This is a genomic window from Arthrobacter sp. MDT1-48-3 (assembly GCF_054511015.1).
Map to the genome: position 1 here is coordinate 55,684 of NZ_JBTNDL010000003.1, position 113,438 is coordinate 169,121.

Consider the following 113,438-nt stretch of genomic DNA (forward strand, 5'->3'; position numbering starts at 1 on the left):
CGCCGTCGGGCCGCTCGAGCGCGCGTTCGGGATCTGCACGCTCAAGCTCCACACCGCGTCCCCCGCCACGAACGCCCTGATCCCCGGCCTGCCCTCCGAGGAGGGCACGAGGCTGCGCGAGCAGCTGTCCGCGCGGGGAGAAGCCAGGCTGGCCGGGCTGTGACGGCCCCGCCCGGCTCCTCCGGCGGCCTCCCGGCGACTCCCGCCCCGGACGGACCGGAGGCCACCGCTCCGCCTGCCGACACCTGGCACCGGGTCCACTTCATCTCCCCGCTGGTGCGCGGCTGGATCGCGCTCGTCGCCATCCTCTACTTCGTGGGCAGGGACTGGTTCGAGGGCCTGTTCAGCGGCGGATCGCGGGAGCGGGGTCCCCTGCCCGAGGGCATCGGCCTCCTGGTGGCCGGCGGGATCGTGCTCGGCGTCGTGGTGGTCGTCGCGGCCGCCTTCCTCGTCTCGTGGTACTTCACGCGCTACCAGGTCACGGCCGAGCACGTGCGCGTCCACTCCGGCGTCGTGTTCCGGCAGCAGCGGCAGGCGCGCCTCGACCGGGTGCAGGCCATCGACATCGTGCAGCCCTTCCTCGCCAGGATCTTCGGGCTCGCCGAGCTCAAGTTCGAGGTGGCCGACGCGGGGGAGTCCGCGGTCCGGCTCGCGTTCCTGAAGCTGGCCGACGCCCGCAGGCTGCGCGCCACGATCCTCGCGCGCGCGGCAGGCGTGGACCCGGACCCGGAGCATCCGGAGGAGGCCGTGGAGGCGCCCGAGCGGGAGGTGGTCGCGATCCCGCCGGCGCGGGTCGTCGGCGCAGCCGTCCTCTCGGGGACCACCGTGGCGCTGGTCGTGGCCGCCGCCGTCGTCACCACGCTCGGGGTGGTCCTGGAGACACCGATCATCGCGACGTCCTTCATCCCCATCCTCATCGGCGTCGTGGGCGCCTACTGGTCGGCCCTCAACACCGGCTACAACTTCCGGGCAGCGACCTCCCCGGACGGCATCCGCATGCGCTACGGACTGCTCGACACGCGCTCGCAGACGGTACCGCCGGGACGCGTGCAGGCGCTGAGCATCCAGCAGTCACCGCTCTGGCGGTTGAAGGGCTGGTACCGCGTCACCGTGAACGTCGCCGGCTACGGGGCGTCGGTCTCCAGCGAGGGACAGGCACGTGCGACGCTCCTCCCCGTCGGCACCCGCGACGAGGTGCTGCAGATCCTCGCCCTCGTGCTGCCCGATCCCGGGACGCCGCGTCCGGTCGAGGTGTTCACCGCCGGCATGGCCGGCCGGGACGGCGCCGAGGGCTTCGCGACCACTCCGCGCCGGGCCCGGTGGCTGGCACCCCTCGCCTGGCGGCGCACCGGCTTCGTCGGAACGCGGACGGCACTGCTCATGCGCTCCGGCGTGCTGTGGCGCCAGCTCGTCGTCGTCCCGCACGAGCGGACCCAGTCGCTGTCGATCGAGCAGGGCCCCGTGGAGCGGCGCTTCCGCGTCTCGAACCTGCAGTTCCAGACGACGCCCGGCCCGGTCAATCCGCGGGTCCTCCTCGCGGACTCGGCCACGGCCTGGGAGCTCTTCCACGGACAGGCCGCCCGCGCCGCCGAGGCCCGGCGCCGCAGCGGCCCCGAGCAGTGGATGAAGCCCGTCCCCGGCGCGCTCCCCGCGGCAGCCGCCACGGGGACCACGGAGGACACGGCCGCCACGACGGACACCGGGGCGGAGGACACGGCCGCCACGGCGGACACCGGGGCGGGGGAGGCCGGATTCACGGGGGACACCGGGCAGACCCGGCACGACGACGCCGGGACGCCGCAGGACGATGCGCGGCCCGCCCCCGGCGTCCGGGACGTGATGCCCGAGGTGCCGCTCTACGCGCCCGCGCCCGGCGGGACGGAGGAGCCCGCTGATGGCCGCTGACGCATCCCGCCGGCCGGGACGGCTCGGCGTCGGCATCGTGGGCGCGGGGAGGGTCGGCGCCGTCCTCGGTGCGGCCCTGCGATCGGCGGGCCACGCCGTCGTCGGAGTGGCCGCCGTCTCCGAGGCGAGCCGTGAACGCGCCGAGAACCTGCTGCCCGGGGTCCCGGTCCTCGAGGTCCCCGACATCATCGAGCGTGCGGAACTCGTGCTGCTGACGGTGCCCGACGACGCCCTGTCCGAGCTGGTCGAAGGGCTCGCCCAGCTCGGGGTCTGGCAGGCCGGGCAGCTCGTGGTGCACACCTCCGGCCGGTACGGGACCGCCGTGCTGGGCCCCGCACGCGCGGCCGGTGCCATCCCCCTGGCCATCCACCCCGCCATGACCTTCACCGGGATGAGCCTGGACCTCGGGCGCCTGCCGGACAGCATGTTCGGCATCACCGCCCCGTCCGCCGTGCTGCCCATCGCGCAGGCACTCGTCGTGGAGATGGGAGCGGAGCCGGTCGTCATCGAGGAGGAGTCCCGGGCGCTGTACCACGCGGCCCTCGCCCACGCCTCGAACCACCTGGTGACGATCGCCGCGCAGTCCGCCCAGCTCCTCGCCGACCTCGGCGTCCAGCATCCCGACCGCATGCTGGGCCCGCTCATGAAGGCCTCCCTCGAGAACGCCCTGTCCTCGGGCGAGGGTGCCCTGACCGGACCGGTGGCACGCGGTGACGCCGGGACCGTCCGTGCGCACCGTGACGCCCTCGAGGCGCACGACGCCCCCGACACCCGCCAGGCCTATCTCGGTATGGCCCGTGCCACCGCACTGCGCGCTCTCGAGCGGGGCATCCTCACGCCGGCGCAGGGCGAGGCGATCCTCGCCGCGCTCGCGGACGTCCCCGGCGGGAGCGGGCCTCCCCGCCCGCCGCAGGACGGCCCCTCCGGTCCGCCGTCCTGACCTGCCCCGATCCCTCCCCACCCGCCTGATCCGCCCCGCCGTGCAGCGGCACCGCTCCCACTTCCCCGAAGGACCTCCCGTGACCCCGACCGGCACCACCCGCCCGGCCACCCCGCTCCTCGTCTCCACCCCGGCCGAGCTCCGGACCGCCACCTCGGCGCTCCTGGACCGGGCGGCCGCCGGCGGCGGAGCCGACGGCCCGCCGTCGCTCGGCCTCGTCCCCACCATGGGCGGCCTGCACGCCGGGCACGCCGCACTCGCACGGACGGCGCGGGAAGCCGTCGACGTCGTCGTGGCGTCCGTCTTCGTCAATCCCCTGCAGTTCGGCGACCCGGCGGACCTCGACCGCTATCCGCGCACGCTCGACGAGGACCTCCGGCTCCTGGGCGGGTGCGGGGTCGACGTCGTCTTCGCCCCGTCCGTCGAGGACATGTACCCGGGCGGGGAACCCTCGGTCCGGGTCAGCGCGGGCCGGATGGGCGAGGTGCTCGAGGGGGCATCGAGGCCCGGCCACTTCGACGGCATGCTGACGGTGGTCGCGAAGCTGCTGAACCTCGGGCTGCCCGGCACCACGGCCGAGTACCGGGCGTACTTCGGCGAGAAGGACGCGCAGCAGCTCGCCCTCATCCGCCGGATGGTGCTCGATCTCAACGTGCCCGTACGCATCGAGGGCGTGCCGATCGTCCGCGACGCCGACGGGCTGGCGCTCTCGAGCCGGAACCGTTTCCTCGGTCCCACCGAGCGGGACGCGGCGCTGGTGCTCTCACGCGTGCTCCGCGGGCTGCGCGACGCCGCCGGCCGGGGCGCACCGCCCGACCTCGACCGTGCGCGCGCCGAGATAGCGTCCGAGGAACTGGTGGAACTCGACTACCTCGAGGTCGTGGACCCGTTGTCGTTCGCCGTCGTCGGGGACGATGGCCGGTCGCACCAGGCGCTCGCCGTCGTCGCGGCCAGGGTCGGTGCCGTGCGCCTGATCGACAACACCTTCCTGCCGGTCGTGGGCTGAGGCACACCGGCACCCGGCGCCCGGCGCGGAGCCGTAAACTTGTTTTCCGTGACTCACGACGAAATCCTCCCCGCGGAAGACCTCAACGAGCAGATGCGCTTCCGGCTGCAGAAGCGGGCGGCCCTGCTCGACGCCGGTACCGAGGCCTACCCGGTCAGGCCGGAGCGGACGCACTCGCTCGGCGAGGTGCGGGAGCAGTTCGGCGAGCTCCCCACGGGAGAGTCGAGCGGCCGGCAGGTCGCCGTCGTCGGACGCGTCGTCTTTATCCGCAACTCGGGCAAGCTGTGCTTCGCCACGCTGCAGGAGGGGGACGGCACCCGGCTCCAGGTCATGCTGAGCCTCGCGGAGATCGGCCCCGACCGCCTCGCCGACTGGAAGGCGCTCGTCGACCTCGGTGACCATGTCCAGGTGCGCGGCGAGGTCATCAGCTCGCGGCGCGGCGAGCTCTCCGTGATGGCGGACTCCTGGGCCATGGCCTCGAAGGCGCTCCGCCCGCTGCCCACCCTGCACGCCGGGGTCAACGAGGAGACGCGCGTGCGGCAGCGCTACGTGGACCTGATGGTCCGCGAGGAGGCCCGGCAGATGGTCCGCACCCGCGCCGCGATCACGCGCACACTCCGGGAGACGCTCAACCGCCACGACTACATCGAGGTCGAGACACCCATCCTCCAGCTCGTCCACGGCGGAGCGACGGCCCGGCCGTTCGAGACCCACCTCAACGCCTTCGACCAGAAGATGACGCTCCGCATCGCCCTGGAGCTGTACCTGAAGCGCGCCGTCGTCGGTGGGATCGACCGCGTCTACGAGATCGGCCGGATCTTCCGCAACGAGGGCGTGGACTCCACGCACAGCCCGGAGTTCACGATGCTCGAGTGCTACGAGGCCTACGCCGACCAGTTCGTCATGGCGGACCGCATGAAGGAGATGATCCTCGCCTGCGCCGACCTGCTGGGATCACGCACCATCGAGACCGCGAAGGGCACGATCGACCTCGACGGCGAGTGGGCGTGGCTCGGCGTCTATCCCGGTCTGTCCGCCGCGGTGGGCCAGGAGGTCACGCCGGACACCGGACTCGAGGAGCTGCGGTCGATCGCCGAACGCCACGAGGTCTCGCTGGACCCGGCCTGGGGCGCGGAGAAGGTGGTGCTCGAGCTCTTCTCCGAGATCGTGGAGCCGACCCTCATCCAGCCGACCTTCGTCTACGACTACCCGCCGTCGGCGCAGCCGCTCGCCCGGCCCCACCGGGAGGACCCGCGGCTGATCGAGGCATGGGACCTCATCATCGGCGGGATGGAGCGCGGCACGGCCTTCTCCGAACTCATCGACCCGGTGATCCAGCGGGAGCGGCTCACGGAGCAGTCCCGACAGGCCGCGGCCGGCGACGACGAGGCCATGCAGCTGGACGAGGACTTCCTGCGGGCCCTCGAATACGGGGCCCCGCCGATGGGCGGCATCGGTCTCGGAATCGACCGGCTCGTGATGCTTTTCACGAACGTCGGAATTCGCGAGTCCATCCTCTTCCCGATTCTCAAGCCCGAGGCGGGTCAGTAGCGGTGGAATATGTAGCGGTCCTCCTGCCGTCAGCCTGCTTGGCAGTGCTTTTCTACTTCGTGATCAAGGCCATATTCAATGCCGACCGCGCCGAACGCGAGGCGCTGGCACGTGCCGAGGAAATGCAGGACGCCGAGGACGCGAGGAACCGCGAGGCCGCGCGGGAAAAGAATGACGGCCAAGAAATCGATCCGAGTTAGGAATGCTCTTCTTTTGACCTCGATTCATCAATGCCGCATACTAATTCATGGGGCATTGATATCGAGGAACTTAATAAGGAGAGCATTGTGGCGCAGAAGGTAAAGATCATTCTCATCGATGACATCGACGGCGGGGAAGCCGACGAAACCGTGCGCTTCGGCCTCGACGGCGTGCAGTACGAGATCGACCTCTCGGAGACGCATGCCTCGGAACTCCGCACGACCCTCGCCGAGTACGTCGGGGCAGCCCGTCGCAGCAACTCCCCGAAGCAGCAGCGTTCGAGCGCCCCGGCCGCCTCCCGCAACCAGGAAGCCGCCCAGATCCGCGAATGGGCCAAGGAGAACGGCTACAACGTCTCCTCCCGAGGCCGCGTCAACAGCGAGATCGTCGAGGCCTACCGCGCCGCCCAGCGCTGACCACCACCACGTGGCGCCGGAGGGGAAGCCCTCCGGCGTTATCTCGCCTGTGGCGAACACGCACCCAAAGCTCATGCCGTACCCGTAGCATCGAATTACGCGTTAGCTAGGAGTGTGTGTCTCATGTTTGAGAGATTTACAGATCGTGCCCGTCGAGTTGTCGTGTTGGCCCAGGAAGAGGCCCGCATGCTCAACCACAACTACATCGGCACCGAGCACATCCTGCTTGGCCTGATCCACGAGGGCGAGGGTGTCGCCGCCAAGGCCCTGGAGTCGCTCAGCATCTCGCTGGGTGCCGTGAGGGAGCAGGTTCAGGAGATCATCGGGCAGGGCCAGCAGGCCCCGTCCGGTCACATCCCCTTCACCCCCCGGGCCAAGAAGGTACTGGAGCTCTCCCTGCGGGAAGCACTCCAGCTCGGCCACAACTACATCGGTACCGAGCACATCCTGCTCGGCCTCATCCGCGAGGGTGAGGGCGTCGCCGCGCAGGTCCTCGTGAAGCTCGGCGCAGACCTCAACCGTGTCCGCCAGCAGGTCATCCAGCTGCTGTCCGGCTACCAGGGCAAGGAGCCGGCTGCCGCCGGCGGTCCGCAGCAGGAGGGAACCCCTGCCGGCTCGGTGGTGCTGGACCAGTTCGGCCGCAACCTGACGCAGGCGGCGCGCGAATCAAAGCTCGACCCCGTCATCGGGCGCGAGTCCGAGATGGAGCGCGTCATGCAGGTGCTCTCCCGACGCACCAAGAACAACCCCGTCCTGATCGGTGAGCCCGGCGTCGGCAAGACCGCCGTCGTCGAGGGCCTCGCCCAGGCGATCGTCCGCGGCGACGTCCCGGAGACCATCAAGGACAAGCAGCTGTACACGCTGGACCTCGGGTCCCTCGTGGCCGGCTCGCGGTACCGCGGCGACTTCGAGGAGCGGCTGAAGAAGGTCCTCAAGGAGATCCGCACCCGCGGCGACATCATCCTGTTCATCGACGAGATCCACACCCTCGTCGGCGCAGGTGCGGCCGAGGGCGCCATCGATGCCGCGTCGATCCTGAAGCCGATGCTCGCCCGTGGTGAACTCCAGACCATCGGTGCCACCACGCTGGACGAGTACCGCAAGCACATCGAGAAGGACGCCGCGCTCGAGCGCCGTTTCCAGCCGATCCAGGTCGCCGAGCCCTCCGTGGCCCACGCGATCGAGATCCTCAAGGGACTGCGCGACCGCTACGAGGCGCACCACCGCGTGTCCATCACCGACGGCGCCCTGTCCAGCGCGGCGACGCTGGCCGAGCGCTACATCTCGGACCGCTTCCTGCCGGACAAGGCGATCGACCTCATCGACGAGGCGGGAGCGCGCCTGCGCATCCGCCGGATGACCGCGCCGCCGGAGCTCAAGGAGATCGACGAGCGCATCGCGGACGTCAAGCGCGAGAAGGAGTCGGCCATCGACTCCCAGGACTTCGAGGGTGCTGCCGCGCTGCGCGACAAAGAGCAGAAGCTCCACGACGAGCGCAGCGACAAGGAGCGCCGCTGGAAGTCCGGCGGACTGGACGACATCGCCGAGGTGGATGAGGAACTCATCGCCGAGGTGCTCGCAAACTCCACCGGTATCCCCGTGTTCAAGCTGACCGAGGCCGAGTCCTCGCGACTGCTGAACATGGAGGCCGAACTCCACAAGCGGGTCATCGGACAGAACGAGGCCATCAAGGCGATCTCGCAGGCCATCCGTCGCACGCGCGCCGGCCTCAAGGATCCGAAGCGTCCGGGCGGCTCCTTCATCTTCGCCGGCCCCACGGGTGTCGGCAAGACGGAGCTCGCCAAGGCACTCGCGGAGTTCCTGTTCGGCGAAGAGGATGCCCTGATCACCCTCGACATGTCCGAGTACTCCGAGAAGCACACGGTCTCGCGGCTCTTCGGTGCCCCTCCGGGCTACGTGGGCTACGAGGAGGGCGGCCAGCTGACCGAGAAGGTCCGCCGCAAGCCGTTCTCCGTGGTCCTGTTCGACGAGGTGGAGAAGGCGCACGCCGATCTCTTCAACTCGCTCCTGCAGATCCTCGAGGACGGCCGCCTGACGGACAGCCAGGGCCGCATGGTGGACTTCAAGAACACGGTGATCATCATGACCACCAACCTCGGTACCCGCGACATCTCGAAGGGCGTCATGACGGGCTTCCAGTCCGGCTCCGACACCCAGACGAGCTACAACCGGATGAAGGCGAAGGTGCAGGAGGAGCTCAAGCAGCACTTCCGCCCGGAGTTCCTGAACCGCGTCGACGACACCGTGGTGTTCCCGCAGCTCACCCAGGACGAGATCGTCCAGATCGTGGACCTGTTCCTCGAGCGCCTGAGCCGCCGCATGGCGGACAAGGGCATGACGATCGAGCTCACCCCCGCGGCCAAGGTGCTCCTTGCGACCCGCGGCTACGATCCCGCGATGGGTGCCCGGCCGCTGCGCCGTACCATCCAGCGCGAGATCGAGGACCAGCTGTCGGAGAAGATCCTCTTCGGCGAGCTGAAGTCGGGAGAGCGCGTCGACGTCGACGTCGAGGGCGAGGGCGTGGATGCGCGCTTCACCTTCGTCGGACACGGTGCTCCCAAGGAGCTGGAGGATGCGCCGGCCGCTCTCGAGGCCACCGTCCCCGAGTAGTACCGGCAGCACGCACGGCACGGCATTACGGAACCCGCCCTGGTCACCAGGGCGGGTTCCGCCGTTCTAGGGTTCCGCCGTGCGATGGGTGCCTTCAGCAACGGAATTCCTCCCTGAGTGAACGGCTGTGACCGCGGCCACACGCGGTGGTAGAGATGACGCATGACCACCCCTTTCTCATCGCTCGACGACTTCGTCGCCCTGCCGCGCCTGAGCGGCCTCGTCCTCGACCGGGCAGGCACGCGCCTCGTGACGTCCGTCGCGACCCTCGACCCCAAGAAGACCGCCTACAGGACCGCATTGTGGGAGGTGGACCCTGTGGGCGAGCAGCCCGCGCGGCGCCTCACACAGGGCGCGGCAGGGGAGTCCGGCGCCGTGTTCCTCTCCAGCGGCGACCTGCTCTTCACCTCGGCACGCCCCGACCCGGAGGACGCGGACGGCGAGAAGCGTGCCGCGCTGTGGCGTCTGCCGGCCGCGGGCGGTGAGGCGTCCCTGCTCCTGACCCGTGACGGCGGCGTCGCAGGGGTGGCCGCGGCCGACGCGGCCGACGTCGTCGTCGTCACCGCGAACGCGCTGGCCGGCTCCGCGAACGAGGAGGACGACGCCGAGCGCCGCACGGTGCGCAGGGAGGCAGGAGTCGCCGCCATCCTGCACGACGGCTACCCGGTGCGCTACTGGGACGCCGACCTCGGCCCGGACGAACCACGGTACTTCGGGCTGCAGGGGCTCGACGACGACGGCGCGCGGTCGCTCGAGGACCTCGCCCCGTCCGTGCGCGGAGGTCTCCGGGACGCCCACCCCGTGCTCAGCCCCGATGGATCGGTGCTCTTCACGGCCCTCACCGTGCCCGAGGAACGCGGCTCCCAGCGCACGGTGCTCGCCCGCGTCGACCTTGCCACGCGGGAACTCACCGTCCTGCTCGACGACCGCGACAGCGACTACTCGCCCGGCCCCGTCAGCCCCGACGGCCGCCACCTCGCCGTCCTGAAGGACCGGCGCACCGCCGTGGACCTCGCGCCCTCCACCACCCTGCTGCTGCTCCCCCTCGAGGGCGGGGAGCCGACGCCACTGGCCGCCGACTGGGATCGCTGGCCGTCCCCTGCCGCGTGGCTGCCCGACGGCTCGGCCCTCGTCGTGACGGCGGATGACGACGGCGCGGCGCCGGTGTTCGTGATCGAGGTAGCCACGGGGATGGTGCGGCGGGTGACGGAGGACGCGGCGGCATACTCCGACGTACAGGTCTCCCCGGACGGCGCCACCGCCTACGCCCTGCGCAGCTCGTACCTCTTCCCCGCGGAGGCCGTGCGGATCGACCTCGCCTCCGGCGCCACCGAGCGCCTCCTGAACCCGGCGGAGCGGCCCGCCCTGCCCGGCAGGCTCGAGCGCATCGCATCCGTCGGAGAGGACGGGCAGCCGGTGAAGTCGTGGCTGGTGCTCCCCGAGGGGGCCACCGAGGAGTCTCCCGCGCCCGCACTGCTGTGGATCCACGGCGGGCCGATCGGTTCGTGGAATGCGTGGACGTGGCGCTGGTCGCCGTGGATCATGGCGGCACGCGGGTATGCGGTCCTCCTGCCGGACCCGGCGCTGTCCACGGGGTACGGGCAGCACATGGTGGACCGCGGCTGGGGACGGTGGGGCGACGCGCCCTATACCGACCTCATGGCGGCGACGGACGACCTGGTGGCCCGGAAGGACATCGACGGGACCCGTGTGGCGGCCATGGGCGGCAGCTTCGGCGGCTACATGGCGAACTGGGTCGCCGGGCACACCGACCGCTTCGCGGCCATCGTGACCCACGCGAGCCTGTGGTCGCTGGACCAGTTCGGCCCCACCACGGACGCCGCCTTCTACTGGGAGCGGGAGATGACCCCCGAGGCCAGGGAGGAGAACTCCCCGCACCACCATGTGGAGAAGATCAACACCCCCATGCTCGTCATCCACGGCGACAAGGACTACCGGGTGCCGATCGGCGAGGGCCTGCGGCTCTGGTACGAGCTGCTGTCGAAGTCGCAGCTGCCCGCCGACGCCGAGGGCCGGACACCCCACCGCTTCCTCTACTTCCCGGACGAGAACCACTGGATCCTCAAGCCCCAGCACGCCCGGATCTGGTACGGCGTCGTCGAGGCCTTCCTGGCGCGGCACGTCCTCGGCGAGGAGCGGGAGCTACCCGCCGAGCTGGGTCTGTAGGGGCGGGGGCGGGCGGCGCTTTGTAGAGTGGGTCGAATGACCCTCCCCTTCACCATCCGCCCCGCCCGCACCTCCGACGTCCCGGCCATCAAGTCGCTGGTCGAGCCGCTCGCCGAGGAGCGCATCCTGATGGCCAAGGAGACGGTGGCGTACTACGAGGGCCTGCCCGAGTTCCGCATCGCGGAGTCCGACGGCGGGGAGGTGCTCGGCTGCGGGGCGCTGCACATCATGTGGGAGGACCTCGCGGAGGTCCGTACCCTGGCGACCTCCCCTGCCGCCCGCGGCCGCGGTGTCGGGCATGCGCTCGTCGAGGGACTGCTCGAGGAGGCACGTGCCTTCGGGGTGAGCCGGGTGTTCTGCCTGACCTTCGAGGTGGAGTTCTTCCGGCGCCACGGCTTCGAGGTCATGGCCGACCAGTCGGCCGTCGATCCGCAGATCTACTCGGAACTCCTGCGGTCCCACGACGAGGGTGTCGCGGAGTTCCTCGACCTGGCGCGGGTGAAGCCCAACACGCTCGGCAATACGCGCATGATCAGGCAGCTCTGAACCGGGGCGGCTCGCTTTTCGCCGCCGGAGGGGGATAAGGTAAGACGACTTAGTATCTCCCCGGAGATGCTGGCACGCCACCGGAACCGGTGGCTGAACACCGAGTCGAAGGAGGTCCGCATCATGGGACTGGATGACAAGATCGGGAACAAGGGCGAAGGCCTGGGCGGCAAGATCAAGGAAGGCCTGGGCAAGGCCACCGGCAACGAGAACCTGGAGGCCGAGGGCCACAAGGACCAGGCCAGCTCGAACCTCAAGGACGCCGGCGAGAACGTCAAGGACGCGTTCAAGCGCGACTGATACAGCACAGGCCTGCCGGTGACCCCGCAGGCCGGACCACCTGAGGGAGGGCGCCCGGACACGGGCCCCTCCCTCAGGCGTTGAAGCCCCGAAGGGACGGCTGCGCCGGTACCTGTCGCCTATAGGCAGCGGCAGGAACGGACGGTAACGTGGCCACTGGCCGGGGTGGTCCATGGAATGCGGGCTGCAGGCTGTCAGAGTGTCCGTTCGCAGTCAAGGAGCAGCCGTCGTGAAGAAGCTCATCAATGACCCCAGGGCCGTGGTCGACGAGTCGGTCGAAGGATTCGGCATCGCACATGCCGACCTCGTGACCGTCCACCCGGACCCCCTCTTCATCACCCGCAGGGACGCACCCGTGCAGGGCAAGGTGGGCATCGTCTCCGGGGGTGGCAGCGGACACGAACCACTCCACGCCGGTTTCGTGGGACGCGGGATGCTCGACGCCGCGGTGCCGGGAGCGGTCTTCACCTCACCGACGCCGGACCAGATCATCCCCGCGACGTCCGCGGTCGACGGCGGCGCCGGCGTCCTGCACATCGTCAAGAACTACACGGGCGACGTCCTCAACTTCGAGACGGCGGCGGAGATGGCGGAGGCGGACGGCGTCACGGTGCGGTCGGTGCTCGTGGACGACGACGTCGCCGTCGAGGACTCCCTGTACACGGCGGGCCGGCGCGGCGTCGGTGGGACCGTCTTCGTCGAGCGGATCGCCGGTGCCGCGGCCGAACGCGGCGACGACCTGGACGGCGTCGCCGACGTGGCGCAGCGCGTGGTCGACGGCGTCCGCTCGATGGGCGTCGCCCTCGCCGCATGCACCGTCCCGCACGCCGGGGTGCCCAGCTTCGACCTGGCGGAGGACGAGATCGAGATCGGCATCGGTATCCACGGGGAGCCCGGACGGCATCGGATCGCCATGGAGGACGCCGACGGGATCACGCAGCGGCTGCTCGACCCCATCGTCGCCGATCTCCGGCTGGCATCGGGGGACAGGACCCTCGTGATGGTCAACGGGATGGGTGGGACGCCCGCGAGCGAGCTCTACATCGTCTTCCGGAAAGTCGCGCAGCTGCTCGACGGACTCGGTGTCACGATCGAGCGGTCCCTCGTGGGCAACTACATCACCGCCCTCGAGATGCAGGGGGCGTCCCTGACCATCCTGCGCGTCGACGACGAGATGCTCGAGCTGTGGGACTCCCCGGTCCACACCGCCGCGCTGCGCTGGGGGGCCTGAGGATGGTGCAGCCCCTCGACACCGCCTGGGCCGTCCGCTGGATCCGGGAGACGGCCCGCGTGGTCGCCGAGAACCGCGCCCTGCTGATCGACCTCGACCGGGTGATCGGCGACGCGGACCACGGAGAGAACCTGGATCGGGGCTTCAGCGCGGTCGTCGCGAAGCTCGACGCCGGGGACGCCCCGGGCACGCCCGCGGCCGTCCTCAAGCAGGTCGCCATGACCCTGATGTCCACGGTGGGCGGTGCCGCCGGACCGTTGTACGGCACGGCCTTCCTCCGTGCGGCGACCTCCCTCGGTGACGCCGGCGAGGTGGACGCCGCAGCCGCGTCCGCGATGATCAGGGCGGCCCGTGACGGCATCGTCGCCCGCGGCAAGGCCGAGGTGGGCGACAAGACGATGGTCGACGCCTGGACACCCGCCACCGAATCGGCGGAGACCGCGGCCAGTGCGGGAGCCACCCCACCCGAGGTGCTCGCGGCGGCCGCCAACGCCGCCCACGCGGGAGCCGTGGCCACCGAACCGCTGATCGCCCGCAAGGGCAGGGCGAGCTACCTCGGCGAACGCAGTGCGGGACACCAGGATCCCGGGGCGGTGTCCACTGCGCTGATCCTGCAGGCCGCCTCGGAGGCCGCCGGAGGAGAGGTCGCATGAGCGTCGGACTGGTCATCGTCTCGCACAGCGAGAAGATCGCCGAGGGGGTCGTCGAGCTCGCAGCGCAGATGGCACCCGACGTCGTCCTCGTGGCTGCGGGCGGTGCGGAGGACGGCACCGGGCCGGCGCGCATCGGCACGAGCTTCGACCGCGTGCAGTCCGCGATCGGGCGCGCGTCGGAGGGTGACGGCGTGGTGGTCCTGACCGACCTCGGCTCGGCCGTCATGACGGCCGAGATGGTGCTCGAGTTCCTCGACCCCGAGGTCCGGGACACGGTGCGTCTCGCCCAGGCCGCCCTCGTCGAAGGGGCCGTCGCCGCTGCCGTGCAGGCGCAGGGGGGATCCTCCCTCGACGACGTCGTCCGGGCAGCAGAGAGCGCCGTCGTCTCCGTCCGGCCCGAGGAGTTCGAGCCCTTCGTGAGCCATGGCGCGGCGTCACCCGGTCGTGGTGCCGGCGAGGACGGGTCGCCGTCCGTCGGAGCGACGGTGAGCGGCTCCTGGGTCCTGCCGAACCAGATGGGACTGCATGCCCGCCCTGCCGCCACCCTCGCCGCGGGACTCGCCGACCTCGACGCCGAGGTGACCGTCAACGGCGTCGACGGCAAGTCGGTGATGCTCCTGATGAGCCTCGGTCTCGGGCAGGGCCGGACGGTCACCGTCGAGGCCAGCGGCGCCGACGCGCAGGCGGCCGTGGATCTCGTCGGCCAGGCGGTCGAGTCGGGGTTCGGCGAACCGGCCTGATCCGATCAGGCGGCCTCCGCCCGACCGGTCGGGCTGCGCAGTCCCGGAGCCTCCTGGCCGGGTGACCTCCTGCGATCAGTCCCCTAGCCGGGCAGCCGCAGGCCCGCCTCGGTCTCCTCGGCGAGGCCGTCCGCCAGCAGCCCGGCGAGGGCGCGCTCGAGCTGCTCGGTCGGCGCCTGCAGGCCGTGCAGGGCGGCGAGTGGGCCCGCGTTTCCGGCGAGGTGGGGGACGTCGACGGGCACCCCGATGCCGAGGTCGACGGGAGCCCACAGCAGGATCGGGCGTGCCACGGGGCTGTCGGCGTGCCGCAGCACGGCGACGATGGCGCCGCGGACCTGCCGGTCGGTGCCCGCCCATGACTGGCCCTTGGGCACGTACTCGGGAGCGGGACGCCCGGCGGCGATCCAGGCGCAGGCGTCGATGACCGGGCAGGCGTCGCAGAGCGGTGCACGCGCGGTGCAGACCACGGCCCCCAGTTCCATCACCGCGGCGTTCCACTGCACGGACAGAGCCTCGTCGTCGGGCAGGAGGGCCACTGCCCGCCTCGTCTCCGCCGCCGTCAGCGCCGGAGCGGGGAGGGCGGTCCCGCCGACGAGGCGCGCGTGCACGCGGCGGATGTTCGTGTCGACGACGGTCTCGCGGCGACCGAAGGCGAAGGCGGCCACGGCGGCGGCGGTGTAGGTGCCGACGCCGGGCAGGGAGAGGAGCTCGTCGTACGTGGCGGGTACCTCGCCGGCGTGCCCGGCGACGATCGCCGTGGCCGCGGCGTGGAGGCGCAGTGCCCGGCGCGGGTAGCCGAGGCGGCCCCAGTGGCGTACAGCCGCCCCCGATGGCTCGGCGGCGAGATGCGCCGGCGTCGGCCAGCGCTCCAGCCACTCCCGCCACACGGGGAGTACGCGGACGACCGGTGTCTGCTGCAGCATGACCTCGCTGACGAGGATGCCCCAGGGAGAGCACCCGGGATCCCGCCAGGGCAGGTCCCGGGCATTCTCCCGGAACCAGTCCGTCATCCGCAGGTGGAGGTCCGCAGGTGCGGGGGCGGCCCGTCCCGCCGGGTTCCGCGGGCTGCCGGGACCGGGGGGTGTTCCGTTGCCGGGGTTCATGGGTGCTCCTGGATTCTCGTCGTGAATACTCTAGCCACCGGCGTGGTGCCGGGAAGAATGCGAGCGGCCGTCCCTAGCCTTGATGGATGGCATCTACGGGCGGTCACGGCACGGGCAGGCGAACAGGCGGCAGGCGGGGACCCAGCCCCGCCATGTACCGCCGTCGGCGGCTGGCGGTGGTCCTCCTGGCATTCCTGGTGGTCGCGGCGCTCGCCGTCGGGGCGATCGCCCTGGCCGGCGTGCTGGGCCGCGGCGCCGACGCGGCCGGCGGGACGCCCGCGCCCGCCACGGCGTCGGCCGTTCCGTCCCCGACATCGACCGCGACCCCGCCGTCGGGCCCCACCCCGTCGAGCCCCCCGTCGAGTGCGGCCCCGACCCCGACGGCGTCGCGCACGTCACCCGCTCCCACGCCGCGTGCGACGACCGCCCGCCCCTCTGCAGGCGCTGCTGCGGCCGCCTGCGCAGCCGACGTGACGGTCGCGGCGGAGACCGACGAGCAGGCCTACGGACCGGACGAGGACCCGGTGCTGTCCCTGGTTGTCCGCAACGAGGGGACGGAGCCCTGCACGGTGAACGTCGGCACGTCGCAGATGGAGTTCGTCCTGACCCGCGCGGACGAGCGCGTGTTCTCCTCGATCGACTGCCAGCAGTCCTCCCAGGACCTCCAGCGCACCATCGCGCCGGGCGGTGAGGAGCGCGCCACCTTCGAGTGGTCGCGCAACCGCAGTGTCCCGGGATGCACCGCTGTCGACGAGCAGCCCGCGGCCGGAGGCTACTCCCTGACCACGAGGCTCGGGGCGAGGAGCAGCGCTCCGGCCGAGTTCACGCTGCAGTAGGTCCTCCGCGGCGCTGCGGACGGGCGCGTGTCCTGCGCACCGCCCGACCGCACCCCCGCCGTCACATGAAGCGGTCGAGGAGGCTCGTCTCGGCGATCCGCGAGAGGCCCTCACGGACGGTGCGCGCCCGCTGCTCACCGATGCCGTCCACCGCCATGAGGTCCTCGATGTTCGCGGCCATGAGGTTCTGCAGTCCGTCGAAGTGCTCCACCAGGCGGTTGGCGACGGCCGGCGGAACGGCCTTGATGCCCGACAACAGCCGGAAGCCCTTCGGCTGGATGACGGCCTCGAGGGAGTCGACCGACGGATTGAAGCCGAGCACGCTGGCGATCGTGCCGAGGTCGATGAGATCCGTGGAGCTGAAGCCCTGCAGGGTGGCCACGCGCTCGTCGAGCGGAGCCGTGCTGGAGCCGAGGTCCATGTAGTCGCGCAGCACCATCTCGCTGCCGGGTCCGAGGCCGGTCGTGAGTTCCTCCACCTGCAGGGACAGCAGGCGGCCGTCGACCCCGAGTTCCAGCACGTACTGGGAGATCTCCTCCGAGATCCTGCGGACCATCTCCTGGCGCTGCAGCGTCACGGCGACGTCCCGCACGGTCACCATGGCCTCGATCTCGAGGGCCGAGAGCGAGTTCGTGACCTGGTCCAGGCGAGCACGGTAGCGCTCGAGCGTGGCGAGGGCCTGGTTGGCGCGTGCGAGCACCGGTTCGGAACCCTCCAGCACGTGACGGAGCCCGTCGATGTAGAGGGCGATGATCTGCATGGACTGGCTGACGCTGATCACGGGCAGGCCCGTCTGCTTCGCCACGCGCTCGGCGGTCCGGTGCCGAGTGCCGGATTCCTGGGTCTCGATGGTGTGGTCCGGTACGAGCTGCACCGCAGCCCGCAGGATCCGGCTCGCGTCCTTGTCGCACACGATGGCGCCGTCCATCTTCGCCAGTTCGCGCAGGCGGGTCGGTGAGAACTCGATGCCGATGTCGAAGCCGCCCGAGCAGATCGAATCCACCGTGCGGTCGAAGCCGAGCACGATCAACGCACCCGTGCGTCCCCTCAGGATTCGCTCAAGACCGTCCCGCAACTGGGTTCCCGGGGCTACTCTGGCGAGGGTGGCTTTGAGCGAGTCCTCCGGACTACGAACCATGGGCCTATCCTTTCACCGCCCGCGCTGTTGAAGGCCCGGCGCAGTCGGGCGGCCGCCGTCGAGCCTCGGACGGCAGTCAACGGCCGCGGGTCTAGCCGCGCAGCCGATGATAATACTACTGGCGCGCGGGAAATCCTCCGTACCGGCCGTCGTCGCAGATCGGTAACACTCCATCCGGCCGTCCTCCCGGATCGCGTCGACGGCGGACCCGGCGTTCCGTCCGGATGCCACGGCCCGGGCCTCACTGCCTAGAACAGGAGGGCCAGGGCCTCGGCGAGCGTCGACACCTCCCGGACGGAGAAGCCCTTCGGCACAGGGCCCGTCCCGCCGGGCGACGCCGGGACGATCGCGTGCGTGAATCCGAGCCGCTCCGCCTCCTGGATGCGCCGGCCGATCCCGGGCACCGGGCGCACCTCCCCGGCCAGTCCCACCTCGCCGAACGCGATGAGCCGGGCAGGCAGGGGGTGGTCGGTCTTCGCGGATGCGATGGCCAGGGCGACGGCGAGATCCGTCGCGGGCTCGGACAGGCGGACACCGCCGACCGTCGCGACGTAGCTGTCGTCCTTGGAGAGGCTGACCGATGCGCGACTCTGCAGCACGGCCAGGAGCATGGCGACGCGCGAGCTGTCCAGGCCGCTCGTCGCCCGCCGCGGCTGCGAGTTGGCCGATTCCGCCAGCAGTGCCTGGACCTCCGCCAGCAGGGGGCGTCTGCCCTCGAGGGTGACGGTGATGCACGTCCCGGACACCGGGTCCTTGGTCCGCGAGACGAAGAGCCCGCTGGGGTCTGCGAGTCCCTCGATCCCGCCGTCCGTCAGGTCGAAGCAGCCCACCTCGTCCGTGGGGCCGTACCGGTTCTTGACCGCGCGCAGGAGACGCAGCCGGGAGTGGCGCTCGCCCTCGAACTGGCAGACGACGTCCACGAGGTGTTCGAGCAGCCTCGGACCGGCGATGGAGCCGTCCTTGGTGACGTGCCCGACGAGGAGCGTGGTCATCCCGCGCGCCTTCGCGGCCCCGATGAGTGATGCAGCGACCTCCCGGACCTGGGTGACGCCGCCGGCGCTCCCGTCCACCGCCGCGCTACTGAGCGTCTGGACGGAGTCGACGATCAGCAGGGCGGGATCGAGCGTCTCCACCTGGCCGAGGGCCTGGCCGAGATCCGTCTCCGCGCTGAGGTAGAGGGAATCGGCGACGGCGTCGATGCGGTCGGCGCGGAGCTTCACCTGGGCTGCGGACTCCTCGCCCGTGACATAGAGGACGTCCTTGCCGAGCCGTGCCACGCGCGCCGCGACGTCGAGCAGCAGGGTGGACTTCCCGACGCCGGGCTCCCCGGCGAGCAGGATCACGGCGCCCGGCACCAGCCCACCGCCGAGCACGCGGTCCAGCTCGTCGATCTTCGTCGGCTGGAACCCGGACAGGGTGGCATCGACCTCGGCGATGCGCCGCGCCGGTGTCGTCACGGCCGTGGCCGCGGTGGTCCGGGCTGCCACCTGGCCGGTCTCCTCCACGGTTCCCCAGGCCTGGCACTCACCACACCGGCCCACCCACTTGGCCGTCGTCCAGCCGCACTCCGCGCAGCGGTAGTTGGGTGCGTTGCTGCGGCTCGCTCGGGTGGCAGGGGAGGTCTTGGTGGCCATTTCTTCAGGCTACCGGCGGGCACCGACAGAGCCGGCCCGGCGCCGTCTCTCCGCCCGTACCCGCCCGTTCCGTCAGAGCCGGGGCAGGTAGTCGGCGGCGTCCTCGTGCGAGAGGCCCGTCGCCTCGAGCAGATCCACGACGAGCGGGCGGAGCAGGAGCACGAGGCCCTCGCCCTCGAGCCGGCTGATGTTGAGCGTGGCGGGGTGGAGGTCGGTGGCGACGGCCGCCAGGTCGTTGCGTGCCTGCCGCAGATTGAGGCGCCGCTCGGCGGAGTCCCGGGCGGACAGCGCGCGGGACAGGACGTCGACGGCGTCCGCCGTGTCCTCCAGTGACTGGCCGAGGGCCTCGATGGCCTCGTCGGTCAGGGCGGCATGGTTGATCGCGGAGGTCAGCCGGCGGGAGAAGACACGGCTGTTGCGGATGGCGAGGTCGATCGACTCCACGGCGCTCCGCAGGGACCCGAGCTCGTCGCGGTGCCGCCGGTAGGCGGGGGAGATGCGGGCGACCTCCTGCGCCGCCTTCATGCTGCCGGTCAGGCTGTCGAGCTGGGCCTGGCAGCTCCGGGCCCGGACCAGCGCATGCCACGCCAGGGTCGAATCGCTCGTGCGGAGTGCGGAGGCGCTCTCGCGGAGCACCCCGGACAGCTCACCCAGGAGGCCGCGGACGTTCGTCTTCGGCTCGCGGCGGGGATCACGTGGCAGCAGCATGGTGATCACCAGCGCGAAGAGGCCGCCCACGATCGCGTCGACACTGCGGGTGAACGGTCCCCCCTGCGGCGCCGGGAGCAGCACGACGAGCAGGGACTGCAGCCCGAGCTGGGTGGTGAAGATGGTGCCGCTGTCCAGGAAGCGGGCCAGCAGGATCGAGATGAACAGGACGACCGCGGCCTGCCAGAGCCCGGTGCCGAAGAAGGTCAGCAGGAGGTCGCCCACCGAGATGCCGAGCGTGCAGCCGATCGCCACCTCGAGCACCCGGCGGATGCGTGGATCGCGCGAGAAACCCAAGGAGATCATCGACGAGGTCGCAGCGAACAGCGGACCGTTGTGCCCGAGGACCTCTTCCGCGAAGGCGTAGGCCCCGACCGCGCACACCGTCATCTGCACGGCGGCCACCACCGACCCGGAACTGCGCTTGAGTCCCGTGCGGGAGCGTTTACGCAGGAAGCCGAGGGCGGCGGAGACTCCCTGGCGCGGCGGCATGCCCCCAGTCTAGGAGGTGCATCGAAGCGAGACGTTCGTCTCATTCACCGGCACGAACCGGCCACGCAGGTCAATGGCCCGACGCTGTTCACCTTCCGTTCATGTCGCTTGGTCAGTCTCGTTACCTGCACTGCCTAGCTTCGAGGATGTACAAGAACGCGTACATCTCTACCGAGTGCCTCTCGTGCACCGATGAATACATCCCTGGAAGGGGCAAAATTTCGTGAAGGCTCTTCGCTTTGGCCGCGCTGCGGCAGTTATCTCCGTAGCCGCGCTGGCGCTGACCGCTTGTGGTTCCGACAACGCCACCGGCGAGCCCGCTGCTGAGGGACCCGCGTCCTCCGCCGCCGGCACCGCGGTGTCCGGCACCCTCACCGGCATCGGCGCCTCGTCGCAGAACTCTGCGATGGAGGCCTGGAAGGCCGGTTTCGAGTCCGCCAACCAGGGCGCCATGGTGCAGTACTCCCCGGACGGATCGGGTGCGGGCCGCAAGGCCTTCCTGAGCGGCGGCGCGCAGTTCGCCGGCTCGGACGCCTACCTCAAGGACGAAGAGATGACCCAGGCCATGGAGGTCTGCGGCCCTGACGGCGCCATCAACATCCCGGCCTACATCTCGCCGATCGCCATCGCCTTCAACCTCGAGGGCGTCACCGAGCTGAACCTCGACGCACCCACCATCGCGCAGATCTTCGGCAAGAAGATCACCACCTGGAACGATCCCGCGATCGCGGCCCAGAACGAGGGCGTCGAGCTCCCCGACACCCCCATCACCGTCGTGCACCGCTCGGACGAGTCCGGCACCACCGAGAACTTCGTCGACTACCTCGCCGCCGCGGCGCCCGAGGACTGGACCTACGAGGTCAGCGGCGCCTGGCCCGCAGAACTGCAGTCCGAGAACGCCAAGGGCACCTCGGGTGTCGTCCAGACGGTCACCTCCACCGACGGCGCCATCACCTACGCCGACGCCTCAGCCGTGGGAGACCTCGGCAAGGCCAAGGTCAAGGTCGGCGAGGAGTACACGGAACTCAGCTCCGACGCGGCCGCCAAGGCCGTCGAGGTCGCCACCCCGGTCGAGGGCCGCCCCGAGACCGACATGTCCCTCGAGCTCGAGCGCGACACCACCGAGTCCGGCGCCTACCCCGTCGTCCTGGTCAGCTACCACGTGTACTGCACCTCCTACGACAGCCAGGAGACCGTCGACCTCGTGAAGGCGTTCGGCTCCTACGTCATCAGCGAGGAAGGCCAGGCGGAGGCAGAGGCCTCCGCCGGCAACGCCCCGCTGTCCGCGTCGCTCAGCGAGAAGGCCAAGGCCTCGATCGAATCGATCAAGGTCGCCTCCTAGCGAGGCATCCCGGTCCCGTCTGGTCTAATAAAGACCGGGCGGGACCGTCCGCCGTTCACGGCTGGCATCAGCAGTGACGCCCCGTCGGCCCATCACCGGGCCGTCACTGCAAACGAAATCGACCGCCCTGGAAGGCAGAGACGTGTCAACCAATACGCTGAAAGCGACGACGGATCGAGGCCGCGCAGGCGACCGGATCTTCTCGGGAATCTCCCTCACGGCCGGCGTCCTGATCCTGGCAGTGCTCTTCAGCGTCGCCGTGTTCCTGCTGGTGCAGGCTGCACCGACCTTCACTGCCGACCCCACCGAGATCACCGGCGGCAACGGCTTCGCCGCGTACATCCTGCCGATCGTCATCGGCACCGTCATCGCCGCGGTCATCGCGCTGGTCATCGCGACACCCATCGGTATCGCGGTCGCCCTGTTCATCTCGCACTATGCGCCGCGACGCCTCGCACGGGCCTTCGGGTACGTCATCGACCTGCTCGCGGCCATCCCCTCGGTGATCTACGGCGCCTGGGGCTACATCGTCCTCGCGCCGCAGCTCGCCAAGGGCTACACGTGGCTCGCCGAGAACCTCGGCTGGATCCCGATCTTCGCCGGACCGGCCAGCCAGACCGGCAAGACCATGCTCACCGCCGGCATCGTGCTCGCAGTCATGGTGATCCCCATCATCACGTCGCTCAGCAGGGAGATCTTCCTGCAGACACCGAACCTCCACGAGGAGGCGGCGCTCGCGATGGGCGCCACGCGCTGGGAGATGGTGCGCATGGCCGTCCTGCCGTTCGCACGCCCCGGCATCATCAGCGCCACCATGCTCGGCCTCGGCCGCGCCCTCGGCGAGACCATGGCCGTGGCCCTGGTCCTCTCGCCGGGCGCGCTCGTCGCGAGCCTCGTGAAGACGGGCAACCAGACGATCGCGGCCGAGATCGCCCTGAACTTCCCGGAGGCCTTCGGCCTGCGCCTCAACGAGCTGATCGCGGCGGGCCTCGTGCTCTTCGTCATCACGCTGATCGTCAACATGATCGCCCGCTTCATCATCACCCGGCACAAAGAATTCTCCGGAGCTAACTAAATGGCAGCGAACCAGACCCTGCAGCGTCGCCAGTCCCAGCTCACGCGCGGGCACCTCCCCTCCTACGCCGTGTGGGTGGTCCTCGCGGCCGCCGTCATCCTCGGTGCGGCGCTCTCCTCCCTGATCGGGTTCAGCGTCGTCGGCTGGGCGGTCATCTCGGCGATCGTCTTCGTCCTCGCCGCCACCCTCGTCACGGCCGTCGCGGAGGGCGAGCGCAAGGCGAAGGACCGGCTCGTCACCTTCCTCGTGTACGGGGCCTTCCTGATCGCGCTGCTGCCCCTCGTCTCGGTCCTCTGGACCGTCCTCGAGCGCGGCGTCCCGGGCCTCAGCTACAACTTCCTGTTCACGTCCATGAACGGCGTCACCGGGGCCGTGGACAACCAGGCCGTGGAGAACGGTACGCCCGTGCTGGGCGGCGCCTACCACGCCGTCCTCGGCACGCTGCAGATCACGCTCTGGGCGACGCTCATCTCCGTGCCCATCGGCCTGCTCACCGCCGTCTACCTGGTCGAGTACGGTGCCGGCAAGAACCTCACCAAGGCGATCACCTTCTTCGTGGACGTGATGACCGGCATCCCGTCGATCGTGGCCGGCCTGTTCGCCGCCGCGCTGTTCGCGCTCCTGTTCGGACCGGGCACCCGTACGGGGTTCGTCGCGGCCGTCGCCCTGTCCGTCCTCATGATCCCCGTGGTGGTCCGGTCCACCGAGGAGATGCTGAAGATCGTCCCGAACGAACTCCGCGAGGCGTCCTACGCCCTCGGCGTGCGCAAGTGGCGCACCATCACCAACGTGGTGATCCCGACGGCGATCTCCGGTATCGCCTCCGGCGTAACCCTCTCGATCGCCCGCGTGATCGGGGAGACCGCCCCTATCCTTGTAACGGCGGGATTCGCCAGCTCCATCAACTGGAACGTCTTCAGCGGCTGGATGAGCACGCTCCCCACCTTCATCTACTACCAGATTCTCACGCCGACCTCCCCGACGGCGCCCGATCCGAGTACACAGCGCGCCTGGGCCGCAGCGCTCCTGCTGATCCTCATGGTGATGCTCCTGAACCTGGTCGCCCGGTTCGTCGCCCGCATGTTCGCCCCCAAGACCAGCCGCTAAGCGCCAGCGGTACCTCACCCGAAGGAAGCAATGTCCAAGCGAATCGACGTCAAGGACCTCAACGTCTACTACAGCAAGTTCCTTGCGGTGGAGGACGTCAACATCAACATCGAAGCCCGTTCCGTCACGGCGTTCATCGGTCCCTCCGGCTGCGGCAAGTCCACCTTCCTCCGTACCCTGAACCGCATGCACGAGGTCATCCCCGGCGCGCGGGTCGAGGGCGAGGTGCTGCTCGACGGCGACAACCTGTACGACGCGGCCGTGGACCCGGTCACCGTGCGCGGGCAGATCGGCATGGTCTTCCAGCGGCCCAACCCGTTCCCCACCATGTCCATCCGCGACAACGTGCTGGCCGGCGTGAAGCTCAACAACAAGCGCATGAGCAAATCGGATGCCGACGACCTCGTGGAGAAGTCGCTCAGCGGCGCCAACCTGTGGAACGAGGTCAAGGACCGCCTCGGCCGGCCCGGATCCGGCCTGTCCGGCGGCCAGCAGCAGCGCCTGTGCATCGCCCGCGCCATCGCGGTGTCGCCCCAGGTGATCCTGATGGACGAGCCCTGTTCGGCACTGGATCCCATCTCCACGCTGGCCATCGAGGACCTGATCAACGAGCTCAAGGCCGACTACACCGTGGTGATCGTGACGCACAACATGCAGCAGGCAGCGCGTGTGTCGGACAAGACGGCGTTCTTCAACATCGCCGGCACCGGCAAGCCGGGCAAGCTCATCGAGTACGACGACACCACCACGATCTTCAACAAGCCCTCGATCAAGGCGACGGAGGACTACGTCTCCGGTCGCTTCGGATAGCGGGAACCGCCCGGGCGGGCGATCGACGGCGACGACGGCGGCTCCCACGGGGCCGCCGTCGTCGTTCCCCCTCCCTGTGCAGGGAGTCCAGGCGCGGTGCCCCTGTCTCCGGCGCATCGGCGGGGGGCCCGGCAGGGAACGCGGCCTCCCGCACGGCGCGGGCCGCGCCGATTACAGCAGCGGGCTGAGCGCCAGGAAGAACACGGCTCCCAGCAGCGCGGTGACCGGTGCGGTCCAGAGCCAGACCGCGAGGATGCGCACCACGCGGGGCCGCTGGACGGACGCGAAGCGCTGGTTGGCGCCGGCTCCGACGATCGCGGACGTCATCGTGTGCGTGCTCGAGAGCGGGAAGTGCAGCGAGATGGCGCCGATGAACAGCATCGCCGAGCTGACGCCCTGTGCCGTCATGCCGCGCAGCGGGTCGATGTGGACCAGCCGGTTGCCGAGGGTGTGCGTGATGCGCCAGCCGCCGAACAGGGAGCCGCATGCCAGCAGCACGGCGGCGAAGAGCTGGACCCACAGGGGCATGTCGGATCCGCTCGCGTACCCCGAGCCAACGAGTGCCAGCAGGATGACGGCCATGGTCCGCTGGCCGTCCTGCAGCCCGTGCCCGAGCGCGAAGGCCCCTGCCAGCACCGACTGCGCCATGCGGTTGCCGCGGTTCACCTTCGCGGGGGACCCGTGCCGCAGCAGCCAGGTCGCCGGGAACACCGCGGCGTACGCCAGGAGGTAGGCGACGACCGGCGACAGGACGAGGGGCAGGACGATCTGCAGCAACAGTGTCTCACCGGCCCCGCTCATCGCCGGGCCCCTCACCAGCTGCGACGCCGCACCCGCGCCGATGATGCCGCCGAGCAACGCGTGGGTCGACGACGACGGCTTGCCCCGGTACCAGGTGAACACGCCCCAGCTGCCGGCCGCGAGCAGGGCGGCGACGAGGATGCCGAGGCCCGTCGGGCCCGGCGGGAGACCGATGCCCGCATCCGTGAAGAAGAGCGCGAGGGAGGTGCTGAGCAGCGCGCCCACCAGATTGAAGAAGGCGGCGAGCAGGACGGCGACGGTCGGGGTGAGCGCCCGGGTCCGCACGGCGGTCGCCACGGAGTTCGAGACGTCGTGGAAGCCGTTGAGGAAGGCGAAGCCGCCTGCGGCGGCGACCACCACACCGAGGAGGAGGGCTTCCACCTACGATTCCTTGACGAGGATGGTGCCCACCTGGGTGGCGACCCTCCGGATGTCCTTGGTGACGTCGACGAGCTGGTTCGCCACGTCGCGGTGCCGCGCATAGACGAGGGGCTTGTGGTCGTTCAGGAGTTCGGCGCACCAGCTGCGGTGCGTGCGCTCGGCGCGCCGGGCCAGCCGGAGGATCTCGATCCAGTACTCCTCGAGGTCCTCCATGGAATTCAGGCGCTGCATGGCGACGGCGGTGAGTTCGGCCTGCCGGTTGATGACCTCGAGCTGGTCGGCGGCCCGCTGGCTCAGCTTGCTCAGCTTGTACAGGGCGATGAGTTCCCCGGCGCCGTCGAGTTTCTCGATGGCCTCGTTGAGGAGCCGGGACAGCGCGTAGAGGTCCTCGCGGGGGAGCGGATTGATGAAGGACGTCCGCATGGACGTCAGGAGGGCGAAGTGCAGATCGGTCGATGCCGATTCGTGCTGGTGCAGCTCCTCCGACAGGCGGTCGTACTCCGAGGTGGGGGCGCCGAGGATGGCGGACATCGTCCCGACGCCGAGCACGAGCTGCCGGGCCATGCGGGAGAGGAGTTCGAGGCCAGCGTTCTCCTCGGGGAAGAGGCGTAGTTTCACGGAGTCTTCCTCGGAGGATATGAAGGAGTCAGCGGTCCGGCCGAAGCCGTACCGGGTACTGAAGGGCAAAGTAGTGGCGCCGAACCGGGAGCGCCTCTCGGCGGAAGGCCGCTCGAAGCGGCTGAGTGTTGAAGCCCGGGGGTTCCACGGTCCGACGCCGTGTTAAGTCTTGCCCTCCCCGGAGCCGCTGTCAACATCGCCGGCGGCAGGAGGTTCAGTCGAGCTCTCCGCGCCGCCAGGATGCCGCCGCGTGCTCGAGATCCTCCGCGGTCTTGATGAGCTGGTGAGAGTTGCGCGTCAGCTTCGACGCGTGTGGGCCGTTGGCCAGCTCGGCGTCGTCCGCGTGGTTCGCCTGACCGAGGGCGACGACGCGGCAGAACGCGGCGAACCGCTCGAGCGCGACGTCGAACTCGCCCTCGAACGCCCCGGAGAGGATGGTGTTCGCCATGGTGGTCATCTCCGTGGCACCGGGCGGCTCAGCGACGCCGGCAACGACCTTGGAGACCTGGGCCACCTCCTTGCCCGAGGCGAAGTAGGCGGCGATGCGCTCGGGGTTCTGCTGCGTGGCTGCGCGGAGCGCGTACAGGCGCCAGAGCGCTCCCGGCAGGGACCGGGCGGGGCTCTCCGCCCACATCTCCGCGATGGCCTCGAGGCCCTGCTGGTCGGCGAGCTCGACGAGGCGGCGCGTCACGTCGGGATCTTCGGCGTCACGCCCGTGGTGCACCAGCGCATGGGCCGCCATGTGCGCCGCCTCGGACACGCGCGAGGGATCGACCCCACCCGCGAAAACCTCGAAGTCCGCGGGAGCGAATGGCTTCGGCTTGTGGGGCCGCGGGCTGTTGTTGGTGTATTCGCCGTCCATGGAACGAGGATACTCCTGCGGAAATTCGGGCCGGAAGGCAGGGCTGCCGCGCGGTCCCCGGGGCAGGATCGATTGCGATAAAGTTAGCGGGTCATCGCGCCTGCACGGCGGCATCCTCGGATCCGTCGGGCGGGCAGGTGTGGCGGGCCCTTAGCTCAGTTGGCTAGAGCAACGGACTTTTAATCCGTGGGTCGTGGGTTCGAGCCCCACAGGGCCCACCTGTGCACGACGGAAGGACCCCGGGAACGCATCCCGGGGTCCTTCCGTCGTCTATCCGGCGAGCTCGTGGACCACGAACGCCGTGAGGAAGCCGAGCGCTGCGATCAGTCCCGTGAGCATGTGCTGCCGCTCGAACGCCTCGGGGATCATGGTGTCGGCCACCATCGCGAGGATCGCCCCGGCGGCGATGGCCGTGATGAAGGCGACCGTCACGCCCGAGGCTCCCGCCAGCAGCGAGTACCCGGCGAGGGCCGAGAGGCCCGAGGCCAGCGCGATGCCGCCCCACAGCCCGAAGACATAGCGGGGACCGCGCCCCGCGTTCTTCATCCCGGCGGTGCTCGAGAGCCCCTCGGGGACGTTCGAGATGAAGATCGCGACCAGCACGGCGGGGTTCACGGCGCCGCCCGCCACGAGTCCGAGCCCGAGGACCACCGATTCCGGGATGCCGTCGAGCAGCGCCCCGAGCGCGATGGCGTTGCCGCTGCCGGCGTCCTCGCTCTCGGAGGGCTGCTGGCCGCCCGAACGCTTGCGGTGCTGGGCGCCCTGCCGGGCCAGGAGGGCATTCGCTCCGACGTACACCACTGATCCCACGAGGAAGCCGAGGGCCGTGGGTACCAACCCGCCCGTCTCCTGCGCCTCGCCGACGAGTTCGAAGGCGAGGGCCGAGATCAGCACTCCCGCGCCGAAGGCCATGACGAAGGACACGACCCGCGGCGGCACGTTCCACCGCCAGGCGATGGCCGACCCCACGAGCAGGGCCCCACCGGCGACAGCACCCCATGTGAAGGCCTGCAGCCACAGCGGCACAGGTGCCTCCTTCCGGTGCACACGGCACGACGACGAAAAACCTGGCCCAGCCTGACACAGGGCGCGGACCGGCGCACGGAAGGCCCGGACGGAAGAGGGCATTGACTCATCGGCGTCGCTCGTCTGCACTGGTAGGAGGAGCAACCCGACGACGGGTCAGGTGACCGGCGCGGGCCCGCTGCACGAGAGCAGGAGGAATCCCGTCAACGTCGCTGCCATCACCGGAAGCCTGGCCGCCTGCGCCGTCATGGCGGTCGCCGCCGCCCTGACCGGCTGGCGGATCGATGCGGCCTTCCGCCGCGACACGGGAGCGGACGACTCCTTCTGGACAGCCTTCGGTGGCATCGTCGTGATCGCGGGCAGCGGTGTCGCGGCGGGGACGATGAGCGGCGCTGGAGCCGTGCTGGCCGTGCTGACCGGTGTCGGCGCGTGCACTGCGGCTGCCGCCTGGGTCTGGCGCCGGCACGCGCAGCGGACCCGGACCGCACGGGAGTCGGCGCACTCGGCCGCCTGGGGCGAGTTGCGCCGGCGCCACGACGCGGTCGTCCGGCAGTGGGCCGACTACGACGTCGACCCCGCGAAGGCGATCCGGTACCCCGCGATGCACGATCCCGGACACCCCGCCGCGCGGCCTGTCGTCCGCGCCCTGCGAACGGCCCGCGACGAAGGGAGACCGGAGCCGGGGGGCCGGGGGAACGGCAGGGACCTGCAGCGCTACGCGGAAGCCGTGGCGCGGCTGGAGCACACCTTCGACGCCGCCGAACGGGAACTGGGTGCGCAGGGTGCACGACGCCCGGCACGCCACCGGGAGGCCGCAGGTCGGTTTTGAATCGTTACATCCGGGCCGGTCGCGGAGGGCACGGCGCCACTAGGCTTGAGTTCCAGAAGAAACCACCGGGGCTGCCGTCCGTCCGACGGCACGGCCCACCACCGAGGAAGGGGAGACGTGCGAGTCCTGTCGCGGTTCTCAGCAAGCCTGCTGGCCGTTTCCCTGCTCGTCACCGTCGCCCCTGCCGCCCTCGCGGGTCCTGCGGACGACACCCGGAGCGTGGTCCCGGACGCCGGCCAGGGTGCAGGGCAGAGCGTCCGCTTCGCCACCTACAACGCAAGCCTCAATCGTTCGACGCCCGGCGGGCTCGTCCGGGACCTGAGCACGCCCGGGGATGCCCAGGCGCGCGCCATCGCCGAGGTGGTGCAGACCAACCGGCCGGACGTGGTCCTCATCAACGAGTTCGACTACGTGCCGGGCAACAGGGCCGCCGACCTCTTCGACCGGAACTACCTCCGCGTGGGCCAGAACGGCAAGGCTGCCGTGGACTACCCCTACGTGTACACGGCGCCATCCAACACGGGCATACCCAGCGGCTACGACCTGAATGATGACGGTACGGTCGGCGGACCGGATGACGCCCTCGGCTTCGGGGCGTTCGAGGGCCAGTACGGCATGGTGATCTACTCGAAGTACCCCATCCAGACCGGGGCGGTGCGGACGTTCCAGGACTTCCTCTGGAAGGACATGCCCGGAGCCCTGCTCCCCGACAACCCGGCCACCGATGCCCCCGGCGACTGGTACTCCGCGGATGAACTCGCCGTCCTCCCCTTGTCCAGCAAGTCGCACTGGGACGTCCCGGTGAGCGTCGGCGGCAGGACGGTGCATGTGCTGGCCAGCCATCCGACGCCCCCTGTCTTCGACGGGGAGGAGGACCGCAACGGCCGGCGCAACAGCGACGAGATCCGGTTCTGGTCCGACTACGTGACGGCCGGCCCCGGAGCCGCCTACATCTACGACGACGACGGGGCTCCCGGCGGGCTCAAGCGCGGAGAACGCTTCGTCGTCCTGGGCGACCAGAACAGCGACCCGCTCGACGGTGACTCGCGGACCGGTTCGATCGACCAGCTCCTCGGGAACAAGCTGGTGCAGGACCCGCTCCCGTCCTCGGAGGGCGCCCTCGAGGCGGCGGCGCTCCAGGGCGGCGCCAACGCCGACCACCGCGGCGACCCCCGGTACGACACGGCGGACTTCGAGGACCGCAATGCCGGCAACATCCGGGCCGACTACGTCCTGCCGTCGCGGAACCTGCGGGTCTCGGCGTCGGGGGTGTTCTGGCCGCGGGCGGGCATGCCCGGCTCGGAGCTGACGGGGATCTTCCCCTTCCCCACGAGCGACCACCGGCTGGTCTACGCCGACGTCGTCGTGAGCGGCGCACGGCGGAGCTAGCACACGGTGGCGGCCGGACGCGTGCGACCCTTGTCCGGGCGCCGCGGCCGGGTGTACCGTCGATGGCATGAGGACACTTATTTTCCAGTAACCGAACCGGCTCCTGCCGAGTTCAGCGCCACTTGTCGATGACACCACTCCAAGGGCGCCCACTGGACCTGTCCGAACCATCAGCACATCCCGCGTACGCCGCTGCGTGCGCCGTGCCGTCCCGTTCCGACTGTTCCACGGGCGCAGGAACCCAGAAAGGAACACCATGACCAGCACGCCCCAGAACGATCGATCCCGAACGGACGAAGCACCGGCGGCCGGCACCGGCGGGACCGCCGGTGCCAAGGGCTCCTCCGGGAAGCTGCAGGACGACCCGCGTGCCCGCCTCGCGCTGGCGAGGAAGAACCACGCCGCGAATCCGACGGCGTCCTCCGGCGCGGGCCATGTGAAGGCGGCCCATGAGAGCAGCAAGCAGGGGAAGAAGGAGAAGAAGGTGCGCTGGTAGCCACCCCTGGTCCGCTGACCCGGCGGTGTCCGGGTCGTTAAAGTGGAGCTGGCTCCGAGTTCTGCGTATGGGGGAATCGCAGAAATCGGAGCCAGCGATCTCAGTATACTTCGACTCCAGACCGAAATGTCCAATCGAAAGGTGATGATGGCCGTCACAGCCAAGGCGTTCCAGCTGTGGCGTTCCCAGATCGCTCCGCACGACAACGTGTCGGACGTGTGCCGGGTCGCCGGCATCAAGCGCTCCACGCTCGCCCAGCAGCTCGTCCGGGGGAAGGTGTCGGTGACGACCGTCGTCGCGATCGCCCGCGGGTACGGGGTGCCGCCCGTACAGGCGCTGGCCGTTTTCGAGGGCTACGAGGACCTGCCCGGCGGCATCCGGCAGCCCACCGACGCCGAACTCGTCAGCCAGGTCAGCCACATCGACATCCTCCGACTGCTCATCGCGCGCAGCGAGGACAGGGGCTGCACGGCGACGGACCTCGAACTGAGCCTCGCACCGTTGCCGCACCGCAACTCAGTCCGCGCCTGGGTCGAGGCGGTGGATCCGGGTGACCTCCGCCAGCAGCTGGCGGCGAGCACCGGCGTCGCCCGCCAGAATCTCTCCGCCCAGCTCACCGCGGGCCGGCTCGCCCCCGAGATCGCCGTCCAGGCGGCGCGGATAGCGAACGTGTCGCTGGCGAGCGGTCTGGTGGTGACCGGGCTGCTCACACCCGAGGAGGGCGGCTGGCCCGAGGACGGCCGTGCCCGCGCGCTGTGCGCGATGCCCGACCTCGACCTGGTCTTCCTGGCACGCGACCGCCTCGACGTGCTGGGCAAGCAGATCCGGCGGGCAGAGCTCGACGACGGCAAGGACCGCGCGATGTGGGAGAACCTGGGATGACCGCGACCATCCAGTGGATCGCCCTCTGCATCTGCGCCCTGGGGGCCGCCGTCCGCGTCCCGGGAGTGCGGAACGGCCAGGGCCGGACCGTGTTCACGGCGCTCGTGCTGCTCACGGTCGCCGTCGGACTCTCGATCGTTCCCATCTACGAAGCCGTGGACGGCGTCCTGGGCGGGGTGAACATCGCGAACCTCCTGCTGCGGCTGACCCTCTACGCGGTCTTCGTGCTCCTCGGCGTCCGCACGGCGGCGGCGTTCGGATCGTCCCTCGCCCGGCGCCTGGTCGTGGGCCCGTTCGGGCTGGCGATCCTCGGCCTGACCGTCGCCGCCACCCTGTACTTCTTCGTCGCCAGTGAACTTCCGGGCACCTCCACGGGGCTGCACGCCTTCGGGGACCAGGACACGGTCCAGCAGTACGCGGCGGTGGGACGGCTCTATCCCGGCTACGTGGCGGGGTGCCTGGTCATCCCGGCGGTCGCATCGGTGGCGGACCGCCGAGCGCGGACCGCCCACCGGGTCGCCTGTGCGTTCCTGGCCTGCGGCTTCTCGCTGGTGGTGGTCTTCGTGCTGCTGAGGCTGACCCCGCTCGATCTGGGGGCCTGGGACGTCGTCCTGCCGTTCTCGGCGATCATGTCGAACGTCGTGGGACTGTTCCTCGTGTGGCTGAGCCATACCCTCAATCGACGGCGCAACCAGCGGGCGAACAAGCTCGCCTGAGGCGAGGGCACCCGACTTTCCGTGCTCACCGTGCAGGAAAGTCATCCGATTGTGTCCTTGCCCCATTCACGTTTTCATGATCGTGTGCAAAAATAATGATTATGTAACTGCCGCTGTCCGTGGGGGGTCAGCGGATCGTTATCCGGCAGGTAGGTGCGTCCATTAGAACGGGTGGACCCACCTACCGGTCGGGCAAGCTGGGGACGCCGGAAGGGCACCATCCGCCATGTATCGACGGCGGATGGTGCCCTTCGTGGTCGTGCGTCCTGCTTCGTCCTACTCGGCGTCGTGGTCCGTCTCGATGATCCGGGCCAGGCTCTCGAGTGCGTCATCGGCGCCGTCGCCCTCGGCACGCAGCACGATCACGTCGCCGTGCGATGCGCCGAGGCTCATGAGCGAGAGGATGCTGGAGGCGTCCATCGCCTCCTCGGCCGGCTCACCGTCCATGGCGATGGTGACCTCGAGCGGGAGTTCGCCCGCGGCCTCCGCGAAGATGGAGGCCGGGCGGGCGTGCAATCCCACGCGACTCGCCACGGTTGCCTTGCGTTCTGCCATGATGTGCTCCTTTTTCGTGGATGGGTTCCCCGTACAGCCAACCGGACCCGGGGTCAGGCCGCAACCGGCTCGGCGACGGCGGCGTTCTTCTTGCTCGAGGCGTAGCGCTTGAGGGCGATCACGGCGAGGGCCGAGACGACCGTGCCGACGAGGACGGCGAGGATGAACATCACGACGTTCCCGATGGCGAAGAAGACGAAGATGCCGCCGTGCGGGGCCTGCGAGGTGACTCCGGTGCCCATCACGATCGCCCCGGTGACGGCCGATCCGAGCAGGGACGCGGGGATGACACGCAGCGGGTCCGCCGCAGCGAACGGGATGGCGCCCTCCGAGATGAACGCGGCGCCCAGCAGCCAGGCAGCCTTGCCGTTCTCGCGTTCCGCGAGGGTGAAGCGACGGCGGTCGATGATCGTGGCGAGCGCCATGGCCAGGGGTGGCACCATGCCGGCCGCCATCACCGCGGCCATGATCTGCCACGGTGCCTGGTTGTCGATGGAGCCGGCGCTCAGGCCGGCGACCGCGAAGGAGTAGGCCACCTTGTTGACGGGACCGCCGAGGTCCACGGCCATCATGAGCCCGAGGATGACGCCGAGGCCGACCGCCGCGGTCCCGGTGAGGCCGGAGAGCCAGTTGTTCAGGCCTACCGTGATCGCAGCGATGGGTCCGCCGAGCACGAGGAACATCAGGCCCGAGGCCACGATCGACGCCAGGAGCGGGATGATGACCACGGGCATGAGGCTCCGCAGCCAGCGGGGCACGGAGAGGCGCCCGATTATCAGGGCGACGTAGCCGGCGAGCAGGCCGCCGACGATACCGCCGAGGAAACCCGCATCCATGAAACCGGCGACGGCACCGGCGACGAACCCGGGCGCGATGCCGGGACGGTCGGCGAGGGCGTAGGCGATGTAACCGGCGAGGGCGGGCACCAGGAACCCGAGGGACAGCTGTCCGATCTTGAACGCCACCGCACCGAGGTATTCGGCGAGCCCGCCGGCCGGGAGGTTCGCGAGGCTGTTCTCGAGGACCACGGCGTCGGCCGTCTCGGTGATGAGGTAACCGCCGAGCAGGAAGCCCAGGGCGATCAGCAGGCCGCCGCCGGCGACGAAGGGGATCATGTAGCTGACGCCGGTGAGCAGTGCGCGCTTGAGGGTGCTGCCGATGCTGTCCCGGCCGCCCTCGTCGTCGGTCCGGTCGTCACCGCCGGCGGTGCCGGCGACCCTGCGGGCGTTCGGATTCCCGGCGGCCGCCAGGGCTTCCTCGACCATCTCGCCCGGTTCGTCGATGCCCCGCTTGACGGGTGCACTGATGACCGGGAGGCCGGCGAACCGCTGCTTGTCCCGGACATCGACGTCGACGGCGAAGATGACGGCGTCGGCCGCCGCGATGACCGACGGATCCAGGGGGGTGGCGCCCGAGGAGCCCTGCGTCTCGACCTGGAGGTCGATGCCACGCTCCTTGGCTGCGGCGACGAGGGAGTCGGCGGCCATGTAGGTGTGCGCGATCCCCGTGGGGCAGGCGGTCACCGCGACCAGCCGGCGGACCTTGGTGTCGGTCGAGCGGCCGGCGTCGACGGCGGGACCGGTGGCGTCCACCCCGGCAGGCGTGGTGCCCAGGGTGGCTGCCGCCTCGTTCGTGCGGGCACTGTCCCCGGCCGACGGTCCGCCGGGACCGGCGGCGCCTGCCGCATGGGCGCCGGCACCGACGGTCGCCGCGTCCCCGATGCCGAGGGCTCCGTTGACCAGCGCGACGACGTCGGCGGGCGTCTCTGCGGCACGGAGGGAGGCGGTGAAGTCCTTCTTGATGAGCGAGCGTGCCAGCTTGGACAGGAGTTTGAGGTGCTCCTGGTCCGCGCCGTCCGGCGCGGCGATGAAGAAGACGAGGTCCGCGGGGCCGTCCTTGGCCCCGAAGTCCACCGCCGGCGCCAGGCGCGCCATGGCGAGCGTCGCCTCCGAGACCGCCGTGGAACGGCAGTGCGGGATGGCGATGCCGCCCGGGACCCCGGTGGAGGTCTTCTCCTCCCGAGCGAGGGCGTCGGCGTACAGACCGTCCACTTCCGTGGACCGCCCCTGTGCGGCGACCTGCTCCGCGAGATACCGGATCACCGAGGAGCGTTGTGTCCCCAGGTCCTTGTCCAGAGTCACAAGCTCCGGCGTGATGAGTTCGGACATCAGAATTCCTCCTGTGCTGTCGGTCCAGCGTTGGATCCGACGGCGCTTGGTTCGATCACGGGCAGCGTGACCATGAGTGGAGTGACCGCGACTGCGGCCGGCGTTGTCTGGTCGAGCGATGGAACGGTGGAGCCCGGTAGGGATGCGGCCGCCGATCCGTGGGCAACGGCCTGGCGCAGGCAGTTCTCCGGGAGTTCGCCTGCGCTGTGCGCCAGCAGGTAACCGGCCAGGGCGGAATCTCCCGCGCCGACCGTGGAACGCGCCGTGACCGGCGGGTGCACGGCGTGCCAGGCCCCCGCGTTCGTCACGAGCAGGGCACCCTTGGAGCCAAGGGTCGCCAGTACCGCTCCCACCCCCGCGGTGATGAGCACCGCGCAGGCCTTCGCGGCCAATTCATGGTCCAGCTCCAGCTGGTCGCCCGTGCCGATGCCCGTCAGCTCGCTGAGCTCCTCGGCGTTGGGTTTGAGCAGGTCCGGCGCCGGTACCCCGGCGGCGGCCTCGATCAGGGGTTCGCCCGACGAGTCGATCGCGACCCGGGGCGCCGACGGTCCGTACGCCTCCCGGACGGCGGCGGTGATCCGCGTGTAGAAGGTCGGCGGTACGCCCGGCGGCAGGGAGCCGGCGAGGACCAGCCAGTCGGCTCCGCTGCTCTCGGTCACGACCACCGCGAGCAGTTCCTCGATCTGTGCGGCAGAGAGCTCGGGGCCGGGCTCGTTGATCTTCGTCGTCGTACCATCGGGTTCGGTGATCGCCGTGTTGGTGCGGAGACCCGCGCCGATCGGCAGATTGCGGAAGGGGACGGAGACGCCGCGCAGGCCCGCCAGGACCGCGTCGTCGTCGTCGCCCGGAAGGACGGCCAGCGTGCTGACGCCGGACATGGCCAGGGCGCGGCTGACGTTCACACCCTTGCCGCCTGCCTCCTGCACCACGTGGGTGGCGCGTTGGACGGCTCCGCGGGTCAGGGGCGCGCCGAGTTCCACGGTGCGGTCGATGCTGGGATTCGCGGTGAGGGTCAGGATCACGCGACGATCACCTCCACATCGGAATCGGCGAGTGCATCCGCCAGGGTTCCCCGGGGTGCGCGGTCGGTGATGAGTGCATCGATATCCTCCAGGTAGGCGAAGCTGATGAGGGATTCCTCGCTGAACTTCGACGAGTCGGCCAGGAGCACCACGCGGCGTGCCGAGCGCACGATCGAGGTCTTCACCGCCGCTTCGTCGACGTCGGGCGTGCTGAGGCCGAAGCCGGCCGTGATGCCGTTCGCCCCGATGAAGGCGACGTCGGACCGCAGGCGGGCGAAGTGCGCGACCGTGCTGCTCCCCACGGCTGCGCTGGTCAGGGCTCGTACGCGTCCGCCGACGAGTTCGACGCTCAGGCCCGCGTTGGAGACGAGTGCGGCGATCGGGACGGAATGGGTGACGACCGCCAGTCCGGGCCGCGCCTCGTCGACGAGCAGTTCTGCCAGGGCACCGGTGGTGCTGCCGGCGTCGAGCACGACGGCTCCCGTCGCGGGAGCCATGGCGAGCGCGGCCTCGGCGATTCGCTTCTTCTCGGGGGAGTGCTGCGCGGCCCGGCTCGACAGGCTCGATTCATTGGTGGTCGCCCCGCTGCCGGCGATGGCCCCTCCATGGACCCGGCGCAGGACGCCGTCGTTCTCGAGGAGGGCGAGGTCCCTGCGGACCGTCTCCTTGGTGATGCCGAAGCGTGAGGAGAGGCTGGCAACCGTGACGCGGCCGTCTGCGGAGACGAGTTTGCTGATCTGACGATAGCGCTCTTCCGCGAACATGAGGACCTCGTTGTCTCCGGCCGAGGCCAGGGCCTCGAGATGTGGTTTGATCTTTGTTTGAGTGACTATATCTTTGCTTTGCTCACCGGGTCAAGACCTTTTCGGTGGTAACCAAACGGGAACACAGATGAAGAAGGGCCGGACGTGAACGTCCGGCCCTTCTGTCCCTGGTGGTGCCGACAGGCTGTCAGAGCCCGGTGTCGCGGGACTCCCTGCGCGTGATGGTCTCGCCGGTGTTCGGATCCACGACGGACCGCGACTCCGAGACGCGCGCCTGCCGGCGCGGAGCGGCCAGGACGAGCGAGGCGATGAGCCCGATCACGCCGACCGCCATCAGGATGTAGCCGACGAGTGCCAGGTCCACGACGCTGACCTGCACGCGGATGGCGAAAGCAAGAATTGCACCCAGTGCAATAAGAAAAATAGATGAACCGATTCGCATTAGAAAAACTCCTCCGGTATGTCTTTGTTGGCAGTTTCGAGAGAATTCCCCAGCGGTTTCACTGACTCTGCCGCTTACTCCCGAGGCGGCCCGCTTGCGCCCATCATACGGTCGATCCACCGCAAAACCGGGTCCGCCGCCCCGGTCGGACGTCCCGTCGGGTCTCGCAACGGTTCGGGAAAGATTCATCCGAAAGCCTTGATAAGCAGGATTAGCGTGGTGCTAGGATTGCACCCTAAGCATGCTGATGAAGTACAGTTGGAAAAAGTTGCACCCCGGTGCATCGGAACATTGGCCAGTCGCCCCGTCCCCGGACGGACGGCTGAAATCACTCAAGGAGCATCTTATGAGTTTCATCGGTTTTCTTATCCTCGGCCTCATCGCAGGCGCCCTTGCCAAGCTGATCATGCCCGGCAAGCAGGGCGGCGGCATCATCATCACCCTGATCCTCGGCGTGATCGGTGCCTTCCTCGGCGGCTGGATCGGCGGCAGCCTCCTCGGAGTGGACCTCGGCGGCACGTTCTCGCTGATGTCCATCCTCTTCGCCGTCATCGGCGCCCTGATCGTGCTCGTCATCTACGGCCTCGTCACGGGACGCCGCGGCTCGCGCGTCTAGCAGGCAGCATCAGCTGGACCCTGGGGGAACAGCTGCCGAAGGGCGTCACCGCGCAGCGGTGGCGCCCTTCGCCTGTCCGAGCCTGACCGGCCTGTCGGTCAGGTGCTTCCGGGCGGGTGACGCCAGGAGCAGAAAGTGCACCGACAGTGCCACGCGCCCATCTACACTCGATTCGCATCCACCCAGCCGCGGAAGGACCATCATGTTTGGCCGGAACAAGGAGAACCCAGCCGTCAAGGCTGCCAACGGAACGCTGTTCGACAAGGACGGCAACCCGAAGCCTGCGATCCTGCGCGGGATCGAACGCGCCCTGGACGTCCAGCGGCCGCTGATCCTCTCCAACCTCGACCGGCTCCGCCGTCGCAACCCGGAGGCGTCTCCCGCGGAACTGGCCCGCCTGCTCGAGCGCGACTACCTGCGGGCGACGACGGCCGCGGGCGCTGCTGTGGGAGCGACGGCGGCGGTTCCCGCGGTCGGGACCCTGGCCTCCCTCGGACTCTCGGCGGCCGCGACCGTCGGCTTCCTCGAGGCCACAGCACTCTATGCCGAGTCCATCGCGGAACTGCACGGGGTCAAGACCGACGATCCTGAGCGTTCGCGCGCCATGGTCATGGCGATCCTGATGGGCGAGGAGGGCACGGCGCTGATGCGCTCCATCCTCGGTGCGTCCGCGGGACAGGGTGCCCCCCAGTACTGGGGGCAGCTGGTCAACAAATCCGCACCGTCGTCGCTCGTCAAGACGGTCACCGGGTCCATCAGGCGGCGCTTCCTCAAGAAGTTCCTCGCCAAGCAGGGCGGATTCATGCTCGGACGAGCCCTGCCCTTCGGCGCGGGGGCCGTGATCGGCGGGACCGGCAACCACCTCATGGGGAAGGCCGTCATCCGCACCACCCGCGAGGCCTTCGGTCCGCTGCCGCAGACCATCCCGGGCGAGCTGGCCGACGTGCTGCAGTTGCCCCCGCAGGGAAGCGACCAGAAGCAGGCCTGATCGCGGCGTCCGGTACCGGTGCGCCCGGGTAGGGTGCGGGGCCGGGCCTACCCGAAGATTGCGTGGGCGATGGTGAAGATGAGCAGGCCCGCCAGCGAACCGACCACCGTACCGTTGATGCGGATGAACTGCAGGTCCTTCCCGACCTGCAGTTCGATCTTCCGTGACGTCTCCTCCGCGTCCCAGCGCCCCACCGTCTCCGAGATGACGCCCGCGATCTCGCTGCGGTAGGTGCGCACGGCGTACGAGGCGCCGTCCGCGATCCAGCGATTCACCTTCCCTGCCAGCTCGGCGTCGTTCGCCAGGCGCGAGCCGAAGTCGCGGACCGCCGCCTTGAAGTTGGACGTCAGCTCGCTGTCCGGGTCGTTCACGGCCTCGAGGAGCGCGTTCTTGATGGTGGCCCAGGTGCGGGCCGTCAGGTCGCGGACACGGGGGTCGTCGAGCAGCTGTCCCTTGATCTCCTCGGCCTTCGCGATGGTCTCGGGTTTGTGCTGCAGATCCTGTGCGAGGTCCCGGAGGTACTTGTCGATCGCGAGGCGGACATCGTGCTGCTGGTCGTCCTGCACCGCCCGGATGAACTTCGACAGTTCCGCGTGCACGCGGTCCCCGACGACGCCGTCGACCAGGCGCGGCACCCAGGTCGGCGAACGCTGCGCGACCACCCGCGTGACCACGGCGTAGTTCGCGTCCACCCAGTCGCCGGCGCGGTCCACGAGCAGGTCCACGAGGCGGTGGTGGTGCCCCTCGGCGAAGATGCGTTCCGCGATGCTCCCGATGGGCGGCCCCCACGGTGGCTCGAGCAGATGCCTGCGGACCATGGACTCGATCACGCCCTGGACGGCGTCGTCGTTCAGGACGGTGAACATCCCCCGGATGAGGGCCGCGCCCTCGACGGCCACGCGGTCGGCGCTCTCGGGCTTCTCCAGCCAGGCGCCGGCTTTCTGGGCGATCCGGGCTGAATCGAGCTTGGCACGCACCACGTCCTCGGACAGGAAGTTCTCCTCGACGAACTGGCCGAGCGATTCGCCGATCTGGTCCTTCTTCCGCGGGATGATCGCGGTATGGGGGATTTTCAGCCCCATCGGATGCTTGAACAGGGCCGTGACGGCGAACCAGTCGGCCAGGGCGCCCACCATTCCACCCTCGGCCGCCGCCCGCACGTACTGCAGCCAGGGATAGGCGTCCTGCAGGGCGAAAGCCACCACGAAGATGACGGCCATGACCGCCAGCAACCCGGTCGCCAGGAGCTTCATGCGTCGGAGGGCGGCCGCCCGCTCCGTATCGGTGCCGGTCATCTGAGCATTCACGCTCCCGAGTCTATCGAGGCCGTCCCGGCGGGCACCGCGGTGCCGCATCCGTGGTGCACCGATCCGGTGGTCACGTACCGTGTTAGGGACACCACCGACGACTCGAAGGGACGGTCCGTGCCTCCTGTGATCTTCGCCCACCGCGGCAGTAGCGGCACCTACGCGGAGCACACACGCGCCGCCTACCTGCAGGCCCTCGCGGACGGCGCGGACGGCGTGGAGTGCGACGTGCACCTGAGCCGGGACGGACAACTGGTGTGCATCCACGACACGACACTGGATCGCACCACGAGCGGCTCGGGCGACGTCGCCGACCTGACCCTCGAGGAACTGCGCCGGCTCGATGCCTTCTCCTGGAAGGGGGCGAGCGTCCCTGCGGAGTTCGGCGGCGAGACCGACCAGTTCCTCTCCTTCGCGGACCTGCTGCTCCTGCTCCGCCGTGCGGGCCGCCCGATCCGGCTCGCCGTCGAGCTGAAGCATCCGAGTCCGTTCGGACTGCGGCTGGAGGAGGCCCTGATCGCGTTCCTCATGGACGAGGGCTGGGACCCGGAATCCTCGATGCTCGGCAGCATCGAGGTCAGCTTCATGAGCTTCAACCCCGACTCCATGCGGCAGCTGGCGGAGTCGGTGCCTCACCACCTGCTGTGCCAGCTCGTCTCCGACATCCGGCCGAAGGAGGTCCGCGAGGCGCTGCGTTTCGGTTCGATCGCCGAGGGGGCCCTGATCAACCTGCTGCACAGGGCGCTGAAGGAGGGCGAGGCGCTGATCGACCACCAGGAGGTCGGGATGGCGGGCCCGGGCATGAAATACATCCGGGCCCACACGGAGCGGGTGCGCCGCTGGATCCAGGAGGGCGTGATCGTGAGGGCATGGACGGTCAACAAGATCGAGGATGCCCTCTTTCTCGCCGAGCTGGGCGTGCAGGAGATGACCACCGACTACCCGGCGCGGATACGCTCCGCCTTCCGGAGCGACAACGAGTAACCACCCACCCCGGGACGCTGTGGTTGAGTGGGGGGATGCAATCACCGATCGAGGATTACGCACTCGTCTCCGACCTCCATACCGGTGCGCTCATCTCCCGCAACGGCAGCGTGGACTGGCTCTGCCTGCCCCGGTTCGACTCCGAATCGGTGTTCGCCGCGATGCTCGGCACCCCGGAGCACGGCCGCTGGCTCGTGGCACCCTCGTCCGCCGGGGCGGAGGTGGTGGAGCGCAGCTACATCTCCTCGACCTTCGTCCTCCAGACCCACTGGAGGACCCCCGAGGGTGAGGTGCTGGTCACCGATTTCATGCCGGTCACGGACCGCCGGGCCAACGTCGTGCGACGGGTCCAGGGCCTCCGCGGGACGGTGACGGTCCGCCAGGAACTGGAGATCCGCTTCGGCTACGGCGATATCGTCCCGTGGGTCAGCCAGGGGACGGACGACGGCGTCCCGGTGCTCCTGGCCATCGCCGGGCCCGACGCGCTGCTGCTGCGGGGACCCCGGCTCCGGGCCTCGGACCATCGCCACGAGGGCACGTTCGACGTGGCCGAGGGCGACGTCGTCGACCTCGAACTCGTCTGGTACCCCTCCCACCGCGAGAAGCCGCCCGCCCGCGATGTGGACGACGCCCTCGACAGCACCATCAGCTACTGGCGTGCGTGGGGGGCGAGCTACGTGAACGACGGCGAGTACGCCGACGCCGTGCAGCGCTCGCTCCTCGTACTGCGCGCGCTCACGCACGAGGACACCGGCGGCATCGTCGCCGCTCCGACGACGTCGCTGCCCGAGCAGTTCGGCGGCTCCCGCAACTGGGACTACCGCTTCTGCTGGCTCCGCGATGCGGCGCTCACGCTCGAGGCCATGATGACGCACGGCTACGCGGAGGAGGCCCTGGGCTGGCGCAACTGGCTGCTGAGGGCCGTGGCGGGGGACCCCGAGGACCTGCAGATCATGTACGGGCTGGCCGGTGAACGGTACCTGCCGGAACGCGAACTCGACCACCTGCCGGGCTACGCCGACTCGGCTCCCGTGCGCGTGGGGAACGGCGCGGTGAAGCAGTACCAGGCCGACGTGGTCGGCGAGGTCATGGTGGCGCTGGAGAAACTGCGCGGGCACGGCACCACGGAGGACAGCTTCTCGTGGCCGTTGCAGCGTGCACTCCTGGGCTTCGCCGAGAAGCACCTCCACGACCGCGACCACGGCATCTGGGAGATGCGCGGCGATCAGCAGTACTTTACGCATTCACGCGTGATGATGTGGGCGGCGTTCGACTGCGCCGTGCGCGCCGTGCGCGACCACGGGCTGAGCGGGCCGCAGGACCGGTGGACGGAGATCCGCGACGGACTGCGCGCGGAGATCATGGAGCGGGGCTTCCGTGCCGACCTGAACTCCTTCACGCAGGTGTACGGGGGCACGGAGGTGGACGCCTCGCTGCTGCAGTTGCCGCAGGTGGGGTTCGTCGAGTTCGACGATCCGGCCATGCTCGGCACCGTGGCGCGCATCGAGCAGGACCTGCTGAACGGGCAGGGCCTGCTGCTGCGCTACCGGACGCACAACTCCGACGACGGCCTCGAACCGGGCGAGCACCCGTTCCTCGCCTGCTCCTTCTGGCTCGTCGAGCAGTACGCGCACAGCGGCCGCCTGGGCGAGGCGAAGCGGCTCATGGACCAGCTGGTCGGCTACTCGAACGAGCTCGGCCTGCTGTCCGAGGAGTACGACGCCGAGTCGGGCCGCATGGCCGGCAACTTCCCGCAGGCGTTCTCGCACCTCGCCCTCGTACGGGCGGCCGACGCCCTGCAGATGGCCGGCGGCGAGGCCGGGTCCCACGAGTCGATGGCCCGGGAGTAGCCCGGACCATCGACCGCGAATCGTCGTCGTCCTGGGATCAGGCCGTGACGCCCTGCGGCTTCAGGACCACCTTGATGGTGCCGTCGGTCTTCTTCTGGAAGTTCCGATAGGCCTCCGGTGCCTCGTCGATCGAGACCTGGTGCGTCATCAGGTCGGTGACGCCCAGCGGATCCGAGGGCTCCTCGACGATCGGCAGGAGCTCGTCCGTCCAACGGCGCACGTTGCACTGGCCCATCCGGAATTGGAGCTGCTTGTCGAACATGTTGAGCATCGGCATGGGGGTGGCGGCGCCGCCGTAGACGCCGCTGAGGGAGATGGTCCCGCCCCGGCGGACGGCGTCGATCGCCGAGTGGAGGACGGTCACGCGGTCGCTGCCGCCGGTCTCCATGACCTTCTGCGCGAGCTTGTCGGGCAGGATGCCGACCGCGTTCTGGGCGAAGGCACCGACGGGCGAGCCGTGGGCCTCCATGCCGACGGCGTCGACGACGGCGTCCGGGCCGCGGCCGTTCGTCATGCTGCGCAGCTCCTCCGCGGTGTTCTTCGTGAAGTCGATGGTCTCGATACCGTGGCGCTTGGCCATGTCGCGGCGCTCTGCGACGGGTTCGACGGCGATGACACGGTGGCCGAGGTACTTGCCGATACGGGCCGCGAACTGGCCGACCGGCCCGAGGCCGTAGACCGCGAGGACGCCGTCCTTCGGCACATCGGCGTACTGCACGCCCTGCCAGGCCGTCGGCAGGATGTCCGAGAGATAGAGGTAGCGCTCGTCGGGCAGCTCCGAGCCCACCTTGACCGGGCCGTAGTCGGCGAAGGGCACCCGGAGGTACTCCGCCTGCCCGCCGGGCACCGAGCCGTAGAGCTCCGAGAAGCCGAACAGGGCGGCGCCGGATCCTGCCGAGTGGACCTGGGTCGTCTCGCACTGCGACTGCAGGCCGCGCTTGCACATGAAGCAGTAGCCGCAGGAGATGTTGAACGGCACCACCACGCGGTCACCGACCTTGAGGTTGGTCACGCCCGCGCCGACCTCCTCGACGATGCCCATGGGCTCGTGCCCGAGGACGTCCCCCTTGTGCATGTACGGGCCGAGGACCTCGTAGAGGTGGAGGTCCGAGCCGCAGATCGCCGTCGAGGTGATCCTGATGATCGCGTCGGTGGGCTCCTGGATCGTGGGGTCGGGTACGTTCTCCACGCTGACGTTGCGCTTGCCCTGCCATGTCACTGCCTTCATGTGGCGCTCCTCCGGTTAGTAAGTAGGCTTTCCTTTCCTACTATTCACCCCTTCGACACGAATGGGAAGCCGGGCAGCACCTCGCCTAGCCTTGACGCGTGGTGCTCTTCCAATCTCCCGCGGTGCGCGTCGCCCTGTCCGTGGCCATCGCGACCGGGCTCTACGGGCTGTCGTTCGGCGCGTTGTCCGTGGCTGCCGGCCTCGACCTCCTGCAGACCATGGCGCTGAGCCTGCTGCTGTTCAGCGGCGGCTCCCAGTTCGCCTTCATCGGCGTGATCGCCGGTGGGGGGAGCGGGATCTCGGCGATGTCCGCGGCGGCCCTGCTCGGGATCCGCAACGGGGTGTACGGGATGCAGGTCAACGTGCTGCTGCGTCCCTCGCGCTGGCGGAAACTGGCGGCGGCGCACGTCACCATCGACGAGTCGGTGGCCACGGCAACGGGCCAGACCGACCCGGCCGAGCAGCGCCGCGGCTTCTGGGCGGCGGGCATCGGCGTCTTCGTGCTGTGGAACCTGTTCACGCTCGGAGGTGCGCTCGCAGGCAATGCCATGGGTGATCCTGCCCGGTGGGGGCTCGACGGCGCGGCGGTTGCCGCGTTCCTCGGCCTGCTCTGGCCCCGGATCCGGGCCCGTGAGCCGGCGGCGATCGCCGTCGTCTGTGCGGTGGTGACGCTCCTCGCCGTCCCGTTCGTCCCACCCGGCGTACCGATCCTGATCGCCGCGGTCATGGCTGCGGTCCTGGGACTCGCGGGTCTCGGACCGGCGACCGAGGGCCTGGAGCCCGACGTCGAGCCCTACCCCTCCGGGTCGGACGGCGACGCGCCGGGCCCGGGGCCCCACCCGGCGAAGCACCGCGGTGGCCGCGGAGCCGGCGCATGAGCCTCTGGGGGTGGATCCTGCTCGCCTGCGCGATCTCGATCACCACGAAGTTCGTCGGGTTCCTCGTGCCGGCGAAGCTGCTCGACAACCCGCGGATGCTGCGGGTCGCCGGGTCGCTGACGATCGGCCTGCTCGCCGCCCTGACGGCCGTGAACACCTTCGCATCGGGACAGGTGCTCGTGGTCGATGCGCGGATCGCGGCGCTGGCCGCCGCGGCGCTCGCGCTCTGGCTGCGCGCGCCGTTCCTCGTGGTGGTGGCTGTCGGGGCCCTCGCCGCCGGGCTCGCACGGCTGCTGGGGGCGGCGTAGGGCCCGGACCGCCGACCCGGTCGTCGTCCGCCCACTGAAGAGCTCCGTTCAGTGGGCATGATCGAACATGCCCACTGATCGAACCGGATCAGTGGGAGCGACGCGGCAGCGGGCGGCCTCGTCGTCCGCCCGATGCCCGGATCAGGCGGTCGTGCGCGGCGCGAACATGATCAGCGCGACACCGACCAGGCAGACCGCCGAACCGAGGAGGTCCCAGCGGTCGGGCCGGAATCCGTCGACGAGCACGCCCCACGCCAGTGATCCCGCCACGAAGACGCCGCCGTAGGCCGCGAGGATCCGCCCGAAGTTCGGGTCCGGCTGCAGCGTCGCCACGAACCCGTACGCGCCGAGCGCCATGACCCCGAGGCCCGCCCACCACAGCGGCCTGCACGAACAGGAGGGTCATGCGCAGGATCGTCATGGTCCCAGTGTGCCGGAGCCCCGTTGCAGGCGCCCGTCGGCAGGATGCACCCGACGACGACGGGCGGACGTCCGACGACGGGTCAGCGGCAGGAGGGGAACGCTAGGACCCGCTGACGACGGGCGGACGTCCGACGACGGGTCAGCGGAGGGGAACGCTAGGAGCCGCTGACGACGGGTGGATGTCCGGCGGGTCAGCGGCAGGAGGGGAACGCTAGGACCCGCTGACGACGGCGGCTGTCGCCTCCGCGATCGCCGCCTCCTCGTCCGTCGGCACCACGAGGACGGGGAAGGCCGACGACGCCGTGCTGATGACGCGGGCCTCCCTGCTGCGCTTTTCGTTCCTGGCCTCGTCGAGCTCGAGGCCGAGGGCGCCGAGCTTGGAGACGACGGCGCTGCGGAAGGCTCCGGCGTTCTCGCCGATGCCCGCCGTGAAGACGAGTGCCTGGGCGCCGCCGACCGCCACGTGGTAGCCGCCGACGTACTTCGCGAGGCGGTAAGAGGCCACCTCGATCGCGAGCTGCGCCCGATGCTCGCCCGCGTCCGCGGCGTCCGCCACCGACCGCATGTCGTTGGTGCCCGCCAGCCCCTTCAGGCCGCTGTTGCGGTTTAGAAGGGTGTCGAGATCCTGCTCGGTGTACCCCTCCCGCAGGAGGAACAGCAGGATGGACGGGTCGATGTCGCCGGAACGTGTCCCCATCACCAGTCCCTCGAGGGGCGTGAAGCCCATGGACGTGTCGATGCTCTCGCCGTCGCGCACGGCCGTGACGGAGGCGCCGTTCCCGAGGTGGGCGATCACGCCGGTGAAGGCGTCCGTGCCGAGGAGTTCCGCCGCGCCACGCGCAACGTACGCGTGCGAGGTCCCGTGGAAGCCGTAGCGGCGGATGCCGAACCGCCGGTACAGCTCGTCGGGGACGGCGTAGCGCCAGGCGTGCTCGGGCAGGGTGCGGTGGAACGCCGTGTCGAAGACGGCCACCTGCGGCATGTCCGGCCACTTCTCGGTGATGGCGCGGATGCCGGTGACGGCTGCGGGATTGTGCAGGGGGGCCAGCGGGTTGAGGCGCTCGATGGCGCGCGTGATCTCGTTGTCGATGAGCACCGGCTCACTGAAGCGCTCGCCGCCGTGCACCACGCGGTGTCCGACGGCGTCGATCCCGCGATCGCCGAGCGCTGCCGCCACCTCGCCGTCCACGCGGTCGAGCGCGGCCGCGTGGTCGGGTACCTCGGCCTCGCCGATGCGCTCCACGAGGCCTTCCGCGAGGACGTCGTCGCCCTCGCGCACTTGGTACTTGAGCGAGGACGAGCCGGAATTGATGACGAGGATGATCATGGGGTCCTGTCTGGGAGGCGGGAGGCGGGAGGCGGGAGGCGGGAGGCGGGAGGCGGGAGGCGGGAAGCCGGGAGGCGGGGGATCAGGGGGCTGCGGGCTGCTGGGCCTGCACGGCGGTGATGGCGACCGTGTTCACGATGTCCTCCACGGTGCAGCCGCGGGAGAGGTCGTTGACGGGTTTGCGCAGGCCCTGGAGCACGGGCCCGACGGCGACGGCGCCCGCGGACTGCTGCACGGCCTTGTAGGTGTTGTTGCCGGTATTGAGGTCAGGGAAGATGAAGACCGTCGCCTGCCCGGCGACGGTGGATCCGGGCAGTTTCGAAGCGGCGACGGAGGCGTCCACGGCGGCGTCGTACTGGATGGGGCCCTCCACGGCCAGGTCGGGCCGCTGCTGCCGCACGAGTTCCGTGGCGCGCCGCACCTCGTCCACGGCGCCGCCGCTGCCGGACTCGCCCGTCGAGTAGGAGAGCATCGCGACGCGGGGCTCGACCCCGAACTGGGCCGCCGTCTCAGCCGAGGCGACCGCGATGTCCGCGAGCTGCTCCTCGTTGGGGTCCGGGTTGACCGCGCAGTCGCCGTACACGAGCACGCGGTCCTGCAGCAGCATGAGGAACACGGAGGAGACGATCTTCACGCCGTCCTTCGTCTTCACGAATTCGAGGGCCGGCCGGATGGTGTTCGCCGTGGTGTGCCCGGCGCCGGACACCATGCCGTCCACCCTCCCCAGCTGGACCATCATCGTCCCGAAGTATGCCCCTTCGAGCATGCGTTCGCGGGCCTGGTCGACGGAGACGTTCTTGTGGGCGCGGAGCCGGGCGTACTCGGTGGCGAATTCCTCGCGCAGCGCTGAGGTGGAAGGGTCGACCAGCGTGAGGCCGGTCAGGTCGATGCCCTGGCCCGATGCCAGTTCGCGGATGCGGGCCTCCGGGCCGAGGATCGTGAGGTCGCAGACGTCCCGGCGCCGGAGGATCTCGGCGGCCTTGAGCACCCGCACGTCCTCGCCCTCGGGGAGCACGATGTGTCTCCGCTCGGACCGGGCGCGCTGAATGAGCTCGTGCAGGAAGCGCAGCGGCGTCATGCTGACGGGCCGGGGGAGTTCGAGCCGCTCCAGCAGTTCGCTCTCGTCCACCTGCCGCGCCCAGGCGCCGAGCGCGGCAGCCGCCTTGCGGCGCAGTCCGCTGGCGATCTCGCCACGGACCTCGCTGACGCGCCGCGCGGCGGTGTAGGTGTCGTCGTCGAGCGCGAAGACGGGGAACGGTGCCTGCGCGAGGAGGGCGAGGATGTTGGGATCAGGCGCGAGCCCGCCTGTCAGGAACAGCGCGGAGGGCACCGGGAACTCGGGGGAGAACGATGACGCCAGGGTGGCCACGAGCACGTCCGCGCGGTCGCCGGGCACGATCACGAGGGCACCGTCCCGGAGGAGGTGCAGGAAGTTTCCGACGTTCATGGCGGCCACCCTAATGCTCGTGACGTCACGCTCGAGGTTCGAGTTGCCGGCGATCTGCCGGGCGCCCAGCTCCGCGGCGACCTCGGAGACCGTGGGCTGGGAGATCTCGGCGAGCTCCGGGATGACGTAGACGGGGCGGCCCGAGCGGCCGGGGCGCACCTGCTCGCTGATGGCGGTGACGGCGTCGTCGGCGGCGCGGTTGACCATCATCGCGAGGAGCGACACCTTGGCCGCGTCGAGTTCGCGGCGGGCGACGTCGACGGCGTCGGCCGCCTCCTCGACGGACATGCCCTTGGCGCTGACGACGGCGAGCACCATGGCCCCGAGGTTGTTGGCCAGGCGCGCGTTGAGGTCGAACTCGACGGCCGCGTCGTTGCCGGAGAGGTCCGTGCCCTCGACGATCACGACGTCGCACTCCGCGGCGATCTCGCTGTAGATGGCGACGCAGCGGGCATCGATCTCGGCGCGGTCTCCCGTGACCAGCAGGGCGCGGGCCTCCGCCCGGGTGAGGCCGCCGCGGGCACGGCTGTCCGGGAGGTCGAAGGCCCTCTGCATGAGCCGCACCATCGGATCCGCGGCGGGGTCGCCGCCCTCCACGATGGGCCGGAAGAACCCGACGCGGTCGGCGTGCCGGTGCAGCATGTCGGCCAGGCCCAGGGAGATCAGGGACTTGCCGGAGCCGTTGGTCATGGCGCTCACATATATTCCGCGGGTCATGGGCCCAGTCTTGCAGGGTCCCCGAACACCCGCCATAACGGGTGTCACGTCGGCGGGGTCCGCCTCCCGCCGCTGCACGTCAGGGGCGACGGCGACGGGTGGCAGGCGTCGGGGCACGTTCCCACGAAGAGATCCCGCCGACCCTTGACCTGCAGGGAGACCGGGCGTAACGTACAACCACATGGTTGTAGAAAGCATCAGCGAGGACGAGGTGGACCGCCTGTTCCAGGCGCTCGCCGACGCGACACGGCGGGACATCGTGGCGCGCGTCCTGGTCGCCGAGTATTCGGTATCCGGCCTGGCCGAGCTGTACGACATGAGTTTCGCGGCAGTGCAGAAACACGTGGCCGTCCTCGAGCGGGCCTCCCTCGTCACCAAGGAGAAACGCGGACGGGAGCAGATCGTGCGGGGAGAGATGGACGGCGTGCAGAACGCACGGCGCCTGCTCGACGACTACGAGAGGATCTGGCGGCGACGCGTCGACCGGATCACGGACATCCTCGCCGAGGATGCCGAGGATGAGCACTAGGAAGGCAGCATCATGACCGTCATCAGCACCGAGAAGGACACCGAGGCGCTCACCTTCCGCCTCGTCGCCGAGTTCGACGCCGGCGTCGAACGCGTCTGGCGGATCTGGGCCGATCCGACGCAGCTGCAGCGCTGGTGGGGACCGCCCACGTGGCCGGCCACCTTCGACACCTACGAGTTCGAGGAAGGCGGGCGTGCCGCCTATTTCATGACCGGGCCCGACGGCGAGAAGGCGCGGGGGTGGTGGCGGATCACGGCCCTCGAGGCTCCCCGCCTGATCACCTTCGTGGACGGGTTCGCGGACGAGAACGGCGACCCCGTGCCGGACATGGGTGAGACGACGGCCACCGTCACGCTGGAGGATCTCGGCGGACGCACGCGCATGACCATGACCACGGCGTTCGGGTCCGTCGAGCAGCTCACCCAGATGGTCGAGATGGGCATGGAGGAGGGCCTTCGCGAGGCACTCGGGCAGGTGGACGCGCTCCTCGCGGAGGACGTCCCGGTCTGACGGTCGTCCGGGTAACGACACCCGGGACACCCGGGACGCCCGGCGGGCACGGAAGACGCGGAGAGCGCCGCCGCTCCCCATGCGGGGGCGACGGCGCTGTCCGGCGCTAGGCCGTGGCGGTCTTCGGCTTCCGGTTGGGCAGGGCGAGCCGGAAGATCTTCGCCCAGGTGGAACCGACCTGCTTGGGCAGGGGGCCGGTGGTGTAGGGCAGGCCGTAGCGGGTGCAGATCTCGCGGACCTTGACCGCGACCTCGGCGTACCGGTTGGACGGCAGGTCGGGGAAGCAGTGGTGCTCGATCTGGTGGGACAGGTTGCCCGACATGAGGTGCATGAACTTGGAGCCGGAGATGTTCGCCGAACCGATCATCTGGCGGACGTACCAGTCGCCGCGCGTCTCGCCGTCGACCTCCTCCTCCGTGAAGGTGTCCGTACCGTCGGGGAAGTGGCCGCAGAAGATGATCGCGTGGGCCCAGAAGTTGCGGATGGCGTTGGCGGCGAGCGTTCCGTAGAGGGCCTGCTTGCCGGAGCCGGTCAGCATGGCGACGGCGGGAGTGGCGGCGTAGTCCTTGGAGAACTGCTTGAGGACCTTGACGCCCACGGCCTTGAGGTCGCGGTTCATGGCCTCCTTGGACTTCAGGCCTTCCTTGTACTCGGGGATCTCCAGGTCGTAGAGGGCGATGCCCCACTCGAAGACCGGGGCCAGGACGGCGTTGTAGAGGGGATTGCCGAGGTTGAAGGGGCGCCACGGCTGGTCGGGGTCCATGCGGAGGAGGTTGTATCCGATGTCCCGGTCCTTGCCGATGACGTTGGTCCACCGGTGGTGCAGGTCGTTGTGGGTGTGCTGCCAGGATCGGGCCGGGGTGACGAAGTCCCACTCCCAGGTGGTCGAGTGGATGTCGGGATCGCGCATCCAGTCCCACTGGCCGTGCAGCACGTTGTGGCCGATCTCCATGTTCTCGAGGATCTTGGCGATGCTCAGCATCGCCGTGCCCGCGAACCAGGCGGGCTTGTACTTGCTGAACAGGAGGGCGCCGCGGCCCGCGAACTCCAGGCTCCGCTGCACCTTGATGACGCGGCGGATGTAGGCGGCGTCGGTCGCGCCGCGCTTGGCGAGGATCTCGTCGCGGACGGCGTCGAGCTCGCGCCCGAGGGCCTCGACCTGCTCGTCGGAGAGGTGCTTGGCGGCGTCGGGGCGGACCAGGGGGTGGCCCGAGGCGGCAAGGGCGCCGGGGCGGGTGAGCGTGGTGGTCATGGGGACTCCTCTGGTGGGGGACTAAAGGTCGAGGTTCACGGGCCCGGCGGCTGCCGAGACGCAGGTCTGGATGAGCTGGCCGGGGGCGTTGTGCAGTTCGCCGGTGCGGAGGTCCCGGACCTGTCCGGACCGCAGCGGGATGAGGCAGCTGTGGCAGATGCCCATGCGGCAGCCGCTCGGCATGAGGATCCCGGCATCCTCGCCGATGTCGAGCAGCGGGGTGTCGCCGTCGGCCTGGACCTCGCGGTCCGACTGCTCGAAGGTGACGAGCCCGCCGTCGTGGCCCGCACCCGCCGTGAGGTCGGTGCTGAAGCGCTCGATGGTCAGGGTGGCGGTGCCGGTGGCCTCCGCTCCGGCGCCCGCCGTGACGCTCGGTACCGACCGGGCCTGTTCGAGCGCGGCTTCGCGCTGCCACAGGTCCTCCGCGTCGTTCAGGAAGCCTTCGGGGCCACAGGCGTAGGCGGCACGTGAGCGCCAGTCCGGGCAGAGCTCGGCGATGGTCCTGGCCGTGAATTCGAGCCTTCCGCGGGCGCTCGTGAACCAGTGCCGGACGGTGAGGTTGGGGAACTGGTCCGCCAGTTCGTCCAGCTCCTCGCGGAACACGCTCTTCTCCGGTGTGCTGTTGGAGTCGATGAGCACGACGTCGGCGTCCGGCCGGCGCGGGATCAGCGTGCGGATCATGGACATCACCGGTGTGATGCCGCTGCCCGCCGTGAGCATGAGCAGGGACCGGGGGTGCTCGGGGAGGACGAAGTCGCCCTGGGGCGGAGCGAGGAACAGGACGTCGCCCGGTTTGGTGTCGCGGACCAGCACGTGGGACACCGAGCCGGCATCCTTCACCGTGATCGCGGGATCGTGTCCGGCAGCATTGCTCAACGAGTAGGAGCGCCACTGGCGGACACCGTCGAGTTCCACGCCGATGCGCGCCCACTGGCCGGCCTGGTGGGCATGCCAGCCGTTGCCGGGGCGGAAGTGGATCGTGGCGGAATCCTCGGTCTCACGCACCACACGGGTAACGACACCGCGGAGCTGGCGGGACGAGTACACCGGGTTGAACAACGCAAGGAAGTCTTCCGGTGTGAGGGGGGTGGTCAGCGCGGATGCTGCACGCGCCAGCTTCTTGAGCCGGATCATCTCACTAACGATATAGCCTCTCCCGCTAAAAATCTTCACCCGGAGCATACAGTTGAGGGAGAAGGTTTATCGTTCCGCAATAGATGGGGGTCGTCCACGTGGGTTCTGACGAGGTATCGGTCGCTCCACCCGAGCCGCCGTGGCTGGCTCTTCCCCCCGGTGTCAGCGACCGGCTGCGTCCCCTGACGCCCGATCTGGTGGAGGCCATCATCCAGGCGGTGCCCCAGCTGGTCCCGGCCTACGCCCGGCCGATCGAGGGCGGCTTCGGACGCGGTCTGCGCCTGGGTGTGGCGGTCGCCCTGGAGCGGTTCCTCGAGTTGCCCGGCACGAGGCTGCCCGCCCTGTCCGACCAGAGCCGCCAGCTGGTGGCGGGCCTCGGCCGCGGCGAATTCCGGCAGGGACGCAGTATGGATTCGTTGCTGGGCGCGTATCGGATGGGGGCGCGCGTGACGTTCCGGGAGATGTCGCGCCGCTCCATGGAGGAGGGCCTGGGGTCCGCCGTCGTCGTCGACCTCGGCGAATCGATCATGGCGTACATCGACGAGCTCTCCGCCGTGAGTGCCGAGGCCTACGCCTTCGAGCAGTCCGAACGCGCGGGCGCTGTCGATCGGCGTCGTGCCGAACTGCTGGAACTGCTGCTGCTGGGGCAGGCGGACGAGACGGCGCTGCGGCAGGCGGCGTCGCTCGCCGACTGGGCGGTGCCGGCGCAGCTCGCCGTCGTCACCCTGCCCCTCGAGCGCGCGCAGGGACTGCGCCAGCGTCTCGGCCCGGGGGCGATCGTCATCGAACGCGAGACCGACGCCGTCGCCCTGGTCCCCGAGCGGGGGCCCGCCAGCCGCGCCGATCTCGAGCGCGTGCTGGCGGGCAGGAGCGCGGCCGTCGGGCCGGCGGGCGGGATCCGGCAGGTCGCGGAATCTCTGCGCCTCGCGGTCCTCGCCGCATCCATGCTGCCGCCACGTGAGGGCGAGGACGAACCACCGGTCTGGGCCGACGAGCACCTGACGGAGGTGGTGCTCGCGGCGGAGCCATCGGCGGTCGGCGAACTGGCCCGGCGGCGGCTCGCGCCACTGGCCGGACTGCCCGCCAACCAGCGGGAGAAGCTGGAGGAGACGCTGCTGGCCTGGCTGCGGCACTGGGGGCAGCGCGCCCCGATCGCCGACGAGCTCGGGATCCATGCCCAGACCGTCGGCTACCGCGTGCTGCAGCTGCGCGAGCTGTTCGGCGAGGACCTCAGGGACCCGAAGGCGCGCTTCGAACTGGAGATCGCGCTGCGCAGCGACCGGAAGGTGCCCGCCTAGTCCCCGCCGTAGGTGGCGGACGTCCAGAGGTGGAACAGGGCGTAGGCGCGGTAGGGACGCCATGCCTCGGAGCGGCGTCCGGCGTCCCGGATGTCGGGGTTGCCCATTGCGCGCCGTGCCACGAGGTCGCCCGGCGTGAAGGCGTCCGGGTCGCGGAGGACGCGCACGGCGAGGTAGTCGGCGGACCAGGGGCCGATGCCCGGGATGGCGAGCAGCTCCCTGCGCAGGGCGGCGTGGTCGCCGTCGGGATCGAGGGACAGGCCGTCGGCGACGGCGCGCGCCACGTTCTGCACGGTCGCGGCCCGCGTACGGGTCACTCCGACGGCGGCCCGCAGCTCCTCGGGAGGTGCCGCGGCGATCGCCGCCGGGGAAGGGAAGAGCGTGAGCTCCGTGGACGACGCCGTGCCGTAGGCCGCCGCGAGCCTGCCGCCGAACGTCGCACCCGCGGCGACGGACACCTGCTGCCCGAGGACCGTCATGATCGCCGCCTCGAACGCCTCCGGATAGCCGACCGCCCGCAGACCCGGGCGCCTGCGCACGAGCGGGCCGATCAGCGGATCGCCGCCGAGGGCCCGGACGACGGCGTCCGTGTCCGTGTCGAGGTCCAGCCACCTGCGGGTGGTGCGCACGAGATGCGTGAACTCGACGTCGTCGTCCGTGTCCGCGATGAGTTCGACGTCGTCGGGCCGCACGGAGACCGTCACGCGGCGCGGGCCGCCTGGCGTGGCGAGCAGCCGGGTGTGCGACCGGCCCGCCCGGTCCGTGACCTCGCAGCCGGGGATGGCGTGGTTGGCGAGGATCGCGGCCATCGGCCCGGCGTCGAGGGCGCCGTTCGGGGTGAGGACCGCGGTGCGGCTCACGGGAGGATGGCGTCCACGTAGCCGCCGTCCACGCGGACCGCGGCGCCCGTGGTGGCCGAGGCGAGCGGCGACGCGAGGTAGGCGACCAGGTTGGCGATCTCCTGCGGCTCGATGAGGCGCTCCAGCAGCGACTGCGGGCGGTGCTCCCTCATGAACTGCCGCTGGGCATCCTCCCACCCGAGGTCCCTGTCCACGAGCTGGTACACGAAGTCCTCGACACCGCCGGTGTGCGTGGGGCCCGCGATGACCGAGTTCACTGTGACGCCCGTCCCGCTCGCCTCCTTCGCGAACCCGCGTGAGACGCCCAGCAGGGCCGTCTTCGAGACGCCGTAGTGGATCATCTCCGCGGGGATGGCGACGGCGGAATCGCTGGCGATGTACTGGATGCGACCCCAGCCCGCCGCCGTCATCCCGGGCAGGTAGGACCGCGTGAGGCGGACGGCGGTGAGCACGTTGACCTCGAAGTAGCGGCGCCACTCGGCGTCGTCGATCTCCAGTGCCGGCCGGGCGCCGAAGATGCCGAGGTTGTTGATCAGGATGTCCACGGCGGGGAGGACGCCGAGCGCCGTCGCGACGCCGTCGTCCGTGGTGACGTCCGCGGCGACGGCGACGAGGTCCGCGTCGGGCACGTCCCTGCGGATCCCCTCGATGGCGCGGGCGACACTGCGGTCGCTGCGGCCGTTGACGCCCACCCGGGCGCCGGCGGCGGCCAGGGTGGTGGCGATCGCCAGGCCGATCCCCTGCGTGGATCCGGTGACGAGGGCGGTCTTTCCGCTGAGGTCGAGGGCCAATGCCATGGAAGCTCCTGGGGCGTTCGGGACGGGGTCGGTCCCACCCTACGACGGCTGGGCGGGTGGGCGTCCCGGCAGCCTCCGCCACGTCCCGTCCACATATCACGTCCGGGCCGCCGCGTCACATCGGGATCCGATTCGACGTGCCGTCGACGGATGGAGAAAAGTACCAGTCGCAGCAGGTATATTGCACCCGGTATATGGAATACTTCCGCCTCCTCCGAGGTTGAGAGTGGCATCTGGGCGTACTTCCCGCCCACAGAAGGAGATCTACCCCCATGGCAACCGATTACGACGAACCACGCGTTCGCCCGGAAGACCAGCCCGCCAACGAGTCCCTCGAGGCGATCCAGGCACAGCGCAGCGCGACAACGCAGACGGCGTTGATCGATGTCGAAGACGGCGAGACCGCCGAAGGCATCGACCTCCCCGGGGCCGACCTCTCGCACGAGGAACTCCTCATCCAGGTCATCCCGCAGCAGGAGGACGAGTTCACCTGCATGTCCTGCTTCCTGGTGCACCACCGCAGCCAGCTTGCGCGCGAGAAGAACGGCGACAAGTTCTGCACGGAGTGCGAGGGCTGACAGCACCTCCGGACGTACGAAAGCCCCTGGCCACCCGGCCGGGGGCTTTCTCCGTTGCTGCGGGTCCCGTACCGTTCCGGCCGTCCGGCCACAGTACGGTGGTGGCATGAATCCCACGCACGTCCTGGTCCTGCCCGGAGGCGGCTACACCATGCTGTCCGACAACGAGGGCGAGGTCGTCGCCGAGCGGCTCCGCTCCTTCGGCCTGTCCGCAGGCGTCTTCGACTATCCCGTCGGGACCCGCCATCCCGGGCCGCTCGACGCCGTCCGCGCCGAGATCCGGCGCCTGCGGGCGGCGGGCGTCGAGCGGTTGGCGCTCCTCGGGTTCTCCGCCGGCGGGCACCTCGCGGGACATGCCGCCCTCACACCCGCCGGAGCCGACGAGCGCGTCGATGCCGCCGTGCTCGGCTACCCGGTGGTGTCCATGGAGCTCGCCACGCACAGGGGCTCCCAGGACGAACTGCTCGGGCCCGACGCGGGGGTCGAGGTGCGGCGGGCCACGTCCCTCGACCGCCTCGTCACGCCCGACGCCCCGCCCTTCTTCGTCTGGCACACCGCCGAGGACGAGGCCGTCCCCGTGCAGCATGCCTACCTGCTGGCCCAGGCGCTCGCCGCCCACGCCGTCCCCCACGCCCTGCACGTGTTCACGGAGGGGGAACACGGCCTCGGGCTGGCCGAGGGTCGCGGTGCCCCGGAGCAGTGGAGCCGGCTGGCGGCCGACTGGCTCCTGGCCCGGGGCTGGTGACGGCCCGGCCCCTGCCGGCGGGCGCGACCCGGTGATCGCGCAGACCGTCGTGGCGCTCGGCCCGGTGATCGGCCTGATCGCCCTCGGCTACGCGCTCCGCTCGCGCGCCTTCCTGGCGCCGGCGTTCTGGCCTCCGGCGGAGCGCCTGTGCTACTTCATCCTGCTGCCGGCACTGTTCATCAGCGGCACGGCGACCGCGGACCTCGCGGGCCTGCCGATCGCCCTGATGGCGCCGGTCCTCGCCGGGCCGGTGGTCCTGACGGCCCTGGGGCTCGTCGTCGCCCAGCGCCGGCTGGACCTCGACGGCCCGGCCTTCACCTCCGTGCTGCAGGGCAGCATCCGTTTCAACAACTACCTCGGTCTCTCGATCGCCCTCGCCCTGTTCGGGTCCGACGGCGTCGCGCTCGCCGCCATCGCGAACACCGTCCTCGTCCCGCTCGTCAACGTCCTCTGCACACTCGCCTTCGCGCGCTACGGGGCGGAGCGGCTGACGGTGGGCGGCACGATCAGGAGCATCGCCACCAACCCGCTGATCCTCGGCTGCGGCATCGGGATCCTGCTGAACGCCACCGGCGTCGGCCTCCCGCCGGGGGTCGGCGGCTTCCTGCGGACCCTGGGCAGTGCGTCCCTGCCGCTGGGACTCCTGTGCGTGGGAGCGGCGCTCGAACTCCGGAGCATGGGACGGAACCTCGGGGCCGTGGCCCTCGCCACCGTGGTGAAGTTCACGGTGCTGCCGGGGCTCGGGATCGCCGGGTGCCTGCTGCTGGGGCTCACCGGTCAGCCCGCGGCGACCGTGATCCTCTTCCTCTCCCTGCCCACGGCGTCCTCCGCCTACGTCATGGCGCGGGCCCTGGGCGGTGACGCACGCCTGATGGCCTCCACCATCACGCTGCAGACGGTGGCCGGGGTGCTCTACCTGCCCGTGGTGTTCCTGGTCATCCGGGTGCTCACCGGCTGAGGGCGTGCGCGCCGAACTGCTCCTCGAGTTCGTGCAGGTCGAGGTCACAGTCCCTGTCGGAGCCCCGGAACGTCCTGCGGTAGGCCGCCGGACTCAACCCGAGGGCCTTCTGGAAGTGGTGCCGCAGCAGGACGGCCTGACCGAACCCCGACGCGCGGGCGACGGCGTCGACGGTCAGGCGGGTGCCCTCGAGCAGGGACTGCGCGCGCAGGAGCCGCTGGCCCGTGAGCCACGCGACGGGCGTGGTCCCCGTCTCCGCCCGGAAGCGGCGCGCGAACGTGCGCTCGCTCATGTGCAGGCGCTGCGCCAGCGCCCCCACGGAGATGTCCTGGTCCAGGTGGTCCGCGAGCCAGAGGAGGAGTTCCTCCATCGAGGCCCCGCACTCGGTGGGGATGGGCCGTTCGATGAACTGGGCCTGGCCCCCCTCGCGGTGCGGCGGGACCACCATGCCGCGGGCGATCGCCGTCGCCGCCTTCGGCCCGAACTCCTGCCGGACGAGGTGCAGGCTCGCGTCGATGCCCGCCGCGGTGCCGGCGCTCGTGAGGATGGTGCCGTCCTCCACGTAGAGGACGTTCTCGTCGACGCGCGTGCGCGGATAGGCCTCGGCGAGGCTGCTGGTGTAGCGCCAGTGCGTCGTCGCGCAGCGGCCGTCCAGCAGGCCCGCCTCGGCGAGGGCGAAGGCGCCCGAGCACACGGAGAAGATGCGGGCGCCGCGGCGGTGGGCGGCGCGGAGGGCGTCGAGGACGGCGTCGGGCACCGGGTTCCGGGACGGGAACGGCGCCATGATGACGAGGTCGGCGTCGTCCACCCCCGTGAGGTCGGAATCGACGCGGAGGGCGACGCCGGACGTCGTCCGCACCATCCCGGGAGCCGGTGTGCAGACGCGGAAGTCGAAGGCGGGGAGGCCGACGCCGAGGTCGGACCGGTCGATGCCGAACACCTCGCAGACCACCCCGAACTCGAAGAGGGACAGGTCCGGCAGGACGATCACGGCGACCGTGGTGAGGATGCCAGCAGTATGGCAGCTTTTGAGCGCTAGAGGTCCTTCCTGCCACTCTTTTTCCGGGTGCGACAGGATCAGGATCGAGGCATGACTCTCCTCCTGATCCTCCTCGCCATCGCCCTTGTCGTCCTGCTGGTGCGGCACCTCCTCCGACTGGTCGGCGCCGACGCACCCTCGGCCACGCCGTCCTCGCACGCGGACTGGAGCGTCGGCGCGCTGCCCAGCTCCGCCTACTCGCTCCGGCACGACGCCTAGGCAGCGGACAGCGGGTCCGGGCCCGCCGGGCTCCTACCTCGCGCGGACCCGATGGCGCGTCTCGGCGTACAGGGAGCTCTCCACCGCGACGAGCACGGCTGCCACTCCGGCAGCGAGTGCCAGCGCCGCGAGGGGGGCGAGCTGCGCGGCGACCGGCAGGAGCAGGAGCAGCGCCGCGGCACCGCCGAGCCGCCACTTCTTCCAGCCGCCGCCCACGCGCCGCCAGAAGGAGGCGCTGCCCAGCAGATAGAGGGCCGTGCCGCCGAAGAGGGCGAACGCGCCGAGGGCGCCGAAGCCCTCCGTCTCCTCGACGTGCGCGAGGACGTCCTCGACGCCGAGCGCGGACAGCACGATGCCCGCGACGAGCGGCAGGTGCAGGTAGGTGTAGGCATCGACGGCGGCAGAGGCGCGTGCACCGCCGCGCAGTGCCGCGAAGCGGTGTTCGGCCGCGATGGCGGTGACGTCGAAGTGGAGCCACCACAGGCAGATGGACAGGCCGACGCCGGCGAGGGCCCCGAGCAGGATGGGCACGCTGACGGGTTCCGCGGAGGCCCCCACGCCGATGGCCACGATGGACTCGCCGAGGGCGAGGATCACCACGAGGCCGTAGCGTTCCGTCCAGTGCGCCGCGGAGTGCACCCGCCAGTCGCCGCGCGCGGTGGTGAGATAGGTCAGGGCGACGTCGAGGGCCAGCCCCGCGAGCCAGAACCACGTCTGGGACGGCCCGCCGATCAGTGCGCCCGTGACGATGAGCGTGCATCCCGACGCCATCGCGACCGACGTCCTGGCGACCTGGCGCTGGAGCGGCTTGTCCTCCATCGCCGCGTACGCGTACAGCACCAGGTGCAGGACGCGCACGACGACGTATGACAGGGCCAGGACGAGCGGTCCGCTGAGGCCGCCCTCGAGGTCGGTGAAGGCCTCAGGGATGGCGAGGGCTGCGATGAACATGGCCACCATCACGGCGGACAGGCCGAGGCGCATGATGCCCTCGTCCACGTGCGTCTGGTTCGCGAGCCACGAGTAGCAGACCCAGGACCACCACAGCATGCCGAGGATGATCATGCCCTGGAGGATGCCGGGGAAGGAGTGCTCGTGCGCCATGAAGCCGGTGACCTGCGTGAAGGCGAACACGAAGACGAGGTCGAAGAAGAGCTCGAAGGTGGTGACGCGGTGCGATTCGTCGGAGACGCGCGCCGCGCGGAAGGACCTCGGCAGGAGTGGCATGGGGAAAGGATAGATCCGTATCGGCCGATTCCGGAGCGGCCGGCGCGCCGCTCCATCGGGCACGTCGGTAGTAAGCATGCTTGCTATCGCTCCGCCTGCGACCTACGGTGAGGAGAGCAAACCTCCTCGAAAGGGCCGTCATGATCACGCTTGAACAGATGAAGGAATCCATGAACGCGGGCGCCAACGTGCTGAGCGAGGACGGAGCGGTGCTCGGCCCCATGGGTCAGCTCTATGTCGACGACGTCACGGGAGAGCCCAGCTGGGTCACCATCGCCACGCACACCATGGGCAACCCCGAGTCCTTCGCCCCGCTGCAGGGAGCCACGCGCGCCGGCCGGGACATCCGTCTGCCCTATCCGCACGCGACGGTCTACGACTCCCCGAAGATGTCGCAGGACGGCCACCTCAGCCCCGAGGAGGAACAGAATCTGCTCCGGTACTACGGGCTGATGCCCGCGAAGGACGACGACGTCGCGACGGACCGGGCCACCGGCATCACGACGGACCGGGCCGCCGACGCCGCCCCGGCGCCGCTGCGGTCCTCCCGGACCGAGGGTGACTACGCCATGACGCGCTCGGAGGAGCAGCTCCGCGTCGGTACGGAGATCCGCGAGACGGAGCGCGTACGCATCGTCAAGCGCGTGGTCACCGAGGACGTCACCATGACCGTGCAGATCCGGCGCGAGGAACTCGTCGTCGAGCGCGTGCCCGTCCGGGACGGGAAGCCGTTCTACGACGACGGCGAGGGCTCCTTCACCGACGCCGAGCGCGAGCGCCTCTATTCGGCCGTCGAGACCGCCTTCAACGGTGACACCACCGAGGTGGTCCTCTACGAGGAGAAGCCGCGCGTCGAGATGGACGTCGTCCCGATCGAACGCGTCCGGGTCCGCCGCGAGGTGCGCACGCACGACGAGACCGTCGGCGGCGAGGTGCGCAAGGAGGTCATCGAGACGGAGCGCATCGAGCTCTAGCCTCAGTACTCCCGCGACGACAGGATGCAGAACTCGTTGCCGTCGGGGTCGGCGAGGACCTCCCAGCTCACCTCCGGACCCTGCCCGACGTCGGTGCGCCGCGCCCCGAGGGCGAGTAGCCGCTCGATCTCGGCGGCGCGGTCCTGGCCGGTGTGCGGCGCGAAGTCGAGGTGAAGCCGGTTCTTCCCCTGCTTCTCGTGCGTCACCGGTACGAACACGAGGCCCGGCGGCACCTGCTCGAACGACAGCTTCGCACCGAGCTCGCGGGCCCACGGCGGTACGAGCACGGCTTCGTCGTCGGTCTCGATCAGTACCTCCCACCCGAGGGCTTCCGCCCACCAGCGTGCGAGGGCGCGGTGGTCGGTCGATTCGAGGACGGTGGAGTACCAGCGCAGTGTCATGCGCCGATTCTGCTCCGTCGGGGATCGGACAGCACGGACTTCCGGACAGGGAGCGTCCGCATCGGATGCGGTTCCTACCGGCCGGAACGGCTCCGGAACAGCAGGTGGACGAAGTACGGTGCCCCCAGCAGCGCGGTGAGGAGACCCGCCGGCAGCTGTGCGGGGGCGATCGCTGTCCGTCCGATGAGGTCCCCGAGGCACACGAGGACCGCCCCGAGGAGCATCGCCGTCGGGATGATCAGCCGGTGGGAGGCACCCACGAGGGCGCGCGCGGCATGCGGCGCGACGAGGCCCACGAAGCCGATCACGCCGATCCCCGCCACGGACGACGCCGTGAGCAGCACCGCCGCTGCCAGCAGGATCACCCTGGCCCGCGGCACCCTCAGGCCGAGCAGGCGCGGCGTGTCCTCGTCGAGCGCCAGCAGGTCCTGCGTGCGGTGGTGGACGGCGATGACGGGCAGGCCGATCAGCAGGGCCACGACCAGGGGGACGAGGTGCTGCAGCGACCGGCCGTAGGTGGACCCCGACAGCCAGGTCAGCGCCTTCGACTCGTTCCACGGATCGGTGAGGACGATCAGCAGCGTGATGACGGCGGTGGCCGCCGCGGAGACGCCGATGCCGATGAGGACCAGCCGGTCCGCCTGCATGCCGCCGCGGAAGGACAGCCCGAACACGATCAGCGAGACGACGGCGGCACCGACGCCCGCGGCCGCTCCGACGGTCCAGAATCCGGCCAGCGGCACGAACGTGATGACGAGGACGGCTCCCACGCCCGCGCCGCCGGAGACGCCGATGATGGCGGGTTCCGCGAGCGGATTCCGGGTCACGGCCTGGATGGCGGTGCCGGCGAGTGCCAGGGACGCGCCGGCGAGCAGGGCGGCACCGACGCGGGGCGCCCTGCTGTCCATCACGCTGGACACCACCGGGCCGGCCTGGCCGGTTCCCCAGTTCACGATGTCGCCGAGGAGCAGTTTGGCGTCTCCCAGCAGCAGGCCGGCGACGGCGACGGCGACGAACAGGACCGCGAGGACCACGAGGACGGCCGTGCTGCGCGCTGTCCCGATGGTGCGCAGCGAGACGGAGCGGGCCTCACGCGTGGGGCCGTCGGAACGCATCCGATGGGCGAGGGCGACGAGGAAGAGGGCCCCGAAGATCGTCGTGACGACGCCCGTGGGTACCTCGACGGCGCTCTCGGGACCCACGGCCGCGCGCAGCAGCACGTCGGCCCCGAGGACGAGGAAGACACCGAGGACCGCGGCCGCGGGGATCAGCACGATGTGCCGGTGGAGGCCGGGGACGTGCGGGGCGGCGAGCCGTACGACGGCGGGGGCCGCGAGTCCCACAAAGCCGATGGGCCCGGCGACGGTCACGGCCGCTGCCGAGAGGAGGACGGCGAGGATAACCGCGAGGACCTGCGTGCCGCGCACGTTGATGCCCAGCACGCGGGCCTGGTCGTCGCCGAGGGTCAGCAGGTCCAGGGATCGGGACTTCAGGAGCAGGACGAGGAGGGCGGCCCCGGCCAGCGGGGCGAGCAGCGTGAACTTCTCGAGGCCGCTCTGGCCGAGTGATCCGGCGCCCCAGGCGAAGAGACCGCGCGTCTCCTGCGAGAAGAGCAGCAGGAGGGTGCTGGTCAGGGCATGGAATGCGAGGGCGATGGCGGAACCGGCCAGGACCAGGCGGACGCTGGAGGACTGCCCGGCGCCGGAGAGCGCCAGGACCAGGGCGGCCGCACCGAGGCCCCCGAGGAACGCGACGCCCACGGACCCGAGCAGCGGCACCTGCAGGCCGAGGGCGGCGACCGAGACGATCGCCAGGTGCGCGCCGGCGTTCACCGCCAGGGTGTCGGGGGAGGCGAGGGCATTGCGCGAGACGGACTGCAGGACGGCTCCCGCCGCGCCGAGGGCCGCCCCGACGAGCAGGCCCGCAGCCAGGCGGGGGATGCGGCTCGCGGCGACGACGGCACCGGTGGTGCCGTCGTCGTGTCCCGGGAGCAGGCCGAGGATGTCCGCGGCACCGACGCTCGAGGTGCCCTGCGTGAGGTGCACGAGGGCGAGGATCACGGTGGCTGCCGCGAGGAGGCCGCCGGCGAGGACCAGGCGCACTCCGGGACGCGGAGCGTCGGCCCGGTCCGGGAGTGGAGCTGGCCTGGTCAGGATCGCCGGCGGCACGGGGGCTACTCCGCGGCCTGGGCGGTGGCGGCCTCGACCGCCGCGTCCACGAACTGCTCCATGGAGCTGGGGCCACCGAAGGTCCACAGGGCGTCGGGGAAGCGCGTCACGTTCCCGGCCTCGACGAACGGCAGGGACTTCCACACCGCGTTGTCCGCGAGCTCGTCCTGGTAGGGATCGCCGAAGGCGTCGTTGGCGATGTACCAGAAGTCGGTGTCCTCGGGCAGCGCGGTGAGGCCTTCGACGTCGGTCTGCGCGAGTCCGTAGGCGGGATCCCCCTCGAGGGTCCAGGCGCCGGCCAGTCCGAGCTGCCCGAACACGCTGCCCACGAGCGAGCTCTCGGTGAAGGGGCGGATCGAGACGCTGCCGGCGTCGGTGTAGGCGTCGGAGAAGGCGACGGGGGTGCCTGCGGCGCCGGCGTCCTCGATGGCGGCCTTGCCCTCGGCGACCTTGGCCTCGAACGAGGACTTCAGCTCGGCGGCCTGGTCCTCGGTACCGGTGACCGTGGCGATCAGGTCGAGGTTCTCGAACATCTGGCCGATGTTGTCGGTGGCGTCGCCGCCGGGGATCACGACGACGGGGACGGTCTTCTCGATCTGTTCGATCGCGCCCTCGACGAGCTGGTCGGTCACGATGACGACGTCGGGCGTGAGGGACACGAGGGTGTCGATGCTGGGCTCGCCGCGCACTCCGACGTCGGTCACGGTGTCGTCCAGCGCCTCGGCGCTGACCCACTGGGCGTAGCCCTCGACGTCCGCGGCGCCGACCGGCATGACGCCGAGGGCCACGAGGTTCTCCATGGCGTTCCACTCCGTCGCGACCACGCGCTCGGCCGGGCCGTCGAGGGTGATCTCCTTGCCGCGGGCGTCGGTGACCGTGATGGCCTCCCCCGCCGCCGCGTCCTCGGAGGGGGCGCTGCCGGCGGCCTCCTCGGTGGTGCCGCAGGCGGTCAGGGAGAGCAGGGCCACCGCTGCGAGGGCAGCGAGGATCTTCGGTTGTGTCATCGGTTTCATTTCTCTCGGTGGCGCGGGCTGCGCCGTGGGGGATCAGGAAGCGGAGAGGGCGGCGGTGCTCGGTGTGTTGTGCCGTCCGACGGCGCGCGTGTGCACCGCGCCGTCGCGGACGGTGACGTCCACACGGACGCCGTAGGCACGGGACAGGTTCTCGGCGGTGAGGACGTCCACGGGGGTGCCCCGCGCCATCACGGCACCGTTCTCGAGCAGCACCACGTGGTCCGCGATGGCTGCGGCCTGGTCGAGGTCGTGGAGGACGACGCCGACGGTCACGCCGTGGTCGGTCGCCAGGTCGCGGACCACATCGAGGATCTCCACCTGGTAGCGCAGGTCGAGGTAGGTGGTGGGTTCGTCGAGGAGCAGCACCCCGGTGTCCTGGGCGAGGCAGCTCGCCAGCCAGACGCGCTGGATCTGACCGCCGGAGAGCGCGGCCACGGGGCGTTCGGCGAGTTCGGCGGTGCGGGTGAGCGCGAGGGCTTTCTCGACGGCCGCGGTGCCCCGGGGGTCCTGCCCGGTCCAGCGGCTGCGGTGCGGGTGGCGGCCGAAGGTGACGACCTCCCGGACGGTGAGGCCGCCGGGGACGGGGCGGCTCTGGGCGAGCAGGGTGATGGTGCGCGCGAACGCCTTGGGGGAGAGTGCGAGGAGGTCGGCGCCGTCCTCGAGGGTCACCGCCCCGGCGTCGGGTGCGTGCAGCCGTGCGATGGTGCGCAGGAGGGTGGACTTGCCGCTGCCGTTGGGGCCGATGAGCGCGGTGACCGTGCCGGGCTCCAGGTCGAAGGAGACGGCCTCGACGACGCGCCGGCTCCCGTAGGAGATGGCCAGCTCAGAGACGGAGAGCAGTGGCGTGGTGGGGCGATCATCGAGGGGCACGACCTCAGGTTAGGTTCTCCTAACCAGGAGTGCAAGAAATAACGTCACATGGGCGTGTGCTAATTCGGCTGCTGCCGTCCCGTCGGGTCGTAGCGGCGTCAGGTGCTGCCCGGCTGGAGCGCGTCGACGGCGTCCAAAACAGCGAGCGCCGGCAGGTCGGCCACGGCGGCGACGACGGCCAGTGACTCCCCGCTGCTGACCGCCGAGGCGACGGCGACCTGGAGCTCAGCCGGCGGGAACGGATCCACGACGGGATGCGCGCCGGTGGCGGGACTGCTGGATCGCACTGCTGCGACAACCCGTTCCAAATGGTCCGCACTCATGATGTCTCCCGTCGCGTCGTTGCACTTCAGTCTCACCCTCGTGCACGAGCCTGGGAAATCGCAGCACAGGAGCTGGAAGCACTTGCGGGCAGGCACCGGTGTGTGCGGACGGCGGGTTGGTGTCGGCGTCGCATGCGATGCATCACCGGGAGGCGGCTCGGGCGCGCGGTACCGGCGCCCTAGGTGGCGAGCGCCTTACCGTCCGTGTCGAGGTAGTCACGCCAGGACCGCTTCGGAACCCAGCCGAGCATCCTCTGCGCCTTCGCACTGGAGATGCCCGAGGCGTCCTTCCGGTCCAGTTCGCGCAGCTCGATGGCGTCGCCGTAGTACTTCGCGAGCGACTCGGCGAAGTCGTGCCCGCCGACGTTGTCCGGCGACGCGATGTAGAAGACCTCGTGGCCGGGCAGGTCGGACCCGGTCGCGAGCACGATGGCGTCGGCGAGGTCGTAGGCGTCGATGTAGCTCCACAGGTTCGGGCTCAGCACCGAGGCGTCACGGACCTGGGGGCCGAGGTTGGTCTCGTAGTTGCCCTCGTACTGCACCCAGCAGGGTCGGATGGAGATGCAGCGGATGTCCGACCGCGCGACGGCGGCGTCCATCAGCTGCTCGCCGAAGTGCTTGGAGAGGGCGTACGGGTCCTGCGGGTGGATCGGGTGCTCCTCGTCGACGGGAGCATAGTCCGGCAGGAAGTCCCGCTCCGGGAAGAAGAATCCGGGCACGGTCTCGCTCGAGATGTAGACGAACCGCTTCACGCCGAACCGGATGGCCGCCTCGAGCACGTTGAAGGTGGCCATGAGGTTGGTCTGGAAGACGACGTGCGGCGGGTGGCCGGTCGGCTCGGGGATCGCGGCGACGTGCACCACGGCCTCCGCCCCGTGGACGACGGCGTAGGCCTGGCCGGCGTCGGTGAGGTCCGCCATCATGTACTTCGGCGTGCCCTCGGGCTTCCGTTCGTACCCGGGGCGCGTCAGGTCGGTGGTCCTGACCTCGTGGCCGGCGGCGATCATCGCCTGCGTCACGGCTCGGCCCACTTTTCCGTGGGCGCCGGTGATGAGGACCTTCATGAGTGTTCTCCTTGGGGTAGGTCGCTGTCAGCCAATGTAGCGGACGTCCGGTCCTGCGCCCGGTCAGGCGGGACGCCCTGGCGGCGGCTCAGCAGTGAGAAGCCGAGATGCGGCACCTCGACCGGGGTCATCTCGCTGCCGGCCGGCGTGGAGCGGATCCTCTCGCCCACCAGGTACGCACCCGAGTTCCCGACGACCACCCGGCCGCTCGCATTGATCAGCGCGGCGTCCCCGGGGATGGCCCGGAGGACGGGCATGAAGATCTCCTCGAGGGTCCGGATCCTGATGTCGCAGCCGGCCACTCCCGCGAACGTCCCGCCCAGCTGGATGGGCGCCGAGTGGGTGAGGATGTATTCGTCCAGCCCGAGGTAGTCGACGTAGGGGCCCCACGAGGTCTGTTCACCGGTGCGGCTGGCCGAGGCGAAGAAGGGCATGTTCTGGTAGTCGTAGAACCGTTCTCCGCCCGGCGTCAGGTCGAACTCCAGTTTCTCGACGGTGTCCTGGCGTCGGATCCACCACTCGAGGCCGCCGTCGTTGCCCTGGATGGCTTCCGCGGAGAAGATCACTCCCGCTCCGACGACGAAGGGGTGGGCCGCCAGGAACTCTCCGGCCAGCCCCTCGAGGTGTGCGACGTCGCCCGGTGTCAGGCCGAAGGGCCGTGTCCGGTCGGTCCACAGCGCCGCCGTCCGTGCGGCGAAGGCATGGACGTCGACGCCGAGGGCGTTCATCCACGCGGCGATCTCTGCTGCTGCCGTCCGGGCAGGGGCTTGGGCGGTCATGGGCGCTCCTGCCGGCTCGTGGGGTACCCGAGGGACAGTTTGGTGTCCACCAGATGATGGATGTCCTGCCGGATGTGCTCCAGCACCAGTCGCTGGGCGTGCTCGGAGGCGTCGTCCGCGATGGCGCGGGCCAGTGCGAGGTGCTCGGCCGCGACCCGCTCCGGATCGCGGGTCGACGGCAGGGGCGCCCACAGGGCCTGGACGATCTCGGCCTGCAGCCGGATCTCCGCGTTCGTCAGCCGCGGGGACTGGGCCAGGACCGCCAGTTCGATGTGGAACCGGCTGTCGGCACGTGCACGCGCTTCCGGTGTGTCCGACAGGGCGAGGCCCCGGGCGAGTTCCAGGAGCCTGCCCACCTCGTGGGGTTCGGCCCGTTCGCAGGCGAGCCTCACCGTGGCGGCCGCGATCGCCGCATGCTCGTCGCCGACATCGCGGATCTCGGCGATGGAGGTCTCCTGGAACCATGACCTCATCGCCTCCTCCGAGGTGAAGGGCTGCCGAAGGATGAACGTCCCACCGCTGCGTCCCCGCCGGGTGGCGACGATGCCCTGCTGCCGGAGGTCGGACAGTGCTTCCCGGAGGGTGGACGGTGCCACGCCGAACATCTCCGACAGGGCCGTCTCCGGGGGGAGCCGCTCGCCGACCTTCAGCAGGCCCAGGGAGATCGCCTTGGAGATCCTGTCCACGATGGCCCCGGACCGCTCGGTCTCCGGCAGAGACCGGTAGACGTGGGCCTGGAAAGCGGTGGTGGGGGCCAAGAAGGGACTCCAAGCAGTGGAAGGACAGCACTAACTGTAGCCGGGCGCGGATCGGAACGACCGATGGACGCACGAAATCCGACGGAAACATAGGTTATGTCATCGTGGTTCCCAAGCTCCTGCCGGATAGAGCCGCCAGTTGGAGGTAATCGACCGGTCATTGCGGTTTAAAACATTTGAAACTATAGTTTTTGCGACGTGGTCCAGCTCACACGAGCGTCAGGGGGCCCGAAGAGAAGGAATCCGATGCGTGTAGAAAGTACGGAACCACCCAGCGGGTCGATCGCGGACCAGGACGCCGAGCACCTCGCCAGCCTCGGCTACTCCTACGAGAGGCAGTTCAAGCGGGAGATGACGTTCTGGGGGAACGTCTCGCTGGGGTTCACCTACCTGTCGCCGGTCGTCGCCGTGTACTCCCTGTTCGCGGCGTCGCTGGGCGTTGCCGGGCCGCCGATGTTCTGGTCCCTCGTGATCGTCGGCATCGGACAGCTCCTCGTCGCCACGGTCTTCGGGGAGGTCGTCGCGGCGTACCCGGTGGCCGGCGGGGTCTACCCCTGGTCCCGGAGGCTGTGGGGCCGCAAGTGGGGCTGGATGAACGGCTGGGTCTACCTGGTGGCGCTCCTGACCACCATCGCCAGCGTCGCCTACGGGGCGGGGCCCTTCCTCAGCACCCTCGTGGGCATGGCCAACACCGTCGATTCCGTCATCATCTGCGGCCTCGTGGTCATCGCTCTGGCCACGGTCCTGAACCTCGGCGGAACCAGGGTCCTGAACACCGTGGCGATGATCGGCCTCCTGGCCGAACTCGGCGGCGCACTGGCCGTGGGGAGCTGGCTGCTGCTGACGGCCCGCCACCACGACCTCGGCGTCCTGTTCCAGTCCTTCGGCGCGGGGGAGGGCAGCAACTACTTCGTGGCGTTCGCTGCCGCGGGCCTCATCGGCATCTTCCAGTACTACGGCTTCGAAGCCTGCGGCGACGTGGCGGAGGAAGTCCCCAACCCCGGCCGCACCATCCCCAAGGCCATGAGGATGACCATCTACATCGGCGGCTTCGCCGCGATGTTCGTCTGCCTGTCCCTGATCCTCGCCGTCCCCGACTTCGCCGCCGTGATCTCCGGCGCCGACACGGACCCCGTCGGCAACATCCTCCTCTCCGCCTTCGGACCGATCGGCTTCAAGGTCGTCCTCGCCGTCGTCCTGGTCTCCTTCCTCTCCTGCGTGCTGAGCCTGCAGGCCGCCACCTCGCGCCTGGCCTACTCGATGGCCCGCGACGGCATCCTCCCGGCCAGCAAGCTGCTGAGCACCTTCAGCGAGACCCGCCATGTCCCCCCGTACGCACTGCTCCTCGCCGGACTGGTACCCGCCGTCATCGTCATCGGATCGAAGGTCTCCAGTGACGCCCTGACCGTGATCATCTCGTTCGCGGCGATGGGCATGTACATGGGGTTCCAGATGGTGGTCCTCGCCTCGCTCCGGGCGCGACTCCTCGGCTGGAAGCCGAACGGTGCCTTCCAGCTCGGTGCCTGGGGCATCCCCGTGAACATCGCGGCCCTCGTCTGGGGCGTGCTCGGCATGGTGAACATGGCTTGGCCCCGCACACCCGAGGACGGCTGGTTCGCCAACTACGTGGTCCTCATCTCCGCCGTCACCGTCGTCGTGCTCGGCCTCCTCTACATGGCGTGGAAGAAGCCGTACCTCAAGGGCGACGCCCCGGCAGCCGATGCCGTGCCCACAGCACTGTCCGCCGACCGCGTCACCGTCCCGGCGACCGCGCCGAAGGACCGGGGGTGACCGGACCATGCTGATCACCGGCATCAAGAGCCGCCCCGTCTACGACGAGCTGACGCCGATGGCGACGGGCTCGAACCACGTCGCCGCCGCCCAGGGCAGCGGCGGAGGACCGCTGGTCCGCCTGCTCGGGGAGATGGACCCGGCACAGCTGGCGGCGACCACCGTCCTGTACTCGACCGAGTCGTTCACGGGCAAGAACCACCTGGCGGAGCTCGAGGCGTTCCCGGTGCGGGAACTCCGGGTGTTCCCGAGCAACGCGGAAGCCGTGCGGGGCCTGGATGCCTTCCTCGCGGCGGCGGGCATGGGGACCCGGCTGTACCTGTCCGGTTCGGAGGGGTTCATCGGCACGTCCATGCAGGTCGCCACCTCGTACGGCATGAACAAGGACGAGGTGCTGCGTGAGCACGCCGGCTCGTTCGTGCGGCGGGTGTGGTGCGCGCACTGCGGCCACTATTCCGAGAACGTGTCCCGGCGGGTGTTCCGGTGCCCCGGCTGCGAGCGCCACCTGGTGGTCCGGGACCACTACTCCCGGAGGCTCGCAGCCTTCCAGGGAGTGAAAGCAGACGGTGAAGTACCCGGCGAGCTGCCGGACGACGAGGAGTTGGACACATGAGCGAGGCACAGCACGGAGCCCTGCGGCTGAAGGTCGACCGCATCGAAGCGGTGACCCCGGAGATCAACCGGTACACCTTCTCGGCGCCGGACGGATCGTGGCTCCCGGCCTTCTCGGGCGGCAGCCACGTCAGGGTGCTCATCGAGTTCGACGGCGAGACCCGCCGCAACGCCTACTCGCTCATGAGTTCGCCCTACGACACGAGCCGGTACCAGATCGCTGTCCGTCGCGTCGAGGAGGGCAGGCGCGGTTCGATCGCCATGCACCGGGACGTCCGCGAGGGCGACATCCTGTCCGTCACCACCCCGGCCAACCTCTTCCCCCTCTCCAAGCACGCCCGGCACCACGTCTTCATCGCCGGTGGCGTCGGGGTCACCCCGATCTACTCGCAGCTCGACGAGCTGAGCGTCAAGGGCGGCTCGTTCGAACTCCATCTGGCCGTACGCGGCCCGGAGCACGCCGCCTTCGGCCACGAACTGCAGGAACTCTACGGGGACAGGGTCCGGCTGTACGGCGCAGGTGAGGGGTCGCGGCTGAACGCGTCCCAGATCCTCGCCGGCCGGCCCCTCGGCACCCACGCCTACGTCTGCGGGCCCTCCCGCATGGTCGACGACGTCATCGGGGCGGCCCACGCCCACGGCTGGACCGACTCGAACATCCACTTCGAGCGGTTCGAGGACCTCGGATCCACCGGCGACGCCTTCTCCGTCACGCTGGCCCGGTCCGGAGCGGTGATCGACGTGTCCCCCGAGCAATCGCTGCTGGAGGCGGTCGAGGAGGCCGGCCACAAGCTGCCCTACCTCTGCCGGGGCGGCGCCTGCGGCGAATGCGAGACCGAGGTCCTGGAGGTCGAGGGAACCATCGACCACCGGGACGACTGGCTCTCCGAATCGGACCGCTGCACCAACAAGCTCATCATGCCCTGCGTCTCGCGGGCCACCTGCACCAAACTCGTCATCAATGCCTAAGGAGCACTCCGTGACAGCGATTCCCAGCACAGCCGGCTTCACCGCGGACGAGACCTACACCCCCGAGGGTGAGTACCGGTTCCGGAACTCCCGCGAGGCGGTCCGCAACCTCCCCTTCCCGTTCCCCGACGACGAGTACGCGTACTCGATGAACCTGGAACCGCACGTCCCGGCAGGTACGGGCGCCCTGCGGTCCGCGTTCGACATCGACGAGCACTACGTGTCCGAGTGCGCCCACCGCGACCAGATGCTGCGGGACATGCCCGGCGTCCACTACATCGCGCTGCCGCACATGATGGAGGCGCAGTGGGATCTGCTGGAGCTCATCTTCGACTCGTACGCCAAGGACTTCCCGGAGCACTTCACGCTCACCAAGAGCGGCAACGAGTGGCGGTGGCAGAACCGGCTCCTCGGGATCGACGACTCGTTCACCTTCGGTGATCCCGCCACGCTGCCCATGGACCCGATGGAGTACGCGACCCGGCAGGCGCAGGGCGAGTTCGTGGTCCTCGAGGAGAAGGACAACACACTCGTCATCGGCGCCGGCATGACCACGCAGCGGGCCGACTACTCCCTGCAGTTCAACATGGGCATGAGCTTCGCCGAGTTCCACGGCCCCGTGCCCAAGCTGGACAAGATGGGCATCCTGGACCGGGCCCTGAAGTTCCTGCTCCGGATGAAGCCCGGGCACCCCGTCCGACGCGTCAACTGGTCCCTGACCGTCAACCCGCGCCTCGAGACCTCGGTGGAGACGCTCCCGGACTGGGCGCCGGACCGGGCGAAGGTCACGCCCGAGAACGCCGGGGAGATGGTGTACCTGCGGATCGAACTGCAGCCCCTGCACCGCCTGCCCCGGTCCAACGCCATCGTGTTCCCGGTCCGTACGTACCTCGTCAGCCTGGCCGAACTGGTGGAGCACGCTCCGGACTGGGCGAAGCGGATGCACCGGGCGCTCGCCTCCCTGGACCCCGAGCTCGTCGACTACAAGGGCTTCCACCGCTACCACGCGGCCGCCGTCGAGTGGCTCTCCCGGCACGACGACGGTGCTCCCCTCGCCACGGGCTACCCCTGGATCGAGGGCGGCATCCAGCCCGGCGACAGCTGAGGCGGCTCCTCCTTCCCATGGATGACGGGGTGCCCGCTGATGCGGGCACCCCGTCGTCGTTCCCCGCTCCGTGCGGACGTCCGGTGCGAGCGCCGTGGTGCCCCGACGGTTCAGGCCTCGGGGAGCGCCGCGAAGGCCTTCTTCGTGTCGTTGTACCAGCCCAGGCCCTTGATCGGGTTCCTCCAGCGGCCCTTCATCGCGTCGCGGGCCGCCTGGTGCTGCGTGTCGCCGGCCTTGACCGCGTCCTTGAGGTGCTGGTCCTGGGCCTGGATGACGTCGTCCGCCGTCTCGCCGTGGAGCGCGAGGTCGCAGGGGCCGCCGAGCTGCTGGCAGGTCATGGTCTTCATGGCGATTCCTTCTCGTGTGGTGGATGGGAGGCGGGCCGGGAGGGCCTCGTACTGATGACGGATGGGGCGGCACGAATGTGACCGCCCGGCGCCGGCGCGGGGAACGGATCATCTCCGGTCGGCGGCGGCCCGCCGCGTGAGCGCGGCCAGGACGCCCGCGTCGGCGCGGAACGTGATGCTTTGGACCACGCCGTCCGCCACCGTGAAGTCGAACGCGACCCGCGGCTTGCCGAGGTGGTACCAGGCGGCGCCGGGGCGGGCCTGGACGAAGACGGGGAAGGCGGCCTTCGCCGCTCCGTCGAACATCGCGGCCACGCTCTCGCGGCCCTCCAGCCGCACGGGGGTGCCGGCGGCGATCGCCTCGGCGTCGGCGCTCACGACGACGTCGGGCGCGAGGAGGTGTACCAGGCGGGCGAAGCTGCCGCCCCGGGAAGCGGCGAGGAACGCGTCGACGACCTCCCAGTCGGCCGGTGTCTCCGCCGGGGCGAGGTCCGAGATCTTCGAGCGGGCCCTCGACGCCAGCTTTCGTGCGGCCTCCGACGACACCGAGAGGACGGTCGCGATGGTGCGGAAGTCGACGCCGAAGGTGTCGTGGAGGATGAACGCCACCCGTTCCGCGGGAGAGAGGCGTTCGAGGACCATCCGCAGGGCGACGCCGACGGAGGCCGCCTGCACCACCTGCTCGGCCGGATCCGGGGCGAGCACGGAGGCCGGCTCGGGCGCCGCGTCCACCGGCTCGGGGACCCTGGAGCGCAGGCGGTCCAGGCACAGGCGCGTGGTCACGACCGTCAGCCATGCCGGCACGCTGTCGATCACGGTGTCGGTGCCGTGGAACCGGAGCCACGCCTGCTGCACCATGTCCTCGCCCTCGGCCCGGTCATCGAGGAGGCCGGCGGCGATCCGCACGAGGCGCGGGCGCTCCGCCTCGAACTGCGCGGTCAGGTCCATGCGGTCCACCCTAGGCTGTGCTGCGGGCGGACGCAGGAGCCTGGCCACTACGGCGAGAACACCGGGGCGACGGAGACGCGCGCCTTCTCCTTCGAACTGAAGGAGCCCGATCCGAAGCCCGTCGACGGTCCCGCCTCGCTGGGCCCGCTTCCTCGCTGAGCCGATCGTAGAGCGCCCCTCGGCGACCGGTCAGCCGAGGATGGACAGGGCCCGGGGGACGCTCTCGATGGTGACGTCCGTGGCGGCGTCGACGGACTTCACCTCGCCGTCGAGCTGGTAGGGCAGGGGCTTGAGGGTCGAGAACCGGTACCGGCTGAAGCTCGGCTGGTCGCCCAGCCCCTGCGTCGTCGCCCGCAGGGCGGTGAGCAGGATCCGCCACTTGGCCATGTGCGGGAAGGTGATGACCTCGAACTTCCCGTCGGTGGGCTGGTCTCCGGCCTCGCTCAAAGTCGCGTACTTGGCCATCTGGGAGATGTTCGCGAACACCAGGCTGTCGAAGGGGCGGCGCTCGCCGTCGCTCTGACGGATCTCGAAGGGCCTGAACTTGCGGAAGGTGCGTGCCACGGAGAACATCTCCTTGATGGCGCCCTTGCTGCCCTTCTCCAGGTCGATCGCCACGACGGGGGTCAGCCCGAATCCGATGTAGGAGTGGGCGTACATCGCGTCCGTGTCCGATGAGCCGATGCTGATGCGCAGCACGTCGATCGTGCGCACCTGGCCCTCGATGATGGCTTCCGCCAATGGCTTCCGCCCGGTGACGCGGCTGTGGTCGTTCGCGTTGCCGGCGGCCAGGACCGCGCAGACGGCGTCGTCGCTGCCGCTGGACATCACCCCGTTGACCACCTCGTTGTAGCCGCCGTCCCCGCTGACCGACACGATCAGGGCGTTGCCGGCCGATGCCGCGTCCCGCGCGAGGTCGATCGCGTGCCCGGCGTGCTTCGTGGGCTGCAGGACGACCTTCGTCTCCGGCAGGGCCGGCACGAGTTCGCCGGACAGCTCCTCGGCGAGCGTGGGAGCGTCTCCGGTGCTGTTCGGATTGAAGATGATGGTGATCGTGTCGAACCTGCGCGGCGACTCCATGGTTCTGCCTTTCGGGATCGGGAGTGGGATGGGACGCCAGGGGCCCCGGACTGCGTGAGTCCGGGGCCCGCTGACGCCGCTCCTGTCCTGCGGGATGCAGGCGGGAGGGATCAGGCGCGTGCGGTGGTCCGCTTGGTGTTGCGGGTGAGCAGCAGGGCCAGGGCGATCATGCCGACGCCGAGGAAGAAGTGGAGCCAGTTGTCCGCACCGTTGAGGGGTACGAAGTTGCCGGCGGAGTTCTGGTCGATGACCAGGCCGTAGATCCACAGCACGAGGTAGATGATGCCGCCGTACAGCAGGTAGGAGCGGGCGCCGCTGATGGTGCGGGCCATCGCGATCCCGGCCACGCCGAACAGCAGGTGGACGATGTTGTGCAGGATCGACACCTGGAACAGGCCGAGGAGCAGGGCCCCGGACTCGTGGCCGGCGAAGCTGAGCTGGTCGTACTGGCTGGTGATGCCCGGGATGAACCCGAGGAGTCCGACGAGCAGGAACACCGCTCCGACGGCGAGTGTTGCTTTCTGGACGTTGGTGCGGGTGCCCGCGCGGGGCGTGTCTGCAGTGGTCATGGTTGTTCTCCCAGGTGGTGCGAGTGGTGCCGCTGCGCTGTGCGGTTGCTCCGGGTGGCGCGGCGGAGGGTCGTGGACGGTGAGACCTGCCGGAACGACGGCGCGTCCCGTCCTGGAGGGACGTCGTCGCTGGTCGATCCCGGCACAGTAAGCCTACTTGGTATCTCCGGCGGCGTGAACTGGATCTTCGGGCAGCCTGCCGGACGGTCCCGGGAGTGGGCGGAACGACGGCGGGGCGCCCGCTGCTGCGGACGCCCCGTCGGTCGGTCAGGCTGTTCGAGTTGTTCAGGAAAAGCTACTTCGTCAGGTCCACCCGGTAGGTGTTCGTTGCCGACCCGTCCTCGCTCGTCACCGTGACCACGGCGGTCCTGCCGGCGCCCGAGGGCTGCGTCACGGACACCGTCGCGTACGGGTCTGCCGGGACGGCGGACACGGACGGGACCTTGCCCCGCGACGGCACCGAGTAGCTGGGAACCGCGGGATCGAAGCCGGCCACCGGGGTGCCGCCCACGCTGATGGAGGCGAGGTCCGCATCCGACGACTCCGCGGGAACGGCGCCGAGGACCTCGATCTCGCTGACCACCATGTGGGTCTGCGAGCGGGCCGTCATCACCACGCGGATGCTCGACGCCGCAACGCCGTCCAGCGGCAGGGTCACCGCCGGGGCGGGCGAGCCGGCCGGGACGCTGACCGGGCCGCCGGCGTCGGCCCACGCACCGTCGGCGCCCTGGACCTGCAGCTGCAGGGTCTGCGCGTAGCTGTCCGAGGACCCGTCGCGGAAGAAGTGCACGACGACGCCCCCGAGGGTCTGTGCCTCGGGCAGTGTCACGGTCAGGGTGTCGGCGGTATTCTTGGTGCCGGAGCGCCAGTTGGACCACGCCTTGTCGCGGGTGTCGCCGTTGAACAGACCTGCCGTGCCGTAGCCCGGCTCGGTGAACGTGGCGCTCGCGGTGGTGCCGCCGTCGTCGGCCACGTTGTCCAGCGTGCCCGCGGTGACCTGGATGCGGACGGTCGCCGGGAGCGTGCCGCCGTTGCCGGCGTCGGCCGTGCCGGTCAGTTCGTAGACGCCGGGTGCGGGGTAGCCGACCGGGGTGTTCCACGTGACCGGACGCTCCGCGGTGCCGCCCTGGCTGCCGACAGCGGTCACGGTGGCGGGCAGTTCGGGCAGTCCGTTGACCACGGCCTTGGCGCGGGCCGGTTCCGTCGAGACGAGGGTGTCCACGGTGACGGTGAGTTTTACGGGGAACTGCGTGCCGGTGACGTCGGTCGCGGTGCCCTTGACCTTGACGGTGCCGGGCTTCCTCCAGCGGTTGTCGTTCGGGATCTTCCACTCGACGGGAATCGCTCCGCGTGCGCCGTCGCGGTACACCGGCGTGACGGTCTCCGGCAGCACGGGTGCCGTGCCGGGGACGGTGAACGCCGTGGTGTCCTGCACGGAGAGCACGGTCTCGTCGATCAGCGTCCAGCGCTGGTTGGCGCCGGAGTTCGCGAGATAGAGGGTCACGGGTGCGCCCTCGGTGGTCTTCCCGCCGCCCACTTCGAGCAGCAGGCCGGTCTCGGCGTTCACGAACGTGTAGGTGCCGTCGCCGGTGGTGGAGGCGATCCATGCGGCGCGCGGGTTCGTCCCTGCGGGAGCGACGACGGCGGCGCCGCCCTCGTCGGCGAGCTGCGAGGCGCCGTCGAGCGTGGTGATCGAGTAGCGCTCGCGGTTGCTGTCGTCCTCGCCGAGGCTCGTGAAGCGGAACAGCTGGTTCGCGTCCGCGGGGTCGCTCGCGCTGATGACGGCGGTGCCGCCGGTCGGCTCGATCGACCTGCCGCTCTGCACGCCCTGCAGCCGGTACACGTGGCCGTCCTGGAGGGCGGCCGCGTCCTCCGCGACGCCGGAGACGCCGTCGACCACGAAGGTGGTGACGGACTCGGCGGGCGCGGTGACGACGGCGGAGCCGTTCTCGATCGCGACCGGTGCGCCCTCGACGAGCGCGCCGTCAGCGTCACTGACCACGGGGGTCACGGTGGCGCCGGGTGCGACGGACCCGAACTTCGAGAAGTCGAGGACCACGGGCTTCGCGTCGGTGGACTCGTTGATGTGGACCACGGCGGCACCGGTCCCGGTGATGGCGGCGGTGGTGTCGTCGTCGTTCACCTGCACCAGGCGGTCACCGGGCTGGATGTAATGCGTGTAGTTCCGCACGGTATTGAACTTGGTGTTCGTGTAGATGGGGCAGCTCTCGAGCGTGTCCGCGTCGGTGCAGTCGAAGGGCATCTGGATGCTGCCCCAGTTGGCGCCGGCAGCGCTCTCGCCGCCGGGCTTCATATTGTCGTAGTCCTCGACGGGCTGCCAGAACACCCAGGCACTGGGCTCGAGCTCGCGGAGGTCGTCGGTGATGCGCTTGGCCATGCCCAGGCCCGGCTCCATGCTGGTGAAGCTCTGGCCGTTGCCCCAGGAGCCCTCGACCTCGCTCATCCACAGGGGCTTGTCCTCGCCCTTGGCGATGTCCCTCACGGTGGTGCGCTGGCCGGTGCCGTAGGTGTGCACGTTGAGCTGGTCCACGAGGTCGCGGACGTCTGCGGGGTAGCTGTTCCAGTTGGTGGCGAAGATGCCGGGGTTGGTCTCGTCCATCGCGGAGATCGTCGCATCGGTGCTGGCGGCGTCGAGCTTCGGGGCGAGGTTCTTCAGGACCTGCTGCTGGAGCTGCGGGCCGATGTGCGCGCCCTCCTGGCGTCCGCCGACCGGCTGTCCGCTCGCGTCGAGGCGGGTGCTCCAGTAGTTGGTGTTCGGCTCGTTGAACGGGTCGAGCGTGTCCACGGTGATGCCGTGGGCGTCCTCGAGCTCCTCGACCACGCGGACCAGGTAGGAGTTGAAGTCGTCGATGCTCTCGGTCCTCAGCTGGTCCTTGTTGGCGTCGAAGCCGCCGGAGACGTAGCCGCTGACGGTCTGGAACCAGGGCGGCGAGTTGCTGAACGCCTCCCAGTGGGTGATGTCCTGTTTGATGCGGTCGATCCACCAGCGCTGCGTGGCATCCGCCTCGAGGTTCCAGTCGGCGGGGTCCTCGGGGTTGAACCAGTCCGTGTCCTCGCGTGTGGTGCCCTCGGGTGCGTTCCACCAGCCCTCGACGGCGCCGCCCGGGCGCAGGTAGTCCTTCACATCGGGAGCATTGCCGCCGCCGATGTTGTACCGGGCGATGTTGAGGTTCAGGCCCTCGGGCCCGAACACCAGCTCCGCGAGGCGGTTCCGGATCTCGTCGGGGTAGTCGCCGGTCGCGTTCGCGAACCACACGAGGCTGGTGCCCCAGCCCTCGAACTCCTCCCCCTGGTAGGAGGGGTCGGGCGTGAGGGTCAGCGCGCCCTCCGGAACGGCCGGCGGTGCGGGCGGGGCCGGGGGCGCGGCCTGCGCCGCACCCCCGATCAGGGAGGCGGCTGCCAGGACGGCGGCCACCCCCGTGGCTGCGGCCTGAGTGGCGCGCCTGGATCGATTCGTCATTGAACGGGTTCCTTCCAGCAAGGGTGGATACTGCGGTGGTCCTAGGTGGTGCGCGAGACCTTCCTCGTGAGGACGGCGACGGAGCGGGGAGCCAGCTTGGACTCCTCGCCCGCGAGGATGTCGCCGTCGACGCCGGTGATGTCCACCGGCTCGTCGGTGCGGTTGATGAGGAAGACATAGTCGGCGTCGTCACCGGTGCGCAGCACTTGCTCGACGGCGCCGCGCAGCTCGGCGGGCAGCTCGCTGGTGATCCCGGCGCGGGCGGCGAGGTCCGCGAGGACGGGCTCGAGGCCCGCGGCGCCGAGGCGAGCGCCCACGTAGGCGGCGCTGCCGGAGCCGACGGTGTTGCGCGTGACGGCCGCATCCCCGGCGTGCTCGCCGGTCGTGTAGCGGGTGAGGACCTCGACGCCGTCGGCGCGCGGCAGGACGCGGTCGGCCCAGAGCGTCGCCGTCGTGCCGTTGTCCAGGGAGACCTCGTCGCCGTCGAGCAGGGGGCCGAACTCGTCGATGCGCACGCCGAGCAGGTCCGCGAAGGCTCCCGGGTAGCCGCCGAGCCAGATGTGGTCGTTCTCGTCGGTGATGCCGCTGAAGTAGCTCGCCACGAGGTGCCCGCCGTTGCCCACGTACTCCTCGAGGCGCGCCTTCAGCGCGGCCGGGACGGTGTGCAGGATGGGCGCGACGACGAGGCCGTAGCCGGCGAGGTCGGTCGCGGTGGGGACGACGTCGGCGCGGATGCCGAGGGCGAGGAACGCTGAGTACCAGTCGAGCGCCTCCTGCTTGTAGCGCAGGCGGTCGGACGGGTGGGAGTCCTGCTCGGAGGCCCACCAGGAGTCCCAGTCGAAGAGGATCGCGGCGGGGGCAGTGCTGCGGAGGGAGCCGACGACGGCGGACAGTTCGCCGAGTTCGCGGCCGAGGGCGACGACGTCGCGGAAGATCGGGCTGTCCTCACCGGCGTGGGGGACCATCGCGGAGTGGAACTTCTCGGCGCCGGCCTTGGACTGCCGCCACTGGAAGTAGCAGACGGCGTCCGCGCCGTGGGCCACGTGCGTGAGGGAGTCGCGGCGCAGGGCGCCGGACTTCTTCGGGGTGTTGACGGGCTGCCAGTTCACGGCGCTGGTGGAGTGCTCCATGAGGAACCACGGCTTGCCGCCGGCGATGTTGCCGGTGAGGTTCGCGGAGAAGGAGAGCTCGTCGACGGCCTGCGGGCCGGGGACGAAGTAGTGGTCGTTGGCGACGAAGTCCAGCTCGGCGGCCCAGTCGGCGTAGTCCATGCCCTTGGTCTCGCCCATGACCATGAAGTTGGTGGTGATGGGGGTGTCCGGGGTGATGCTGCGCAGGATGTCTCGCTCCTCGCGCAGGTACTGCTTGAGGGCGTCCGAGGAGAAGCGCTTGAAGTCCAGCTGCTGCGTGGGGTTGGGGTGCGAGGCGGCCTGGCGCGGGGGCAGGATCTGCTCGAAGCGCGTGTAGCGCTGGGACCAGAAGTCGGTGCCCCAGGCGTCGTTGAGCGCGTCGATGCTGCCGTAGCGGTCGGTGAGCCAGGTGCGGAAGGCGCGGGCGGCGTCGTCGGAGTAGTCGTAGATGTTGTGGCAGCCGAGCTCGTTGGAGATGTGCCAGGCGCAGACCGCGGGGTGGTCCTTGTACCGTTCGGCCATCGCGGTCACGAGCTTCAGCGCGTGCTCGCGGAAGACGGGGCTGGTGGGGCGCCAGTGCTGGCGCGCGCCGGGCCAGAGGGTGCCGCCGTCCTGCGTCACGGGGAGGATCTCCGGGTGCTCGGTGGCGAGCCACGGCGGCGGGGAAGCGGTGGCGGTGGCGAGGTCGACGGCGATGCCGTTGGCGTGCAGGAGGTCGATGACCTCGTCGAGCCACGCGAAGTTCCAGCTGTCCCGCTCGGGCTGCAGACGCGCCCAGGAGAAGATCGCCAGCGACACCACGTTGACGCCGGCCTTCCGCATGAGGCGCACGTCCTCGTCCCACGTCGCGCGCGGCCACTGCTCGGGGTTGTAGTCGGCGCCGAAGGCCATGCGTGCCCGGTCGGGCTCGGACGGCCAGCGCAGCCAGCGGTGGGGAGTGGGTGTCGACACGGTAGTGCTCCTTGACGGTGATTCTCGAGGCGTTCGGGCGCGGTTGCGCCTCCCGCCGTCATCGGGCGCTCCTCGGACAGGGGCGAGGGCGACGACGGCGGGATCCAGCGGTGAAGTGGAACGGACCGGGCGGGTGCGCGCGAGCTCCCGCCCGGTCCGGGTTCGGTGGTACTACTCCGAGACGGTGAAGCCCTGCTCGGTGCCGTACTTGATGCTCGCGTCCTGCCAGCTCTTCAGCCCGTCCTTGAGGGGGGTGTCCGAGACGTAGGCCTGGCCCACGGTGTCGTTGAAGATGCTGTTCGCGTAGACCTGGAAGGGCAGGTAGGACCAGCCCTCGGAGACGTTCTGCGCGGACTCGGCGAAGATCTCGTTGGCCTTCTGGCCGCCGAAGTACTCGAACTCCGAGTTCAGGAACTCCTCGGACTCGAGCGCGGCCGACGTCGCGGGGAACGCGCCGCCGTCGATGCGGGTCTGGACGCCGTCGCCCACGTTGGCGTAGTCGAGGAAGGCGTACGCGAGGGCGCCCTGCTCGCTGGCGGCCGGGATGGTGAGCGAGCTGCCGCCGTTCTCGGCGCTCGCGGTGCCGCCCTCTTCCCACTGGGGGAGCGGTGCCGCACGCCACTTGCCGGCGGCCGCGGGGACGCCGGAGGTGAAGTTGCCGGGCATCCAGGCGCCGGTGGCGAGGGTGGCGATGGTGCCGGTGCCGAGGCCCTGGTACCACTCGTCGCTCCAGGAGCTGATGGGGGCCAGGAGGTCCTCGTCGAGGAGCTGCTGCCAGGTCTCGGCGAACCTGGTGGAACCCTCGTCGGAGAAGTTCACCTTCACGTCGGTGCCGTCCACGGTGTACGGCTGGCCGCCGGCCTGCCAGATGAGGCTGGTGGCGAATCCGGCGTCGCCCGTGTCATTGGCGATGTACACGTTGGGGTCCGCCTCGTGGAGCGTGCGGGCCGCCTCGACGTACTCCTCCCACGTGGTGGGGACCTCGACGCCGTACTTCTCGAAGACCTCGGTGTTGTAGAACAGGGCCATGGGGCCGGAGTCCATGGGGAGGCCGTAGATGCCCTCGTTCGCCTGGACGGAGCTCCATGGGCCGGGGCTGAAGGTGTCCTGCAGGTCGCCGGCGCCGTAGCCGCTGAGGTCCTGGACGGACTCGGCGAGGGCGAACTGGGGGAGCGCGTAGTACTCGACCTGGGCGACGTCGGGCACGCCCGAGCCGGCGGCGATCGCGTTCTGCAGCGCCGTGTACTGGTCATTGCCGGTACCGGCGTTCACGAGGTCGATGTTCACGTTCGGGTGCTCGGCCTCGAAGTCCTCGACGACCTTTTCCAGCGTGGGCTCCCAGGCCCAGACGGTGAGGTCGCCACCCTTGTCGAGGGCCGCCTGGACGTCGTCGGCGCTGACCTCTGCGGGTGCTGCGCCGCCGGCGTCGTTCCCGCCGCCACCGCAGGCGGTGAGGGCGAGGGCTGCCGCGAGGGCCAGTGCCGAACCGCGCAGCACCGCCGGGGAGATTTTGCTCTTCATGGGGTTCCTTTTCACTTCATCGTTCACAAAAGGGGTTTTCGGGAAGGGTCTTACTCTTTGACGGCGCCGGCGCTGAGGCCGGACTGCCAGTAGCGCTGTAGCAGCAGGAACGCTGCGATCAGCGGGAGGATGGTGAGGAGGGAGCCGGTGATGACGAGGTTGAAGATGGCCTCGCCGCCGGCCGTCGAGGCCTGCGCGTTCCAGGCGTTCAGGCCCAGGGTCAGCGGGTACCAGGCGGGGTCCTTCAGCATGATCAGCGGCAGGAAGTAGTTGTTCCACGTGGCCACCATGGTGAACAGCAGCACCGTGACGATGCCCGGGCCCAGCAGCGGCAGGCAGATCTGGAAGAACGTGCGGAACTCGCCGGCGCCGTCCATACGGGCCGATTCCAGCAGTTCGGTGGGGATGGCCTCGGAGGCGAACGTCCACATCAGGTACAAGCCGAAGGGCGAGATGAGCGACGGGATGATCACCGACCACGGGGTGTTGGTGAGGCCCATCTCGCTGAACATCAGGAACGTGGGGACCGCCAGGGCCGTGCCGGGGACGGCGACCGCGCCGATCACGACGGCGAACACGGCCTTCTTGCCCGGGAAGCTGAACTTTGCCAGGGCGTAGCCGCCGAGGACGGCGAGGAACGTGGCTCCGCCGGCGCCCAGCACCACGTACAGCACGGTGTTGAGGAACCAGCGGCCGAAGATGCCGTCGTCGTAGGCGAGGGTGTCGCCGATGTTGCCGAAGAGGGCGAAGTCGCCCGAGAACCAGAGGCCGAAGGAGGTGAAGAGATCGGCCTGGGTCTTGGACGCGTTGATGAACAGCCAGACCAGCGGGATGAGGCTGTAGATCAGGACGATCCCGGTGAGGACGGTCAGCAGGACGCTGCGCTTCGGGTTGTCGACGCCGCGGCGCGTGCTCTTCATGCGCACGTAGCCGGGCTTCTGCCTGCTCTTCTGCTTGTCCGTGCGGGTGGGCTCGACGGCGACGCTCATGGTCAGCTTTCCTTCCGCATGCCGCGCAGCTGCACGGCGTAGGCGATGACCATGGTGATGACGCCCATGATGATGGCCACGGTGGCGGAGTAGTTGTACTGCTGGCCGGAGAAGCTCAGCGAGTAGGCGTACAGGTTCGGGGTGAAGAACGTGGAGATGGAGTTCGGTGCGAGGCTCTGCAGGATGGCGGGCTCGTTGAAGAGCTGGAAGCTGCCGATCACGGAGAAGATGCCGGCCACCACGAGGGCTCCGCGGATGGCGGGGAGCTTGATGGCGGTGACGAGGCGGAACTGGCTGGCGCCGTCGATCTCCGCGGCCTCGTAGAGGGACTTCGGGATCACGCGGAGGGCGGAGTAGAAGATCAGCATGTTGTAGCCGATGAACTCCCATGTGACGATGTTGCCGATCGAGGCGAGGATCAGTTCCGGGGAGAGCGGATTCGGCAGGCTGATGCCGAGGGCGCTGTTGATGTTGCCCACCAGGCCGAACCGCGTGCCGTACATGAAGCCCCACATGAGGCTGGCGACGACGGCGGGCACCGCGTACGGCAGGAAGATCGAGATGCGGAAGAAGGACTTCCCGTAGAGCCGGCCGCTGTCCAGGGCCAGGGCCACCAGGAGAGCGATCAGCAGCATCACGGGCACCTGCACCGCGAGGAACAGCGTCACGCGGAGGAGCGAGGACCAGAACTGGGGATCCTGCAGGGCCTGTGAGTAGTTGGCGAGGCCCACGAAGCCGTTGCCGCCCACGAGCTGGTTGCGGAAGAAGCTGAGGAAGATCGAGTACGCGATCGGTGCCAGGAAGACGAGCGCGAAGACCGCCATGAACGGGCCGATGAACAGCCAGCCGGACCAGGAGCGCTTCTGGGGGCGCTTCTGCGCTCGCTTGGCGGGCTTCGGCTGCGTGCCGAGCACGGCCGGTGGGGGAGACGCCGTCGTCATGGGTGGATCCTTCTGACTCTGTCGATGATGTTTGCGTAAACATAGCAGGGCTCAGAGCCGGATGTTTACGTAAACATTGTTGTTACGATGGTCACATGTCCACTCCATCGCGTCAACACCTCGTCCGTGAGGACCGGCGCGTCTCGATGTCCGACGTCGCCCGCCTGGCCGGCGTCTCGGCGCAGACGGTCTCGAGGGTGTCCAACGGCAGCCCCGGCGTCATCGAGTCGACGCGGCAGCAGGTCATCGCCGCGATGGACGAGCTGGGGTACCGGCCGAACAGCGCCGCGCGGGCCTTGAAGCGGGGGAGCTTCCGGACGCTCGGCGTCATCCTGTTCACGCTGTCCACCACCGGGAACGTGCGCACGCTCGAGGCCATTGCGGCCCGCGCCGCGGAGGAGGATTACGCCATCACGCTGATCCCCGTCTCCGCGCCGACGCAGGCCGGTGTGCGGGGGGCATTCTCACGGCTGAACGAGCTGGCGGTGGACGCGATCATCGTGATCATGGAGGTCCACCTGCTCGACGCCGCCACGGTGTCCCTGCCGCCCGGCGTCCACGCCGTGGTGGTGGACTCCGATGCGAGCGACGGCTACAGCGTGATCGACACGGACCAGGCGGACGGCGCGCAGAAAGCCGTGGAGCACCTATTGGACCTGGGGCATGCGACGGTGTGGCATGTGGCCGGCCCGTCGGCGTCCTTCGCGTCGGAGCGGCGCGTCAACGCCTGGCGTCAGACCCTCGCCGCGCGAGGCTGCGCTGAACCGCCGCTGCTGCGGGGGGACTGGTCGGCGGACTCGGGGTACCTCGCAGGGCTCACCCTGGCGTCCTCCGACTGCACTGCTGTGTTCGTCGGGAACGACCAGATGGCGCTGGGGGTGCTGCGGGCGTTTCACGAGAAGGGCATCCGGGTGCCGCAGGACGTCAGCATCGTGGGTTTCGACGACATCCCGGACAGCACGTCCTTCAGCCCGCCCCTGACAACGGTGCACCAGGACTTCGCAGAGGTGGGCAGGCGTTGCGTGGACAAGGTGCTGAAGCAGATGCGGGAGAACTCGACGGAGCCGGGGCGGGAACTCGTGCCGACACGGCTAGTGGTGCGGGAGAGTACTGCGGCGCTGGCTATCTAGTTCCCACATCACGCGTCACCGGGGACGCCGCTTCTGCCCCTAGGAATCGCACGCTCCATGCCGGATTGGCGTCACCACGGGAGCAAAGGTGTCTCGCAAACAACGGGCGTGTCGCGCGTTCGGGTCTCTGCTTGCGAGACATGGTTGCGAGGCGAGGCGCACCCATGTCTAAGCGAAGGCGGACGTGTCTTGTCCAGGTGTCTTGCAACCCACCGGTTACGAGACGATAGCTGTAACTGCTTGTCTGAGGTCTAGAGGTTCCCCCACCGGTGGACGGCCTTGAGCTTTACCCGCCTACGGATGGATGAGCTTACAGACTCAGCCGCATCTAAAACCCGCGTAGCCGCGGCGATATACAGGCGTTCAGCTCCGCGAGAACCAAGTCATAATGGTGCTGCAAAGACGGGCGGATCTCAAACAGCGAACTGAGAGCCGCAAACTAGGCAGTAAAACGGGCTAGTCGAAGTCTCTGGGACTTTCACCGGTTCATAGGCGTGGCATGGCGATGCAATGATCGTCATATCGTCCTTTTCCACAAGAGGCATGGCGGAGTCAGGTATATCGAATTTTCTGGTCTGCTTCACCGAGAAATGCTTGTTAGATGCACCTCGGAACACGCCGTTCAACTCGTCCTGCATGGACCTGAGGGCTGCTGGCATCGCCGCCTGTTGGATGTGCTCGACTTGATCCTGAGTGAACCAAGAGCCTGGGGCTGCAGACTGCCCGCATAGTGGGCAGTGATACGTCTCCGGGTCTGGAGCTTGCTCTGATTCCTCACTGGCCGGCCCGTGATGCCATTTGAACTCCTGTGCGCAATGCGGGCATTCCCGCCGGAGAAATCCGTCGTGGTCCAAAGGGAAGGAAACCGGGATCTCCATCAGGCACCGCTCACAAACTCGGTCTCGTTAATTGCTACCCCGTCCGCGGTCGTGCCGGTGATGAGGATATTGAAGTAGGGCTTGGAGCCGCCGAAGCCGGGCGGCATCTTCTGAAGCGCAACCACAGACTTGCCCTGCGGAAGGGTGGGTACGGGAAGGGAATCAGTCTCTCTAAATAGTCCCGGTTGTTCACCTTCCGCTGGATGCACATCGAGATTGAAGACATCCCCAGGGCCACTGTTGGTAATAATAACGTCGCTCATTTTGTTACCACCACGTTCATTCAGCCGTGCAGACAAACGAGGACGCCCAGACGCCTCCGAGGAGGGCAGGCGTCGTCCTAGGGGCAGTCCGGCACCAGGAGCGGAAGGGGGCGTGAGATCACCAGCTGTGTGCCAATCAGTTCCGTCAGTGTTGACCGAGCAGCCGGCCGTCCGCAGACGAGTCGCAAGTTCCTGACGCTTCTGCGTCGAGTTATCAAGACGCACCACATGTCGCCCATGTATGTCGCTGAAGCTCTTGATATGACCCAACTCCACGATCACTGTCCGATCCGGATCGCGGCCCATCGCCATACCTGCCTCGAACAGTACGTTAGGGCGAGGCTGCATCTGAGGCGCGCACTCAGGATCCCCTGGGTAAGTCAGCGACTCATGAAGATGTGCGATGTCATCTGGAGTCTGAAGGACGACAACGGCACTGGCAGCACCGAAAGCAGCATTGAGAACATCTCCAATGTATGGAGACCCCTGGCCCGTCATTGCGAGAGCTTGAGACCACTCCAGCGGATTGAGGCCGATTGACCTCAAAAAATCGAAGATAGCCTTCCTGGCCGCTTCGTTGCGCCCATGGATTACAAAAACTGCGCGTGGATCGACCGTCATGATGCCGCTTTCTCGAGAACCTGACCCAATAGTATCGAGGTGGTCAGACAATCTGCACCCTCAGGGGCTTCGTGTGAAAAATACGCAGCAACCGGAGACGCGATGGTGCACGCCACACATGGCAGCGCTGAAGAGCATGCATCACCGACTGCTTGCACGGGGCACAATTAGCCCATGAGCGCACCCTTGAATGACGAGGTAGCCGCAGCCTTTCGACAATTTTTCTTCGCAGGCGATGGACCCTCACACTCCGTATTGACGCAGGCTTTCCTTGCCTCTGGACTGTCAGAGCATGACCCATATGACCCGACGACTCAAACCCCGAACAAGCAGCAACGCGTGCTTACTGTCTGCCGCGCTGCTGTGCGTCACTCCACCAACGCACGAAGCTTGGTCGATCGTCTGCTCAATGCCCTTCGGCTCAACGGCAGCTTCAGCTTCCTAGGGGATGAGCAGCGGGTTCATGACCTCCGTGCGGCGTTAACACATGCTGGGTGGGGCCTGTCAGAGGATGGACGACTGGAGCAGCTCGGGAAGATCGATCTAGAAACTGGCGGCCGCGCCGCACTGGACGAGCAACTCCAACGCTTGCGAAGGAACATAGACGACCCAGCCGCAGTACTGGGCGGCGCCAAAGAACTGATTGAGGCGATCGCAAAATTTGTACTTGAAGAGGGAGGACTTACTCCAGACCCGCGTATACCGTTTCCTGGTCTCATCGATCTCTCATTCGAAAGGCTAGGCCTACTTCCTGCGGTACTCAACGACTCGGTTGAGGGCGTGAAGCAGATTCGCGAGATTTATAGGTCGGCGAAGAAGACTGTTATCGCCGTTAACGTGCTAAGGAATCTTCAGGGGACAGGCCATGGCAGGACGCTGCCCACGGGAGTGACAACTGAGGCGGCACGGTATGTGATCCGGGAGACAACTCACGTCGCCGAACTGATGCTTACGACCCATGACCGTCAGATGGGGAGGTAGAAATTGGCGAACTATTGTTGATCTTCCTCTACCCAGGGCGAGGTGTTTGCAAGCGGACCGCGTTGCTGACTGCTAGGAGTAAGCCCCAACCATGCCCTCGCATTGTTAGCCCATCCTCGGCTCTGCTCTACACACCCCTCGTTATCGACAAACAGCACGCAGTTTATCACCCTTCCGTCTTTGGCTGATCGCCAAAGAACTCCCATCGCCCGATTGCCCTCGGCGTCTCGAAAGAGTTCGCGGATATGTTCGGCCACGATCTGTGTAGGCACATAGTGCTGGTCTTCGTCATCTCCTGCCTTGGCAGTTTTGCGCACGTCGGCTGCGAAGCCGTGAAGAAAAAGCAGGTTCACTCGCCGATGGCGTTCGGCGGGATCAAACAGGGATGGAATTTTTGGCAGGTCAGCCAGATCGATAACGAGCATAGGGCGAGCAGTTTCCCAAGCGGCAATCGTGGCATATTCGGAGGAAGTGTATCCCTTGATCTCCGCCAGAACCCCCTTTCTGCTCTTCGCACCATAGAAAACGCTCTCACCAGCCGCACTCATGCGATTCGTCTTTGCTGCCACTGGCGGCGGGCTACCTAAATCCTTAGCCGAAAAGAAGTGCTCTACTGACTCATGTGGCCGTGAGCGGAACCAGCGAGTGCCTGCCGGGAGAACTCGAACCAGTTCCCCCTGCTTGATTGTCGTAGTCAGTACGGCAAGCATGTCCTCCGGTGGTATCTCACCCTCCTCCCGCCGTTGATCCGCATCTGGAGACGGAACATGCAGATCCTCGCGCGGCACTCTGGCTACATACTCACGGAAACCGCTCCAGCCCCAAGACAAAGCTTCGACTGGTGATGAGCGGTATGGATTGAGCTGACACCACGGGCCAGCGATGGACGTTGAAAGATCGGCTCGGAGAGACGTATTGTCCGTAACATCAAACTCATCGAGTAAGTCCCAGGTGTCATAGACAAACAATTGATACCCACCCTCCCTGCCGTCATACCCCACGCCCTCGTCGTCCGGACCGCCGTGTTCCGTTTGGAAGCCTTCGTGGATGGCATCGGCAAGGACATCAACCGGCGCTGCGATGAAAGACGCCTGGGAAGGACGCGAAGGCAGCCGAGTGGCACAGCATCGAGGCCGAGGCCGAGGCGTACCGGAACCGGTACAACATCGGCACCCACGAGACTGCGCTGATCCCCAAGCAGTACCGGGACGATCCGACCGCGCAGCGTCTCATCGAGCGCGCCACCGCCCTGCACAAGCACAGCGAACACACCACCGTCGCACCGTGGACGGCCACGCAGATCCAGCAGGGTGCAGACGAGGCAGCGATCGTGGACCGCATGGCGACCGAGCAGGCAGCAGCCCGGCGCGTCATCGACCGGATGCGTTCAGAACGCGCCACCGCCGGCGATCCCCTGCCGGCACCGCAGCAGCGCGAGGCACGGATCGTGGACGCCGTACAGGCCGAACCAGCACCGCAGCAAGGCGACGACATGTCGGCCGCCGTCGCCCGGGTGCTCGCCAGGCACCGCGCGGCGGCCGGAGACGCTGCAGGCGAACTACCGTCCGATGTGAAGAACCAGAGTCAGAAGGAGACAACCGTGAATGAGCACGACAGCACTGCTGCACGTCGTACCAACGCTGCCGGAGGGCTCAGTCAGCGACAGGCCGACCTCATTAACAGCAGGAAGGCGACTGCCGCGGAGCGTCAGGCACGTCAGGCTGCAGCGGGCAAGAACGACGCGGCAGCAGCGAACCGTCGGGCGGACCAGGCGAAACGGGACAGCGGACGCTCGCTCTAAGGCTAAGCAACCGGTCCGGCCCGGAGGGTGCCGTGACGAGAATCAGTTAGACGTTTAAGCCACCGGAAGCGGGGCCTGCTCCTCAATGACAGATTCCGGCCACAGTCGCTGCAAACGCTTATCCCCAGTGGAACGGACCCAAGAACGATCCATGTAGTCGGTGAAGATTACGGCAAGCCTGCCGGTGATTCGTTGATCATTATTGAAACCGGTCCACCGGGCGTCCGTGGTCACTTCTGCGAACTCGAAGGTCAGCCTCATCATTTCGCCCGGCGCAAGGCTACCGCATATCCACAGTTGCTGATTTTCAGACAGCAGATATGGATGATCCACCATTTTTCTCCAAGATATAGAGCCGTCATTATCCGTGCTAAACATATCCTGTGGCCCCAAGCCTCCGTAAACAACTTTCGCTTTCACGTCAGGAATCTTGACCTGTATGTCTTTGATTTCTTTCTCGCCATAATTGGTGATGTACAAATTTACACCATCAACAAAAGTCGGATCGGGTTGCTCATTTGGGTACTCTGGATCTATGGGGTTGGTCGACGCAACTCTTGTCTTAAGGGCGTCCGCAATACTACGGGCCTCGGCATCACGAGCATGTCGCGCAATGCGTTTTTCCTCAGTGTCACTAAGGTATTGCTTCGCAGCGTAGAAGACTGCGGATACGGTAGCGAGAAGCCCAAACCATGCAGCCCACGCCGCCCAGTCATCGGCAGTGCGAGGCAGCCAATAACTACCTTCTGACGAGCGTTGTAGCGTGTTTAGGACTGTCAGTAAAATGAATCCACCGAGGAGAGGTGCAACGAGTTTCAGTGCGCGAGCTAGATTGCGTTCGGATCTATTTTCAACTGTCTCATAGACGCGACCAGCTTCTCGTTTTTTCACGCTGGTCAGGTTGTGACTTTTATTCCGGTTCACGGTCCCCCATTATTTACGGCGCTTCCAGCCGTCTCGTTCTAAATTCCGGACCTGAGTTCCGGTGCCTGTATCACCCTAGGGGGCTGGTAGAGGAGACGAGGCGCAACGGCACCTACCCACGTACTGCGTGTCGAGTAGGTAACCAACATTAGGGAACCCAGCCCCAGGTCCAGTCAGTTGGAGGGGCTTCGCACGCCAGCGTCCTTCAGGCTGTCTTCGGCTGATGCGATGTGCCGCGCTTCCCAAACGGGCCATGCTTTGCAAAGAGGACGGTTGGATGACTGGCGAAGTCACCGACCCGCCATGACGACATTCCGCCGTCCGCGTAAGCTTCCAGCCACCGCTCCTGCAGCAAAACGTGAACGGTCGACTATTGAATTAAAGCGTTCAGCCTTATCTTGTCGCCTCAGTCCCATTGGGAGGACCGTGATTGCCGCATTTTGGATAAGGGATGATGTGCGGACGATAGAATCGGCAGGCTCGCAGCGTAGGAAGGCAGGGTAGGTTCCCGAGGTTATGGACGAGACGGAGATGCAACATGTCGTCGACAGGCTGGTGAGGGCGCTTGAGGGCTTAGCGCCAGCTTCCCAGCGGGGCCCAGACTGGTGGGAGCCTTGGGCAGCGTTCGGTTCCTACGCAGCTCTTTTGGCCGCCTTGGTTGCCTTCATCATCGGCTCGCGGTCCTTGACCCAGCAACGCCGGGCGCTGCGGGTCACTGTGCGCAGTGACGCGCGGAACCTTAGGCAGAAGCGCGAGGCTGACGCTAGGAGCGAGTGGTGGCGGAGGACGCAGTGGGCTCTGGAGGCAGCATCGAGTGATAACACCACGCTCTATGGCTACGGTGCAGGGATGCTGGATCTTCTGGCTAAGAGCGAGCTGGCAGGTCCTAAGGACAAGGAACTCCTAGACGCGGTCTGGGAGGTTACCTCTACCGAGATGGAACCAGAAGGTATCCGTCAGTTGCTCGAAGATGCCCGTACCCAAGACGGACTGACTTATGAGGAAATGACGTCGCTGCTGAGCTATGACGAAGCCGCCGCTGCTGTGCTGGATGGTCTGCAGGAACAGGCTCGAGAGCTTACATACGAAGATTTGGCAGCGATGCTCGCTGTCTACTCGGCTCCGAGAAACGAGCCCGAGTTCGAAGATGTCGACGTTGATCCCGGCCCCGGCCCCGGCCCAAGCCCCGGTGACGGCAACGACGAAGCCACCCGGGCCGCTGAACGCGTGGAGAAGAGCAACCATCAGCGCAACGATGGGCCCGATGAAGAGGTCCCTGCTGCTGGCGCCGTGCCTGCTGCCGACGGGCCGCCACCTACCAAGGCTTCGGGCCGCCGTGGATCGACCGCAGTCAGCCGCTCCGGTAGACGGTCCAACAGAGGCAAGCGATAATGGAGCTAGCAAGGAGGGTTGACATGACTGAACGACACACCAGCAACGCATCCCGCAAGGACCAGGTGTTTGACACACTGCGACGCGAGATCCTTGCAGCGCGCTTGAAGGTCACTTTGGACGAACAACTCAAGCGCCCGACGTCGGTGGAAGTGCAACGACTGTCCCAAATGAAGCTCCCACCCATCGTGAGGCGCATCCCCGACAGGGCTGCTGGCCAAGACATGCAGTCAAGCGCTTCCGCGAGCGAACGACCTGCTACAACGTTTGCCCCAGGCATCGCCACACGTCAGCGTTGATGCTTAGCGACACGAGGTCTTCGTGACTATCTAAAAAGTCCCCTTTGGTACGGCCCGGAGGAGGGTCTTTTATGTGCGGTCTGCTGGTGTTACTCCGGCTACGATGTCGTCTCTAGTGGGTCGAGGTTCCAGCCGTCGGCGGCCTCGCTAATGCACTAGAGCTCGACTACAACTGACAAATTCAAGTGTGCGGATACTGCCTGCACACTTAATCGTGGCGTTAGATACCCGACGCGGCAGGTCGCGTACAAATTTCGGGTGCGCTGACTCGGTGCAGTATCCGTCCACAGCAGTCGAGGGCAAAGACTCTAATTCGCACCAGGGAAAACAGTCACACTATGCCGCACATGCTCGGTCGTTGTGAGTCACCGATGGCTATGCCCACCTACACGTACGAGAACCTGCCGGCAGGGAGCAACGCGCCCTGCCGGTGGCCGATGACCTTACAACAGTCCTGAACCAGATCACGTTCATGAGCACGGAATAAGAGCGGTTCAACCCCTTCCCAAACCATTACCTGACATAAGGTCAACTATCGGTGCTTGGAAGTCTTTTCACGACTGGAACTGTGAGCTACTGAAAATGAATTATCGGGGAGCTAAGTGGAGGGTCGCGTAAATCGGCTTTGGTAGGGAACCAAGTTCGTCAGCTCGCTCAGAACAGCGGCCAGGGCACCGCCGGCATCTCCCCGCGCGGAGGCGGGAATCGCTCGGTCGCTCGCAAGGCCGCGCATCGTGCAGCGAGCGACGCGATCTCCTCGGCGGTGAGCAGGTCCGCGAGGTCACGACCGAGCGACCCCTGAAGCCCGTCGCGGACACGATCGATGCCCTCGAGCTCCTCGGCCGTCAGCGCGTCACCCACCCAGCCCCAGAGCACCGTGCGCAGCTTGTGGTCTTGATGGAATGTGAGCCCGTGGTCCACGCCGTACCGGTGTCCGTCGCCCATCGCGAGGATGTGGTCGCCCTTGCGGTCGGCGTTGTTGGCGAGAACGTCGAATACCGCCATCCGCCGCAGTGCCGGGGTGTCCTCGTGGACGAGGGCAACGATGCGGCCCGTCTCGTCCTGACCCTCGAGGACCTGCTTCCAGCCCGTCTCCGGCACGTCATCCGCGGCGACGAGGTCCACCGCGTCCTGGTCGGGGTCCGTTTCCTGCCAGAGCTGCACCATGCCCTCGCCGAACGGGCCGTCGCGCAGCCACGTGCGCGGCACGATGTTCCAGCCGAACACCTCAGACACGAGGTAGGCGGCCACCTCTCGGTGGGCCAGGCAGCCGTCGGGGAAGTCCCACAGCGGTTTCTCGCCCTTGATCGGCTTGTACACGACCGCCGTACCGCCGATGCTGCCCAGGAACGTGGCGTTCGACGCCGTCGTGATGCGGCCCGTGAGGGTCAGCTCGGCGGTCACCAGGTCGGGCGCCGGCATCAGGCCTCGGGGAGGGTGCAGATGTGCCCTTCGGCGTCGATGGGGTAGCCGCAGAGCTCGCAGATCGGACGCCCGGCGCCCACCACCTCGCGGGCCCGCTTGGCGAAGGCGCGGGCGGTGCCGACCGGCATCCGCACCCGCAGCATCTCGGCGGCGTCGACGTCGTCGTCCTCGAGCAGCGCCTCGTCGTCGTCGGCATCGGAGAGCGGGTACGCCTCGATGACGATCTGCGCCGTCGTCGGGTCCCACCCCAGGCTCATGACACCGGTGCGGAACTGCTCCTCGACGGTCTCCAGCTGGTCGTTGTCGACGAGCTCGATCGGAGTGCTCGTGGGAATGCTGAAGGGGTTGCCGTCGAGGGCGATGAGCTGGTCGAGGACCTCGTCGATCTTCTCGGCGAGCTGGGCCGACTGCTGCTTCTCCATCGCGATGCTGACGATCTGCTTCCCTGTGCGCACCTGCAGGTAGAACGTGCGCTGTCCCGGAACGCCGATGGTGCCGATGACCACCCGGTCGGGCCACTCGAACTCGTGAACGGTTGTAGGCATAGGACTACCTTAGGCTCCTGCGGTCGGGGGAGTCGTGTGCCCTGCGCCACCGCCCACCGGCGCATCACCGGAGGGGGCGGCGGCCGACAGCCACGACAGGTCCCCGGCGTCGGTGTTGGTAGCGAGGACGGTCGGTCGGCTCGAGCCGTACTGCACGATCGAGACGGAGGCCGGGCCGACGTGGATGCGCTGGAACAGGTCGAGGTGCGTGCCGAGCGCGTCGGCCAGGACCGACTTGATGATGTCGCCGTGACTCACCGCCACCCACACGGCACCCGGCCCGAACTCCGCCTCGAAGGCAGCATCGTGGCGGCGGATCGCCGCCACCGACCGGGCCTGCATCGCGGCCATGGACTCGCCGCCGGGGAACGTGACGGCGGACGGCTGCGACTGCACCACCGGCCACAGCGCCTCGGTGGCGAGGTCGGCCAACATGCGGCCCTGCCACTGGCCGTAGTCACACTCGGTGATCCCGTCGTCGACCGGCGCGTGCGGGGTGCCGGTCTGCCGGTCGAGGATGAACTGCGCAGTTTGCCGGCACCGCTCGAGGGGACTGGACACCACCCCGACGACGGGCACGGCCGCGAGCCGCGTACCCGTCGCGGCCGCCTGGTCGCGGCCGATCTCGTCGAGGCTGACGCCGTCGGCCCGCCCGGCCAGCAGTCCGGACGCGTTTGCTGTGGTGCGGCCGTGCCGCACGAGGAGAACCGTGGCCATCCACCCAGCCTAACCATCCGGCCGACAGATCCGGAGGTGGGAATCCTGCAGGGCGCACGTGCGTTAGGCTTTTTGTATCAAGGGGAGTACTCCCGTCTGTGATCGGCCCGTCAATACGGATGCACCGCTGCATTCCGGGCCGATCGGTTCCGGTTCCGACCGGGCGGAGGAGACCTTGGCGCCTATGTCCGACGCCTACCCTTTGGAGTACCCCTCATGCAGGTCACACCCCTGATCTGGTTGATCACCATTGCCGTGACGATCCTCTTCTTCGTCTACGAGTTCTTCGCGCACGTGCGCAAACCCCACGAACCGACCATCGGCGAGTCCGCGCGCTGGTCCGCCTTCTACATCGGCCTGGCCCTGCTCTTCGGCGTCGGGATCGGCGTTCTGTCCGGCTGGACGTTCGGCGGCGAGTACTTCGCCGGCTACCTGACGGAGAAGGCCTTGTCCATCGACAACCTCTTCGTCTTCCTCATCGTGATGACCGGCTTCGCCGTCCCCAAGAAGTACCAGCAGAAGGTGCTGATGATCGGCATCATCATCGCCCTGATCCTCCGCGGCGCATTCATCGCCATCGGCGCAGGACTGATCGAGAACTTCTCCTGGGTCTTCTACATCTTCGGCGCCCTGCTGCTTTTCCTGGCCTACAAGCAGGCGTTCGGCAGCCACGACTCCAACCCCGCCGACGGCAAGTTCATGCAGCTCGTCCGTCGCGTCCTGCCCGTCACGGACGAGTACCACGAGGACAAGCTCACCGTGAAGAAGGGTGGCACGCGCTTCGTCACCCCGATGCTGCTCACCATCATCGCGATCGGCTTCGTGGACCTCATCTTCGCCGTCGACTCCATCCCCGCGATCTACGGCCTGACCAACGAGGCGTACATCGTCTTCACCGCCAACGCGTTCGCCCTCATGGGCCTGCGCCAGCTGTTCTTCCTCATCGGCGGGTTGCTCGAACGCCTGGTCTACCTGGCCCAGGGCCTCGCCGTCATCCTCGCGTTCATCGGCGTGAAGCTCGTCTTCCACGCCCTGCACGTCAACGAGCTGTCCTTCATCAACGGCGGACAGCCGCTCCTCTGGGTCCCCGAGATCCCCATCTGGTTCTCGCTGCTGTTCATCGGCGCGACGATCGCCGTCGCCACCGTCGCGAGCCTGCTCAAGACCAGGGGCGACGACGGCCGGAACGACCGCCACCACGTGGGCGGCGGGCAGGTCACCGCCGCCGAGCCGGAGGGCCGCGCGGGGGATCCCGACGCCGACGAGACGACGAGCTCGACGGCGGGCGCCTCGAAGTAGCTGCCCGAGCGGTAGCCGCAGGACCGACGATCGACCCCGGCCGCCTAGGTGGCGGTCGGGGTCGATCGCCGCTCGCCCGCCAGGAGTGCCCATCCGCCGTCCTGTGCGGAGAAGGCAGCCGCCGTCGTGGTGTTGCGTACCGCGAGGTGCGCGAAGGCCTCGGCCAGTTCCGGCGGATGGACGACGTCGACGTCGGTGTCGAAGCGGTTCAGGGAGGCGGCGAGGGCCACCCATGACCAGGCCCCCGCCGTCAGGCCGCACCGGTCGGTGCCGAGATCCTCGACGGTGCCGTCGCCGGCGAACGGGAGCACCTCGGACGCCGGGCGGTGCAGGATCACCGTCCCGGTGCACGGCCATCGATCGTCCTGCGCGGAGCCCTTGAAGCGCGCCACGACGAACCCGGCGACGTCGTCGCCGGGAACCTGCCGAGCCGTGAACCGGGGACCCGAGGGGCTGCGGGCATCGATCCGGTCCGCGCGGAAGATACGCCAGTCGTTCCGGTCGAGGTCCCAGGCCACCAGGTACCAGCGCCCCTGCGCGGCGACGAGATGGTGCGGCTCCGCCCTGCGGGGAGGCGTGGGACCGACGCCGTCGGAGGGTCTTCCGCCGGCGTAGTCGAAGCGCAGCACGGTGCGGGCCCGGATGGCGGCGGAGAGGGTGATGAGCACCTCCGGTAACACGGTTCTCCGCGCCAGGTCGCCGGGGAGAGCGGGGAGCGCAGTGACGTCCAAAGCGTCGAGGCGGTGCCGCAGCCGGGAGGGCAGGACCTGCCGCACGGTGGCTAGGGCGCGGCTCGCCGCCTCCCCGATCCCCACTCCGGAGGCGGGCACCGTCTGCAACGCCACGGCCAGGGCGATGACCTGGTCGTCGTCGAACAGGAGAGGGGGTACCTCATCGCCGGCGTCGAGCCTGTATCCGCCGTCGGGGCCCATCGTGGCGCGGATGGTGTAGCCCATCTCGCGCAGTCGGTCGACGTCGCGCCGCACCGTCCGATGGCTGATCTCCAGGCGCTCCGCCAGCAGGGACCCCGGCCAGTCCCGCCGCATCTGCAGCAGGGACAGCAGCTGCAACAGGCGCGAGGCGGTTGTCGTCATGCCTCCGATCCTAGGTCCGGTGTAGGACCGGAACCGTCCTACATGCCTGAGAGAGTCGGGGATGCCGGGGAGAGCCCCGGCATCCGACCTCACGAGGAGCAGTAATGAGCATCACCACCACCACCCACCTGAACTTCCGCGGCGACGCCCGGGCAGCCCTGGACTTCTACCGGTCCGTCTTCGGCGGCCACGTCATGATCGCGACGTACGGCGACTTCGGCATGCCCGCAGGACTCCCCGGTGCGGACGACGTCGTCTTCGGTCAGGTCGAGACCGAGGACGGGTTCCGCGTCATGGCGTACGACATCCCAGGACAGTCGGGCGGTCCGGCGGACACCGCGGGGTCGACCCGGCGCGAGAACGGCACCACGATCACCGATCAGCCGTTCTTCGTCTCCGTCCGCGGCACCGACCTCGACGACGTGCAGGACTACTGGTCCAGGCTCTCCGTCGCGGCAACCGTCATCGAACCCCTGGCTGCCTCCGCATGGAGCCCTGGATTCGGCATGCTGACGGACAGCTTCGGCGTGACCTGGATCCTCGACGTCGCCCCTTCCGCCGGGGAGTAGTGCTGGTTGTCCGCGCTGCGGCGCGGACAACCAGCGGGATCCGCCGTGCTGTCCGCCGCCGACGACGATGATTCGCAATCTGCCCAGCCCGCGTCGATGTTGTTTGACTCACATTATGAGCGCATGTTCAGATTGTGAGTAGCAATCAGCCGACATCGGCCTTCAACGACGAAGCGGGACTCATGGCAGACTGGCAGATCCTCTCGATCACGGCGGTGGCGATCATCGCCATCGTGTTCCTGATCCTCAAATTACGGGTCAACCCGGCGCTCTCCCTGGTGATCGGAGCAGCCGGCCTCGGCCTCGCCACCGGCCTGGGGGCCACGGGCACGACGGACACGATCATGCAGGGCTTCGGCGACATCATGTTCGAGGTCGGGCTCCTCATCGCCTGGGGTGTCCTCATGGGCGCGATCCTCAACGAGATGGGCGCCATCAACAAACTCGTCGAGCGGTTGATGAAGGTCTTCGGGCCGAAGGGCATCCCGTACGCGCTGGGCCTGACGCTGGGCACCATGCTGCAGTCGATCTTCCTCGACGTGCTGCTGGTCATGAGCGCACCCCTGGCGCGGCGGATCGCCCCGAAGCTCGGCAAGTTTGGAACGGCGAGGATGGCCACCGCCATGGCCATCAGCCTCGAGTGCGGCATCGTCCTCATGGTCCCGGGCGTCGCGACCGTCGCGCTGGCCGGCCTGCTGGGCGTCCCCCTGGGCAGCATGCTCATCTTCGGCCTGCTCGTCATCATCCCGACGATCCTCGTCTCGATCTTCATCATGGACTTCTTCATCCAGCGCGGTTTCTGGAACGTGGAGAAGGACCAGGAACCGGTGGAGGAGGCGCAGGACCTCGGTGCCGACGGCCTCGCCCCCGGCGGCGCGCCCGTCGCGCCGTCGGACGATCCGGCGGCGGTCCTGCCCGCCTCGGACCCGCGGAGCCGCGTCGGCCTGCTCCCCTACGACGTGCGGACCCGCACGGCGAGGGGGCCGAAGGAGGCGAGCCTGCTCGTCATGTTCGGTCCCATGCTCCTGTCCCTCGTCCTCATCGGCGGCGGCGCCCTGGCCGGGATGGCCGGCTTCACGTCCCCCGTCACCGACTTCCTCTCCACCCCGGTCATCGCGCTCCTGATCGGCCTGCTCGGCACCAGCTTCGTCGCCCGCCGCACCATCGGCACCAAGCGCGTCGAGGAAGCCGTCGTCGGCGGTTTCCGTGAGTCCGGGCAGATCCTGATCCTCACCGGCGCCGGTGGCGCGCTCGCCGCCGTCGTCGCCGCGAGCGGCATGGGTGATGTCCTGGGCGGCTACTTCTCCGCCTCGTCCGTGGCCCCGCTGCTCGTGGTGTGGGGCATCGCGGCCCTGCTCCATGTGGCTGTCGGGTCGGTTTCCATCTCCGCGATCACCGCGGCCGGGCTCCTGGCGCCCGTCGCACCGACGCTGGGACTCGACCCGGTCCTCATCGCGCTGGCCGCCGGCGCAGGATCGCTGTTCTTCGTCCACGTCACGTCCAACACCTTCTGGCTGCTGCAGTCCATGCTCGGCCAGACCACGCGGGGGACCTTCAAGACCTGCTCCATCGGCGTCTCCGTCGCGTCCGTGGTGGCGCTCGGGTTCACCCTGATCCTCAGTCTCTTCCTCTAGAAAGGGCACCGTGACTACCACTGACCAGGTTGCGCCGCTGAAAGGCATCCGCGTCCTCGAACTCGGCAACTACATCGCGGCGCCCACCGCCGGCCGGCTGCTCGCCGACTTCGGCGCCGAGGTGATCAAGATCGAACGCCCGCGCACCGGCGACGAGCTACGGAACTGGCGGCTGGGCTCGGGGACCACGTCCATGCTGTACCGGACCATCAACCGGAACAAGAAGTCGATGGTCGTGGACCTCCGCACCGACGAGGGCCGGCGCTGCATCCTCGACCTCGTGGGGCAGTGCGACATCGTGCTCGAGAACTTCCGCCCGGGCACCCTCGAGAAGTGGGGCCTCGGCCCGGCGGAGCTCGACGCGGCAAAACCGGGGATCATCGTCACCAGGATCTCCGCCTTCGGGCAGACAGGCCCGATGTCCTCCCGGCCCGGCTTCGCTGCCGTGGCCGAGGCCTACGGCGGCTTCCGCCACCTCGTGGGTGACCCGGACCGGCCGCCGGTCCGCGTCGGCGTCTCGATCGGCGACTCGATCGCCGGCCTCTACGCGGCATTCGGGTCCGTCATGGCCCTCTTCGCCCGCGAGCGGGACTCGGGCGTCCAGCGGCCGCCCCTCGACCACCGCATCATCGACGTGGCACTCAACGAGGCGATGCTGTCCGTGATGGAATCACTGGTCCCGGACTACAGCGCCTACGGCCTCCAGCGGGAACGCACCGGCGGGCGGATGGAGGGCATCGCGCCGTCGAACGCCTACCTCTGCTCCGACGGCGGGAGCATCGTCGTCGCGGGGAACGGCGACAGCATCTTCAAGCGCTACATGCAGATCATCGGGCGTCCCGATCTCGCCGACGATCCCGGGCTGGAGAGCAACGCCCAGCGCTGGGCGCGGCGCGACGAGCTCGACGCCGCGATCGGCGAATGGTCCCGCCGGCACACCGCCGCCGAGGCCCTCGCGCTCCTCGACCAGGCCGGGGTTCCCTCCGGGCCCATCTACACGGCCGGGGATATCGTCGACGACGAGCAGTACCGGGCCCGCAACATGGTCCAGCACCTCGACGTCTCCGACGGGGAGAGGACCCTGCCGGGCGTCGCCTTCCCGGGCATCACGCCCGTCATCGGCGGGGCGTCGCTGCCCATCCGCAACCTCGGCCCCGACCTCGGCGCCGACACCCACGACATCCTCGTCGGCCTGCTCGGCAGGACGCCCGAGCAGGCCGGCGACTTCATCGCCCGCACGGAACTGGAGACCGTATGAACACCCCCGACTCCCGCGCAGTCCTCCGCGACGTGACCCTCCGCGACGGCCTGCAGCTCACCGGCGGCATCCTCCCCACGGCCCGGAAGGCGGAGATCGTCCGCGAGCTCCTGGCCACCGGCGTGACCGCCATCGAGGTGGGCTCGATGGCCCGGCCGGACCTCGTGCCGTCGATGGCCAACACCGTCGAACTCCTCGAGCTGCTGACCCCGGCGGAACGGGCGTACTGCCACGTATGGGTCGCCACCCCGGGCAACGTCCGCCGGGCGCTCGCGGCCGGCGCGCTGCACCTGCAGTACTGCCTCAGCGTCACCGACGCACACAACCTCGCGAACATCGGGCGCACCACCGAGGCGAGCATGGACGCCCTGCCCGAGGCGGTCGGGCTCGCGCACGCCGCCGGGGCGACCATCCAGCTGTGCCTGGCCACCTCCTTCACGTGCCCCTTCGAGGGCGACGTCGACCCGCAGCGCGTCCTCGACCTGGTGCGCGATCCCCGCGCCGAGGGCACCGACGGCGTCGTCATCTGCGACACGCTGGGGCAAGCCTCTCCCGGCGAGGTCGGTTCCCTGATCGGGAAGGTCCGCGACACGGGCCGTTTCGAGGAGATCGTGTTCCACGGGCACGACACCTGGGGGATGGGGGTGGCCAACGCCCTGGCGGCGACCGACGCCGGCGCGACCATGATCGACGGCGCCCTCGGCGGGCTGGGCGGCTGCCCGTTCGCACCGGGCGCCTCGGGAAACACGGCCACCGAGGACCTGCTCTTCGCGCTCCGCCCGGCCTGGCTGACACCGGACACGTTCGCCGCACTCGTCCGCCTCGGCGAGGGAGTCACCGCCGAGGTCGGCGAGGCGAGCCGCTCCAAGGCGGCCCAGGGAGCGCGCTCGGAGGCCAAGGCGTTCGCGTGGGTCCTGCCGAAGGACGCCGCCTAGCTGCCGCCGCCCGGCGACGGCCGCTGTGCCTCGCCGGGATGCCTGCCCCCGAGCATCCTCGTGATCTGTTCGGCGGCGGCCAGGAGGTCCTCCACCCACTGCTCGCACACCTCGAGGGGCATCCGGAGGGTCGGCCCCATCACGGTGACGGCGCCGACGAGATCCCCCTGGGAGTCGAACACGGGGGCTGACAGGCCGCTCGCCCCCGACTGCCGCTCGCCCGTGGTGATCGCATAGCCGTCCTCGCGCGCCCGGTCGACGGCGGCCCGGAGGGCCCCGCTGTCGGTGATGGTGCTGTCCGTCAACCGGTCCAGCGACTCGGCCTCGATCTCGGCGAGGAGCCCCTCCGTCCACGCCAGGAGCACGCGCCCGGCGGATCCCGCGTGCAGGGGCAGGATCCGGCCCACCTTCATCTCCCGGCGCAGCATGTGGTGCGTCTCGGCCATCGCCACGCACACCCGGTAGTGCATCGAGGACTCGAAGAAGCACGCCGTCTCACCCAGGCGGTCCCGCAGGTCGGTCAGGACCGGCTTCACGATCTCCAGGCGGTCGAGGTCCTGGGTGGCCGGAGCGGCCCAGAAGGACATCTTGAGTCCCACCCGGTACTGGTCGCCCACCCGGTCGAGGAAGCCGTTGGCCACCAGGTTCCCCACGAGGCGCTGCACCGTGGACGTCGGGAGCCCGGTCGCCTCCCTGATGTCGGTCAGGCTCAGTTCCGGGCGGCGCAGCGAGAAGGCATCGAGGATGTCGCTGATCTTCTTCAGGACCAGCAGTGGCGCGGACGAGGACGCGGGGGAGACCATCCCCCCATTCTAGGGAGACGATCCGAACCGGCCGGGCTCAGCGTGCGTCGTCCTCCGGCTGCGGCTGGGCCGGCTCGTAGCCGATCAGCCAGTGCAGCCCGTGGCGGTCGACGACCTGCCCGTCCGAGGCACCCCACGGCTTCGGCGCCAGGGGGTCGACGACGGTCCCGCCCTCGGCGAGCCGGTCGAACCACGCGTGCAGGACGGGTGGCTCGGCGGTGCCGAGCAGCGACAGCATCAGCCCCTCGCAGCGCAGGGTCTTCTCGCCTGCCGCGGCATCCGATCCCGCGAGGGCGACGACGCCGTCGAGCACCCCGTGCGCCACCGCGTCCGGCGGCCCGTCCGTCCTGGCGAAGTCCCCGTACGTGAAGAGGGACACCTCACCGCCGAACACCCCCGCGTAGAAACCCAGCGCTTCCCGCGCGGTCCCCGGGAAGCTGATGTAGATCTGTGGTGCAGACATCCTGCGCTCCTCATGCCACGGTGTGGCGTCGCTCCGACCCTACCTTCGTCTAACGCAGGATGGACGGGGCGGGCGGGCAGAATTCATCGCATTCGGGCATCATGCTGCCGGTCAAGCGTCGCCTGCTCTCCGAAGGGCCGTCAGGCGGCAGGCGGCCTCGCCAGCAAGACCTCGCCGGCGCCGTCGAGCAGGACGCCGCCGGCGCCGGCCGGAAGCAGCCAGGTGCTGCCGCGGGGAGCGGGCCGGCCACCGATGCTGACGGCGCCGTCGCTGACGACCAGCACCGCGAAGCCCGGATCGAGGGGAACCTGCCCCTGAACGGGGACGCGCTCGAGGCGGAAGAAGGCGTCGGCGTCGGGCGGGAACACGGAGCCCATGGGCGGCGCCGTCCGCACGAGGCCCGCGAGCGCTTCGCGGGACACCGCCGTCCGCTGCACGGCCGTCAGGGCGACGTCGAACCCGAGGCCCAGATGGCCGTCGGCCGTGCCGTCGAGCGCGAAGTCCCGCCACTCCAGCAGGATCGAGAGGTCCTCGGGCTGCTGCAGTTCCAGCAGCAGCACCCCGGCGCCGATCGCGTGCAGCACGCCCGGCGGCACCCACACCACATCGCCCGGCGCGACGTCGACCTCGTGCAGCAGTCCGAGGAGCGCCTCGACGTCCTGCGCCTCGACGAGGGAGGCGAGTTCCGCTTCGCCGACATCCCGCGTGAGCCCGAGGTGCACCGTGCCACCCTGCAGGATGTACCAGGCCTCGGCCTTGCCGTGGCCGTGCCCGAGCTGCCGGGCGGCGAAGGCGTCGTCGGGGTGGGCATGCACGGGCAGGCGCTGGCCGGCGTCGAGCAGTTTGACCAGCAGCCGGACGTCACTGCCCCAGCGGACTGCGTGCTCCCTCCCGAGCCAGTACTCGGGATCCGACGAGACGGCGTCGCGCAGGTGCGTGCCGTCCGCCAGGTGGGTGAGCCCGAGGTCTACCTCGCCGAAGATCGTGGTCGTCGAGCCGATCCAGTCCTCCGGCTCGAACTCGGCGGCGGACGGCTCGCCGCGGAAGGCGGAGATGCGCGCACCACCGCGGTAGAAGCGCTCCGGCGGCCGGTTCGATGGCAGCCGCTCGATCATGGCTGCGGCTCCCGGACCGGGGCGTGAACCACCAGGAAGCCACCCACGAAGCTGTCACCCAGCCCGATCGTCGTCGGCGTCATGGTGTCGATCCGGAAGGCGGGCACGCCCACCGAGCCCGGGATCATCCGCTCCACGCCGTCCACCACGTCCTCGCCCCGCACGCTGTGCGAGAGGAGCGCCGTCGCCTCGAAGTCGGCCGCCGTGAAACCGTCGCCCAGCCGGAAGCGCGTGGCCGCCATCTGCACGGCGTTCGCGACGGCGTCGCGGTGCCGGCCTGCGGCGGGTCCGACGGCGATGGCCCAGTGCTGCGTATGCACCAGCAGCGCCGGCACCGGGATGAGGCTGTGCACCTCGAGGAGGGCCGCGGCGACGTCCCTATCGTTCAGCAGGTCCACGGGACGCGCCACGTACTCCTGCAGCTCGTCCTCGTTCATGCCGTACACGTCGATGCGCGGCAGCAGGTGGGCCCAGATCCGCTCGGCGAAACGCCGCACGTAGAAGCCCGCGTCCTCGTAGTAGACGAGCGCGTCGGACGGCAGGCGGTCCATCGCCGCGTCGAGCTCGGTGAGGCGCCGCTCCAGGAGGCCCTCGTCCTGCATGGTGTTGAAGCCCGAGACCAGCAGGGCCGCGGCGTCCTCGAGCGCTTCCCCCAGCTCCGGCGCGATCGCCATGCTGCGGTTCGGCGGATCGTTCGCGAAGATCAGCCGGTTCGACGACGGCGACACGATCTCCCCGTCGTCGAGCCGGATGACCGTCCCGGCGGGGTACTGCACGATCAGGTGCGGATCGAGGGTGTCCTCCGTCGCGGAACTGACGTAGGACATCGATCCCGGCAGCAGCCGGCGCACGTTGTCGTCGATGCTGACGAGGTGCTGGACGCTCGGGATCCCCAGGCGGTCGAGCGCGATGCCCGCCCGCACCCCGGTGCCACCGAGCGTGATCTCCGTGGCGAAGCGTTCCGAGAAGTCCTTGACCACGTCGGAGGAGACCACGAAGCGCTCGCCGCCGGCGCCGTCCCGGACGAAGGCGAGGATGGTCACCACCAGCGACCGCTCGTCGACGATCGGTGCCATGGTGGTGAGCTCCGCCCCGCGGATGCCGAACCGCGAGGCCAGGGCTTCGACGACCGCCGCATCCCAGCGCACCTCGTAGTCGACGGTTCCGCCGAGCCCGAGCACGAGCGTGGTTCCCATGGCGCCGATCCCCTTCCCGTTCTCCGTCGCGTGGTCGCAGTCCTCAGTACAGTTTGGCCTTGCCGTCCGCGCCGAACAGTTCGATCTTCTCCGCGGCGGTGACCTTCAGCGCCGCGATGGCCTCGGGCTGGATGGCGTTCGGCTCGCGCAGGCGCTCGTCGGTCCCGAGGATCCGCCGCATGGCGTTGTGGTAGGAGACCTTGATGTCGCTCGAGATGTTGATCTTGTTGATGCCGAGGCTCACGGCGCGCGCCAGCTCGCTGTCGGGGTTCGCGGAGCCGCCGTGGAGGACGAGCGGGATGCCGACGGCCGCCTTGATCTCCTCGAGGAGGTCGTGGCGCAGCTCGGGGTTCTTCTCCGCCGGGTAGAGGCCGTGGGAGGTGCCGATCGCGATGGCGAGGCTGTCCACGCCGGTCTCCTTCACGAAGCGCACGGCGTCGTCGGTGTTCGTGTAGATGATCTCCGCGGCGCCGGACTCCCCGTAGCTGTCATTGGCTCCGATGGTGCCGAGCTCACCCTCCACCTGGATGCCGACGGCGTGCGCCGCCTCGACGACCTTGCGGGTCAGCGCGACGTTCTCGTCGAAGGGCAGCAGGGAGGCGTCGATCATGACCGAGGTGAAGCCGGCCTGGATGGCGGTGATCATCTGCTCGTAGGTTCCGCCGTGGTCCCAGTGAATGGCCACGGGGACGCTGGAGCGGTGGGCGCGGCTGCGCATCGCGGCGATCAGGTCGGTGGTGATGTGGGAGACCTCGTCCGGGTGGATCGCGATGATGACCGGGGCCTCCTTCTCCTCACTGATGTCCATGACGCCGTTGAACATGGCCCAGTCGCTGATGTTGAAGGCGGGGATGGCGAAGTTGTGTTCGTTGGCGATGTCGAGGATGGACTTACCGGTGTACAGCACAGTGATTCTCCTTGATAGATGACGTGCGCGGGATGGATCGGACGGGGGACAGGGGTCAGCTCTTGACCGAACCGGCCGTGAGGCCGCTGATGAAGTAGCGCTGGAGCACCAGGAAGAGGATCAGCACCGGGATGGACCCGAGGATGCTCATCGCCATGATCTGGTTCCACTCGTAGGAGTGCTGCCCCATGAGGAGCTGGATCCCGATGGGCACGGTGCGCATCTCGGTGGTCCGGGTGAGGGTCAGTGCGAAGAGGTACTCGTTCCACGCGATCATGAAGGTGTAGATGCCGACCGAGACGATGCCCGGCACCGAGATGGGCACGAGGACCCGCCAGAGGGCGGTGAGCGAGCCGGCGCCGTCCACGCGGACGGCCTCGTCGAGTTCGCGCGGCAGGGTGTTCAGGTAGCCGGTCATCATGATGATGGCGTAGGGCAGCGTGAACACCATGTAGGTGAGGATCAGGCCGGGGTAGGTGTTGTACAGGCCGAGCCCGACGACGAGCCCGAAGTACGGGATCAGCAGCGTGATCGGCGGGACGGCCTGGACGCTGATGATGACGACGTTCAGCACCCGCTTGCCGCGGAACTCGAAGCGGCTGAACGCGTAGGCGGCGTGGATCGCGACCAGCAGCGTCAGGATGGTCACCGCGCCGGCCACGAGGTAGCTGTTGAAGAAGAACCGGAGCGTCTCGGAGTCGGTGAGGATCGCCGCGTAGGCGTCGAACGAGAACGAACCGGTGATCAGCCGCGGCGGGAGCTCGAAGATCTCCGTGTTCGACTTGAACGAGCTCGAGAGCATCCAGAGGACGGGCCCGGCGGCGAAGACGGCGCCGAGGATGAGTCCTGCCAGCACCCCGGAGCGGGCCAGGCGGGTCCGGCCTTGCGTGGTGAGCGCCATGTCAATCCCTTGCTTTCTGGTGGCGTACGTAGAGCACGGCCAGCACCATCGACAGCAGCAGCACCAGGACGGCGGAGGTCGCCGCGAGCGAGAAGTCGTAGTTGGCGAAGGCGAGCTTGTAGGTGTAGGTGCTGAGCATCTCGGTGACGTCGATCGGCCCGCCGCCGGTGGTCAGCCAGATGAGGGCGAACTGCTGCGAGGTCCAGATGAGGTCGAGCAGCAGCAGGCTGACGATGATCGGGCGGAGCTGCGGGATGGTGACGTTCCAGAAGCGCTGCACGGGGCTCGCGCCGTCGATGCTCGCCGCCTCGTGCAGATCCTGCGGGATGCCCTGCAGGCCCGCGAGCAGGCTGACCATGAAGAACGGGTAGCCGGCCCAGATGTTGATGAACGTCACCGTCCCGAGGGCGAGCTGCGGGGAGGCGAGCCATTCCACGTCGGTGTCCAGCAGGAAGTTCACGATGCCGTTGGGGGACAGGAGCATCCTCCACAGCACTGCGATGACGGCCGCCGTGAACAGCCACGGCAGGACGTACAGGGCCCGGAAGAACGCCCGGGACGGTGCGCTGATGAGGCGGCTGTTGAGCAGCATCGCGAAGGTGAGTCCCAGCACGAGGTGCGCCGCGACGCTGATGAGGCAGAAGTAGAGGGTGTTGCCCGTGGCCTTCCAGAAGCCCGGGTCCGTCAGTACGGTGACGTAGTTGGCGATCCCGGTGAACTCCGAGGACGACTTCAGGATCACGTTGTCCTGGAAGGAGTAGCCGACGACCATCACGATCGGCACGATCATGAGGACGAGCAGCAGGATCAGGGTAGGGGCCAGGAAGCCGTAGGACTCGCCGGCGCGGCGGAGCTGGCGGCGCTTTTTGGGGGGCTGGGCTCCGTTGACCAGGGTCTCGGGGTCTGGAGCGGTGAAGGTGCGGATGCTCATGGGGACGACCTTTGTGGGGGATCGGGCACCGCGTGGGGACAGCGATGCCCGATCCGGTGTGTGGAGGACCTAGAACTCGCCTTCCCATTCCGTCTGCGCCTTCTCGAGCGCCTCGGAAAGGGACTGCTGGCCATCGAGGGCGGACTGCAGCTGGGCACCCAGCTGGCGCATCAGTTCCTCGGCCACGGGCAGGCCGACGAACTCGTTCGCGGGGTAGCCCGCCTGGTAGATGTCGAAGGCCTTCTTGAACAGGTCGTCGTCCTCGACGAACGCGGGCACCGATTCGGTGTTGCCGGGGAAGGCGTTCGCCATGGTGGAGAGCTCGGAGTTGGTCTCCTCGCTCATCAGGAACGAGACCAGCTTCGCGGCCGCGTCCTTGTGCTCGGAGTTCTCGGCGACGCCGATGCCCCAGGAGGCGTAGGGGATGCCGCGCTCGCCCGAGTAGTCGTCGGCTGCCGGCACGGCGGAGATGGAGAAGTTGAGGTCCGGATTGGTCTCGCGGATCAGGTTGATGTGCGCGAGGGAGTCGATCATCATGCCGACGCGGCCGTTGGTGAACTCCTCGACCTTGTCCTGCTCCTTCATGGTGAAGCTGCCGGGGGCGATCACGCCGTCGTCCCAGAGTCCGCCGATGAAGTCGACGGCGGAGGTGACGTCCTCGTTGGTGAGGTCCGGCTGGCCGTCCTTCAGCATGGTGCCGCCCGAGGCCCAGGCCCAGGACATGACGTCGTTCTGCACACCGTTCGGAGCCTCGAGGGAGAGGGGGAGCACCCAGCCGGAGGCGTCGCCGTCGAGGTCGGAGACCTTGCCGGCCGCATCGGCGAACTCGGTGCGGGTCTCCGGGGGTGCTGCCACGCCGGCCTGGGACAGGAGGTCGTCGTTGGTGAACATGGGATAGACGAAGTTCACGACCGGGACCATGTAGGTCTTGTCCTCGACCTTGACCTGGCTCACGAGCTGGCTGTCGTCGAAGCCGGCCTCGTCCAGGAGCGGGGTCAGGTCGGCGATGACACCCTGCTCGGCGAAGTCGCTGACCCAGGCGCCGTCCAGGCCGACGACATCCGGCATGGTCCCGGAGGCGGCTCCCGCGAACAACTGCTCCTTGGTGGAGGCGTAGGGGCCGCTGACGAGGTCGACGGTGATCTCGGGGTTGGCCTCCTCGAACGTGTCGATGAGGGCGCGGAACTCGCCGTCGGGAAGTTCGGGTTCCCACCACTGGGCGAATTCGATGGTGACATCTCCGCCCGCTTCCTCGGCGCCGCTCGAACCGCCTGAACCGCAGCCGGTGAGCGCGACGATCGATACCGCGGTGGTGGCAATGCCCGTGAACAGGGTGACTCGGTTACGCATACGCCGATGGGTGGACATTAGGTCTCCTCGTTGAGATAGTGCAGGATTTCGCTCGCTTATGCTGTTTCTTGCGTCTTTCACCACGAGTGTGCGCCTGCTCCTGCTCCTCCGTCAAGGGTTCCGGGTCGCGATTACGCGTCGAATCGGTATCGGAAGCCCGCTCAAGGCGCCAGAGTCTGCAGTTTAGTGCGGTTATGGTGCATCTTCTGCAGGGCGTGTGTTACGAATGGGTGCATGACTTCGCAGGAACTGCAGCGCTCGCGGCGCCTACCGGCGGGCAGGAAGGCCGATCTGGCCGCCTACGTCGACGAGGTGGGACGGGTGACGGTCGCGGACCTCGCCGCCCATTTCGATGTGTCCATCGACACCATCCGGCGGGACCTCGACCAGCTCGACCGTGAGAACGTCCTGGTCCGTACCCACGGAGGGGCCGTGAGCGCCGCCGAGCGGGCAGGGCGCGACCGGGAGATCGACGTGCGGCTCAGCATGCAGACCGCGGAGAAGGAGGCGATCGCCCAGCTCGCCGTCGAACTGGTGACCGACGGATCGGTGCTGATGATCAATGCGGGCACCACGAGCCTCGCCGTGGCGCGGGCCCTGCGGAACCACCGCAACCTGACCATCGCCACGAACAACCTGCGCATCCCGGCCGAGATCTCGCCGGCGGTGTTCCGGGATCTCTATCTGTTCGGTGGAGCCGTGCGCACCCTGACCCAGGCGACCACGGGTCCCGTGACCCTCAGGATGAACGCGAACACGCCCGAGGTGGACATCCGCTGCGACATCGCGCTCATCGCCGTCGGAGCCGTGGACGCGTCCGGCTACTCGGCGTCGAACCTGGGTGACGCGACGATGATGGCCGACATGGTGCGCCGGGCGGATCGCACCGCCATCCTCGCGGACTCCACCAAGCTCGGCCGCCGGCTGTTCGCGCAGATCGTCCCGCTGGAGGGTGCCGACTACCTGGTGACGGACAAGGCTCCCGACCCCGCGCTCGCGGCGGCGCTCGAGGCGGCGGGGGTGACGGTGCTGGTGCCCGAGGCGGGCTGACTCCCAACCCGCCCCGGTCCGCGGAGCGGCCTGCTAGGAGCCCGCCTTCTCCTCGATGATCTTCACGAGCGCGGCGTCGTCGAGCTTCTGCCACGGTGAGGCGTCCGAGCCCTGCACGGCGGCCTCCGGGCTGTCGCTCTGGCTCCACCACTTCGCCTCGTACACGCGGCCGTCCACGAGGATGCGGGCGCCCCGCTCGTACACCGTGGCCGGATCCCACGCGGGGTACAGGTCGGCGGGAGCGGTGACCGCGGGAACGGGACGCTCGTCGGGCAGCACCGGCCCGAGCAGCGTCCAGGGGGTCTCCTCCGCCTGCAGCACCGGATCGTTGGGCAGGTCGCCCTGCGTCCAGTACTTCGCCACGTACACGTTGCCCTGCCACACCACGCGGTCGTCCTCGCGGTAGGTGCCGACGTCGGACCAGATCGGGTAGGGGCTCGTCTCGGGATCGTCCTCGACCAGGGCCTCCGGCGACTCCTCGGTCACCGGCACCTCGGCGAGCGTCGCTGCGCGGCCGGTGAAGCCCTCACCGAGCAGCGGTGCGAAGAGCATGCCCTGCTGGTCGACTCCGCTGCACGCATCGGAGACCACGGTGGTGTCGGCGTAGTTCTCGCTGCAGGTGCCGTCGCGGTTGAGCGACCACATGGACATGCGGCCCACGCCGCGCTCGGCGGCGAACGTGTTGAAGGCCTTCGCGTCGTCGAGCGTGAAGACCTCGCCCTTGACGTCGTTCTGCCCGATCATCGGGGTGAGGCCGATCTTCCGCCACGCTGCCTGCGGCCCGAGCTCCTTGCCGGCCCGCTCGTACAGCACCTGCACCTGGCGGTGGGTGGCATCGGCCGCGTTCTGCGACGCCGTGAGCATGTCCGTGCCCTCCGGGCGGCTTCCCCCGTAGTCCATGGTCATGACGTTCACGCCGGCGAGGTCCACCCCGGCCTCGAGGAACTGCGCGACGGCGGCGGTCCCCTCGGCGGTCAGTCCCGTGGGCGCGACCGGCAGGGTCAGCCAGACATTCAGGGGGGTGTCGGTGTCGGCGCGCTCGGCCTGCAGGGCGGCCATGGCCTCCGCGCGGCGCTCCCCGGCGGCGGTGTCCTTCAGGTTCTCGCCCTCGATGTCGAGGTCCACCGTGGACAGCGAGTACCGGTCGACGACGGCTTCGTACGCGTCCTTCAGGTCCTCGGGGTCGGTGCACGCGGTCGCGAGCTCGTCGTTGAGCAGGCCGCCGAACGAGACGGTCACCTCGCCGCCGTCCTGCACCAGGCGGGCCACGCGCCGGTCGAGATCGAGCGCCACCTCTGCCTCGTCGAGTCCGTAGAAGGTCCCCCACGACGGCTCGCACGGGTCTGTCGTCGAGGCCACGATGAAGGACAGCATCACCGAGTTCCCCGCGTCCGCGGACGGGACCTCGAACGCGTAGGCGGGTGTGGCTGTCACGTCGACGTAGCCTGCGA

At 69.1% G+C, this 113,438-nt stretch carries 109 protein-coding genes, 1 tRNA gene and 1 pseudogene (2 of these 111 only partly in view); 54 read left to right on the forward strand and 57 right to left on the reverse strand.

Features of this window, described 5'->3' with window-relative positions; translation table 11 throughout:
* The 14 genes from ACX80L_RS07915 to dhaM form a co-directional block, all read left to right on the forward strand.
* A protein-coding gene (locus ACX80L_RS07915; RefSeq protein WP_459288883.1) for a PH domain-containing protein crosses the window boundary here: on the forward strand, positions 1–163 show its end. Its footprint begins 353 nt before the window's first position; 163 of the gene's 516 nt are visible here — the last part of the coding sequence; its start codon lies off the left edge, out of view; the stop codon is at positions 161–163.
* The gene (locus ACX80L_RS07920; protein WP_459288885.1) at positions 160–1,905 is read left to right on the forward strand and encodes a PH domain-containing protein; all 1,746 of its coding nucleotides are present in this window, start codon (positions 160–162) and stop codon (positions 1,903–1,905) included. Before ACX80L_RS07915 ends, ACX80L_RS07920 begins: the two co-directional genes overlap by 4 nt.
* Complete coding sequence (locus tag ACX80L_RS07925; protein WP_459288887.1) at positions 1,895–2,845, forward strand: Rossmann-like and DUF2520 domain-containing protein; 951 nt, start codon at positions 1,895–1,897, stop codon at positions 2,843–2,845. The genes ACX80L_RS07920 and ACX80L_RS07925 overlap by 11 nt, the downstream gene beginning before the upstream one ends.
* 79 nt (positions 2,846–2,924) lie before the next feature.
* Positions 2,925–3,851 carry a pantoate--beta-alanine ligase gene (gene panC / locus ACX80L_RS07930; protein ID WP_459288889.1) on the forward strand — a complete coding sequence of 309 codons (927 nt, stop codon included), beginning with the start codon at positions 2,925–2,927 and terminating at the stop codon, positions 3,849–3,851.
* A 48-nt stretch (positions 3,852–3,899) separates the two neighbouring features.
* On the forward strand, positions 3,900–5,402 hold the full coding sequence (gene lysS, locus ACX80L_RS07935) for a lysine--tRNA ligase (protein WP_459268415.1): 1,503 nt from the start codon (positions 3,900–3,902) through the stop codon (positions 5,400–5,402).
* A gap of 44 nt (positions 5,403–5,446) precedes the next feature.
* Positions 5,447–5,602 (forward strand): hypothetical protein, encoded by a 156-nt coding sequence (locus ACX80L_RS07940; RefSeq protein WP_347876219.1) that lies wholly within the window; start codon positions 5,447–5,449, stop codon positions 5,600–5,602.
* A gap of 87 nt (positions 5,603–5,689) precedes the next feature.
* Entirely contained in the window at positions 5,690–6,019 is a 330-nt protein-coding gene (locus tag ACX80L_RS07945; RefSeq protein ID WP_459288891.1) for a histone-like nucleoid-structuring protein Lsr2, read from the forward strand.
* A gap of 123 nt (positions 6,020–6,142) precedes the next feature.
* Positions 6,143–8,650 carry an AAA family ATPase gene (locus ACX80L_RS07950; RefSeq protein WP_133080094.1) on the forward strand — a complete coding sequence of 836 codons (2,508 nt, stop codon included), beginning with the start codon at positions 6,143–6,145 and terminating at the stop codon, positions 8,648–8,650.
* 162 nt (positions 8,651–8,812) lie between these two features.
* On the forward strand, positions 8,813–10,837 hold the full coding sequence (locus tag ACX80L_RS07955) for a S9 family peptidase (RefSeq protein ID WP_459288893.1): 2,025 nt from the start codon (positions 8,813–8,815) through the stop codon (positions 10,835–10,837).
* A 36-nt stretch (positions 10,838–10,873) separates the two neighbouring features.
* On the forward strand, positions 10,874–11,383 hold the full coding sequence (locus ACX80L_RS07960; protein WP_133080096.1) for an amino-acid N-acetyltransferase: 510 nt from the start codon (positions 10,874–10,876) through the stop codon (positions 11,381–11,383).
* Between the two features lie 123 nt (positions 11,384–11,506).
* Positions 11,507–11,683 carry a CsbD family protein gene (locus ACX80L_RS07965; RefSeq protein WP_133080462.1) on the forward strand — a complete coding sequence of 59 codons (177 nt, stop codon included), beginning with the start codon at positions 11,507–11,509 and terminating at the stop codon, positions 11,681–11,683.
* A 229-nt stretch (positions 11,684–11,912) separates the two neighbouring features.
* Positions 11,913–12,914: a dihydroxyacetone kinase subunit DhaK gene (gene dhaK / locus ACX80L_RS07970; RefSeq protein ID WP_459268411.1), complete on the forward strand. Its 1,002-nt coding sequence runs from the start codon at positions 11,913–11,915 to the stop codon at positions 12,912–12,914.
* Between the two features lie 2 nt (positions 12,915–12,916).
* Positions 12,917–13,567, forward strand: coding sequence for a dihydroxyacetone kinase subunit DhaL (gene dhaL, locus ACX80L_RS07975; RefSeq protein ID WP_459288894.1), 651 nt, complete (start codon positions 12,917–12,919; stop codon positions 13,565–13,567).
* A complete protein-coding gene (gene dhaM, locus ACX80L_RS07980; RefSeq protein WP_208740361.1) occupies positions 13,564–14,307 on the forward strand; it encodes a dihydroxyacetone kinase phosphoryl donor subunit DhaM in 744 nt (247 codons plus the stop codon). The genes dhaL and dhaM overlap by 4 nt, the downstream gene beginning before the upstream one ends.
* A gap of 83 nt (positions 14,308–14,390) precedes the next feature.
* Here dhaM and ACX80L_RS07985 read toward each other — a convergent pair whose 3' ends face one another.
* Complete coding sequence (locus ACX80L_RS07985) at positions 14,391–15,317, reverse strand: HhH-GPD family protein (RefSeq protein WP_459289331.1); 927 nt, start codon at positions 15,315–15,317, stop codon at positions 14,391–14,393.
* Positions 15,318–15,496: 179 nt separating this feature from the next.
* On the opposite strand from ACX80L_RS07985, the gene ACX80L_RS07990 reads away from it, so the two are divergent.
* Entirely contained in the window at positions 15,497–16,246 is a 750-nt protein-coding gene (locus ACX80L_RS07990; RefSeq protein ID WP_459288896.1) for a hypothetical protein, read from the forward strand.
* A 61-nt stretch (positions 16,247–16,307) separates the two neighbouring features.
* Here the strand turns inward: ACX80L_RS07990 and disA are convergent, their stop codons facing one another.
* From disA to ACX80L_RS08005, 3 genes are all read right to left on the reverse strand, one after another.
* Positions 16,308–17,384, reverse strand: a complete 1,077-nt coding sequence (disA, locus tag ACX80L_RS07995) for a DNA integrity scanning diadenylate cyclase DisA (RefSeq protein WP_133080101.1) — start codon at positions 17,382–17,384, stop codon at positions 16,308–16,310.
* Between the two features lie 248 nt (positions 17,385–17,632).
* Entirely contained in the window at positions 17,633–19,018 is a 1,386-nt protein-coding gene (gene radA / locus ACX80L_RS08000; protein WP_133080102.1) for a DNA repair protein RadA, read from the reverse strand.
* Positions 19,019–19,090: 72 nt separating this feature from the next.
* The gene (locus ACX80L_RS08005; RefSeq protein ID WP_133080103.1) at positions 19,091–20,218 is read right to left on the reverse strand and encodes an FUSC family protein; all 1,128 of its coding nucleotides are present in this window, start codon (positions 20,216–20,218) and stop codon (positions 19,091–19,093) included.
* A gap of 223 nt (positions 20,219–20,441) precedes the next feature.
* Here ACX80L_RS08005 and pstS point away from each other — a divergent pair, with 223 nt between their 5' ends.
* From pstS to pstB, 4 genes are all read left to right on the forward strand, one after another.
* Positions 20,442–21,560: a phosphate ABC transporter substrate-binding protein PstS gene (gene pstS / locus ACX80L_RS08010; protein WP_133080104.1), complete on the forward strand. Its 1,119-nt coding sequence runs from the start codon at positions 20,442–20,444 to the stop codon at positions 21,558–21,560.
* Between the two features lie 142 nt (positions 21,561–21,702).
* Complete coding sequence (gene pstC, locus ACX80L_RS08015) at positions 21,703–22,635, forward strand: phosphate ABC transporter permease subunit PstC (protein WP_133080105.1); 933 nt, start codon at positions 21,703–21,705, stop codon at positions 22,633–22,635.
* Positions 22,636–23,742 carry a phosphate ABC transporter permease PstA gene (gene pstA, locus ACX80L_RS08020; RefSeq protein ID WP_208740371.1) on the forward strand — a complete coding sequence of 369 codons (1,107 nt, stop codon included), beginning with the start codon at positions 22,636–22,638 and terminating at the stop codon, positions 23,740–23,742. It begins immediately after the preceding gene.
* A 30-nt stretch (positions 23,743–23,772) separates the two neighbouring features.
* Positions 23,773–24,552, forward strand: a complete 780-nt coding sequence (gene pstB / locus ACX80L_RS08025) for a phosphate ABC transporter ATP-binding protein PstB (RefSeq protein ID WP_133080107.1) — start codon at positions 23,773–23,775, stop codon at positions 24,550–24,552.
* A 171-nt stretch (positions 24,553–24,723) separates the two neighbouring features.
* Here the strand turns inward: pstB and ACX80L_RS08030 are convergent, their stop codons facing one another.
* The 3 genes from ACX80L_RS08030 to ACX80L_RS08040 all read right to left on the reverse strand — a co-directional run bounded on the left by ACX80L_RS08030 (position 24,724) and on the right by ACX80L_RS08040 (position 27,214).
* Positions 24,724–25,734: an inorganic phosphate transporter gene (locus tag ACX80L_RS08030; protein WP_459288899.1), complete on the reverse strand. Its 1,011-nt coding sequence runs from the start codon at positions 25,732–25,734 to the stop codon at positions 24,724–24,726.
* Positions 25,735–26,352: a DUF47 domain-containing protein gene (locus ACX80L_RS08035; protein WP_133080109.1), complete on the reverse strand. Its 618-nt coding sequence runs from the start codon at positions 26,350–26,352 to the stop codon at positions 25,735–25,737.
* 214 nt (positions 26,353–26,566) lie between these two features.
* Positions 26,567–27,214 (reverse strand): hypothetical protein, encoded by a 648-nt coding sequence (locus ACX80L_RS08040; protein ID WP_133080110.1) that lies wholly within the window; start codon positions 27,212–27,214, stop codon positions 26,567–26,569.
* Between the two features lie 144 nt (positions 27,215–27,358).
* Here ACX80L_RS08040 and ACX80L_RS08045 point away from each other — a divergent pair.
* A tRNA-Lys gene (locus ACX80L_RS08045) sits at positions 27,359–27,432 on the forward strand.
* A gap of 52 nt (positions 27,433–27,484) precedes the next feature.
* Here ACX80L_RS08045 and ACX80L_RS08050 read toward each other — a convergent pair.
* On the reverse strand, positions 27,485–28,240 hold the full coding sequence (locus ACX80L_RS08050) for a ZIP family metal transporter (RefSeq protein ID WP_459288901.1): 756 nt from the start codon (positions 28,238–28,240) through the stop codon (positions 27,485–27,487).
* 160 nt (positions 28,241–28,400) lie between these two features.
* Between ACX80L_RS08050 and ACX80L_RS08055 the strand changes: the two genes are divergently transcribed.
* The 5 genes from ACX80L_RS08055 to ACX80L_RS08075 all read left to right on the forward strand — a co-directional run bounded on the left by ACX80L_RS08055 (position 28,401) and on the right by ACX80L_RS08075 (position 32,552).
* Positions 28,401–29,069, forward strand: a complete 669-nt coding sequence (locus tag ACX80L_RS08055; protein WP_459288903.1) for a hypothetical protein — start codon at positions 28,401–28,403, stop codon at positions 29,067–29,069.
* A 126-nt stretch (positions 29,070–29,195) separates the two neighbouring features.
* Positions 29,196–30,458, forward strand: a complete 1,263-nt coding sequence (locus tag ACX80L_RS08060) for an endonuclease/exonuclease/phosphatase family protein (protein WP_459289333.1) — start codon at positions 29,196–29,198, stop codon at positions 30,456–30,458.
* A 256-nt stretch (positions 30,459–30,714) separates the two neighbouring features.
* Entirely contained in the window at positions 30,715–30,954 is a 240-nt protein-coding gene (locus ACX80L_RS08065) for a hypothetical protein (RefSeq protein WP_208740432.1), read from the forward strand.
* Positions 30,955–31,101: 147 nt separating this feature from the next.
* On the forward strand, positions 31,102–31,836 hold the full coding sequence (locus tag ACX80L_RS08070) for a hypothetical protein (protein ID WP_133080114.1): 735 nt from the start codon (positions 31,102–31,104) through the stop codon (positions 31,834–31,836).
* Positions 31,833–32,552 carry a hypothetical protein gene (locus ACX80L_RS08075; protein ID WP_459288905.1) on the forward strand — a complete coding sequence of 240 codons (720 nt, stop codon included), beginning with the start codon at positions 31,833–31,835 and terminating at the stop codon, positions 32,550–32,552. Before ACX80L_RS08070 ends, ACX80L_RS08075 begins: the two co-directional genes overlap by 4 nt.
* 276 nt (positions 32,553–32,828) lie before the next feature.
* Here ACX80L_RS08075 and ACX80L_RS08080 read toward each other — a convergent pair whose 3' ends face one another.
* The 5 genes from ACX80L_RS08080 to ACX80L_RS08100 form a co-directional block, all read right to left on the reverse strand.
* The gene (locus tag ACX80L_RS08080) at positions 32,829–33,107 is read right to left on the reverse strand and encodes an HPr family phosphocarrier protein (protein ID WP_459288907.1); all 279 of its coding nucleotides are present in this window, start codon (positions 33,105–33,107) and stop codon (positions 32,829–32,831) included.
* A gap of 53 nt (positions 33,108–33,160) precedes the next feature.
* Positions 33,161–35,275 (reverse strand): PTS fructose transporter subunit IIABC, encoded by a 2,115-nt coding sequence (locus ACX80L_RS08085; protein WP_459288909.1) that lies wholly within the window; start codon positions 35,273–35,275, stop codon positions 33,161–33,163.
* On the reverse strand, positions 35,275–36,297 hold the full coding sequence (locus tag ACX80L_RS08090) for a 1-phosphofructokinase family hexose kinase (protein WP_459288911.1): 1,023 nt from the start codon (positions 36,295–36,297) through the stop codon (positions 35,275–35,277). Before ACX80L_RS08090 ends, ACX80L_RS08085 begins: the two co-directional genes overlap by 1 nt.
* The gene (locus ACX80L_RS08095) at positions 36,294–37,061 is read right to left on the reverse strand and encodes a DeoR/GlpR family DNA-binding transcription regulator (protein WP_459288913.1); all 768 of its coding nucleotides are present in this window, start codon (positions 37,059–37,061) and stop codon (positions 36,294–36,296) included. The genes ACX80L_RS08090 and ACX80L_RS08095 overlap by 4 nt, the downstream gene beginning before the upstream one ends.
* A 187-nt stretch (positions 37,062–37,248) precedes the next feature.
* On the reverse strand, positions 37,249–37,503 hold the full coding sequence (locus tag ACX80L_RS08100) for a DUF6458 family protein (RefSeq protein WP_133080119.1): 255 nt from the start codon (positions 37,501–37,503) through the stop codon (positions 37,249–37,251).
* Positions 37,504–37,849: 346 nt separating this feature from the next.
* On the opposite strand from ACX80L_RS08100, the gene ACX80L_RS08105 reads away from it, so the two are divergent.
* Entirely contained in the window at positions 37,850–38,119 is a 270-nt protein-coding gene (locus tag ACX80L_RS08105) for a GlsB/YeaQ/YmgE family stress response membrane protein (protein ID WP_133080120.1), read from the forward strand.
* Between the two features lie 202 nt (positions 38,120–38,321).
* Entirely contained in the window at positions 38,322–39,107 is a 786-nt protein-coding gene (locus tag ACX80L_RS08110; RefSeq protein WP_133080121.1) for a hypothetical protein, read from the forward strand.
* Between the two features lie 47 nt (positions 39,108–39,154).
* Here the strand turns inward: ACX80L_RS08110 and ACX80L_RS08115 are convergent, their stop codons facing one another.
* Complete coding sequence (locus ACX80L_RS08115) at positions 39,155–40,402, reverse strand: DUF445 domain-containing protein (protein WP_244186326.1); 1,248 nt, start codon at positions 40,400–40,402, stop codon at positions 39,155–39,157.
* 129 nt (positions 40,403–40,531) lie between these two features.
* On the opposite strand from ACX80L_RS08115, the gene ACX80L_RS08120 reads away from it, so the two are divergent.
* Together ACX80L_RS08120 and ACX80L_RS08125 are read left to right on the forward strand one after the other, a co-directional pair.
* Positions 40,532–41,398, forward strand: a complete 867-nt coding sequence (locus tag ACX80L_RS08120; protein WP_459288915.1) for a glycerophosphodiester phosphodiesterase — start codon at positions 40,532–40,534, stop codon at positions 41,396–41,398.
* A gap of 17 nt (positions 41,399–41,415) precedes the next feature.
* Positions 41,416–43,248: a glycoside hydrolase family 15 protein gene (locus ACX80L_RS08125; RefSeq protein WP_459289336.1), complete on the forward strand. Its 1,833-nt coding sequence runs from the start codon at positions 41,416–41,418 to the stop codon at positions 43,246–43,248.
* A gap of 37 nt (positions 43,249–43,285) precedes the next feature.
* On the opposite strand, the gene ACX80L_RS08130 is transcribed toward ACX80L_RS08125, so the two are convergent.
* Positions 43,286–44,476, reverse strand: coding sequence for a zinc-dependent alcohol dehydrogenase (locus ACX80L_RS08130; protein WP_208739155.1), 1,191 nt, complete (start codon positions 44,474–44,476; stop codon positions 43,286–43,288).
* Between the two features lie 98 nt (positions 44,477–44,574).
* On the opposite strand from ACX80L_RS08130, the gene ACX80L_RS08135 reads away from it, so the two are divergent.
* Together ACX80L_RS08135 and ACX80L_RS08140 are read left to right on the forward strand one after the other, a co-directional pair.
* Positions 44,575–45,354, forward strand: a complete 780-nt coding sequence (locus ACX80L_RS08135; protein ID WP_459288918.1) for an AzlC family ABC transporter permease — start codon at positions 44,575–44,577, stop codon at positions 45,352–45,354.
* On the forward strand, positions 45,351–45,662 hold the full coding sequence (locus tag ACX80L_RS08140) for an AzlD domain-containing protein (protein WP_459288920.1): 312 nt from the start codon (positions 45,351–45,353) through the stop codon (positions 45,660–45,662). The genes ACX80L_RS08135 and ACX80L_RS08140 overlap by 4 nt, the downstream gene beginning before the upstream one ends.
* Positions 45,663–45,803: 141 nt before the next feature.
* Here ACX80L_RS08140 and ACX80L_RS08145 read toward each other — a convergent pair.
* The 3 genes and pseudogenes from ACX80L_RS08145 to pta form a co-directional block, all read right to left on the reverse strand.
* Positions 45,804–46,049: pseudogene (locus ACX80L_RS08145) on the reverse strand (YnfA family protein); the annotation flags it as partial.
* Between the two features lie 247 nt (positions 46,050–46,296).
* Positions 46,297–47,412: an acetate/propionate family kinase gene (locus ACX80L_RS08150; protein ID WP_459288922.1), complete on the reverse strand. Its 1,116-nt coding sequence runs from the start codon at positions 47,410–47,412 to the stop codon at positions 46,297–46,299.
* A gap of 82 nt (positions 47,413–47,494) precedes the next feature.
* Complete coding sequence (pta, locus tag ACX80L_RS08155) at positions 47,495–49,576, reverse strand: phosphate acetyltransferase (protein WP_459288924.1); 2,082 nt, start codon at positions 49,574–49,576, stop codon at positions 47,495–47,497.
* Positions 49,577–49,757: 181 nt separating this feature from the next.
* Here pta and ACX80L_RS08160 point away from each other — a divergent pair, with 181 nt between their 5' ends.
* Both ACX80L_RS08160 and ACX80L_RS08165 read left to right on the forward strand, forming a co-directional pair.
* A complete protein-coding gene (locus ACX80L_RS08160; protein ID WP_459288926.1) occupies positions 49,758–50,105 on the forward strand; it encodes an ArsR/SmtB family transcription factor in 348 nt (115 codons plus the stop codon).
* A 12-nt stretch (positions 50,106–50,117) separates the two neighbouring features.
* Complete coding sequence (locus ACX80L_RS08165; protein ID WP_459288928.1) at positions 50,118–50,615, forward strand: SRPBCC family protein; 498 nt, start codon at positions 50,118–50,120, stop codon at positions 50,613–50,615.
* Between the two features lie 106 nt (positions 50,616–50,721).
* On the opposite strand, the gene ACX80L_RS08170 is transcribed toward ACX80L_RS08165, so the two are convergent.
* Together ACX80L_RS08170 and ACX80L_RS08175 are read right to left on the reverse strand one after the other, a co-directional pair.
* A complete protein-coding gene (locus tag ACX80L_RS08170) occupies positions 50,722–51,867 on the reverse strand; it encodes a fatty acid desaturase family protein (protein ID WP_133080133.1) in 1,146 nt (381 codons plus the stop codon).
* 21 nt (positions 51,868–51,888) lie between these two features.
* Positions 51,889–53,001 (reverse strand): 2Fe-2S iron-sulfur cluster-binding protein, encoded by a 1,113-nt coding sequence (locus ACX80L_RS08175; protein ID WP_133080134.1) that lies wholly within the window; start codon positions 52,999–53,001, stop codon positions 51,889–51,891.
* 98 nt (positions 53,002–53,099) lie between these two features.
* Between ACX80L_RS08175 and ACX80L_RS08180 the strand changes: the two genes are divergently transcribed.
* Entirely contained in the window at positions 53,100–54,299 is a 1,200-nt protein-coding gene (locus tag ACX80L_RS08180; protein ID WP_459268387.1) for a PucR family transcriptional regulator, read from the forward strand.
* On the opposite strand, the gene ACX80L_RS08185 is transcribed toward ACX80L_RS08180, so the two are convergent.
* Together ACX80L_RS08185 and ACX80L_RS08190 are read right to left on the reverse strand one after the other, a co-directional pair.
* Positions 54,296–55,159, reverse strand: coding sequence for a DNA-3-methyladenine glycosylase family protein (locus ACX80L_RS08185; RefSeq protein WP_459288930.1), 864 nt, complete (start codon positions 55,157–55,159; stop codon positions 54,296–54,298). The two genes, ACX80L_RS08180 and ACX80L_RS08185, sit on opposite strands and share 4 nt — an antisense overlap.
* Positions 55,156–55,950, reverse strand: coding sequence for an SDR family NAD(P)-dependent oxidoreductase (locus tag ACX80L_RS08190; protein WP_459289338.1), 795 nt, complete (start codon positions 55,948–55,950; stop codon positions 55,156–55,158). Before ACX80L_RS08190 ends, ACX80L_RS08185 begins: the two co-directional genes overlap by 4 nt.
* Positions 55,951–56,228: 278 nt before the next feature.
* On the opposite strand from ACX80L_RS08190, the gene ACX80L_RS08195 reads away from it, so the two are divergent.
* The 3 genes from ACX80L_RS08195 to ACX80L_RS08205 all read left to right on the forward strand — a co-directional run bounded on the left by ACX80L_RS08195 (position 56,229) and on the right by ACX80L_RS08205 (position 58,237).
* Positions 56,229–56,534, forward strand: a complete 306-nt coding sequence (locus tag ACX80L_RS08195) for a DUF4193 domain-containing protein (RefSeq protein ID WP_087072246.1) — start codon at positions 56,229–56,231, stop codon at positions 56,532–56,534.
* 106 nt (positions 56,535–56,640) lie between these two features.
* Entirely contained in the window at positions 56,641–57,279 is a 639-nt protein-coding gene (locus ACX80L_RS08200; protein WP_459288932.1) for an alpha/beta hydrolase, read from the forward strand.
* Positions 57,280–57,310: 31 nt separating this feature from the next.
* Positions 57,311–58,237: an AEC family transporter gene (locus ACX80L_RS08205; protein ID WP_459288934.1), complete on the forward strand. Its 927-nt coding sequence runs from the start codon at positions 57,311–57,313 to the stop codon at positions 58,235–58,237.
* Here the strand turns inward: ACX80L_RS08205 and ACX80L_RS08210 are convergent.
* Positions 58,227–59,246 (reverse strand): GlxA family transcriptional regulator, encoded by a 1,020-nt coding sequence (locus ACX80L_RS08210; protein WP_459289340.1) that lies wholly within the window; start codon positions 59,244–59,246, stop codon positions 58,227–58,229. The two genes, ACX80L_RS08205 and ACX80L_RS08210, sit on opposite strands and share 11 nt — an antisense overlap.
* Before the next feature lie 81 nt (positions 59,247–59,327).
* Between ACX80L_RS08210 and ACX80L_RS08215 the strand changes: the two genes are divergently transcribed.
* Complete coding sequence (locus tag ACX80L_RS08215) at positions 59,328–59,495, forward strand: hypothetical protein (RefSeq protein WP_208740197.1); 168 nt, start codon at positions 59,328–59,330, stop codon at positions 59,493–59,495.
* A 33-nt stretch (positions 59,496–59,528) separates the two neighbouring features.
* On the opposite strand, the gene ACX80L_RS08220 is transcribed toward ACX80L_RS08215, so the two are convergent.
* Complete coding sequence (locus tag ACX80L_RS08220; RefSeq protein ID WP_459288936.1) at positions 59,529–60,722, reverse strand: low temperature requirement protein A; 1,194 nt, start codon at positions 60,720–60,722, stop codon at positions 59,529–59,531.
* Between the two features lie 140 nt (positions 60,723–60,862).
* On the opposite strand from ACX80L_RS08220, the gene ACX80L_RS08225 reads away from it, so the two are divergent.
* Positions 60,863–61,696, forward strand: a complete 834-nt coding sequence (locus tag ACX80L_RS08225; RefSeq protein WP_459288938.1) for a YsnF/AvaK domain-containing protein — start codon at positions 60,863–60,865, stop codon at positions 61,694–61,696.
* 2 nt (positions 61,697–61,698) lie between these two features.
* Here ACX80L_RS08225 and ACX80L_RS08230 read toward each other — a convergent pair whose 3' ends face one another.
* From ACX80L_RS08230 to ACX80L_RS08265, 8 genes are all read right to left on the reverse strand, one after another.
* Complete coding sequence (locus ACX80L_RS08230) at positions 61,699–62,097, reverse strand: VOC family protein (RefSeq protein WP_459288940.1); 399 nt, start codon at positions 62,095–62,097, stop codon at positions 61,699–61,701.
* 74 nt (positions 62,098–62,171) lie between these two features.
* Entirely contained in the window at positions 62,172–64,352 is a 2,181-nt protein-coding gene (locus ACX80L_RS08235) for an iron ABC transporter permease (RefSeq protein WP_459288942.1), read from the reverse strand.
* Complete coding sequence (locus ACX80L_RS08240; RefSeq protein ID WP_459288944.1) at positions 64,271–65,269, reverse strand: ABC transporter substrate-binding protein; 999 nt, start codon at positions 65,267–65,269, stop codon at positions 64,271–64,273. Before ACX80L_RS08240 ends, ACX80L_RS08235 begins: the two co-directional genes overlap by 82 nt.
* A 42-nt stretch (positions 65,270–65,311) precedes the next feature.
* A complete protein-coding gene (locus ACX80L_RS08245) occupies positions 65,312–66,148 on the reverse strand; it encodes an ABC transporter ATP-binding protein (protein ID WP_459288946.1) in 837 nt (278 codons plus the stop codon).
* A 98-nt stretch (positions 66,149–66,246) separates the two neighbouring features.
* Entirely contained in the window at positions 66,247–66,471 is a 225-nt protein-coding gene (locus tag ACX80L_RS08250) for a hypothetical protein (RefSeq protein ID WP_133080144.1), read from the reverse strand.
* Positions 66,472–66,650: 179 nt separating this feature from the next.
* Positions 66,651–67,535 carry an NAD-dependent epimerase/dehydratase family protein gene (locus tag ACX80L_RS08255; protein WP_459288948.1) on the reverse strand — a complete coding sequence of 295 codons (885 nt, stop codon included), beginning with the start codon at positions 67,533–67,535 and terminating at the stop codon, positions 66,651–66,653.
* Entirely contained in the window at positions 67,532–68,314 is a 783-nt protein-coding gene (locus tag ACX80L_RS08260) for a cache domain-containing protein (protein ID WP_459268375.1), read from the reverse strand. The genes ACX80L_RS08255 and ACX80L_RS08260 overlap by 4 nt, the downstream gene beginning before the upstream one ends.
* Positions 68,311–69,072 carry a FadR/GntR family transcriptional regulator gene (locus ACX80L_RS08265; RefSeq protein ID WP_459288950.1) on the reverse strand — a complete coding sequence of 254 codons (762 nt, stop codon included), beginning with the start codon at positions 69,070–69,072 and terminating at the stop codon, positions 68,311–68,313. Before ACX80L_RS08265 ends, ACX80L_RS08260 begins: the two co-directional genes overlap by 4 nt.
* A 246-nt stretch (positions 69,073–69,318) precedes the next feature.
* On the opposite strand from ACX80L_RS08265, the gene ACX80L_RS08270 reads away from it, so the two are divergent.
* Genes ACX80L_RS08270 through ACX80L_RS08285 form a run of 4 tightly spaced genes read left to right on the forward strand, consistent with a single transcriptional unit; the run spans position 69,319 to position 73,549 of the window.
* Positions 69,319–70,863 carry an APC family permease gene (locus ACX80L_RS08270; protein ID WP_459288951.1) on the forward strand — a complete coding sequence of 515 codons (1,545 nt, stop codon included), beginning with the start codon at positions 69,319–69,321 and terminating at the stop codon, positions 70,861–70,863.
* Positions 70,864–70,870: 7 nt separating this feature from the next.
* The gene (locus tag ACX80L_RS08275) at positions 70,871–71,476 is read left to right on the forward strand and encodes a dimethylamine monooxygenase subunit DmmA family protein (RefSeq protein WP_459268374.1); all 606 of its coding nucleotides are present in this window, start codon (positions 70,871–70,873) and stop codon (positions 71,474–71,476) included.
* Entirely contained in the window at positions 71,473–72,444 is a 972-nt protein-coding gene (locus ACX80L_RS08280) for a PDR/VanB family oxidoreductase (protein ID WP_459288953.1), read from the forward strand. Before ACX80L_RS08275 ends, ACX80L_RS08280 begins: the two co-directional genes overlap by 4 nt.
* A gap of 10 nt (positions 72,445–72,454) precedes the next feature.
* On the forward strand, positions 72,455–73,549 hold the full coding sequence (locus ACX80L_RS08285; protein ID WP_459268372.1) for a heme-dependent oxidative N-demethylase family protein: 1,095 nt from the start codon (positions 72,455–72,457) through the stop codon (positions 73,547–73,549).
* Between the two features lie 110 nt (positions 73,550–73,659).
* Here the strand turns inward: ACX80L_RS08285 and ACX80L_RS08290 are convergent, their stop codons facing one another.
* The 9 genes from ACX80L_RS08290 to ACX80L_RS08330 all read right to left on the reverse strand — a co-directional run bounded on the left by ACX80L_RS08290 (position 73,660) and on the right by ACX80L_RS08330 (position 85,506).
* Complete coding sequence (locus ACX80L_RS08290; RefSeq protein WP_133080152.1) at positions 73,660–73,896, reverse strand: hypothetical protein; 237 nt, start codon at positions 73,894–73,896, stop codon at positions 73,660–73,662.
* Between the two features lie 108 nt (positions 73,897–74,004).
* On the reverse strand, positions 74,005–74,844 hold the full coding sequence (locus tag ACX80L_RS08295) for a sigma-70 family RNA polymerase sigma factor (protein ID WP_459288955.1): 840 nt from the start codon (positions 74,842–74,844) through the stop codon (positions 74,005–74,007).
* A 189-nt stretch (positions 74,845–75,033) separates the two neighbouring features.
* Positions 75,034–75,924, reverse strand: a complete 891-nt coding sequence (locus ACX80L_RS08300; RefSeq protein ID WP_459288957.1) for a diacylglycerol/lipid kinase family protein — start codon at positions 75,922–75,924, stop codon at positions 75,034–75,036.
* A 110-nt stretch (positions 75,925–76,034) separates the two neighbouring features.
* Positions 76,035–76,493 (reverse strand): DUF4383 domain-containing protein, encoded by a 459-nt coding sequence (locus tag ACX80L_RS08305; protein WP_459288959.1) that lies wholly within the window; start codon positions 76,491–76,493, stop codon positions 76,035–76,037.
* Positions 76,494–76,788: 295 nt separating this feature from the next.
* Positions 76,789–79,974 carry a glycoside hydrolase gene (locus ACX80L_RS08310; RefSeq protein ID WP_459288961.1) on the reverse strand — a complete coding sequence of 1,062 codons (3,186 nt, stop codon included), beginning with the start codon at positions 79,972–79,974 and terminating at the stop codon, positions 76,789–76,791.
* Between the two features lie 41 nt (positions 79,975–80,015).
* Positions 80,016–82,055 (reverse strand): beta-galactosidase, encoded by a 2,040-nt coding sequence (locus ACX80L_RS08315; protein ID WP_459288963.1) that lies wholly within the window; start codon positions 82,053–82,055, stop codon positions 80,016–80,018.
* A 171-nt stretch (positions 82,056–82,226) separates the two neighbouring features.
* Positions 82,227–83,576: an ABC transporter substrate-binding protein gene (locus ACX80L_RS08320; RefSeq protein ID WP_208739474.1), complete on the reverse strand. Its 1,350-nt coding sequence runs from the start codon at positions 83,574–83,576 to the stop codon at positions 82,227–82,229.
* A 50-nt stretch (positions 83,577–83,626) separates the two neighbouring features.
* Positions 83,627–84,496, reverse strand: a complete 870-nt coding sequence (locus ACX80L_RS08325; protein ID WP_244186329.1) for a carbohydrate ABC transporter permease — start codon at positions 84,494–84,496, stop codon at positions 83,627–83,629.
* A gap of 71 nt (positions 84,497–84,567) precedes the next feature.
* The gene (locus tag ACX80L_RS08330; protein ID WP_133080159.1) at positions 84,568–85,506 is read right to left on the reverse strand and encodes a carbohydrate ABC transporter permease; all 939 of its coding nucleotides are present in this window, start codon (positions 85,504–85,506) and stop codon (positions 84,568–84,570) included.
* Positions 85,507–85,601: 95 nt separating this feature from the next.
* Between ACX80L_RS08330 and ACX80L_RS08335 the strand changes: the two genes are divergently transcribed.
* Positions 85,602–86,636: a LacI family DNA-binding transcriptional regulator gene (locus tag ACX80L_RS08335; protein WP_459288966.1), complete on the forward strand. Its 1,035-nt coding sequence runs from the start codon at positions 85,602–85,604 to the stop codon at positions 86,634–86,636.
* 877 nt (positions 86,637–87,513) lie between these two features.
* On the opposite strand, the gene ACX80L_RS08340 is transcribed toward ACX80L_RS08335, so the two are convergent.
* Positions 87,514–88,398: a TIR domain-containing protein gene (locus tag ACX80L_RS08340; RefSeq protein WP_459288968.1), complete on the reverse strand. Its 885-nt coding sequence runs from the start codon at positions 88,396–88,398 to the stop codon at positions 87,514–87,516.
* A 390-nt stretch (positions 88,399–88,788) separates the two neighbouring features.
* Between ACX80L_RS08340 and ACX80L_RS08345 the strand changes: the two genes are divergently transcribed.
* Positions 88,789–89,379 (forward strand): abortive infection family protein, encoded by a 591-nt coding sequence (locus tag ACX80L_RS08345; RefSeq protein ID WP_459288970.1) that lies wholly within the window; start codon positions 88,789–88,791, stop codon positions 89,377–89,379.
* An 11-nt stretch (positions 89,380–89,390) separates the two neighbouring features.
* Here ACX80L_RS08345 and ACX80L_RS08350 read toward each other — a convergent pair whose 3' ends face one another.
* On the reverse strand, positions 89,391–90,491 hold the full coding sequence (locus tag ACX80L_RS08350) for a HEPN-associated N-terminal domain-containing protein (RefSeq protein ID WP_459289342.1): 1,101 nt from the start codon (positions 90,489–90,491) through the stop codon (positions 89,391–89,393).
* 227 nt (positions 90,492–90,718) lie between these two features.
* Here ACX80L_RS08350 and ACX80L_RS08355 point away from each other — a divergent pair, with 227 nt between their 5' ends.
* Positions 90,719–91,180 (forward strand): hypothetical protein, encoded by a 462-nt coding sequence (locus ACX80L_RS08355; protein ID WP_459288972.1) that lies wholly within the window; start codon positions 90,719–90,721, stop codon positions 91,178–91,180.
* Positions 91,181–91,234: 54 nt separating this feature from the next.
* On the opposite strand, the gene ACX80L_RS08360 is transcribed toward ACX80L_RS08355, so the two are convergent.
* Positions 91,235–92,104, reverse strand: coding sequence for a hypothetical protein (locus ACX80L_RS08360; protein WP_459288973.1), 870 nt, complete (start codon positions 92,102–92,104; stop codon positions 91,235–91,237).
* An 849-nt stretch (positions 92,105–92,953) separates the two neighbouring features.
* Here ACX80L_RS08360 and ACX80L_RS08365 point away from each other — a divergent pair.
* The gene (locus tag ACX80L_RS08365; protein ID WP_459288975.1) at positions 92,954–93,496 is read left to right on the forward strand and encodes a hypothetical protein; all 543 of its coding nucleotides are present in this window, start codon (positions 92,954–92,956) and stop codon (positions 93,494–93,496) included.
* Between the two features lie 23 nt (positions 93,497–93,519).
* Positions 93,520–93,795 carry a hypothetical protein gene (locus tag ACX80L_RS08370; RefSeq protein ID WP_459288977.1) on the forward strand — a complete coding sequence of 92 codons (276 nt, stop codon included), beginning with the start codon at positions 93,520–93,522 and terminating at the stop codon, positions 93,793–93,795.
* 654 nt (positions 93,796–94,449) lie between these two features.
* On the opposite strand, the gene ACX80L_RS08375 is transcribed toward ACX80L_RS08370, so the two are convergent.
* From ACX80L_RS08375 to ACX80L_RS08385, 3 genes are read right to left on the reverse strand one after another with little or no spacing between them, the layout of a single operon-like run.
* Complete coding sequence (locus ACX80L_RS08375) at positions 94,450–95,217, reverse strand: SCO1664 family protein (RefSeq protein ID WP_459288979.1); 768 nt, start codon at positions 95,215–95,217, stop codon at positions 94,450–94,452.
* Positions 95,217–95,765 carry a DUF3090 domain-containing protein gene (locus ACX80L_RS08380; RefSeq protein ID WP_133080173.1) on the reverse strand — a complete coding sequence of 183 codons (549 nt, stop codon included), beginning with the start codon at positions 95,763–95,765 and terminating at the stop codon, positions 95,217–95,219. The genes ACX80L_RS08375 and ACX80L_RS08380 overlap by 1 nt, the downstream gene beginning before the upstream one ends.
* A gap of 9 nt (positions 95,766–95,774) precedes the next feature.
* Positions 95,775–96,482: an MSMEG_4193 family putative phosphomutase gene (locus tag ACX80L_RS08385; protein WP_459288981.1), complete on the reverse strand. Its 708-nt coding sequence runs from the start codon at positions 96,480–96,482 to the stop codon at positions 95,775–95,777.
* Between the two features lie 216 nt (positions 96,483–96,698).
* On the opposite strand from ACX80L_RS08385, the gene ACX80L_RS08390 reads away from it, so the two are divergent.
* Entirely contained in the window at positions 96,699–97,781 is a 1,083-nt protein-coding gene (locus ACX80L_RS08390; protein ID WP_459288983.1) for a TerC family protein, read from the forward strand.
* A gap of 44 nt (positions 97,782–97,825) precedes the next feature.
* Here the strand turns inward: ACX80L_RS08390 and ACX80L_RS08395 are convergent, their stop codons facing one another.
* Complete coding sequence (locus ACX80L_RS08395; RefSeq protein WP_459288985.1) at positions 97,826–98,875, reverse strand: helix-turn-helix transcriptional regulator; 1,050 nt, start codon at positions 98,873–98,875, stop codon at positions 97,826–97,828.
* A gap of 104 nt (positions 98,876–98,979) precedes the next feature.
* On the opposite strand from ACX80L_RS08395, the gene ACX80L_RS08400 reads away from it, so the two are divergent.
* The 4 genes from ACX80L_RS08400 (at position 98,980) to ACX80L_RS08415 (ending at position 103,271) form a co-directional block, all read left to right on the forward strand.
* On the forward strand, positions 98,980–99,444 hold the full coding sequence (locus tag ACX80L_RS08400) for a VOC family protein (protein WP_459288987.1): 465 nt from the start codon (positions 98,980–98,982) through the stop codon (positions 99,442–99,444).
* Between the two features lie 134 nt (positions 99,445–99,578).
* Positions 99,579–101,078, forward strand: a complete 1,500-nt coding sequence (locus tag ACX80L_RS08405) for a GntP family permease (protein WP_459288988.1) — start codon at positions 99,579–99,581, stop codon at positions 101,076–101,078.
* A 10-nt stretch (positions 101,079–101,088) separates the two neighbouring features.
* Positions 101,089–102,336, forward strand: a complete 1,248-nt coding sequence (locus tag ACX80L_RS08410) for a CaiB/BaiF CoA transferase family protein (protein ID WP_459288990.1) — start codon at positions 101,089–101,091, stop codon at positions 102,334–102,336.
* Entirely contained in the window at positions 102,333–103,271 is a 939-nt protein-coding gene (locus ACX80L_RS08415) for a beta/alpha barrel domain-containing protein (protein WP_459288992.1), read from the forward strand. The genes ACX80L_RS08410 and ACX80L_RS08415 overlap by 4 nt, the downstream gene beginning before the upstream one ends.
* Here the strand turns inward: ACX80L_RS08415 and ACX80L_RS08420 are convergent.
* From ACX80L_RS08420 to ACX80L_RS08455, 8 genes are all read right to left on the reverse strand, one after another.
* Positions 103,268–104,074 (reverse strand): IclR family transcriptional regulator domain-containing protein, encoded by an 807-nt coding sequence (locus ACX80L_RS08420; RefSeq protein ID WP_133080179.1) that lies wholly within the window; start codon positions 104,072–104,074, stop codon positions 103,268–103,270. The genes ACX80L_RS08415 and ACX80L_RS08420 overlap by 4 nt on opposite strands.
* A 37-nt stretch (positions 104,075–104,111) precedes the next feature.
* Complete coding sequence (locus tag ACX80L_RS08425) at positions 104,112–104,537, reverse strand: VOC family protein (RefSeq protein ID WP_459288994.1); 426 nt, start codon at positions 104,535–104,537, stop codon at positions 104,112–104,114.
* Positions 104,538–104,677: 140 nt separating this feature from the next.
* Entirely contained in the window at positions 104,678–105,652 is a 975-nt protein-coding gene (locus tag ACX80L_RS08430) for a class I mannose-6-phosphate isomerase (protein WP_459288997.1), read from the reverse strand.
* Positions 105,649–106,848: an ADP-dependent glucokinase/phosphofructokinase gene (locus ACX80L_RS08435; protein ID WP_459289001.1), complete on the reverse strand. Its 1,200-nt coding sequence runs from the start codon at positions 106,846–106,848 to the stop codon at positions 105,649–105,651. The genes ACX80L_RS08430 and ACX80L_RS08435 overlap by 4 nt, the downstream gene beginning before the upstream one ends.
* A gap of 43 nt (positions 106,849–106,891) precedes the next feature.
* Entirely contained in the window at positions 106,892–107,755 is an 864-nt protein-coding gene (locus ACX80L_RS08440) for a ketose-bisphosphate aldolase (RefSeq protein ID WP_133080183.1), read from the reverse strand.
* A gap of 55 nt (positions 107,756–107,810) precedes the next feature.
* Positions 107,811–108,656, reverse strand: coding sequence for an ABC transporter permease subunit (locus tag ACX80L_RS08445; RefSeq protein WP_133080184.1), 846 nt, complete (start codon positions 108,654–108,656; stop codon positions 107,811–107,813).
* A gap of 1 nt (position 108,657) precedes the next feature.
* Positions 108,658–109,587: a carbohydrate ABC transporter permease gene (locus tag ACX80L_RS08450; protein ID WP_133080185.1), complete on the reverse strand. Its 930-nt coding sequence runs from the start codon at positions 109,585–109,587 to the stop codon at positions 108,658–108,660.
* A 69-nt stretch (positions 109,588–109,656) separates the two neighbouring features.
* A complete protein-coding gene (locus ACX80L_RS08455; RefSeq protein ID WP_133080186.1) occupies positions 109,657–110,937 on the reverse strand; it encodes an extracellular solute-binding protein in 1,281 nt (426 codons plus the stop codon).
* 234 nt (positions 110,938–111,171) lie between these two features.
* Between ACX80L_RS08455 and ACX80L_RS08460 the strand changes: the two genes are divergently transcribed.
* Positions 111,172–111,987 (forward strand): DeoR family transcriptional regulator, encoded by an 816-nt coding sequence (locus ACX80L_RS08460; protein WP_133080187.1) that lies wholly within the window; start codon positions 111,172–111,174, stop codon positions 111,985–111,987.
* Between the two features lie 33 nt (positions 111,988–112,020).
* Here ACX80L_RS08460 and ACX80L_RS08465 read toward each other — a convergent pair whose 3' ends face one another.
* A protein-coding gene (locus tag ACX80L_RS08465) for a chitinase (protein ID WP_459289003.1) crosses the window boundary here: on the reverse strand, positions 112,021–113,438 show its 3' portion. Its footprint extends 145 nt past the window's final position; 1,418 of the gene's 1,563 nt are visible here — the last part of the coding sequence; its start codon lies off the right edge, out of view; it ends in the stop codon at positions 112,021–112,023.

Coding starts and splice junctions, on each gene's coding strand:
- ACX80L_RS07925 (WP_459288887.1), top strand. CDS start 1,895: ATGGCCGCTGACGCATCCCGCCGGCCGGGACGGCTCGGCGTCGGCATC.
- ACX80L_RS07950 (WP_133080094.1), top strand. CDS start 6,143: ATGTTTGAGAGATTTACAGATCGTGCCCGTCGAGTTGTCGTGTTGGCC.
- ACX80L_RS07955 (WP_459288893.1), top strand. CDS start 8,813: ATGACCACCCCTTTCTCATCGCTCGACGACTTCGTCGCCCTGCCGCGC.
- ACX80L_RS07960 (WP_133080096.1), top strand. CDS start 10,874: ATGACCCTCCCCTTCACCATCCGCCCCGCCCGCACCTCCGACGTCCCG.
- ACX80L_RS07965 (WP_133080462.1), top strand. CDS start 11,507: ATGGGACTGGATGACAAGATCGGGAACAAGGGCGAAGGCCTGGGCGGC.
- dhaL (WP_459288894.1), top strand. CDS start 12,917: ATGGTGCAGCCCCTCGACACCGCCTGGGCCGTCCGCTGGATCCGGGAG.
- dhaM (WP_208740361.1), top strand. CDS start 13,564: ATGAGCGTCGGACTGGTCATCGTCTCGCACAGCGAGAAGATCGCCGAG.
- ACX80L_RS07985 (WP_459289331.1), bottom strand. CDS start 15,317: ATGACGGACTGGTTCCGGGAGAATGCCCGGGACCTGCCCTGGCGGGAT.
- ACX80L_RS07990 (WP_459288896.1), top strand. CDS start 15,497: ATGGCATCTACGGGCGGTCACGGCACGGGCAGGCGAACAGGCGGCAGG.
- disA (WP_133080101.1), bottom strand. CDS start 17,384: ATGGTTCGTAGTCCGGAGGACTCGCTCAAAGCCACCCTCGCCAGAGTA.
- radA (WP_133080102.1), bottom strand. CDS start 19,018: ATGGCCACCAAGACCTCCCCTGCCACCCGAGCGAGCCGCAGCAACGCA.
- ACX80L_RS08005 (WP_133080103.1), bottom strand. CDS start 20,218: ATGCCGCCGCGCCAGGGAGTCTCCGCCGCCCTCGGCTTCCTGCGTAAA.
- pstA (WP_208740371.1), top strand. CDS start 22,636: ATGGCAGCGAACCAGACCCTGCAGCGTCGCCAGTCCCAGCTCACGCGC.
- pstB (WP_133080107.1), top strand. CDS start 23,773: ATGTCCAAGCGAATCGACGTCAAGGACCTCAACGTCTACTACAGCAAG.
- ACX80L_RS08040 (WP_133080110.1), bottom strand. CDS start 27,214: ATGGACGGCGAATACACCAACAACAGCCCGCGGCCCCACAAGCCGAAG.
- ACX80L_RS08065 (WP_208740432.1), top strand. CDS start 30,715: ATGACCAGCACGCCCCAGAACGATCGATCCCGAACGGACGAAGCACCG.
- ACX80L_RS08070 (WP_133080114.1), top strand. CDS start 31,102: ATGGCCGTCACAGCCAAGGCGTTCCAGCTGTGGCGTTCCCAGATCGCT.
- ACX80L_RS08075 (WP_459288905.1), top strand. CDS start 31,833: ATGACCGCGACCATCCAGTGGATCGCCCTCTGCATCTGCGCCCTGGGG.
- ACX80L_RS08080 (WP_459288907.1), bottom strand. CDS start 33,107: ATGGCAGAACGCAAGGCAACCGTGGCGAGTCGCGTGGGATTGCACGCC.
- ACX80L_RS08085 (WP_459288909.1), bottom strand. CDS start 35,275: ATGTCCGAACTCATCACGCCGGAGCTTGTGACTCTGGACAAGGACCTG.
- ACX80L_RS08095 (WP_459288913.1), bottom strand. CDS start 37,061: ATGTTCGCGGAAGAGCGCTATCGTCAGATCAGCAAACTCGTCTCCGCA.
- ACX80L_RS08100 (WP_133080119.1), bottom strand. CDS start 37,503: ATGCGAATCGGTTCATCTATTTTTCTTATTGCACTGGGTGCAATTCTT.
- ACX80L_RS08105 (WP_133080120.1), top strand. CDS start 37,850: ATGAGTTTCATCGGTTTTCTTATCCTCGGCCTCATCGCAGGCGCCCTT.
- ACX80L_RS08110 (WP_133080121.1), top strand. CDS start 38,322: ATGTTTGGCCGGAACAAGGAGAACCCAGCCGTCAAGGCTGCCAACGGA.
- ACX80L_RS08115 (WP_244186326.1), bottom strand. CDS start 40,402: ATGACCGGCACCGATACGGAGCGGGCGGCCGCCCTCCGACGCATGAAG.
- ACX80L_RS08130 (WP_208739155.1), bottom strand. CDS start 44,476: ATGAAGGCAGTGACATGGCAGGGCAAGCGCAACGTCAGCGTGGAGAAC.
- ACX80L_RS08140 (WP_459288920.1), top strand. CDS start 45,351: ATGAGCCTCTGGGGGTGGATCCTGCTCGCCTGCGCGATCTCGATCACC.
- ACX80L_RS08150 (WP_459288922.1), bottom strand. CDS start 47,412: ATGATCATCCTCGTCATCAATTCCGGCTCGTCCTCGCTCAAGTACCAA.
- pta (WP_459288924.1), bottom strand. CDS start 49,576: ATGACCCGCGGAATATATGTGAGCGCCATGACCAACGGCTCCGGCAAG.
- ACX80L_RS08160 (WP_459288926.1), top strand. CDS start 49,758: ATGGTTGTAGAAAGCATCAGCGAGGACGAGGTGGACCGCCTGTTCCAG.
- ACX80L_RS08165 (WP_459288928.1), top strand. CDS start 50,118: ATGACCGTCATCAGCACCGAGAAGGACACCGAGGCGCTCACCTTCCGC.
- ACX80L_RS08170 (WP_133080133.1), bottom strand. CDS start 51,867: ATGACCACCACGCTCACCCGCCCCGGCGCCCTTGCCGCCTCGGGCCAC.
- ACX80L_RS08175 (WP_133080134.1), bottom strand. CDS start 53,001: ATGATCCGGCTCAAGAAGCTGGCGCGTGCAGCATCCGCGCTGACCACC.
- ACX80L_RS08195 (WP_087072246.1), top strand. CDS start 56,229: ATGGCAACCGATTACGACGAACCACGCGTTCGCCCGGAAGACCAGCCC.
- ACX80L_RS08200 (WP_459288932.1), top strand. CDS start 56,641: ATGAATCCCACGCACGTCCTGGTCCTGCCCGGAGGCGGCTACACCATG.
- ACX80L_RS08215 (WP_208740197.1), top strand. CDS start 59,328: ATGACTCTCCTCCTGATCCTCCTCGCCATCGCCCTTGTCGTCCTGCTG.
- ACX80L_RS08220 (WP_459288936.1), bottom strand. CDS start 60,722: ATGCCACTCCTGCCGAGGTCCTTCCGCGCGGCGCGCGTCTCCGACGAA.
- ACX80L_RS08225 (WP_459288938.1), top strand. CDS start 60,863: ATGATCACGCTTGAACAGATGAAGGAATCCATGAACGCGGGCGCCAAC.
- ACX80L_RS08230 (WP_459288940.1), bottom strand. CDS start 62,097: ATGACACTGCGCTGGTACTCCACCGTCCTCGAATCGACCGACCACCGC.
- ACX80L_RS08240 (WP_459288944.1), bottom strand. CDS start 65,269: ATGACACAACCGAAGATCCTCGCTGCCCTCGCAGCGGTGGCCCTGCTC.
- ACX80L_RS08250 (WP_133080144.1), bottom strand. CDS start 66,471: ATGAGTGCGGACCATTTGGAACGGGTTGTCGCAGCAGTGCGATCCAGC.
- ACX80L_RS08255 (WP_459288948.1), bottom strand. CDS start 67,535: ATGAAGGTCCTCATCACCGGCGCCCACGGAAAAGTGGGCCGAGCCGTG.
- ACX80L_RS08260 (WP_459268375.1), bottom strand. CDS start 68,314: ATGACCGCCCAAGCCCCTGCCCGGACGGCAGCAGCAGAGATCGCCGCG.
- ACX80L_RS08270 (WP_459288951.1), top strand. CDS start 69,319: ATGCGTGTAGAAAGTACGGAACCACCCAGCGGGTCGATCGCGGACCAG.
- ACX80L_RS08275 (WP_459268374.1), top strand. CDS start 70,871: ATGCTGATCACCGGCATCAAGAGCCGCCCCGTCTACGACGAGCTGACG.
- ACX80L_RS08280 (WP_459288953.1), top strand. CDS start 71,473: ATGAGCGAGGCACAGCACGGAGCCCTGCGGCTGAAGGTCGACCGCATC.
- ACX80L_RS08290 (WP_133080152.1), bottom strand. CDS start 73,896: ATGAAGACCATGACCTGCCAGCAGCTCGGCGGCCCCTGCGACCTCGCG.
- ACX80L_RS08295 (WP_459288955.1), bottom strand. CDS start 74,844: ATGGACCTGACCGCGCAGTTCGAGGCGGAGCGCCCGCGCCTCGTGCGG.
- ACX80L_RS08300 (WP_459288957.1), bottom strand. CDS start 75,924: ATGGAGTCGCCGCGCAGGTTCGACACGATCACCATCATCTTCAATCCG.
- ACX80L_RS08305 (WP_459288959.1), bottom strand. CDS start 76,493: ATGACCACTGCAGACACGCCCCGCGCGGGCACCCGCACCAACGTCCAG.
- ACX80L_RS08310 (WP_459288961.1), bottom strand. CDS start 79,974: ATGACGAATCGATCCAGGCGCGCCACTCAGGCCGCAGCCACGGGGGTG.
- ACX80L_RS08320 (WP_208739474.1), bottom strand. CDS start 83,576: ATGAAGAGCAAAATCTCCCCGGCGGTGCTGCGCGGTTCGGCACTGGCC.
- ACX80L_RS08325 (WP_244186329.1), bottom strand. CDS start 84,496: ATGAAGAGCACGCGCCGCGGCGTCGACAACCCGAAGCGCAGCGTCCTG.
- ACX80L_RS08330 (WP_133080159.1), bottom strand. CDS start 85,506: ATGACGACGGCGTCTCCCCCACCGGCCGTGCTCGGCACGCAGCCGAAG.
- ACX80L_RS08335 (WP_459288966.1), top strand. CDS start 85,602: ATGTCCACTCCATCGCGTCAACACCTCGTCCGTGAGGACCGGCGCGTC.
- ACX80L_RS08340 (WP_459288968.1), bottom strand. CDS start 88,398: ATGACGGTCGATCCACGCGCAGTTTTTGTAATCCATGGGCGCAACGAA.
- ACX80L_RS08355 (WP_459288972.1), top strand. CDS start 90,719: ATGGCGACCGAGCAGGCAGCAGCCCGGCGCGTCATCGACCGGATGCGT.
- ACX80L_RS08365 (WP_459288975.1), top strand. CDS start 92,954: ATGCTGGATCTTCTGGCTAAGAGCGAGCTGGCAGGTCCTAAGGACAAG.
- ACX80L_RS08370 (WP_459288977.1), top strand. CDS start 93,520: ATGACTGAACGACACACCAGCAACGCATCCCGCAAGGACCAGGTGTTT.
- ACX80L_RS08375 (WP_459288979.1), bottom strand. CDS start 95,217: ATGCCGGCGCCCGACCTGGTGACCGCCGAGCTGACCCTCACGGGCCGC.
- ACX80L_RS08380 (WP_133080173.1), bottom strand. CDS start 95,765: ATGCCTACAACCGTTCACGAGTTCGAGTGGCCCGACCGGGTGGTCATC.
- ACX80L_RS08385 (WP_459288981.1), bottom strand. CDS start 96,482: ATGGCCACGGTTCTCCTCGTGCGGCACGGCCGCACCACAGCAAACGCG.
- ACX80L_RS08390 (WP_459288983.1), top strand. CDS start 96,699: ATGCAGGTCACACCCCTGATCTGGTTGATCACCATTGCCGTGACGATC.
- ACX80L_RS08395 (WP_459288985.1), bottom strand. CDS start 98,875: ATGACGACAACCGCCTCGCGCCTGTTGCAGCTGCTGTCCCTGCTGCAG.
- ACX80L_RS08400 (WP_459288987.1), top strand. CDS start 98,980: ATGAGCATCACCACCACCACCCACCTGAACTTCCGCGGCGACGCCCGG.
- ACX80L_RS08415 (WP_459288992.1), top strand. CDS start 102,333: ATGAACACCCCCGACTCCCGCGCAGTCCTCCGCGACGTGACCCTCCGC.
- ACX80L_RS08420 (WP_133080179.1), bottom strand. CDS start 104,074: ATGGTCTCCCCCGCGTCCTCGTCCGCGCCACTGCTGGTCCTGAAGAAG.
- ACX80L_RS08425 (WP_459288994.1), bottom strand. CDS start 104,537: ATGTCTGCACCACAGATCTACATCAGCTTCCCGGGGACCGCGCGGGAA.
- ACX80L_RS08430 (WP_459288997.1), bottom strand. CDS start 105,652: ATGATCGAGCGGCTGCCATCGAACCGGCCGCCGGAGCGCTTCTACCGC.
- ACX80L_RS08435 (WP_459289001.1), bottom strand. CDS start 106,848: ATGGGAACCACGCTCGTGCTCGGGCTCGGCGGAACCGTCGACTACGAG.
- ACX80L_RS08445 (WP_133080184.1), bottom strand. CDS start 108,656: ATGGCGCTCACCACGCAAGGCCGGACCCGCCTGGCCCGCTCCGGGGTG.
- ACX80L_RS08450 (WP_133080185.1), bottom strand. CDS start 109,587: ATGAGCATCCGCACCTTCACCGCTCCAGACCCCGAGACCCTGGTCAAC.
- ACX80L_RS08455 (WP_133080186.1), bottom strand. CDS start 110,937: ATGCGTAACCGAGTCACCCTGTTCACGGGCATTGCCACCACCGCGGTA.
- ACX80L_RS08460 (WP_133080187.1), top strand. CDS start 111,172: ATGACTTCGCAGGAACTGCAGCGCTCGCGGCGCCTACCGGCGGGCAGG.